Source organism: Eggerthella sp. BIOML-A4 (assembly GCF_009875575.1).
GTDB lineage: Bacteria > Actinomycetota > Coriobacteriia > Coriobacteriales > Eggerthellaceae > Eggerthella > Eggerthella lenta.
In genome coordinates this window covers 1-115343 of the sequence record NZ_WWRX01000003.1, presented here as the reverse complement: position 1 = coordinate 115343, position 115343 = coordinate 1, and the positions used below count along the sequence as shown (strand labels likewise).

Here is a 115343-nt window from a genome sequence, read left to right as displayed (position 1 = left end):
CATGCGCTCGCTGAGCGAGCCGACGGCGGCGCCGTCGAGAGCGTACGGCTCGTTCGGCGAACCGGCGCCCAGAGCCTGCACGGCCTCGGCGCCGCCCGCAGCGGCATCGGGCACCGGCAGCACAGCCGGCTCGGCCTTGGGGGGCTTGGGGAAGACGAGGTCGCCCTGCGGGATGGGCGCGCCCTGCGCCTTCGCGATGTCGGCCACGAGAGCGGGCAGCGTGGTGACCACCATCACGGGGACGCCCGCCGCGCGAACCTGCGCCGCGTACTCCCCCACCTGCTCGTTCAAACCCGCCACGATGACGGCCATGTCGTCGCCCGAGAACGGCGTGAACGGGCGGCCGTCGAGGTACATGAGCGACACGCGGGCGTGCGGCGACGCGCTGGCGAACGCTTGGCGCACGTGCGCCTGCACGTCGCCCGGCGCGCTGTCGTCGAGGTAGACGCTCACCGACAGCGTCGTGCGACGCGCCTCGTCGATATTGGTGGCTTCGTCGATAACCGCTTTGATGTCAACGGGTAGCTGCATAACCGCCCCTTTTCCTAGCGTTGCTTCTGGATGTTGTGAGTCCATACCGAGCCGATCATGCCGAGCATGATGAAGTTCATCACCATGCCCGTCGCTCCGTAGCTCACGAACGGCAGGGGGATGCCCGTGATGGGCATGAGCCCGCAATCCATGCCGATGTTTTCAAGAATCTGGAACAACCACATGCCGACGACGCACATGACGATGGTCATGCCGAACAGATCGCACGAAGCGACGGCAATGCGAAAGCTTATCAAAACCAGGCCGGCATACAAGGCCAGCAGCGCCATTACACCTAAAAACCCCAGTTCCTCGGCCAGCACGCAGAAGATGAAGTCAGTGGGAGCCTCGGGCAGGATGCCCAGCGTATGCTGCGTTCCCTGGAACAGGCCTTTGCCGAACAGGCCGCCCGACCCGATGGCGATCTGAGCCTGCTTGAGGTTGTAGCTCTCGCCCGTGGGGTCGATGTCGGGATCGAGGAACACGAGCAGGCGGTTGCGCTGATATTGCTTGAGCAGCTTGTACTCGCCGGTGGAGTTGTAGATGATCTGGTCCACGACGAACACGGCGATGACGGCCGCAACGAAGGCCGCGAGGGTGATCAGCAGGTACTTCGGACGCGCACCGCCTACCACGAGGGCGACCGCGCCGATGCATAGGTACACCAGGCCCGTGCCCAGGTCGGGCTGCGTCATGATGCAGGCGAACGGCACCAGCATGAGGCCGAGCGCCTTGACGTACTCGCGCGGGTCGTCCAGCCTGCCGCCGTAGCGCGCCATGATGCTGGCGTCCAGCAGGATGACCGTGATCTTGGCGAACTCGCCCGGCTGGACCTGTATGCCCAGCTTGAGCCACGACTGCGCGCCCATGCCCGCGTCGGTTCCCAGCCCCGGTATGTGGGGCGAGAGGATGAGCGCCACGTTGACGATGAGGAACAGCATGGTGAAGTCCGACAGGCGGCGGTAGTCGAACCTCCAGACCAGCACCATGAACACGATTCCCAACGCGACGCCCGCCAGCTGGTTCGTGAACGAGTAGTCGCGGTCGTTGGCCACGGCCGACATCACGACGACGAGCCCGTACGACACCAGCAGCGCCACCACGAGGATGAACGGGATGTTGAGCCACGGGAAGCGTCGCGCGCGCGTGGCCTGCGCCACGATCTTGTCGGGCGCTTTCACTGAATCGATCTGCGGTAGCTGCGGCATAACGCCTCCTTTCCTCGCCTCGTCTAGTCGGTACGGCCGCCGGACGTCGCGGCGCCCGCGCCTTCGAGGACCTTGCCGGTGGCTCCGGCGATCACGCCCATGCCGGCGCCCGGATCCTCCGCGGACTCGCTGGCAAGCGCAGCCGCCAGAACCTTCGCGCCCAGCGGGGCCGCCACGGCCGAACCGCCGCCGCCGTGCTCGACCACGCAGGCCACCACGTACTGCGGATCGTCCACCGGCGCGTAGCAGGCGAACCATGCGGTGTCGGCCATGTTGGTGTACTCGGCGGTACCCGTCTTGCACGCCACCGTAGCGGGATCGATGCCCTGCTCGTTGAGCAGCTTCGACACGTCGGCGTTGTCGGTCGCCACGCCGTTGAGGGCGTCGCGCATGAACGCGAGGTCGGCTTCGGGAACGTCCAGCTCCCCCGCGGTCTCCACCTTGACCGAGGCGGCCACGTCGCCGCTGGCGTTGCGAACCTCCTTGAGCAAGTGGGGCTTCAGCAGCTTGCCGGTGGCGACGGCGCCGTAGGCGACGGCCACCTGCAAGGGCGTGACGAGAACGTAACCCTGGCCGATGATCATGTTCGTCATGTCGCCGCCCTTCCACACCGCCTCTTCGGGCGTGTTGCGGAAATGCTCCAGTTTCCATTCCGGCGTGGGAATGACGCCCACCGATTCGCCACCGAGATCGATGCCGGTGTAGCGGTCGAAGTGGAACTTCGCGAGGTAGTCCTGAAGGGCGGTCTGGCTGACCTGACCGTCCCGAGCCGCCTCGAAGAAGTCATGGGCGATCTGGTAGAACACGACGTCGCACGACTGCACGATGCCGCCGCGGAGATCGAGCGTGCCGTGGCCCGAGTGCTTCCAGCACATCTGCTCCTGGCCCGTGCCCCAGCCGTCCCACGAGCCGTTGCACGTCCACGTGCGCTTCATGTCGGCGAAGCCGTTGGCCAGCGCCGCGAGGCCCGTGAACGTCTTGTACGTCGAGGCGGCGGGATACGTGCCCGAGATCGCACGGTTGAGCAGGGGCTTCTGAGCTTCCTTGGAATTGTACACGTCGTACACGTCGCTCGACACGGCGCCGATGAATTCGACCGGGTCGAACAGAGGGTAGTTCGCCATGGCCACGATGCCTCCGTCGCGAAGGTCCATGACCACCACCGAGCCCGCCACGCCGCTGCCCGTGCCGATAGTCCCGTTCTCAGGGGCGATGAGCGCGGCCAGCTCGCGGTCGGCCACGTACTGAACCGGCCCCTTGATGGCGAGGTGCACGTCCGAGCCCTTGGTTGGCTGCGTCTCGCTCACCACGCGCACCACGTTGCCGTCGGCATTGGCGACCACCTTGCGCTTGCCGTGTTCGCCCGCCAGCAGATGATCGTACTGCAGCTCGATGCCCGACGCGCCCATGTCGTCGCCCAGCTCCACCTCGCGGCCTTCGCCGACGGTTTTCAGACCCTCTTCGGTGACGGGGCCCGTGTACCCTACCACGTGGGCGGCGAGCGCGCCGTAGGGGTAGTCGCGCACGTATCGCTCCTCGATCTTGACCTTAGGGAACGCGTCGGAGTGCTCGGTGATGAAGGCGACGTCGCGAAGCCGCACGTCGCTTGCCACGACGCGCTGGCTCTGCGCGCCGGCCGTCGCATCCTGGATGCGCTGGCGCACCACGTTGTACGGCACGCCGAGCACCGCGGACAGGCGCTGCACCACGTCGCGGTCGTTGGCCACCTCCGCATCGGCCACCACGGTCAGCGACACGCGGTTCTTCACGAGCGGAACGCCGTTGACGTCGCAGATGTAGCCGCGCGGCGCGGGCGTGGAGACGGTGGCGTACTGGTTGTCGTCCGCTTTGCTGCGATACGCCTCGGACGACAGCACCTGCATAGTCCACAGCTTCGCCGTCAGCGTGCCGAAGATGCCCGCCGCCAGCACGCCCATGGCGACGAACCGCGACTTGAGGTTGTCGGCCGGGTTGGACGCCGGACGCTGCGCCGAGCCCGGGTGCGCCTGCATGGATCCGTTGACGCGACCGCCCGCGTTTCCGAGGCTCGATTTCACGCCCACCGAGCTGATTGAGCGAACGTCCTTCTTCACGCTCACGTTCGACGACTTCGCGTTGTTGCGCACGACGAACACGACGGATACCACGATGACGGCCACGACCAGCGTGGCGACGGCGGCGATGATGGCGGCGATCACGGCAAACGCCCCCTATCGCAGCCGGGGCGTGCGCGGTCCGCGGTCCTGAGCGCCGCTGGCAAGCAGACGAGCGATGATCGGATACAGCACGAAACCCACGACGCAGTCGTACAGCGTGCACGGCAGCGCACGGTACAGGAACGCGTCAACGGGGCTTGCCGACAGGCCCAGCCCGATGAGCAGCGCGCCGTACAGCATCTCGGCGGCGAACGTCGCGACGACGAAAATGGTCACCGGCATGAACAGCGTGTCGTTGTCGAGCACCGAGAACGCGCGCGATGCGATGAACGACACGATAACGAACAAGAACGCGTAGCCGCCGACGGGGCCCGAGCCCAAAAGGTCGCAGACGAGCCCCAGCGCAAACGGCAGCACGGAGCCGGCGTCGAGCGGGCGCGCGATAGCGACTACCAGCACGTAGGCCAGAAGGAAGTTCGGCTGCGCCGAGAACAGCGCGATGTTGGGGGCTACGACGATTTGCAGCAGCAAGGCGACGACCGCGCCTACGGCGATGACGACGCCTTCGCGTCCCAGGTTCACGATGCATCGCCTCCTTCGTTACCGTCGGCCTCGCCTACGGCGCCCACGCCGAACACCACAAGCACTTCTTCGAGGGCGCCCGTCGTGTCGTTCGGCGATACGATCACGCGCCTCGTGGACTCGCCCTGGCGGGTATCCACCTTCACGACGGTGCCGATGATGAGGCCGGGCGCGTAGCTGCCGCCCAGACCCGACGTGACCACCACGTCGCCAGGATTGACCACCGCGTCGGCATCGAGGTTCTCCAAATACAGCAGGCCTTCGAGAGACCCGCGCACGACGCCCTCCGCACGGCTCGACTCCACGCGCGCCGCGGCGCCGGAATCGGGGTCGGTGAGCAGGCGCACCTCGGCGGTATGCTCGCCCGCGCTGTACACCTGGCCGACAACGCCGGAAGTGCCCATGACCGTAAGGCCGGTCTCCACCCCGTCGGCCGTGCCCTTATCGATGGTGACCGCCTGGCTCCACGCCTGGTCGGGATTGCCGATGACGCGTGCTCCCACACCGTCGATCTTGTAGAGGTCCTTGAGATCGAGCAGTTTCTGGAGACGTTGAGCCTCCTGCTTGTACTCATCGGCCTGGCTCAGCAGCTCGCGCAGCTCGGCGTTGCTCTCGCGCAGACCCGAGAGCGTGCTCTCGTCGGCCGTGAGGTTGCCGAAACCCTCGGCGGCATCGTTCACGCCCGCGCTTGCAGCCGCGCCGACGAACTTCAAAGGCGCGACCGCGCCGGACACGCCGCTCTGGACCGCGTGCAGCGGGCCGTCCTGGCCTTCGCGCGAGTACAACGTGACCAGCGCAAGCGAGGCTACGAGAAATGCGACGAGCAGAACTCGGCGCAGAAACACCGAGCTTCTCTGTTGGAAATTAAGCGCCATCGATAAGCCGGCTCAACCCTATTTCGAGCGCATGAGCGTCTGCTTGAGCGCCGTAGGCGTCTCGAGCACCTTGAGGCAGCCCATAACCACGTTCGTGAGCGCCGTCTCGCTCGTCCACACGGGAATCTCCAGCTTGTCGGTGAGATAGCGGTCGAGACCGGACAAGAGGCCGCCGCCGCCCGTCAGCAGGATGCCGTTCTGAATGATGTCGGAGGCGAGATCGGGGTTCGTTTTCTTGAACGTCTCCTTGATATGCACGACCATCTCCTCACAAGGCTGCACGAGCGCGGAGCGCACGTCCTCGGATTGGATGGTGACCTCCTTCGGCTGCTCGGTGATCACATCCTGGCCCGAGATGATCATGTCGCGCTCGCGACCGTCCTCGAACGGCAGGATGGAGCCGATCTTGATCTTGATGATCTCGGCTGTTCGCTCACCGATCTTGATGCCCAGCAGGTCGCGCAGGTGCATGGCGATGGCCTCGTCCATGCGGTTGCCGGCCAGGCGCAGCGACGAGGAGGTGACGATGCCGCCGAGCGAGATGACGGCCACTTCCGTGGTGCCGCCGCCGATATCCACGACCATCGAGCCCGTCGGCTCGGTGACGGGCAGGTCGGCGCCCATGGCCGCGGCCATGGGCTCCTCGATGAGGTACGCCTGACGAGCGCCGGCCTGAACGGCAGCCTCGAACACCGCGCGCTTCTCCACCGAGGTTGCGCCGCACGGGATGCAGATGACGATGCGGGGCTTGGCCTGCCAGGGATACTTGCGCGGCGCCGCTTTGCTGATGAACGCCGAGATCATGGCCTCGGTCACGTCGTAGTCGGCCACTACGCCGTCGTGCAGGGGATGCTCGGCCGAGAACGCCTCGGGCGTATGGTTGATCATGTTCTTGGCTTCGTGGCCCACTGCGAGCACGCGATGGGTCGCCTTCTCGATGGCGACAACCGAGGGCTCGTTGACAACGATGCCCTCGCCCGGGATGGCGACCAGTGTATTTGCAGTTCCGAGGTCGATGGCCATATCCGTGGACATCTGGCCAGTCAGACCCGAGAACATGTCTAAAAAGGACATACAGGAAACCCCTTGAATCTCGATTCCAGGTGAAACCGAATTCTAGCACAGGCGTTGACGCGATGATGAAAATCCACGAGGGGCACACCCGCGCCTCCGCCTCTCCGCCCCTCTGTCTCGCCCTCGTCTCAGACCAAAAAAAGGCTGGAACCCGTAACGGATCCCAGCCTTTCCATCATAAGGGAACGAGACGTTAACACGTCCCTTTGTCTCAGTTTAGTGCACGCTGCAGCTGAGGCAGGGATCGTAGGCTCGCACGAGCTTCTCGATCTCGAGGCGCACGACGTCTTCCGCAGCCCCGTCGGCCACCAGCTTCTCGGCCAAAAGGCGCATGTCGGCTTCCAGGTTCGCCACGTTCTGCGCCGTAGGCGTGAGAATGGACGCATGCGTCACGCGTCCCTCGGCATCCAGCGTGAGGTCGTGGAACAGCGCGCCGCGCGGAGCCTCGGTGAAGCCCACGGCGCGCCCCGCCTTCACCTCGAAGGGCACGGGCAGGCTGGAGCTGGCGATGGCGCCCGGCTCGGCAAGCTTGCGGCACAGGTCGGCGCAGCGGTCGAGCGCATCCACGATCTCCACGGCCTGGGCCACGTTGTTCATGAACGGGTTCGCCTCAGGCGGGCGCAAGCCCGCCTTCGCGGCGGCCACCTTCGCGTTCTGCCCCAGGTTCTGCCACGATGCGTTGACGCGGGCCAGCGCGCCGGTGAAGTACGGGCTCTGCGTCTCGCGCACGCGCGCCAACAGAGCCGCCGAATGCGGCACCGCATGCTCCTCGATATGCTCCTGCACCTCGTTCGCATCGAAGACGATGCCCGCGTTCAGGAAAAACGCCTGGTCGGAGCATTCCACCGGGTAATAGTCGTCCTCCACCATGGCCAGCATGTCGCCGGCCGTAGCGATGTCGGGCACCTCGAAGCCGCGGAACAGATCCACCGCCTCAAGGGCGAAGTCCATCGCCGCATCCATCTTGTCTGCCAGCTCCAGATACTCGGCCGGCTCTATCTCGTGCGTGAAGCCCCCCACCACGGCGGTGATGGGATGAATGCTGCGACCTCCCACCTTCGTGCACAGCTCGTTGCCCAGCGCTTTGAGGCCCAGCGCCTGCTCGAACAGCTCGGGATCGGTCTGAGCCAGCGGGAACACGCTGGGCATGCCGAGGAAGTCAGGTGCGGCGAACACGAACAGATGCGACGCATGGTTCTGTAAATAGGAGCCGTACACCAGAAGCTCGCGCAGGGCGCGCGTGCGGTCGGTCACCTCCACGCCGAACACGCGCTCGATGGCCTTGAGGTCGGTCACCACGTGGCTCGACGAGCAGATGCCGCAGATGCGCGAAGAGATGTAGGGGATCTCCTCGAAGCGGCGGCCGCGCACCATGCTCTCGAACAGGCGGGCCGGCTCGACGACGTTCATCTCGACGGTTTTCACTTCCCCGTCCTCGATGACCACGTGCACGTTGCCGTGGCCCTCGACGCGGGCGATATGATCGACGTGAATCGCTGTTTTCGTCATAGAATGCGTCCTCACTCGCTGCCCGCAAGGGCGGGGTTCGTCTGGTTGAACATCTCGAGCGCCTGGTCGAAGTCGGCGACCGACACGCCGTAGCGCGCCACCGCCTCGCGCGCCGACGCCAGGTTCGCGTCGGGCGACAGCCCCCTGCACCCGTTGCACGGACGGCCCAGGTTAACGCACTTCGCGCCGCACCCGGCCGTGGTCACGAGCCCCAGGCACAGCTGCCCCTTTCCGAAGAAGCAGCTCGTCTCGTTGCGCTTGCAGTCGCCGCACATCGTGCGCGAGGGATACGTCTTGTTCGAGCCGTACAGCGCGCGCTGCAGCACGTCGATGAAGTCGTAGCTGTCGATGGGGCACGCACGCACCTCGAAGTCCACGTCGATGACGGCGCCCACCGCGCGCGGCGCCACCATGTCGCCGCAGGCCGACGGCACCCGATCGTACACCTGCCCAGGACGCTCGAGGAACCCCTCTGCGGCCATGCCGGGAATGCCGGCCGTCGTGGCGCACGCGCCCACGGCGATGATCGCGCCCGCCTTCTCGCGCAGGCTGCGCACCGTCGCTTCGGATTCCTCGGTGGTGACGGCGCCCTCGATGATGGCCACGTCGAAGTCCTCGGGCATGGGATCGCTCGAGGCCAGCTGCCAATAGCGCAGATCGATCTGACCGAGCACGTCCAGCAGGTGCGCCTCGGCGTTCGTGATCTGCAGTTGGCAGCCGAAGCAGCTGGCCAGGCCCACGACCACCACGCGCGGCGCGGACGGCTTCTCCTGGCAGGCTATGCAGTTTCCGTTCATGTCGCGCTTCTCCATCCTACATCGACCCCTGGATGTTCTTGGCTTCCCAATAGTTGAACACGGGCCCGTCGATGCACACGTACTGATGCCCGATCTGGCAGTGGCCGCACTTGCCCATGCCGCACTTCATATGGCGCTCGAAGCTCACGTAGATATGGTCGTAGCTGATGCCCTTCTTCCGCATCTCGTCGATGGCGAACCTATACATCACCGGCGGCCCGCACAGGGCGCCGAACGTGTTGGCGGCATCGATCTCCAAATGCTCGAAAGGCTTTGTGACCAGGCCGACCTCGCCGTCCCACGTGTCGTCGGGATGATCCACCGTCAGGTACAGGTCGAAGTCCTTGCGATGGCGCCACATCTCGAACTGCTGGCGGAACATCACCTCGGAGGGGTTCTTCGAACCGTAGATGATGGTGACCTTGCCGAACTCGGAACGCTCGTCGTGGATGTTGTTGATGAGCGAGCGCAGAGGAGCGATGCCGAGGCCGCCCGCCACCAGCAGGATGTCGTGCCCCTTCATGTCCTCGAACGGGAAGCCTCGGCCGAACGGGCCGCGCAGGCCCACGATGTCGCCGCACTGCATCTTGTGCAGCACCTCGGTGAAGTGGCCGGTGCGACGCACGCACAGCTCGATGAAGCCGCGCTTGGACGGCGAGCTGGATATGGAGATAGGCGCCTCGCCCACCCCGAAGATGGACACCTCGACGAACTGGCCCGGCTCGTGCGAGAACGCATCGCGGATGCGCTCGTCGATAAGGCGGAACTCGAACAGCTTCTCCGTCTCGGTGAGGTCGATGATGGACGTGATGCGCGCCGGCCAAGGCCGATACGGGTTCGCCGCCATCATCTGCTCGCCCGACAGGGGAGCCGCCTCGTCGAAGAACGGTTTGACCTGGACGGTGGACACCGCGCAGCTACTGGGCATCTTGCATCCCCTTCCTCTCGAAGAACTCGAGCACCTCGATGGGGTTGATGTTCGCCTTGCACGCCTTCACGCAGCGACCGCACCCCACGCACAGCATGCGGTCATGGTTCGCGAGGAACCCGTTGAGCTTGTGGTACATGCGGTGCCGCACGCGGTTGCGCCCGTCGCCGCGGAAGTTGTGGCCGCCGGCCACCTGCGCGAACTGCGGCGCAGTGCACGCGTCCCACACGCGCTCGCGCCGACCCGCCTCGCCGGAGGGATCGAACGTGTCCTGGATGTCGAAGCAGAAGCACGTGGGGCACACCGCCGAGCACGCCGTGCACGACAGGCAGCGCCCGCCCAGCTCCTCCCAGAACGGGTCTTTATGGAACGCGTCCATGAGCATAGCCACGTCCTGGATGTCGGGGATAGCGTCGTTGAACGCCTCCTGGCGCCGACGCGTGGCATGGCGGAACTCGATACGGTCCTCGTCGGTGGCCACGCGCGGGTTGCACGCCGCCTCGAGGATGTTCGCCGCCTCGACGCTGGATATGCTGACCAGGTACTTGCCGCCGATATCCTGCAAAAACAGGTCGTAGCCGAAACGCGCCTCGTCGGAGCCCCACAAATGGCAGAAGCACGTCTCGGAGGGCATGCAGCTGATCCCCACGATGAGCGTGGCGTTGCGCCGGGCGACGTAGTAGGGGTCGGGATAGCGGCCGTCCTTGAACACGAGGTCGAGCCGGTTCACCGCGTTGATGTCGCAGGCATGCGCGCCGAAGATGACGCGCGGCGTGATCTCGGCGGCGAAGTCGGTCACGCTGTTCGTGCGCGCGTCGAAGGACATGAGCGTCTCCTCGGGCGGCAGGAAGTACTTCTTCGGCGAAGCCATGGTGGTAGGATAGGCAAGCTCGATGTCGTCGGGCGATTCGATGGTCTCGAAGGCGTAGCCCTGGTCGCGCTTGACCGGAGCCACCACTTCGTAGGTTTCCATGAACGCCGACACGAGCGAGGGAAGTTCAGCAGCGTCGATGACTCGATAGAGCATGCTCACGTCCTTTTCTCGTCTGGTATCCCGCGCAGCCTTCGGTGCGCGAAGCTCCGAAAAACAAAAAACGCGCCGTCGCTCGAGCGAAAGGCTCGTACGCGGCGGCGCGCTCGGAACGTGCTTTACGCGAAGAAGATGCCGATCTCGCGCTCGGCGGATTCCGGGGAATCGGAGCCATGGATGACATTCTCGTCCATGATGAGGCCGAAATCGCCGCGAATCGTGCCGGGGGCAGCTTCTGCCGGATTAGTGGCGCCCATAAGGGAACGGCACTTGGCCACCGCGCCGTCGCCGGACACGACCATCTTCACGACCGGACCGCTGGTGATGTAGGAAATGAGGCCGTCGTAGAACGGCTTGCCCTCATGCTCGGCGTAGTTGGCCTTCGCCTGCTCGTCGGTCACCATGCCCAGCTCCATGCGCTCGATCTTGAGGCCCGCGCGCTCGAAGCGGTTGACGATCTCGCCGATGTGGCCGTTGCGCACGCCGTCGGGCTTGATCATCGTGTAGGTCTTCTGCTGTGCCATGTTGTAGTGCCCTTTCTCTCTCTTTATACGAGGGTGTCATCCTGAGCGGAGGCGGCGAAGCCGCCGCAGTCGAAGGATCCCCTATGGCGCCGACCGACGGCTTCCGGCTTGCGCCGCACGGGATCCTTCGACTTCGCTTCCTTCGGTCGCTCCGCTCAGGATGACAAAAACGGCGTATGCCGCTTTTGTCAGTTCTGGCTCGGGAAGTACAGCTCCACGTTCGACACCTTCCACCCGATCATGTTGCGCACGAGGGATACCTTGTACTGTATGTCGCCGCCTTCGGGCGTCTTAGCCGTCACGTACACGGTGGAATCGCTCATGGACTTGTCCATGCCGTCGATCGCAGGGCTGCCCACCGTCGAGAGGAGCTCGGTCATGGACGCGGCGTTCTCCTCGGTCACCTCGCTGGCGAAGGCCGCTTTCGGATCCGAGAACAGCTGCTCGACCACCTGGTCCTGCGACGGATAGCCCCAGCCCTGCGTGTACAGGAACACGGCGGCGCCGAAAGCGACCAGCACGATCAGGATGATGGTGACGAGGATCTTGAGACCCACGTTGCGGCGCTTGCGATCCTGCTTGGCGAGACCCTTCGACCACTGCTCCAGCTCTTCGTCGCTGGCGTTGAAGAAATGATCCTCCGCGCCCGGGGCGCCGTAGGGGTTCGTCTCGGCCTGGGCGTACGGATCGGCGTAGTAGTACGGTTCCTGGCCGCCCGCCGCGTACGGATCCTGATCCACGTACACGGCCGTGCCGTCGGCGGCCACGTCGAGCCCCGACATGTCGGCAACGGGCGCCACCGGAGCCATCACCTGGGTGATCTCGGACGTGCCCTGGGCGACCGCGGCGATTGCGCGCTGGTAGTCGACGCTGGCCGAATCGCTGAGGAAGTACGTCTTGTCGGCGATGGACTCGTCGAAGGCGTTCACGGCCTTCTGCATCTGGCCGCTGGCCACGTAGGCCTGGCCGAGGTTCGCGTACAGCTTGTTGCGCGTGTCGGGCTGCATGTCGAACTGCAGCGCGCTCTCGTAGGAGGCCACGGCGTCGGCCGGACGGTCGAGCGCCATGAAGCACACGCCGAGGTTGAGCAGCGCCTTCGTGGGATCGGGGTTGGCCTCGTCGAGCGCGGCCTCGCGAAACGCCACGCCGGCCTCGGCCGACTTGCCCAGCTTCAACAGCGCGTTGCCCATGCCCGAGTAGGCCTTGTAGGACGCATCGTACTTGGCGTCGGACACGGCGATCTCGAAGTGCTTGACGGCGTCCTCGTAATCATGCAGCGAGGCGTAGGCCATGCCGAGGTTGTAGTTCACCGCGCCGCACGCGTCGTAGGCCGCATCGGCGGTCGCCTGCGTGTAGGCGTGGATGGCCTCGTTCGGGTTCTTGAGCTTGACCAGGCAGTTGCCGATCTGGTGGTACAACAGCCCCACCTCGCCGGGTGCAAGCGAGCTGCCCGCATCCTGCAAGCACTGCGTGTAGGCAGCCAGGGCGCCTTGGAAGTCCTTGCGCGCGTACGCCGCCCGGGCTTGCTGGAATAAGTCGTTGTTCATCTGCTTCCTTCGTATCTTCGCGGAATCGCCTCGGCGTCTCGGATCGCTATTCGGCGGCGTTCTCGATCTCGACGCTCTCGATCACGTCGCCTACGCGCAGCTGGCCGATGACGTCCATGCCGTCGATCGTCTGGCCAAACACCGTGTAGCCCGAGTCCAGCATGGGCTGGGCGCCCAGGCACAGGTAGAACTGCGAGCCGGCGGAGTTGGGATCCTGGGAGCGCGCCATGGCCAGCGAGCCGTCGAGGTGCTTGTTGTTGGGGTTCGTGGAGAACTCCTCCTTGATGGAATAGCCCGGGCCGCCCGTGCCGAGGCCCGCGAACGGGTTGCCGGCCTTCTTGACGACCTCTTCGGGCGTGAGGTCGCGCGTGTTCGGGCAGCCGCCTTGGATCACGAAGCCGGGAACGTGGCGGTGGAACTTCAGGCCGTCGTAGAAGCCCTTGCGCGCCAGCTCGACGAAGTTGCCCACGTGGATGGGGGCGTCCTTGCCCGCCAGCTGCACGCGGACGGTGCCCTTCGACGTGGTGATGACGGCGACCTCGTCGCCGGTCGGCTGGTATTCCGGAGTGTACTGCGCCATGGGTCGGCTCCTTTTCGTTTGCTTGCTATCATGCGCCCACGCGAAACGGGGCGAAAGTATCGCATACAAGGGTGAAGTTTAGCAGGTCAAGTCCGCCAGACCGGAAAAATCGTAGAACATCCACGGCAATCTGAGACGCTGCAAGAAAAGGAGAAAACGGCGTGATCGGCAAGGCGAAGAGAAGGAAGTGGGCGATGCGACGAGAACGCGCAACGGCACATCGCCCTCTTTTTTGAACACGCATCCACGAGGATGCGAGCCCTCTTTCTACCCTTCTTCGAGGTCGCCCTTGTTCACGACGACGATGCGGCCGAAACCGCGTTCGGCGAGCTGCTCTTGCTGGTGGTTGAAGTTGCGCGCCTTCTTCTGAACGGATACCGTCTTCCCTTCGTCTCTCGCTTTCTGCCATTCCGCCTGCAGCCTCGAGACCTCGAGCGGGCTCAGCGACTTGTCGTACAGCACGGCGATCGCATCTTCGGACGGTTCGGCGCACGCCTTTTCCAGGAGTATCTTCACGATCCGCTCGAATCCTACGGAGAAGCCGCAAGCCGCGACGTCGCGGCCGGAAAACCTCCCCACCATCTTGTCGTAGCGCCCTCCGCCGGCGATGGACATGCCCTCGAATTCGGCGGACTCCACCTCGAATATCGTTCCGGTGTAGTACCCCATGCCCCTCACCAGCGACAGGTCCAGCCGGGGAACCGTCTCCCCTTCCGAGAACAGCTCCACGCCGGCGATGACGTCCTCCAAATCCGAAAGGACGTCCTCCGCGCCCGCTTCCGCCAGGAGAGCCCTGCAGCAGGCCAGCTTGTCGTCCGCTTTCGAGAAGCTCGACAGCGCCTCCCGGTAGGCCGCCACGCTCTTCTCGCCGTGCCCGCAGTGAACAAGCTCCTCGCACACTCCGTCCAGCCCGATCTTGTCGAGCTTGTCCATGGACACGAACACCTCGGCAAAGGACTGTTCTTCGAAGCCGCATGCCCTGGCCAGCGCGACGAGCAGCCTCCTGTCGTTTATCCTGATCATGCTCGAGCCCAGGCCGACCTTCCTCAAGAACGAGGAGGTGGCGCACAGAAGCTCGATCTCCGCGTTGACGGACGGATCCCCTATGACGTCGATGTCCGTCTGGTAGAACTGCCTGAAGCGCCCGTCCTGGGGCTTGTCCGCGCGCCACACCGGGCCGATCTGCATGGCCTTGAACGGCGAGGGGAGCAGCTGGGCGTTCTTCGCATGAAAGCGCGAGAGCGGGACGGTGAGATCGTAGCGCATCCCGAGGTCGACCAGATCGGAAGCGTCGCCGCCGCCCGACGCGCTTTTCAGCTTCTCGCCTCGCTTGAGGATCTTGAACACGAGCTTCTCGTTGTCCCCGCCCTGGTTGCATGACAGGTTGTCGATCCTTTCCATGCACGGGGTCTCGATCTGCTCGAAGCCGAAGGACCGGTACACCTCCCGCATCGTGTCCAGAACCTCGTTTCTCAATCTCATCTCGGCCGGGAGAATGTCCTTCATCCCCTTTGCCGGCTCTTTGGATACCATCGTTTACCCCGTTCTTGCTCGAATCCTTGCATATCGCCTAGATGGTCGCGTCTTCTTCCCGCAATCGAGCCGCGGCGAACTCGAAGATCGCGTGCGCCACCACTTTGCGATCGTCGTTCTTGATGTCACCGACGTACACCGGAGGGCATTGGACGCGGGCGGCCAGGTTGTTCAACGTCGCCAGGCTCGATATCGCCGCGTCGTGCTTTCCCGTCCTGTTGCGGTCGATGCTCTCGATCTCGGCTCGGCACGCGGACGCATCGTCCGGGCCGTGAAGCGCTCGGACGGCTTCGATTTTAGGCGCGAACGCCATGACGCACTTCGCGTACGCGAGAACGTGTTCCAGATGGCGAAGGGTCCGCTCGGCATGGTCGGGGTTGCGCAACAGCGCGGACAAGGCCGAAGAATCGATGTACGGCGTCATGGGATCCTCTCTTTCCATTCTCTCTTCGAAGGCCGCCAGCGCGGCTTCGATGCCAGACGGCGGCTGGCAGCACATATGCTCGTCCAAGCTTACCACGGTCTGGTACAGGCACGTGTGCCGTGCGTCCAGGTACGGAAGGTCGTTGTGGAAGTGCCCGAAGAACCAGTGCTTGAAATCGGCGGTCTCGAGCTCGTCGAGGAAATCGGTCAGCTCGTCGGTGAGGATGGACGAGCCGTCGTCGACGCATTGCAAGGCCAAGGGGAGCATGCTGGTCGCGCAGGTGTGCGACAAGATGAAGTCCACCTTCCAACCGTGCTTCTCGAGGTTTTTCCGGGCGTTTCGGTACTCGCGCTCGTCCGGCAGCTCCTCCGGAAACCACGTCCCCCTCTCCTGCTGGGCGCATTTGTCGACGGACGTCGCCCCTCCCATGGCGAAGAACGTGCGCCCGTCGATGTCGTACACCTCGCCGCGCATGAGATGGATGATCCTTCCGTATCCCGGATAGCGATGGACGAGGCCGCCGCGCCATTCCGTTTCCGGAAGCCGGTTCAGAAAATCGAAGCGCTCGTGGTTCCCGTCGACGAACAGCGTCGTCCACGGCTTCGACGCCAGCTTTCGCAGGTCGTCGTCGCTTTCCATCATATCGAAGGGCATGCCGAAGTCTCCCAGCACGATGACGTAGTCGTTGCGGGTGAGGTTCTCGCCTTCGGGGAAGTTCCAAACCTCGAAGCGGTCGGGATCGTCGATCAATCCATGGATGTCGCCGGTAAGAAAAACGGCCATATCCTACCTCCTTTTGCTTTCGTGCAGGGCATGCAGAGCGATGAGCAAACGCCCGCGCGCCTCGATGCGCATGTTGACGGCGTTGAGGAATTCAGCGATCTGATGACTACTATCCTCATCCCGAGGCAAGTAAGAATCGGGATCGTCCAGCTTGTGCCCCGTCCAAAACGACTCGACGGAGCAACCGCCCTCTTCCGCCTCTTCGCGAAGTTCTTTGTACTCCTCGATAACGCTCGCCGGACTCGTGCTTTCCCGAGCCTCGTCCAAAAACTTTTCGACAGCCTTGTTGCCCACGCAGTAAAATTCCAATCGCGCAAGTTCGACGTACTCCTCGAACTCGATGGGTATCTCCTCGACGGCATAAGATCCCCAGTGTTTCTTGAGCCATTCGAGCGATAGATCCCAATAATCATACACTTGGCCCGTTTGGCCCGATTGGCCTACATGAGGCAAACCGTAGTATCCCCGTCCACTATTGAAGGTTGTCCCCTTGCTGGGCTTTATGTACGGGATAAAGGTGAAGTTGCCGATCGTATGGGCGAGCTTCGCAAACCACTCCAACTGCTTCCATAAATCGTCCGTCCCTTTCGCTCGAGGGGGCCGCTGCGCATGTTCCTCGAAAAACGCCAGACCCTCCCTCCACGATGCGCAACGCTTGCAAGGGTCCTTCTCTTTCCTCTTAATCCGATAATCATTGAAATCATCAGGATAGAGAACGTGCAAAGAGCAGTTGAAGGTGGTCGCGAACGAGTTCATGGCATCATAGCCGATCAGCAGGCTCATGCTTCCCTTTTCCAGCTTGTCCTCCCCTCGCGCCTTCTCCCACGCATCGCCATCTGAATCGGGAAGGGAGAGGGCGTCGGAAAGCACATCCTTCGACGAACCGATGCACTCGGGTTCCGTGGAAAAGGCGTCTCCCGTAGACTTGTACGCCAAAAACCTCCCGATCGAATCGTTACCGTCTCCTTCCTTTTCAAATTTTTCGAAGGCCTCAAAGTAATGCTTTTTGTAATCGTAGTCCCATGCGTAGGGGTTTTCTGCCATGCCCGAACTCCCGTTCCTCGATCGCCTGTCGTTTCATCATACCTTACGACCTTGCGACTCGGCGCGTTCCCTTTCTTCACGGGCGGCTCTTCCGGCCTGCTCCACTTTATAGTAGGCCGTGAGCAAACGGCCCCGCACCTCGATGCGCATGTTGACGGCCTTGAGGAGGGAGATGAGCTGATCGATATCCCGGGGCTCGCAGGAGTCGGGGTCCTCCAACTTGCGCCCCTCCCAGAAGGGCACGACACCGAGCTTTCGCCCAAGGGGCTCGCAAACGTCTTCGAAGTGCGGGTAAACCTGCACGACGTGCGCCGGATTCGCGCCGTCCATTCGCATTCCCTCCAAACACCATTCGACAAGCTCGTCGTCTATGCAGTAGACCCCCAGCTTCGCCAACATGACGTAGTGCGGAAACTCCAGCATGCCGCCGGGATCGTCCTCCTTCGACGCCCACAGGCAGAAGTCCCGCGACTTCTCAAGCCAGACGAGAGCGAGATCCCCGTATGCGCGCCAGCCCCCTCGCCAATCCCCGCGGCAAGCCCGCCAACACTCCCCCGGACGCTGCGCATCGGGACACGGCGCCTCGTCGCGCCGATCACAGCGCAGAAGGGGCCAGCACGAGAAGTTGCCGACCGTATAGGCGAGCGCTGCGAACCTTTCGAGCTCCTCCCACGCTTCCGCCTCCCGGCCCTCGAACGCCGGCCACCGGCCTTCCGTTTCGAACAGCTCCAAAGCCCTTTGCGAGCAAGACTCCCCCTCTACGCAGGACAAGGAAGGGAACAGGAGGCGAGCGGCGCAAGAGAAAATCTCCGGAAAAGAATTCAGGGTGATGTTTTCCGCGTAAGCGCTCTCTTCGCAAAACTCAAGCAAACCGTCCCGATAGTCGACGGGCCAACCGGAAGAATAGGCGGCTCCGAGGGCTAGGATGTCGTACACCGGCGAGCACAACGCGTGCTCGATGCGGGACGACGATTCCTCCGAGCCGTCGTCCCACAAGCTCTCGTTCACCAGCAGCTTCGATATCGCATCGACGTAGATGTCCATGTCCTTGCCGGCCTTCGCGAACATAGCACGCAACTGCGCATCGGAGTAGCTCGGAAAGAATTGTCCTCCCCAGAAGAATTCGTCCTGCCACATATACCCGTAATCGTAGTCCCAATCGAGAAACCTCGATTCGGCGCTGATATTCAGTTCCACGAGCCTTCCTTCCCCTTCGCTCCGTACAGAGCGATAAGCAAACGTCCGCGCGCCTCGATGCGAACGGTAACGGCATCGAGGAAGGAGATGATCTGGTCGAGGCTCTGAGGTTTGGAAAAACCGGGGCGATCCAATGCGTGCCCCTCCCAGAACGGCGTGACCGAATGCCCGCCTTCTTCCGCGTGCGCACGCACCGCATCGTACGCATCGATGACGCCCTGCGGGCTTGCACCCTTCCGAGCTTCTTCCAAGAACGTTTCGGCGACCTCGTCCTTCACACAGTAGAGCTCCAATCGCGCGAGCTCGACGTACTCCTCGAACGAGATCGCGCATCCGTCGTCGACCCCGAACCAGTGCTTCTTGAGCCACTCGAGCGACAAGTCCCAGTAGTCGAGCATCGGGCCATATGCGAGCTTGTCGCCTTCGACTCTCGCCGGCAGATAACCGGTTCCCCGCCGCGTGTTGAAGTTCGTGCCGCAGCCCCCGTCGTCGAACCTCATATACGGAATGTAGGTGAAGTTGCCGATCGTGTGGGCAAGCCGGGCAAACCGCTCCAATCGATCCCACGCCTCTTGGGCGCGCCCCTCCTGATCGGGCCATCTCATCGTTTTCTCGTAGTATTCCAGGCCCTTTTTCGCCGATGGCGGGTATTGGATCCCGAAACCGAGGTACCGCTGGGAGAAGTTGAACGTGGTCGCAAACGAGTTCATGGCGTCGTAGCCGATCGAAAGCACCCTGCTCCCGTTCGCCAGCTTGTCCCCGTACTCGTTCTCTCCCAAGCGAGCCTCCCATCCTTCGGGGAGCCCGACCTTGAGGAGCACGTCCCTCGACGGGTAGGCGCACTCGTGCTCTCCCGTTCTGAGGAGCCCTTCCTTTCTCGACAGGGCCTTGTATGCGAGGAGCCTGGAGATCGCATCGCCGTAGTCGTCCTCGCTCTTGCCGACCGCTTCGAAAGCCGCACGCACCGGCGCTTCGTCGAGCTCCTCAAGACGGTCGTCCGCGAACCTGTAACGCTCCTTGTAGTCGTAATCCCACGTGAAGGGCTTTTTGTTCTCGATCATGCCCGTCCTCGCTCTCTCAATCTTTCGCAACTTCATTCCGCCTTGCCTGCTCGCATCCGCGATATCGACCCCGCCCCCATCCTCGCCGCTCGTCCGATCCCTCATTATGCGCCGGCGAATCCCAGAGACGGCTTCTCGGCTAGGCCTTCCCAAGCGAAATCCTCGGGCTCCAACGTGACGAGCTCCTGCTCGCTGGGCTTCCGCGTGCCGAGCAGGCGCACGAGCCTCGCCCCTTGGGCTATCATCGCATGCTCCAGCAGGTTGCGCATGAAGCGGGCGTTGCCGAAGCCCGGGCTCTTCGCGGCCGCTCGCGCGAAGCCCTCCGCCCGTAGCGCGGCGGCCGGAGCAAGGCGCAAACCTTCCTTGTCGGCCATCGTCTCCAGCACCCGGCGCAGCTCGGAGGGGGCGTAGTCGGGAAACTCCACCTGGAATCCCACGCGCGACGCGAGCCCCTGGTTCACCGTGAACAGCTGCTCCATCTCGCGCGTGTAGCCGGCGAAAATGACAACCACGTCGTCACGCAGCTTCTCCATCTGGTCGACGATGGTTGCGACGGCCTCCTCGCCGTAGCTCCCGTGCATCCCGTCGTCGAGCGAGTACGCCTCGTCGACGAACAGCACCGAGCCCTTCGCACGGCGGAACAGCTTCGCAACCTTGGGCGCCGTGTGCCCGACGGCCGTCCCCACCAGATCTTGGCGCCCGCATTCGTAGAAATCGCCCACCGACAACACGCCCTCCTCTTTCAAGATGCGCCCCACCAGGCGCGCCACCTCGGTCTTGCCCGTGCCGGGGTTGCCCATGAAGGCCATGTGCATCGACACGCCCGCAGAGGTCGCCCCGGCATCGCGCCGCATCTTCTGCACGCGGGCGAAGTCGAGGCGCTCCGACACCAGCCGCTTCACCGTTTCGAGCCCGACGAGACCCTCCAACTCCTCCCGTGCGCTTTTCGCTCGCACGCTCGACGCGCGGCAGCCCACGTCCTGCGGCAAAAGCGTCTGCAGCTCGGCTCGAGAGAATTCCGCCCCCTCGCCCCGCGAGCGCGCCAAACGCGCCTGCTGCGCCCCTACCGCGTCTTCGAACAGCTTGCGCGCATAGCGCGCGTTTCCCTGGTCGTCCCTCCTACCGCCTCGCGCGAGCACATCGCGCACAGCGATTCGGGTCTCCTCGGGCACTACGAGCTCGGCGCGCGAGCACATGAGGTCGAACACCTGGCACAGCTCGTCGGGCGTGTAGTCGGGGAATCTCACGATCGATCCGAGGCGGGAGCGGAACCCGGAGTTCGAGTCCAAGAGCGCATCCATCTCCTCTTCGTAGCCGGCCAAGACGACCACCGTATCGTCGCGGCAGTTCTCCATGAAGGCCATGAGCTCGGGGACGGGGCTGCCGATGGGGCGAAGCATCCCGTACGCCTCGTCGATGAACAGCACCGACCCACGCGCGGCGTCGAACGTCTCCTTCACGTTCCAGCCGGCGGCTCCCGACACCGTTATCACGCGGCCCTCGCTCAGCACCCCCTCCTCGGCAAGGATCCGACCGTACAAGCGCGCCACCTCGGTCTTGCCCGTGCCGGGAGAGCCCACGAAAGCCGTATGGAGCGAGAACGGCTGCACGGGAAGGCCCGCGAATTCCGCCTCGCGATTCATCCGGCGGCGAAGGAGAATGTCCTTCACCTGGCGCTTCACCTCGTCAAGGCCCACCAGCTCGTCGAGTCGCTGCAAGGCCGATGCCTCCCCGCTGGCCTCCAGCATGCGCTTGGATTCGGCGGCCACCCCGACGTACTGCGGGTACAGCGAGCGGATGAGGGCCTGCTGCTTCCATTCGGCGAACGCCTGATCCAAGTCGTCGAAGGAGCGGTTGCGCAATCGTTCTTCGAGAAACGCCTCCAACGTGGCGTCCGCCTCCACGCCCTCCTCGATGGCGAGCTTCTGCAGACGGAGCCTCCGCGCTTCGGCGTCGGAGTCCCTCATGCTCGGAACGGCGTCCTCCGCCACCTCCACCATCGGCGCTCCCAAGCGCTTTCGGATGCGCGCTTTCACATCGGGCTTGCCTGGCGGCACGAGGAACATCAGCTGCATGGTGTCGCACTGTCCCTTCACGACGTCGATGAGCTTGGCGAGCATCCGATAGGAGCGTTTGCCGAACGACGAGCCCTCGTCGTGCGACCCGTACTTGATCACCAGCACGTTGCCGTCAAGCGCTTCCGCAAGCGCCTCGTTCATCTGATCCTCCCAATCCCTGTCCGTGAACGATCCGTGATAGACGTTGTCGAACTTGTCCAGATCCAAGGTGAACACATGGCGCGAAGGCAAGCGCCCCGCCTGAAGGAGAGCCGCCAGGAGGATGTCCAAGGCCGGCTCGTAGCGAGACGGGCTCGCCCCTTCCAGCAGATAATGGATGGGCGCCAAAGCCGCCGTCCCGCCTTTGCGCGCAGGCTCCGCGTACACGCGCGACAGCTCCTCCTCAAGGGCTCGAACGTACCTCGTTCGCTGCAATCGCTCGAACGCCTCGCTTTTCGGAAGCGGGCTTCCCAGCAGCCTTTCCACCATCAGCAGCGGATAACGCATGAGCTCACGCAGCTCGGAGAGGTTGGCGATGCGGCACAGCCTGCCCTCGTTGAACCACGCGGCGCTGGCATAGCTGTAGGAGTCGTCGATGAGGCACGTGCTGAACGTGCACTCCTCGACTTCGACCATCGAAGGATGCGGTATGTCCCACAGGCGGCACGCCTCGAGCACGTACTCCTTCGCGTCGCCCTCGTCGACGCTCCACTCGGAGCAGAGCAGCGACACGCAGAACCGCAGCGCGTCGTCTTCGTCGCGCTGCCCGCGTCGGAACCGATAGGGGAACAGCAGCGCCTTCTTGTCGAACTCGTCGCGCAAATAGCCTTTTTCGTCGATCGTCCAGTTGTCAACGTCCGTCGTCTTGCATACCGCCCTGTAGCACTTCATCGCTTCGCACGCCTCTCCCTCGCCCTGTCTTGACGAAATCCATGATAATGGGCACTATGGAAAGAAAAACGGACATGATATACGACGAAGGAGCCCTATACTGTCGGCAACCGGGATGCAAGGAGAAGGTACGATGGGCGAACGGACGACGAAGAGAAGCACGAGGCCGCAACGGCGGCGGGACAACCGCTTGAAGCTTTTGCCGCTGTGCATCCTGCGCATACTGGAACGGGACACCGATGTCGACCATCCCCTGAGCATCGAGAACATCCGTAAAAAAGTTGAGGCCGACTACGGCATCGAGGTCGACCGCAAGACCGTCTCGAACAACCTGTCATGGCTCAGCGAGCTCGACGAGCGGGTGCGCTGCGACGTGAAAGCGCGCTCGGACGGCCATGGCGGCATACAGGAGGTGAGCAGCGGATGGCACTGCGAGCCAGCCCTCGAGGCGGAAGAGCTGCGCTATCTGGCAGACGCGCTGCTCAGCTGTCCGCGAATGCCCCCGCGCCAGAAGCGGGACCTGTGGCAGAAGGTGAGCGCGCTGGGCGGGAGCCATGCGAAGAGGTTCGCGGGTCTCGGCGATTTCCACGACGCGAACCCGCGGCCTGCGGTGAACAAGCAGCTGTTCCGCACCATCGACGTGCTGAACGAGGCCCTGGGCAGCGGCTGCCAAGCGAGCTTCCTGCTTGGCAGCTTGGATCTGAAGGGCAGGTTCTGCCGGCAGGCCGAAGAGCGGCGCCATGTCGTCGACCCGAGGTTCATGGCCATGAGCGACGGGAGGCATTACCTTTTCGCCAGCTATCCGAGCACCCGAACGCCCCCGGACGACCGCAAGATGTATTCGTTCCGCATCGACCTCATGCTCGACGCGGAGCTGTGCAGGGACGAAGACGGAAACCCCCGGAAGGCTACCGTGCCTCCCGACCGGAACCCCGACGTCAGAACCTACCTGGACAAGCACCTCTACACGTTCTCCGACCCCATCGTCCCCGTGCTGTTCCGGTTCGAGGACACCGATGCGAACCGGAACCTCGTGTTCGACCGCTTCGGGTCGGCGGTGCGCCTCGAACGCGCCGAAGACGACGCAGCAGACGGTCGCCCGTGCCTCGACGCCGTCGTGCAGGCGAACGAGGACGCCATGCGCTTCCTCGCGATGCAGTATTCGGGCGTGATCGAGGTGCTGGAGCCCCAAAGCCTGCGCGACGCGCTGCATGAGGAAGGGCTGCGAGTGGCGAAGCGCTACGCGCAGCCGCGATAAGACGAGCGGCTCCGAAAAAGGCAGGAGGCCGAGGCAGCGCGCCTGCGCTAGCGCGCCGCCTCCGGATCGAGGTACACGCGCGAGCCCGTGGCGCCGCGCTGGCCCTGGTACTTGCCGGCGTAGGGGTTCTTCGCCGCCTCGTCCAGCTGGGCGAACACCAGCTGCCCCACGCGCCTGCCCGAGCGCAGCTCCAGCGCGCAGCGGTTCGCGTTGAACAGCTCCAGCGTGATCTCGCCTTCGAAGCCCGGATCCACCCAACCGGCGTTCTGCACGAACAGCCCCATGCGCCCCAGCGAGCTGCGCCCTTCCACGAAGGCGGTGAGGTCGGCGCCCAGGCGCACGTACTCCATGGTTGTTGCCAGCACGAACTGGCCCGGCAGCAGGATGTAGCGGTCGGCGCGGATCGTCTTGTAGGCGATCTCGTCCTCCAGCCCCACGATGCCGCTCGGCGTGTCCTCGACGATGCCGAACGTGTCGCCCAGGCGGATGTCCACGCTGGCGGGCTGGATCTGCTCCGGCTCGAGGGGCTCGATGGCAAGGCTTCCTTCGGCGAGGAGCTTCTCTATGGTCTTGTCAGACAGGATCATGGGCTTTCCTTTCGCGAGCGGTTCGTGCGTACGAGAGAGGGACGCGGGACGGCGGCGGCGCTAGAGGCGCTCGAAGACGCTGGCCACCTCGACGTGATAGGTTTGCGGGAACATGTCGACGGGCTGGACGCTGGCCAGGCGATACCCCTGATCTTCGAAGCGCGCGACATCGCGCGCCCAGGTGGCAGGGTTGCAGCTGACGTAGGCCACGCGTTCCGGCGCAGCGGCGGCGATGCTCTCCACCACGCCATCGGCCAGGCCCGCGCGAGGCGGATCCACCACCAGCGCGTCGAGGCCGCCCAGCTCCGGCAGCTCGCGCGCCGCGTCGCCGCCGATCACCTCGACGTCCACGCGGTTCATGTCGGCGTTGCGCCTGAGGTCGCGCACCGATGAGCCCGCGGCCTCCACGGCCAGCACCTCGGCGCCCGCCTGCGCGAGCGGCACCGAGAACGTGCCGCCGCCGGCGTACAGGTCGGCGATCAGCAGGTCGTCGAGCCCTTCGGGCCCGTCCTCGCCTATGCGTCCGCCCAAGCCCTCGATCACGCAGGCGATGAGCTTCTCGGCCTGCGCGGTGTTCACCTGGAAGAACGACGGTGCGCTGGCCAGGTAGCGGGCGTCGCCCAGCTGTTCCTCCCAGCATCCCTTGCCGTCGAGCGTCTCGACGCCCTTGATCTTGCGAGCCTTGCCGGGGTCGGCCATGACGCGCACGATGCTGGTGGCCTTGACGGCGCTCTTGACGGTTTTGGCGATGTGTCCGCGCGGAAAGGAGCCGGGACTCGTCCACAGGGCTACTTCCAGATCGCCCGTGCGCAGGCTGTGGCGCACGCCCACGCGGAAGATGCCGAGGTCGGCCGACCCTTGCGCGAAGCGCAGCGCGCCGCGCAGCGCCTTGGGCGCCTTGGCGATGGCGTCGTGAGCGAGGGGGCAGGCGCCCGGCGAGGCGATGTCGTGCGTGCCCTCGCGGTGGAACCCCAGCTGGAACGTGCCATGCTCGTCGATGGTCGCGCCCAGCTCCAGCTTGTTGCGATAGCCCCACTGGCGTTTGCTCGGCAGGCAGGGGCGCACCAGCTCCTCGGCGCGCTCGCGGCCGAACTTCGCCGTGCGCTCGAGCGCCGCCGCCACGTTGGCGCGCTTCGCCTCCAGCTGCGCGTCATAGGACAGGTGCTGCCAGGGGCATCCTCCGCAGGCCGCGCCCGCCTCGCAGCGCGGGCGGACGCGCAGCTCGGAGGGCTCGACGAGCCGCGCGATGCGCGCGCGGGCGAACGTCGGCTTGTCCTCGACGATCTCCAACGCGGCCACGTCGCCGGGCGCGCCGCCCTCCACGAACACGGCCTTGCCGCTCTCCAGGCGGCCGACCGCCTCGCTGCCGTAGCCCATCCGCTCTATCGTTATGGTTTCTTCCATGAATACGCCCAAATCTCGTTTTTGTTTTTCCGTTTCGTCCATGATAGCGTATAATCTCCTCCACCGTGCCCTTGTAGCTCAGGGGATAGAGCGTCTGCCTCCGGAGCAGAAAGCCGCAGGTTCGAATCCTGTCAAGGGCACCAGGTAAAACGACACGAGGCCGGAATCCGTTCCCGGCCTCGTTTTTTATTGTCGGTGCATCGTCTGATTCGACGCTGAGACGGCGATGACGCCGAGATCGCCGCGCCATGGCGAAAACGGGGCGGTTTGGTAACCCCAAAACCTTTCCGCTTCCCAATTCGCCGGCGCGTCGAAGCGGAAGCCCGACATCAGCCCAGGTCGATTTTTTCGGCATCCCGTCGCGAGTTGCAACCGATTACCAAACCGCCTCGTTTTTACCCGGTCACGCCCTTTTCGCCGTCATCCCGCGCTAACACCAGCAGGGAGCACCCCGGCTAACGCCGCGCGGGTTCCTTCGGCTCCGCGCTGGCGCGCTGCGAGCAGGATGACAGGCGGAGGCTTCGCTCGTTCGGGGCAGCTTCGGCCGAGACGGCTATTCGATGTCCGAGAGGATCTCGCCGGGCGCATCGCCCGCGTCGAGGAAGATCTTGCGCGTCACGAAGTTCCACACCATGACGATGAACGTGGCGCCGATCTTCACGATGAGGTAGTGGATGCCCAGAAACTCCACGCCCGCCCACATGCAGCCGTTGTTGAGGCCCAGGCCGATAACCGACAGCACGACGAAGATGGCGAACTCGCGGCGGCGGCTCATGCCCTCCTTATGGGTGAACACGTAGCGCATCGACGCCGCGTAGTTGAACACGACCGAGGCCGTGAACGAAATGGTGGCGCTGACGAGGTAGTTCACGCCGAACGCCTCGGTGAGCAGAGCAAGTAAGCCGTAGTCGATGACGAAAGCGATGACGCCCACCACGCCGAACTTCATGATCTGAGCAACGAGCTTCTTCACCGCGCGCGTCCTTTCGCTCTACGCGCCCCCTCCCCGCGAGCGCCCTCTCAAAAACCTGTCCATTGTGGCATATACGAGATGGATATCAAGGGGTTTGCTCAGATGGCCATCCATTCCGCTCATGCGGCTGCGCTCCTCGTCCTCGACGAACGCGTTGGCCGTCATCGCGACGATGGGCACCGAACGCGCGTCGTCGCGGTCGAGCGAGCGAATGACGCGGGTCGCCTCGTAGCCGTCCATCTCGGGCATCTGGATGTCCATGAAGATCAGGTCGACGGAGCCCGGGTGCGAGCGCTCGAACGCGCGCACGGCCTCGGCGCCCGTGGACGCCGCCAGGACCTCGGCACCCGCCATGGCCAGCACCTCGGTGGCTATCTCGCGGTTGAGCTCGTTGTCTTCGGCGACGATGACGCGCCTGCCGGAGAAATCGTACGAAACTCCGTCGCCGTGCGTTCGGGACCGCGCGGCGAACGCATCGTCGCACGTGGCGGCCCCTTCGCCCGAGGCTCGTCCGAACGGCACGTCCACCGTGAAGGTCGACCCCTTCCCCACCTCGCTCGACAACGATATACGACCGCCCATCATCTCCGTGAACCGCTTCGTGATGGCAAGGCCCAGACCCGTGCCTCCGCGTCTGCATGAAGACTCGTCGCCCTGCTCGAAAGACGAGAATATCCGCTCGCGGTTCTCCGGCTTGATGCCGCAACCCGTATCGGTCACCGAGAAGCGCAGCCAGATCGCGTCGTCGTGCGCAGCATCCTCTTCCGGCGGCGCGGGAAGCTCCTCTATGCGCAGCGTGACGCTGCCGTCGCGAGGAGTGAACTTGAAAGCGTTGCCAACGAGATTGTAAACGATCTGGTTCAGCCGAAGCCCGTCGCCGACGAGCAGCGAGGGCAGCGCGCCCACTTCTTCCGTCTTGTAGCGAATCCCCTGTTCGAGAGCCTGCGTTCCGAACACGTCGTCGAGCGACCCTACGAACGTCCCGAAATCGAACGTCTCGCGCTTGATGTCGATCTTGCCGCTTTCGATCTTGCTCATGTCGAGGATGTCGTTGATGAGCGCCATGAGATGCTCGGACGTCACGTCGATCTTCTCGAGGCAGGCTCGCGCCTTCTCCTCGTCGTGCGCATTCTCGAGCGCGATGGCGGTCATGCCCATGATGCCGTTCATCGGCGTACGAATCTCGTGCGACATGCGCGAGAGGAACTCGCTTTTCGCCAAACTGGCGCGCCGCGCTTCCTCGGAAGCGCGCTCGGCGCGGTTCTTCTCGTCCGACAGCAGACGCGTGTTGCGCTTGACCAGCTGATAGTAGATCGAGAAGAAGATGGCTATGACCGCGATGATCATGGTCGCCATGAGAACGGCGTTCTGCATGAGCACCCAGCTGAGTCCCGCCACGTCCTCGTCCACCACGCCGTAGGGCATGGCGGTACACAGATACCAGTCTTGATTGCTCATCGGCCGAAAGTACAGGTACTCGTGATGGCCCCCGCACCAGAAGGGAAGCAGGAACGTCTCCCCGTTCTCCACGGCTTCTCGCACCTGGTCCATGCTGTACCCCTTGTCGAGGCGAGCGCTCGATTCCAACGCGTCGAACAGGTTCTCGCCGTTGCACAGCCCCTCGGCATCGCATCCTGCGATGCAAGTGCCGTCGAAGCCGATGACGCTCGACCGCGCGCTGCCATTGACCAGATCGAGGTTGAGCTTCCCGGAAACGGTGTCGACGCCGAACCCGGCGACGACGGCGGTGAACGTGACGCCTCCGCAGGTAACGGGCTCGAAGGAATCCACGAGCGCGATGGTTCCGTTGTATAGCATCACGTCGTGGCCGTGCGCGTCCCGATACGACAGCCCCAGCTCGCTGCGGGCGGCAAGCTCCTCATCCGAGGCGGCGTCCGAGCCCCACGACGTGTAGTAGAGCCCGTCGCTGCCACGCAGCGCAAGGTAGGCGTACTCGTCATCGTCCGCCTCCATGCAGGCGAGGAAATCCCTCACCTCGTCGAGATTCTCCGGGTCGTACAGCTCAAGCGAGCTGCCCACGGTTTCCAGCTGGCAGAACTTGCCGTCGATGCCGGTGTTGAAATGGGAGATGACCTGGTTGCTGAGCTCTTGCAAGTACACTTCGCTCATGGTTTCCACCGCGGCCGCCGTCGCCTGACGCGACGAGACGATCGTGTACGCGAGCGCGATCAGAAGCGCAAGGACGAGCGCGACCACGATGATGGCGATGCGCCGCCGCTCGCGCGAGCGGGTAATCAGTTCCATAGGGAGGACGCCCCTCTTCCAGTCGTAGCGGGCGTTCTTCATTGTAGCAGGAGGCGCCGGGCACAATATTACCGGTCGAAAACGGCTTCCTTACCGGGTTTCATCTGGAAAACAACGGAGCCGTCTGGCGCAAGCCCGACGTTTCGAGTAGGATGAACCTCACCTATACAGAACCGAGGAGTGATTCGTGGATCAGAAGATCGATACGCCGCGCGCCCAGAGCGGCACCGTCGCCGTGCTCATCCCCTGCTACAACGAGGCCGTAACCATCGGCAAGGTGGTCGACGACTTCAGGCGCGTGCTGCCCGAAGCGACCGTGTACGTCTACGACAACAACTCCTCCGACGGCACCGCTTCCATCGCGGCCGAGCACGGCGCCGTGGTGCGGGCCGAACGCCGCCAGGGCAAGGGCAACGTGGTGCGCCAGATGCTGCGCGACATCGACGCCGACTACTACGTCATGGTGGACGGCGACGACACGTACCCCGCCGAGGCCGCGCCGGAGCTCCTGGCGCCGCTCATGGCCGACGAGGCCGACATGAGCGTGGGCGACCGCCTGTCCAACGGCACCTACGGCGAGGAGAACGACCGCGCGTTCCACGGCTTCGGCAACGACCTCGTGCGCACGCTCATCAAATGGATCTACGGCTTCGAGTTCTCCGACGTCATGACCGGCTATCGAGCCTTCAACGCCGTGTTCGCCAAGACCATGCCGGTGCTCTCGCCCGGGTTCGAGATCGAGACGGAGCTTTCCATCCATGCCGTCGACAAGCGCTGGCGCATCGCCGAGGTGCCGATCGACTACCGCGACCGCCCCGAAGGATCGGAGAGCAAGCTCAACACGTTCTCGGACGGCATGAAGGTGCTGGCCATGATCATGTCGCTGTTCAAGGACTATCGCCCGCTCGCGCTGTTCAGCTGGCTCGCGCTTCTGTTCTGCTTGTTGGGCCTCATCGCCGGCATCCCCGTCATCTGGGAGTTCGCCGCGACGGGCCTCGTACCGCGCCTGCCCTCCGCATTGCTGGCCGTGGCCCTCGTGTTCGTCGGCATCCTCGCATTCGCCAGCGGCCTCATCCTGGACACGGTGGTCAAGGGCACTCGCAAGGAGTACGAGCTGCAGGTGACGCAGGCCTACGAGCGCTACGGCAGGCGCAGGGCGTAAGCCCCGGAAACGCCTCGAGGGGCGCGGGTGTTGACAATACTCGCTACGCACTCCATCACACCGCGCCCCTGCCCGTCAATCATCCTAGCAAATGCCTTGAACAATGTTCAGTCGTGATTTATGACCTTTTTGCTGAGAGAATAATAATTCTGGCCGAACTTTCCTTATTATACCTGATGGGGGGGGTGTTTTATTTCGCGTAGAATGTAATCGGACGATTACATTCTACGCGATGGACTCATGCTGTCAAGGCGCATCGGAAGCGGGTGGCCCGCAGCGAAAAACGCTAAGCCCTTCGGGCGCTTAGGATGCGGACGGCCAGCCCGTCGAGATCTTCGGCAGTGAAGCGGTAGGTCACGGTTTGCATGTCCCCCGCCGAATCCTCGCGCTCGACGCGCGCGAAGCGCAGCTCCACCTCGACGCAGCCCTGCCGCAGCAGTGCATAGGCGTAGCATTGCGCCTGCAGGAGGTGCTTGGAGCACAGCGCTTCCGGCGCCTCGCCGTCCGAACCGCCGGTCTTATAGTCCACCACGAGCGCACGAGCGCCCGCAAGCTGCGCGTCGTCGGTGCAGAGAAGATCGATCTCCCCTTCCACGAACGCATCGGATATCGGCACGAAGAACGGCACCTCGGCGCGCCGCAGCCCCCACTGCAGCGTTTCGGCGTACGTCGCGCTGGAGAACCAGCGCTCGCAGGCATCGGCCAGCCGCGCGCGCTGTCCCGTCGATAGAGCGTACGCCTCGGAGAGCACGCCGAGGCGCGCAGCGTCGGGAACCCTTCCCGTCTCGACGGCCAGCTGCGCAGCCCGATGGAAGGCGCTGCCCAGATCCGTCGCCTTGTCCGCGTCCGCGGCGAAAGGCGCGCCCTCGCCCGCCGGAGCCGGAACCGGGTTCGGGGCGATCGACGAGTACGAGAACGCATCGTCGCGCGCCGAACCTCCCGCGAAGAGCGTCGACCGCGAAGCGTCGTCCACGACGGGCACGAAGAACAGCCGCGGTTCGGGCGCAGGCTCGACACCCTCCTCGGCGCGCGGCTCCGGCGGCTGCACGAGGATGCGCTCGAAGCGGGCCGGCGCGGTGCCGCCGTAGGGAAGCTCGGCAACGCCCTCGGGAAAATCGCCGTCGCGCGCCAAGCCTCCCGCGAAGAGCGTCGACCGCGAAGCGTCGTCCACGACGGGCACGAAGAACAGCCGCGGTTCGGGCGCAGGCTCGGCGCCCTCCTCGGCGCGCGGCTCCGGCGGCTGTACGAGGATGCGCTCGAAGCGGGCCGGCGCGGTGCCGCCGTAGGGAAGCTCGGCAACGCCCTCGGGAAAATCGCCGTCGCCGCACAGCGCGCTGCGGATATCGTCGACGAGCGGGGCGTACGCCGGAGGCTTGCCCGCCGAGGGAGCTTTCGCGTCCATCGCCACCACAAGCGCCTCGCTGGCACGCGTGAGGCCCACGTAGAGCTTGCGACGCGCTTCGGCCAGCTCCTCGTCGGCCGCACGGCGCGCGAGCTGGGCGCGGTAGGCCGCCTGCGTGCACGACGAAGCGCCGAGAGCGCACGCGGGCCCATCCTCCCCTTCTACGAGACGGCGAGCGGCCAGCAGATCGGCATCATCCTCGCCGTCGCCGGCCGCAGCCGCGCCCGAGCGCTTCGCCAGCTGGGGAAACGCCTCCAACGACGCTGCGGGCGCCAACGAGGCGCGCGCGATGGCACCGCACGTCTCCACCAGAAGCTTGCCGCTTCCCGCGCGCGCGTCGGCGAAGTCGGCCAACGCCACGACGGGGAACTCCAGCCCCTTCGAAGCATGGATGGTCATGATCTTCACCACGTCGCCGCCGGCTCCCGACAACGCGCCGGGCGCCTCCTTCAATCCTACGGCCAGCTCGTCGGCCAGCGCGCGCGCCGTGGAGGCCAGCCCCAGGTGGCGCTCGGTTTCGAGGCGATCGACGAGCCGGACGGCCTTCAGCACGTTCGCGGCTCGCGCCGTGCCCGCCGCGCCTTCCTCCTCGAGCCGTGCCATCCACCCCGAACGCACCACGGCATCGCGCACCACGGTCGCCACCGGGCGCGTGCGCGACTCGTCACGCGCCCGCTCGAACAGGCGCACGGCGTGCGCCAGCCGCGGCGGCAGTCCGTCGGCGCGCGATGCGAGGCGCGCGAAGCCCCGGTCGAGATCGCGCCGCCGCACGCATCCCGTCTCAGGATCCTCCTCGGTGGTCAGCACGAGGAGGTCGTCTGCCGACAGACGCATCATGTCGCTGGTCAGCACTTCGAACAGCGCAGCCGTGTTCGCCGGGTTCGCCAGCGCCTCCACGAAGCGGGCGACCACGCGCACTTCGGGCGCGGACGCGAACAGCGACCCGCCCGTCACCACGCACTCGAAGCCCTCGGCGCGCAGCGCCTCGGCATACATGCCCGCACGGCTCATCTTGCCCAGCAGCACCACCATGTCGCCGGGAGCGTGGCCGTCCTCGCGCAGCGCGGCGAACCGGCGGGCGATGGCCTCGGCGCCGGCGCGCTTCGCATCGGCCGTGCGCACGCCGGTGCCGCGCCCCGCGGGCTGCACCGACAGCACGAGGTCGATGCGCGGCGCGCTGCCCCGATAGCAGGAGGGGCGCTGCTCGTTCGGCTCCAGCGACATGAACGCCTCGCCGAACACCGTCGACTGCTCGAACACGCGGTCGACGAACGACAGCACGTCGCCGTGGCTGCGGAAGTTCTTCGTGAGCTCGACGTAGAGCGCGCCCACTTCGTCGGCGCGCATCGCCTTCTTATGAGCCTCGTACACGTTCACGTCGGCGCCGCGGAAGCGGTAGATGGACTGCTGCGCATCGCCTACCGTGCACAGGTGCGCGCACCGCGGCCCGGCCAGGCGCGCGATCATGTCGATCTGCAGCTGGCTGGTGTCCTGGAACTCGTCCACCATCACCAGTTTGAAGCGGCGTTCGTAGCGCGCGGCGATGTCCGGGCAGCGTTCGAACGCGTCGAGCGTGCGCACGAGCAGGTCGTCGTTATCCAGCTTGCACGCGGCGCGCTTCGCACCCTCGAAGCGCGCGGTCACCTCGCGCGCGAGCGCCATGAGCTCGGAGGCCAGCGGGTGCGCCAGCGCGAGCGCGACGTTCTGAGCCACGCGCGCGTGCACAGCTTGATACGCTTTGACCTCGGCCTTCACGTCGGCGCCGCCGAACGTGCACGGCAGGTAGGCGCAGCCGTCGACCACAGCTGCCAGCGCACGCGCGTCGCTCGCCGCGGACGCGTCGGCCAAAAACGCCCCGAGCGCCTCCACCGCGTCGGCCGCGGCCGCGCGCGCCCGTTCGGCGGACGCGCTCTTCCCCGCCCGCTCGAGCGCGGGCAGCACGCCCTCGTAGGCCAGCAGCAGCTCGCGCGCGAGCGTCGAGGCCTGCGCGGGCGACGGCCCGAAATCGAGCGCGTCGAGGCCGCCGCGCAGCCCCGCCGCCTTGTCCATCAGAGCCTGCAGCATGGAGGCCACCGACGGAGCGAGCGGCATCGTCGAGCGTGCGGGGTACTCGTCGAACAGCGCCGCGTACGAGCCGCGCGCGATGATATCGTTGTCGTCGCCCAGCGCGCCGTCGATGGCGTCGGCCACGGCTTCGGCCCGCTCCGCATCGCCCATGATGCCGAACGCAGGATCCAGCCCCAGGTCGAGCGCGTGGGCGCGCAGGATGCGCGCGCACATGCCGTGGATGGTGGATATCCAGGCGCCGTCCACGCGCAGCGCTTCCTCGGCCAGCCCTTCGGCGCGCAGCGTGCGCTTGACGCGCGCCTTGATCTCGGCGGCCGCCTTCTCGGTGAACGTGATGGCCAGCACCTCGTCGACGCCGGACGCCGCAGGGCCGCTCTCGGGCAGAAGCGCATAGGCGATGCGCTGCGTGAGCGTGAACGTCTTGCCCGAGCCGGCGCCGGCCGACACGAGCAAGGGACCGCGCACGTGCTCGATGCTCTGGCGTTGACCAGGGGTGCAGGTTGAGAGGTTCATGCGCCCATCCTTTTCTCGCAGGCGAGCACGGGGCAATACCCGCACGGGTCTCCCCCGCGCGGATCGGGACCGATGCAGCCGTCGGCCAGCGTGCGCACGGCCCGGGCGATGCGATCCTCCACCGCGTCCACCAGCTCGCCGAACGACGAGACGCCCAGCGCCTCGCCTGCCGGCCCCGGCACGCCGCAGCGCTCGACGTCGATGCCGGGCACGTCTCGCTCGCCCACGACCGTGCGGTCGAAGGCGCCCGAGACGCGCCGATCGCGGCCGTACGACACGTACAGCGCACCCACCACGTCGAGACCCAGCACCTTGCGCGCCACCTGAGCGTACATGAGCGTCTGCACCTTATGGGGAAGCACCGCGCCGCCCGCCTGCGCGGCGGGCGATGCCGAATCCAGCGCGTAGTCGCCATTGAGCGACCCCTTGTAGTCGATAACCACCGCCTGGCCGGCCCCGTTCACGTCGATGCGGTCCACACTGCCGCGCAGCAGGCATCCTGCGTACGGGAACGGCTCGCTCGAGCCGAAATCGAACTCGAAGCGCACGGGCTCGAAGCCCGGCAGCAGCAGCGCCTCGCGGTCGAGGAACCGGACGAGCCTCTTCCTCAGATCGGCCGTCTCGGCGCGTTCGAAGGCGGTGCGCGGGATCAACGGGTTGACCGAGCGCTTGAGGTTGCGTTGCGATTCCAGATGGCGGTCGAACGTCTCGCCTAGAAGCGCGCGCGCTTCGGGAAGCGTCGCGGAGTCCACCTTCGCATGCCCCGCCTCGCGGAAATGCTCGTAGAAGCTACGCAGCACGTTGTGGGAGAAGCTGCCCATCTCGAGAGGCCCGAACCCGGCGTCCGGCTCCGACAGGCGAAGACGGCGCAGAGCGAACCACTTGTAGGGACATTCAAGGTAGCTTTCCAGCGCAGACGGCGACAGCGCCAACGCGGCGTCGGCGCCGCGCAGCCCCTCGCGCGGCGAGCGCGGCAGCACGATGCGCGGGCGCTGCTCGGGCGACACCGCGCCCGCGGCCGACAGCTCCCAGGACAGCGTCGCCCCTCCTTTGCCTACGCGCGGCTGCACACCCTCGCAGACGAGCGCGAGGTTGTCGTGGAGCGCGTCCTCCCCTGCCAGCATGGCGAAGGCGACGAGCGGCTTGGGAAGCCCCGTCGCCCGGTCGTCCTCGCCCGCATCCGCTTCCCGGTAGCAGTCGAGCAGCTCCTCGAACATAACCGACGGATACGCCTCGTTCGCATCCTCGGTGTTCAGCACGCGCTCGCACACCACCGTCTCGCAGGCGCTCGAAAGCGCGCGGAAGAATCGGCGGCGGGAGGCGGCGAGCGCGTCTGCGGGGCGGCCGAGGCCCAGCTTCTCCAGAAGCAGCGTGCCGCCGTCCTCGACGAGCCGCACCGGGTAGGAGCCCGCGTCGAGATCGCACAGCACGAGCGCGGCGCAAGAGCACGCGGGAAGCTCGGCCGCCTCGTCGAGCGACATGAACAGCGCGTCGGGGCGCGCGCCTTCGTCGCGCGCCGACCGAGCGCTTGAGGAAACCGGCATGCGCTCCAGCAACGGCAATGCGCCGTCGAACACCGCGTTCGCGCGACTGCATGCCGCCGCGAACCTGCGCGCGCACGACACGGCCGCCAGTTGCTCCGCGCGAAACGCCGGATCGAGGTCCGTACGTGCGCGCAGGCGCGCCTCGAACCCCGCGAGCGCGCCGTCCGCGTCGCCCGCCTCCAGCGCCGTCAGCGCGTCGGCCGCCGCCTCGCTTTCGCGGGCGAGATCGGCCGCGATGCGCGCGCGCTCGACCGTGCGGTCCCCGCGCCACGCGGCATCCAGCTCGCAGGCCGTTCGGATCCCGATGCCCGAGAACGGTCCGAGCGCGAAGTCGGACGCCTGCGCGATGCTCCATGCGCCGCAGGCGAACGCGTGCAGAGCGAGAAACGCGCGTCCGAACGCGGTGTCGGCGAACGCCCGGCTCGCACTCACGGCCGAGGCGGCGCCCGCTTCGAGCAGCGCGCCCGCAACGTCGTCGAACAACGCGCGAGGATCGCGGGCAGTCACCGCAACGGGCAGCGGATCGCGCCCCTCCTCGACCGCGCGGAGGCGCTCGTCGGCCACGGCCTGCGCCACCGTGCTCGCCACGAGGGTCGGCGCGGCGTAGCGTCCCGCCGGAAGCAAGAAGCGCACCCGCCCCGTCGGGCGCAGAGGCTCGGGCATCGCGGGCTTGAACAGACGCTCCAACAGCCCTTGCAGCTCGGAGGCGCGCCCGTCGGCACCCGACGGGGCGCGGCAGCCGTCATCGAGGCGAACGACGTCGGTCCGCTGCGCGAGCGCGGCCGTCATCCGCTCCTCAGCGCAGTCAAGGTCGTCGAACCCGGCCAGCACAAGGGGCGCGGGCGCCTCCATAGCCTCGGGAAGCAGAGCCGCCGCCTGCGACGATTCGCAGCACCCCGCCTCCTGCAGAAGCTCCGCGTAACGCTCGAGCACCATGAGCGCATCGCGCTCGGCCGCGCTCAGACCGGCGTTTGCGGCGACCGGCGCCGTCAGATGCGGCAACGCCTCGCGCGCCAAGCGCGCGAGCAGGCCGACGACGCCCGGCGTGGCTTCAAGCGCCGTCCGTTCGGTCTCCAAGCAGGCGCGGCGCACGAGCAATGCGCGATCGAACGACGACACGATGCGGCGCCCGTCGCCGAACAGATCCCACCTGTCGCGCACCCACATCATAGGCGTCTCCACGCGCGCTCCCAGCGCGCACGGCCCCTCCGCGAGCGCGCGGCGCACGCGGTCGGCAGCGGCGGGACTGGGAACCAGCAGCACGGGCGCGAGACCCGCCGCCAGCCACGATTCCAGATATGCGCGGGCGGCGTCCAGCACGTCGCCCGCATGGTCGAGTATGTGATGTTGAAAAGGCATGCCGCCTATTGTACTCGCCCGCCGCGCGGGCGTGCGCTACAATGGCCGCCATGCAGAAGAACACCTTGAAATACTCCGCCGTCGTGTTCCTCGGCGGCGCCAGCTACGGCGTGATGGCCGCCACGATCAAATGCGCGCTCGCCGAGGGGTTCTCGTGGACCCAAACCGCCGCCAGCCAGGCGTTCTTCGGCGCGCTGCTGTTCGCCGTCGCCTTGGCCGCGCTGACCGTCCTCGGCAAGCGCCCTGTACCGCTGTCGCCCAAGCGCGTGCTGTCCTTGCTGGGGCTGGGCCTCGCCACATGCACCACCTGCGTGCTGTACAACTTCGCGCTCACCATGCTGCCCGTGTCCGTGGCCATCACGCTGCTGTTCCAATTCACCTGGATCGGCATCGTATTCCAGGTGGTCGCCACCCGTCGCAAACCCCGCCTCGCTGAAATCGTCGCGGCGGCCGTCATCCTCGGAGGCACCCTCTTGGCGAGCGGCCTGTTCTCGAACACGGTGGGTCATCTCGACCCGCTCGGCATCCTCTGCGCGCTGCTGTCGGCCGTCAGCTGCGCGACGTTCATGTTCCTGTCGGCGCGCGTCGGCTGCGACCTGCCGCCAATCGAGCGCGGACTCGTCGTGTGCCTGGGCGCGTGCATCCTCGGCTTCGCCGTGTGCCCCGACTACTTCTCAAGCGGCGCGCTGCAGGCCGGCATTTGGAAGTACGGGCTGATCCTGGGCGTATTCGGGCTGTTCGTGCCCGTGGTGCTGTTCGGCATCGGAACGCCGCACCTCTCGGCGGGGCTGTCCACCATCATGGCATCGTCGGAGCTGCCATGCGGAATAGCGATATCGGTGCTCGTCCTGTCCGAACCCGTGGACGCGCTTCAGACGGCCGGAATAGCCGTCATCATGCTGGGCGTGGCGGTATCGCAGCTGCCCAACCTGCTGCCGCAAGGCGCGTCCGCTCGCTTTCGAAAAAAACGCTTGCAATGACGCGCTCGCTTTGTAATAATGTTCAGGCTGCTTTTCCAGCTAGGAATCGCGCAAGCCGTCCCCATAGTCTAGAGGTCAGGACGCGGCCCTTTCAAGGCTGAGACACGGGTTCGATTCCCGTTGGGGGCACCACGAAATGCCAGGCCGGAAGCTCATCGCTTCCGGCCTTTTTCTTTGCCTGCGTCTTTCGTGTGCCAACATGTGCCGCAATCGACATGTTCGCGCTTCATCGGACCCGCCGCCGCGTGGGCGAGCCGGCGAACGTCGGACGCCGGAGAGCCTGCCGGATCAACCCGCTCCCGCGCATCGCCGTCGAGCCGCTCCCAGATGCGGCGATGCGATGGGCGCCCCGCACGCTCGCACCGAACGCCGCCCGTTTGCGGTATGATTATGACATGGACACCGACGAGAACACTGCGCGCCCGCTCGCGCCGGAAAACGAACCCGCCTCTATCGAGCTGGCGGACGCCGACGACGGCGCGCTCGCGCCTCCCGAAGACGAGCTGAAGAAGCCCCTGGTCATCGTGATGCACGCATCGGTGGGCTCCGGCCACCGCAGCGCTGCCTACGCCGTCGCGCAGGCGTTCGAGCTCATGCGCGACGCGGACGGCGAGCGGACGGACGGCCAGCCTCCCATCCCCGACGACCTCGACATCGAGGTGATCGACGTGCTGGATTACGGCCGCATCGTGTTCGACGGAAACAACGCTGCGTCGCTGTTCACGGGCGCCACGCGTCCCATCTACGACCTCACCTGGCGCTTCACGCTCACCGGACGGCTTCTGTGGGGCGGCGGCTCCATCTGGTCGCACCTCATGTACTCGAAGTTCACCGACTACGTGCGCGACAGGCAGCCGCTGGCCATCGTGTGCACGCACATCACCGCCGCCAACGTGGCCGTGGCGGCGCGCATGCTGACCGGCCAGCACTACCCCATCGTGTGCGTTCCCACCGACTACGAGACCGAGGGCCTCTGGCCGCACAAGGCCGCCGATCTGTTCTGCGTCGCGAACGAGTCGATGGCCGAGACGCTGCGCCCGCGCAAGGTGCCCGAGGAGAGCATCCTCATCACCGGCATCCCCACGCGCGACGATTTCCGCCGCGCCTACGACCGCCCCTCCGTGCGCGAGCAGTTGGAGCTGCCCCAGGATAGGCGCATCGTGCTGGCCTTGGCGGGCGCGTACCTGCCCCGCCCCTACGTGCACTTCCGCACCGCGCTGGACAAGCTGCTGCCCTACCTGCACGGCTTCGACGACACGCTGCACTTCGTGTTCGTGGCCGGAAGCGACGCCGACTACGCGCGCCACCTGCGCCAGGAATGCGACGATCTGGGGCTCTCCAACGCCACCGTACTCGACTACGTGGACGACATGGCTGCGCTCATGGCGGCCAGCGACCTGGTCATCTGCAAGTCGGGAGGCCTCACGGTTACCGAGTGCCTGTGCGCGCAGGTCCCGATGATCCTTCTGGGCAAAGCGTACGGCCAGGAGAAGGTGAACGTGCAGATGCTCACCTCGCTGGGCGCCGCCATGCACGTGACCACGGCGCGCGAGCTGCTGGACACGCTGCGCCACGTGGCGCGCAACCCCGAAAGCGCCCACGCCATGCTGATCAACGGCAGCTTCCTGCGCCACCCGAACGCCGCCGAGGACATCGCGAACGCCACGCTGCGCCTGATAGCCGCGCCGAAGAACCCCGACGACCCGCGCTACCGCAAGCACCTGCTGCACTTCTACTGGGGAAAGAAGCCCGCCCACATCCGCTAAGGGCGCAGACGGGGTTTCGCGTCGGCTTGGTACCAGGTTTGTGCATTATGCGCTCATCGGACCGGAGGTCGACCGATGAGCGTATACTGGTTGTTCGGCGCCCGACGTTCGCTCGGTTGCGCCTCGATCTTCCGAAATGCATGACGCGGCGGATCGACCCCGCACCTGCAATCAGCGGCACCCGTGCCGCACCGACACAGAAAACAGAGACAAATGAAGCAATTCAACGAACTCGGCCTGTCCGACCAGGCTCTTGAAGCCGTCGCGCGCCTGGGCTACGAAGCGCCCACGCCCGTCCAGGAGCAGGCCATCCCTCTCGCGCTCGAAGGGCGCGACCTCATCGCCGCCGCCAAGACCGGCACCGGCAAGACCGCGGCCTTCTCGCTGCCCTCGCTCGACCGCCTGGGCCATGCCAAGGGCGGGCAGGGCCCGCTCATGCTCGTGGTCACCCCCACGCGCGAGCTGGCCCAGCAGATCGGCGAGGTGTGCACCGCCATCGCCGCCTCCACGCATCACCGCATCCTCACCGTGGTGGGCGGCCTGTCCTACACCCCGCAGATCAACAAGCTCAAGCACGGCGTGGACATCCTCATCGCCACGCCGGGCCGCCTGGTCGACCTCATGGAACAGGGCGCCGTGCGCCTCGGCGACGTGGAGGTGCTCGTGCTGGACGAGGCCGACCGCATGCTGGACATGGGCTTCTGGCCGGCCATGAAGAAGATCATCGGCGCCACGCCCGCCTCGCGCCAGACGCTGCTGTTCTCGGCCACCATCGACGCGTCCATCAAGAACAGCGTGGGCAAGCTGCTGCACGACCCGGCGTTCGTCGAGATCGCCCACAAGGGCGAGACGGCCGACACCGTAGAGCAGTACATCGTCCACGTGGCGCAGACCCTCAAGCCGGCGCTGCTCAAGGCCGTGCTGGCCGAGAAGGGCTCCGACCGCGTCATCGTGTTCGCCCGCACGCGCAGCCGCGCCGATTCCACGTGCCGCCGCCTCAAGCGCGCGGGCTACACCGCCGAGGCTATCCACTCCGACCGCAGCCAGGCGCAGCGCCGCCGCGCGCTCGACAACTTCGCCGCCGGCAAGACGGGCGTGCTCGTGGCAACCGACGTGCTGGCGCGCGGCATCGACGTGGAGGAAGTGGACTACGTCGTGAACTATGACCTGCCCACCCAGCCCGAGGATTACGTCCACCGCATCGGCCGCACGGGTCGAGCGGGCGCCGCGGGCTTCGCCGTGTCGTTCGTAAGCCCCGAGACGGCCGACGCGCTTCGCGACATCGAGAAGCTCATCAAGCGCCCCATTCCCGAGATGGAGGTGCCTTCGTTCGATGCCGAGCAGGCCGCCGAAGAGGCCGCGGGCAAGGCCGCCCGCGCCGACGCGCGCCGCGACCCCGAGATCAAGCAGGCCGCCAAGGAGATGGCCGCGCGCGAGCGCAAGAAGGCCAAGGCCCGCGAGCAGGCGCAGGCCGAAGACGCGCCGAAAAACGCCCCGAAGCGCAAGGCGCCGAAGAAGCCCGTCGCGTCGAAGGGCGCCCAGCCGAACCGCCAGCAGCCGGGCCGGGCGAACGCGAAGCAAGGGCAGCCCGGCCAGCGCAGCGGCAAGCCCGCGTCCGGAGGCGCGCGCCCCGCGCAGTCTTCGGCGAAGAAGGGCGGTCCCGATCTCCGTCCGGGCCGCGCTCATCGCGCCAGCCTCGCCCAGCAGCGCAGCAGAGGCGGCAAGCGCAAATAGACGTCATGGACGGCGGGAAGCGAAGCATCCCCGGTTCCCGCCGCCCGCCGCATTACTCCTTCTGCGTTGTAAGGCATGCGAGAAGACCCGGCAGCGCGAACTTCGGGTCCAACGTGCGGCAAAACCGGGGGTTTGGCAGTCTCGAGGTGCCCATGACGACCATGTTCCCGTTTCGGCAAACCGTGAACTGGGGGTTTGCTTGGAAGCTGTTCGGCGAAGGGCGCGAAAACTGCCAAAACCCCGATTTTGCCGCATATGGGTTCGTGAAACCGTGCTCGCCGCTGAGTCCGCGCCGCCGAACGCCGGCTGCAACCTCAGCGCCGCCTCGGCGAGGCCGACACCCGCGCGCGGCAACCTCTTAGCCCAAGGGGTTCTTGTTCTGGTTGGCGGCCACGTGGACGAGGCGGTTGCCCAGCCACAGCAGGAACGCCAGCACGACGACGGCGCTGCCGGCCAGCATCCATTGGCCGCGCGTCAACTCCGCGATCAGCAGGAACACCACCACGGCCGCGGCGAACAGCAGCACGAGCGTGCCGAAGGCGACCAGAGCCGTAGCGGCCGTGCGGGCGCCGTTTCCCTCCTCGCGCTCCGGATGGGATCCTTGCTCGATCCGCTCGGATTCATCGTTCATATCGGAAGCCCTTCCCATCGACAACGGCCCGACGGGGGTCGCGTTCGCTCAGCATACGCTTTTCGTGGCGACGACGGCCACGCCGGTGCCGCATACGTCCTCGATCAGCACGTCTCCGGCCGCGACCGGCGCGTCGAGCCGCAGCGCGGCGACGGCGGCCAGCACGTCCTTCATAGCGGCTTTCGGCACGGGACGCTGCGTCTTCACGCTGACCGGCTCCAGGCAGCCGGACACGCACAGCACGGCGGTCACCATGCGCTCGGGGGCGACGGCCTCCTGCGCCGCGTAGTCGGCCCCGCGCTTGCAGGTATAGCCGGAAACCTCGCTCACCTGCCCGTTCTCGTCGAGCGCGACCTCTATACGGCAGCCCAGCGGGCAGCAGATGCACGTGTAGGCGGCGATGTCGGTAGCGAACTGCATCAGTCGGCGCCTCCTCCGGCCATGCCGGTCTCGTCGGCCACGCGCGCGGCCTCGTCGCGGCCCTCGACGCGCACGCGCACGGCCGAGCACCCCGCCGCGGCGCCCGCGGGCAGGACGACGAGCACCATCTCGGCGGGCACGGCGATCATCGTCTTCGCGCGCTTCAGCTCGCGCACCCGGCCGGCTTCGTCGATCCCCTCCACCACGAAGCGCGGCTCGTTCACCGTGCGCGCGACGCGCAGCGACAGCATGAGCTTCTCGTCGGGCGGCGTGGCGGCGTCGATGCTCTGCGGCACCACGTAGCGCACGTCCTCGCCCGCCATCACGGGAACGGCGACATGCGCATCGCGCGCGGCCGAGGCGCCCGAGGCCGCCTGCCGCGCATAAGCGGCCGCGGCGGCGCCCGCGCGCTCGCCCTCTTGCGACGCATGGTCCACCAGATCGTGCACGTGCAGCGCGTTGCCGCAGGCGAACACGCCGGGAACGTCGGTAGCCAAACGGTTGTCCACCCGCGCTCCGCCGGTGACGGGATCGAGCCCCACCCCGGCCGACTTCGCCACCTCGTTCTCGGGCACGAGGCCCACCGACAGCAGCAGCGTGTCGCACGCGATGCGCTGCTCGGTGCCGGGGATCACCTGGATCGTCTCGGGATCCACCTGCGACACGTACACCGCGCTCAGGCGACCCTCCCCTTCCAGCCGCGTCACCGTGGAGCTGAGGTGCAGCGGGATGCCGAAGTCGTCCAGGCACTGCACCACGTTGCGACGCAGACCGGACGGATGCGGCATCAGCTCGTGCACGCCCACCACCTCGGCCCCCTGCGACGCCAAACGGCGCGCCATGATCAGCCCGATGTCTCCCGACCCGAGGATCACCGCGCGACGTCCGGGCAGGCACCCTTGGAGGTTCATGAAGTTCTGCGCGCTGCCCGCCGAGAACACGCCCGACGGACGCGAGCCCGCCAGGTTGAGCGCGCCCAGCCCGCGCTCGCGCGAGCCGGTGGCCAGCACCACGGCGCGCGCCGCGATGGCATGCGCGCCGCGCGCGTCCACCGCGTGCACCGTGAGCGGCGCTCCGTCGTCCGGGCGCCCCGGATCGACGGACGTCACGCTGGCACCCGCCAGCACGTCCACCGAGCCCGCGTCCGCAAGCGCGTCGATCTCGCGCTGCGCGTACTCGGGACCCGTCAGCTCCACGCCGAAGCGGTGCAGCCCGAACCCGTTGTGCACGCACTGCTTGAGGATGCCGCCCAGCTTCTCCTCGCGGTCGAGCAAAAGCACGCGCGCGCCCTGCTGCGCGGCCGCCTGGGCTGCGGCGATGCCGGCTGCCCCGCCGCCCGCCACCGCCACGTCGTAGACATGCGCGCGCTCGCGCTCCGCGTCCTGCGCCTCCGACCGCTCGCCCTTGCGCGCCAGCTCCGCGTAATCGGGGCGCGAAGCGGCCACCACGGGCGATCCCGGCAGGCGCTTGTCCAGCACGTCGGGCGCCACGCCCGTCTCGCGCGCCACGATGCGCGCGATCTCCGGCGAGCAGAACCCGCCGTGGCAGCGCCCCATCATCGCGCGCGTGCGCCACTTCAGCGCGTCGAGCGACAGCACGGGCAGCGGAGCGTGCAGCGCGGCCACGATCTCGGCCTCGGTCACCTCGCAGCAGCGGCACACGATGTGCCCCCACCGCGGGTCGGCCTCGATGGCGCGCGCACGCTCGGCCTCGTCGCGCTCGGCGAACGGCTTGCAGCGCTCGCGACTCGCCTGGAATTCCCCGTTCGCCTCCGCGCCCAGCTGTTCCGCCACCGCCTGCGCCACGTGCTCGGCTACGGCCGGAGCCGAGGTGAGCCCCGGCGAGTCGAAGCAGGCGATGTTGAAGAACCCGGGCGCGTCGTCCGGTTCGCCGATGACGAAGTCGTCGCCGTCGGCGTTCGAGGCGCGCAGCCCTGCGAAGTTCGCGATCATGCCGCGCGCGCCGGCGTCGGGCCACGTCTTCTTCGCGGCGTCCAGCACGAAGCGCAGCCCCTCCGCGCTCGTGGACAGGTCGGTCTTGCTCGCCTGCTCCACGGCGTTCGGCCCCACCAGCAGGTTGCCGTGCACGGTGGGCGTCACGAGCACGCCCTTGCCCGCTGACGACGGCGCCTGAAACACGGTATGCGAGAACAGCGGGCCGTACTCGGAATCGTACAGGCAGTACTCGCCGCGCCGCGCCGCGATGCGCAGGCGATGCGCGCTCACGGCATTGTTCAGCTCGTCGGCGAACACGCCGGCGGCGTTCACCACCGCGCGCGCCGCGTACCGCGCGCCTGTCGAGGTGGACAGCAGATAGCGCGCGGACGAGGGCGAGCCCGCGGCCAGGCGCTCGACGGACACGACGCGCTCGTTGAAGCGGAACGCCGTGCCGTGCAGCGCCGCCTGCTCTGCCGAGAACAGGGCAACCTCGTACGGGTCGCAAATGGCGCCCGTCTCGGCCAGCAGGCCGCCGCGCACGTGCGGGCTCGCATGCGGTTCGAGCGCGCGCACTTCGGCGGCGTCCAGCTCGCGCACGCCTTCCACGCCGTTCTCCGCCGCGCGCGCCACGAGGCGCCGTATGCTGGCCAGCTCCTCATCGGAGAACGCGAGCACGAGCGAGCCGTTGCGGACGTAGGAGAATCCCAGCTCGTCGGCCCATTGCGGAAACAGCTTGGACCCGGCCGCGTTGAAGCGAGCCTTGAGCGTTCCAGGCAAAGGGTCGTAGCCGGCATGCACGATGCCAGAGTTCGCTCGCGTCGCGCCGCAGGCCACATCGTTGCCTGCCTCAAGCACCACGACGTTCAGACGCCAGCGCGCCAATGCACGCGCCGTCGTCGCGCCGGCAACGCCGGCTCCCACGATCGCAACGTCGATGCTCTGCAGAGGTTCGGTATCCATGTCGTTCAGCTTACTATTTATCCCCGTTGAGCGAAAGAGCGGATACACAATCGGCCAAGCGCGGTATCGTTATTTCCACGAAGCGACGAAAGGAATCACATGAGAATAGCGGTGGCGAGCGAAGGACTGGCCGTATCTCCCTATTTCGGACATTGCGCAAGCTTCACCTGCTATAGGATCGAACGGGGCATCATCGTCGAGTGCCAGAACATGCCGAACCCTCATCAGACCCCTGCCCGCATCGCCGCGGTGCTGCGCGAGCTCGATGTGACGGCGGTCATCACCGGCATCATCGAGCGCGACGCCGTGGAAGCGCTGCAAGCAGCCGATATCGAAGTAGTGTCCAACCAAGCAGGAAGCGCCCGAGATGCAGCCGAGGCGTATCTCGCCCACACTCTCATCGGCACGGACGAATGGCATAACGACGAAGAAGTCCTCGGAGCCATCGAGTCGTAGCAGGAAAGCCGGCAGGAAAATCCTCCCCTAACGAAAGCGCCCCGCCGGCTTATCCGACGGGGCGCTGTTTTTGCATAGACGCGAAGCCTACAGAGCCTTCTTGGCGACCTCGGTGATGGCGGTGAACGCCGCGGGATCGTTGATGGCCATGTCGGACAGCACCTTGCGGTCCAGCTGCACGCCTGCCTTCTTGAGGCCGTTCATGAGCACCGAGTAGCTCATACCGTTGATGCGGGCGGCCGCGTTGATGCGGGTGATCCACAGACGGCGGATCTCGCGCTTCTTGTTGCGGCGGTCGCGGTACATGTACTGGAGCGAATGCTGCACCTGCTCCTTCGCGGCACGGTAAGAACGGGACTTCGCACCGTAGTAGCCCTTGGCGCGATTGAGGACGGTACGACGCTTCTTATGGGCGCTGACTGCGCGCTTGACACGAGGCATGTTCTATCACTGTTCCTTTTCGATTAGCGGAGGCCGAGGTTACGGGCGATGACCTTCTGGTCAGCCGTGGCCACTTCGGTTTCATGGCGGAAGTTGCGCTTGCGCTTCTGGCTCTTCTTCGTCATGATGTGGCTCTTGAACGCCTTCGAGCGCATGATCTTGCCGGAACCGGTAACGCGGAATCGCTTCGCGGTGCCGCGATGAGTCTTCATCTTAGGCATGGTCGTTCCCTTCTTCTTTCTTCTCGTTCTCTTTCTTTTTCTTCGCCGCGACTGCCGCAGGCAGCGGGGCGATGAGCATGTGCATGTTGCGGCCTTCCATCTTGGGCTGGTTCTCGATGACCGCTTCGTCCTTCAGGTCGTCGGCCAGACGCTCCAGGATGGTGAGACCCAGCTCCGGGTGCGCCATTTCGCGACCGCGGAACATGATGGTGATCTTCACCTTGTTGCCGGCTTCGAGGAAGCGCATGACGTGCTTCTTCTTCGTCGTGTAGTCGCCCACGTCGATCTTCGGCCGGAACTTCATTTCCTTCGTTTCGACCTTGCTCTGGTTCTTGCGAGCCTGCTTGGCCTTGATGGCCTGGTCGTACTTGAACTTGCCGTAATCCATGATGCGGCACACGGGCGGTTCCGCGTTCGGCGCGATTTCCACGAGGTCGAGCCCCTGGTTGTCGGCCACCCGCTGGGCTTCCGCCGTCACGTAAATACCCATCTGTTCGCCATCGAAGCCGATCAAACGGCATTCGCGAACCGTGATCTCTTCGTTGAGCCGAGGCTCCTGAGCAGCTATCGCGCTCACCTCCCAATCCATCGCGCTTCCGCGCCATAATAAAAACCCGTAGCTTTGGGAGCATACGGGTTTCGCATTCGTATTCAGGCTTTGTAGCCGGTATTCGAGCGACCCATCAGCAGCCAAAGCGCCGAACCAGGTGGAGGGTCTCCCCTCGCTTGAACAAACAACTTGCTTATTGTAGCACGGGATTTTTAAGATGCAAGAAAATCATGAGGGTTTTTCGTCCGGGTTTTGGATCCGCATCTTCAGCAAGGTGGGCAAAACCCGTTAATTTCCCATGTTCCGACGATCGCACGATCGCGATGCGAGCCTCTTCGGTATACTGGCTGCAGCCTGTACCGCCTTACGCGACGGAAAGGACGTCATGAATCGCATCGTTCGTTACCTCATGCTCGCCGGCGCTTGGACGGCCTGCATCATCGGCTGCATCGGCGTGTTCGTGCCCGTGCTGCCCACCACCCCGCTGCTGCTGCTCGCGACGTTCCTGTTCGCGAAATCCTCGCCGCGCTGCCACGCCTGGATCATCTCGACCCGGGTGTACCGCACCTACGTCGCCGCGTTCAAAGAAGCCGGAGGCATCCCGCTCGGCACGAAGGTGCGCATCCTGGCCGTGTCGTTCACGCTCATGGGCCTGTCCGCCTGGTTCGTGCAGAAGCCCCTCGTCTGGGCTATCCTCGGATGCGTCAGCGCGTTTTTGCTGTATCTCATGTTCGTGCGCATCCCCACCATCACCCCCGAGCGCGTCCAGCTGATCCGCCAGGTCGAAAAGGCCGAGTAAGAATCAGCCAGGAAGCGGGAACGTCGTCGAACGGCAATAATCGACCGGTTTGGTAATCTTGGAGAGGATCCGGCCGCGGCGTTTCGGGTCTGCCGAGCGTGATCGAAGGCGTTTTTCCAGGTCGCATGTTCAAAGCGTAAAACAAAGCGAATCTGCGGGATTACCAAACCGATCGATTCCTGCCGCGGATCGGGGGTTTCGCCGTCAAGCCGATCCGGAAAAGCGGCGGCCCCGTCTTCGGGGCCGCGCTCAACCGCCAATCGCTAGTTCTTGTCCTCGTAGAGCTCGATCACGGCGCCGTCCTTCTCGACGAAGGCCAGACGCACACCGGGACCCGCGTCCATGGGGTCGCAGATGACGCGGTCGGCATCGTCGACGTACCGGTCCAGATCGTCCACCGCGTAGGCCACGTGCCAGCGACGATGCAGCTCTTCGGGGAAGGGCGTGCCCTCCTCGAACTTGAGGTACTCCACCTTGTAGTCGTAGTCGTCGACGTTCGACACCCAGAACTTCATGGCCTCGTTGTAGATCATGTTCGGCTTCTTCTCCGTGATGGGGATGCCGATGTGCATATAGGTTGCGGTCATACCGATCTCCTCTCGTCTCCAGGTTGGCGTAGTAAGTCAGCGAGGCTGGCTGCGGTGCCCGAGATTCGTGGGATCGCAGAGGCGAAGCGTACTTTGGTACGCGAGTATCCGGGATCGCGCGAAGATCGGGTGCCACAGCCAGCCGCAGCGTCGGCTGGTTCCGACGGCCGTCAGGCCGACGGAACCATACTGAACATGTCCATGGCGGCTTCCGCGTCGGCCTGCATGGCGGCGGTCGCCGCGTTGGCCAGGGCGTGGAAGTACTTCGGGTGCTCTTCGGCGATGAGCGCCTCGACGGCGCGCACGCCCGCGTTGCTCATGTAGCTGAAGTAGTTGATCTTGCGGATGCCGGCACGGATGGCCGCCCGCGTGTCCTCGCACGACAGGCCGCTGCCCCCGTGCATGACGAGCGGCACGCCGCAGCGGATGCGCAGCTCCTCGATCAGCTTGAAATCGAGGTTCGGCTCGGCCCGGTAGAAGCCGTGCACCGTGCCCACGCTGGCCGCGAGGGCGTCGATGCCCGTGTCGGCCACGAAGCGCGCGGCCTCGTCGGGGTCGGTGTACACGTTCTCCCGGTCGTCGTCGGCGTTCTCGAGCCCTTCGTGGCCCGTGGTGAAGCCGATCTCGGCCTCCACGTCGGCTCCGTACTCGCGCGCCAGCTCCACGGCGCCCAGCGTCAGCGCCACGTTCTCCTCGTAGGGCAGCTGCGAGCCGTCGATCATGACGGCCGAGAACCCCAGGTCGAGCGCGCGGCGCACGTAGTCCATATCCTCGCCGTGATCGAGCATCACGCACACGGGCACGCGCGAAGCCTCGGCGCGCGCCACCATGATGGGGCCGATCACGTCGATGGACGTCTCCTCTTCGTGCAGCTGGGCGTGCTGGATGATGACGGGCTCGCCGCGATGCTCGGCCGCGCCGATGGCTGCGAGCAGAAGCTCCAGGTTCGGCGTGTCGAAGGCCGCGGCAGCGCAGCCGTTCTCTTCCGCCCAGGCGAGGACGGAGCTCAGGGAAGCGAGCATGACCCTCCTCCTACTTCTTCAGGTACGGCGTGTTGCAGGGCGCGTTCCACAGACGCAGCAGCTCGTCGTCCATGCGCGCCATGAACATCTGGAAACCGGCCTGCTCCTGCACGGTCAGCATCTCGCCGACGAAGTTCGCGACCACTTCGATGTCCTGCTTCGCCAGCTCCTTGACCGCGGCTCGGTACACGATGAGCTGCTCCATGAGCGTGGTGGCGCCCGAGCCGTTCACGATGAGCATGACCTTCTCGCCCGGCTGGATGCCGATGTCCTTCGCCAGCGCGTTCACCATGATGGCGGCCGTCTCGTCGGCGGACTTCATGGGCTGGCGTCCGCCGCCCTCCTCGCCGTGCTGGCCCATGCCGATTTCCATCTCGTCATCGCCGAGCTCGGCCAGAAGCGTGCCCGTCTGCGGATGCGTGGCGCCGCGCACGGCCACGGCCAAGGTGGCCATGTTGTCGGCGAAGCGCTGCGCGACGGCGGCAACCTCCTCGAGGCTTCTGCCCTCGGCGGCCGCTGCGCCGGCGATCTTGTACGTGGGGATGCAGCCCACCAGGCCGCGGCGGTCGTCGGCGTTCTCGCGCGGGGCGTTCGACACGTCCTCCTGCGTGACCACCTTGACTACGTTGAGGCCCTGCTTCTTGCACTGCTTCATGGTCATGTTGCCCGTCAGCATGTCGCCGGCGTGGTTGAGCACGATGTAGAGCACGCCCTTGCCCTTGTCGGCCAGCTTGATGGCGTCGACGCAGGCCTGCGGACCGGGCGCGGCGAAGATGTCGCCCACCACGTCGATGTCCACCATGCCCTCGCCCACGAAGCCCTCGATGGCCGGCTCGTGGCCGCTGCCGCCCTGCGTGACGATGGTGACGCGATCGGCCTCGGCCAGCTTCTTGTTGATCACCATGTTGTCCTCGCCCAGCTCGAGGATGTCGGGATTGGCCAGGGCCAGGCCCTCCAACAGCTCGGCGGTGAGGTTCTCGGGATCGTTGATGAACTTCTTCATCTGCATGGTGCTCCTCCTCAGTCGTTTGACAGCCGGAAAAGAAAGGCCTGCCGCACGACGCGGCAGGCCCGATTGCCTAATGATGCGCGGCTCCCGTTGCAAGCCCGCGCAAGAACAGCGAGGTCGACACGGCTCCCGCGTCGGGCGTGCCGATGGTGGCGTCGCCGTAACTGCGCGCGCGGCCGAACTTCGAGGCGAAGCCCTCTGACGCCCGCGCGCCGGCCTCGGCAGCCTCTGCCGCGGCCGCGAACACAGCTGCCGCGTCGTCGCCTTCGGCCTCGCACGCCTGCGCGGCCTCCACGGCGGGGATGAGCGCGTCCATCATGGTCTTGTCGCCCACCTGCGCGTTCGTGATGTCCTGCATCTCGGCTAGGCAGCCGGCGAACATGCGGCGCGCGGCGTCGGCAGACAGCTCGTTCTCGTCGTCGCCCAATTGCGCGCCCAAGCCGGAGATGAGCGTGCCGTACAACGGGCCGGCCGAGCCGCCCCGCACGGCCATGGCGGCCATACCCAGGTCGTCGAGAAAGTCCTTGATCGATTCCTCGTCCCATGCCTCGGCGCGCTCGTCCATGAGCTTGGCGATCTTCGTGATGGTGATGCCGTGGTCGCCGTCGCCGAACTTCGAGTCGATGTCGCTCAAGCGGTCGGCCTGCTCCAGCATGAGCCGCGCGCTCTCGCGCAGCATGGCCTTGCACGTGCCCCGATCGATCATGGATGCCCCTCTTTCGTCGGTTATCGCCCTGCAGCAAACTCTACCCGCAACGTATCGAGCGGTCAATGGGCGAAAAGCGTGCAGGTTGGCGCAGTAAGTCAGCGAGGCTGGTCGTGGCGTCAACCCGTTCCGCCGGCCGCCAGGCTGACGGAACCCTGCTACGCGTTGACGTACACGTATACGATGCGGATGGTGTCGGCGAGGTTGCCCGACGTGTTCGCCGTAGAGTAGTTGTACAGCAGCAGCGCCGACCATTCGTGCGCGGCTCCGTTCAGATCGACCGTGCCGGAGAACGAGTACGATTCCTTGACGAGCGTAGTGCCGTCGCTCGCGTATTCGGAGTATTCGGTTTTGTCGGCGGGAAGCTGCGCCGAGCCCGCAGGCACATTGACGCCCGCCTCCTGCAGCGTCTTCTCGATGATGCCCTCGTTCTTCACCGCGTCGACGAAACTGAGCGAGCCGTAGCCCAGCGACGCGGTGGCCGCGGAGTAGCCCGCCTGCACGACCGCACCGTCCTCGTTGAGACCGAGGTACACCGTCGGCGTGCCGGAGCGCGTGTCGGCCGGCTCGTCGGTAAGGGCCACCGTCACGTTCGTCTTGACGGGATTGCCCTCTTCGTTCACTTCCTTCGAGGTCGTCTCGGTGGCGCCGTGCTTGAGCGCGGCGATGGCCTCGTCCTTCGTCATGCCCAGCACGGCAGCCAGGTTAGGAACGTTCGTCTTCTTAGCGGTGGCGGTGGTGGCGTCCTTCGTTTCGTCGGTCTGCATGGAACCCACTTCCTGCGAGCTCTGCTGCTCTTGGGTCTGCTGCGTCGCGATCAGCTGGCTTTCCTCGAACCACTGCCATGCGAAGTATCCCAGCGCGCCGATCAACAGGATCAGCAGCACCACGATGGCGATGAGCACGCGGCGCATGCGCCGCGATTTGCGCTGATAGGCGGGGATCTGCTGCTTCTGCTTCTTTTCCTTCTTCTGCTTTCCGTGACGCCCCTGGGGCTCCTCGGGCTCCGCGGCTACGGTATCGTCGCCGAACAGGAGCGGAGGAGCGTCAACCGGCTCAAGAGCCTCGATGGCATCAGGGTACTCGTCGTCGTTGTCGCCCCGATAGCTGAAACCGCCGGCATGCGCGCCGTCGCCCACCGGGGAGAACGCCTCGGTCAAGCCGATGCGCTCGTCCGATCCGTCGACGGGCGCCTGCGCGTCGCCCACGGGCGAGAAGGCCTCGGTGAGGCCGATGCGCTCGTCGGAGCGGTCGGAGGGGGTGCCTTTGGGTACGTTGGGAGCATGTTTGGGCATCGTTGAACCTTCCTGACAGGTGGAACGGGGGCGCTAGCGCAAGAACAGGTACCACGCGACGATCGCGACCACGCCCACCGCGGCGAGCGCAAGCACGACCTTCTGCGCAAGCGGCATCGGGGCAGCTTTGAGATCGTCCATCGTGGTTTCCCGATAGCCCTCGTTCCCGGCCTTCTCGCGCTTCGGCCGCGCGTCCTCGTCGGTCGAGGAGCCGTTCGCCGCAGCGGGCTCGGGCTCGGGCGCCGGCTCCTCTTCGCACGGCGATGCGGGGGCGGGATCAGCGGGCCGCGTCGGGCGCGCTCCCGCCTGGATGACGACGTCGTCCTCGTCGTCGGGCGTCACGGTAATATGGGAAAACTTGGGTTCGCCTGCAACCACGGATCGTCCTTTCACGTCAATGCGATTATAGATGATTATCCTAGCGTATGCCCTCGTCCAAATAATATCCATCGGGCGCGAAGCGCTTGCGGTACGTCATGAAGCAGGCCGTCACGATGGCGACGGTGTTGGCGGCCGACAGCATGAGCATGACGACGATCTGGTACTTCGCCGCCGACAGAGGATCGGCTCCCGCCAGCAGCTGGCCGGTCATCATGCCGGGGAACGTCACGATGCCCGCCGCCGACATGTTCGCCAGCACAGGCGTCATGCCCGCCCCGATGGCGGCCTTGAGCGAAGGCGCGGCGGCCTCGCGCGGCGTGGCGCCCAGGGCCGTGAGAGAGAACATCTCGCTTGCGCGCGCATCGAGGTCCGAGAACAGCCTGTCGATGGCCACCGCCACCGCGGCCATGGCGTTTCCCATGATCATGCCCACGATGGGAACCACCTGCCGCGCGTGGAACCACGGGTCGGCGCGCACGACGCCCTCCACCACGATGAACCCGACGACCAACGACGACACGAACAGCGACACGAACACGGAGGGGACGAGCCCGGGTATGCGGCTCTTCACCCGCGACACGGCTATCTGGGTGGCGGCTATCACCATGGCGGCCAGCACGAGCGCGACGAGCCACCAGGTTTGGAACTCGAACAGGTACGTCAGCAGGAACCCCGCGGCCAAAAGCTGCATGAAGCAGCGCACCGACGACACGACGATGCGCCTCGTCTGGCCGAGCTCCAACTTCCACGATACGAGCCCGGCCACCAGCATGAGGGCGCTCGCGGAGAACAGCTCGACGTAGCCGATGTCGACGACGCCCCCGCTCACGAGCGCGTCCCTTCCCCGTCGGCGTCGGCGCGCGACGCGTACGACAGCGCCCCGTCGCGCAGCGAGAAGGTGCCGCAGGCCACGCCGTCGGCAGCGCGGTGTCGGATGCGCAGACAAGCCATGCGATCGTCGACGAGCGATTTGGTCAGGCGCCCCACCGCGCGAGCCGACTCGTCGTCGAGCGCGGCGTCCACCTCGTCGAGCAGCAGCACCCGGGGCCGCGTGGCGAACGCGCGCAGCAGCGCGACGCGCGCGGCTTGGCCGCCCGACAGCTGCGCCGCGTTGCGGCCGAGCTCCACGTCGTGCAAGTCCGCCGCCTCCAGCAGGCGCTCGAGATCGCCGTCGGCCGGCGGCGCCGAGCCCGCGTTCACGGAAAGCGTCCAGGGAAGCAGCAGGTTGTCGCGCACGGTGCCGCCGACGAGCGCCGGCTGCTGCGGCACAAGGCACACGCGGCGGCGCCATTGCACCGGCTCGAACGAGGAGGACGGCGCGCCGTCCAAGAACAGCTCCCCGCCGTCGCGCGCCAGCATGCGGGCGCACACGCGCAAAAGCGTGGACTTCCCCGACCCGGACGGCCCCACGAGGTCGTACACGCCGCCGGCTTCGAGCGAAAAGCTCGCGCCCGACAACAACGTCGTGCGCACGCCGGCGCGCAGGTAGGAGGCGGTTATGTCCTCGGCTTGGAAAAGGCTCATGGAACCATAGTAGCACCCGGGCCCCGCAACGCATAGGCTGCGGGGCCCGAAGCCCGCAGGGCGCGCGCCTACTGCACGCCCTCGATGTGCGGGATGCTGGCGAAGCCGACCTCCAGCTCCTCGTCGGTGGGAACATGGTCGCTCATCTCGCCGCGGTTGTAGGCGTCGTAGGCTTTCATATCGAAATACCCCGTGCCCGTGAGGCCGAACAGAATCGTCTTCTCCTCGCCCGTCTCGGCGCAGCGGCGAGCCTCCTCCATGGCCTGGAAGATGGCGTGCGCGCTCTCGGGGGCCGGCAGGATGGTTTCGAGGCGCGCGAACTCGACGGCGGCGGCGAACACGTCGGTCTGCTTCACGGCGACGGCATCCATGTAGCCGTCGTGCTTCAGCTTCGACACGATGGGGCTCATGCCGTGGTAGCGCAAGCCGCCGGCGTGGTCGGGGCTGGGCAGGAAGCCGTTGCCCAGCGTGTACATCTTGGCCATCGGGCAGGTGCGGCCCGTGTCGGCGAAATCGTAGGCGTAGCGCCCGCGCGTGAGCGAGGGGCAGCTGGCGGGCTCGACGGCCACGAAGCGCGTGTCGGGACGCACGCCCTTGATCTTGTCGCGCATGAAGGGAGCCACGAGGCCGGCCAGGTTCGAGCCGCCGCCCGCGCAGCCGATGACCACGTCGGGGTACTCGCCCAGCTCCTCGAAGGCGGCGTAGCTCTCCAAGCCGATGACCGACTGGTGCAGCACCACCTGGTTAAGCACCGACCCCAGCGTGTAGCGGCCCTTGTTGCCGGGAATGTTGAGCGCGCGTTCCACGGCCTCGGAGATGGCCGTGCCCAGCGAGCCCGAGGAGTCGGGATGTTCGGCGAGCATCTTGCGGCCGATCTCGGTGGTATCGGACGGCGAGGGCGTCACGTGCGCATCGAACGTCTCCATGATGTTGCGGCGGAACGGCTTCTGCTCGTAGGAGCACTTCACCATGAACACGTCCAGATTGAGCCCGAAATGCGCCGACGCCTCGGCGAGCGCCGTGCCCCACTGGCCCGCACCCGTCTCGGTGGTGATGCCGTCGAGATCCTGGGCCTTCGCGTAATAAGCCTGGGCGATGGCCGAGTTCAGCTTGTGCGAGCCGGACGTGTTGTTGCCCTCGAACTTGTAGTAGATCTTGGCGGGCGTGCCGAGGGCCTTCTCCAGGTTGTACGCGCGGCACAAGGGCGACGGGCGGTAGATGCGGTACATCTCCAGCACCGGTTCGGGGATGTCGACGTAGGCCGTGTCGTCGTCCAGCTCCTGGCGCACCAGCTCGTCGCAGAACACGGAAGCCAGATCCTCGGGGCGCGCGACCTGGCCGTTCGGCAGCCGGATGGGCTCCGGCTTCTCCGGCATGTCGGCCCGCAGGTTGTACCACTGCGTCGGGATCTGGTCTTCGCGCAGGTACAGACGATGCGGTGCTTGTTCGGTCATGGTCGTTTCCTTTCCAATCGGTCGGTCCCGCGGCTTGCCCGCCGCGGATGTTCGCAGTCGGCTTCGGTTCGTGCAGCTCGCACGAAAAGAGCCCCCGGATCTCCGAGGGCTCTTCTGATAAGTATGTGTGCGTGAACAGAAGCCAGGGGACCCGGGATTAATGCGTTCTGCTCCACCACCATGCGCCGATACCCGGCGTCGCGAGGACGCTGGCAGCGCAAACGATGTTGGCGACAGGTTGCAAAGGGGAGCCTTTCATGCTCGGTTTCCGGGTACGCCCGCCAGTATAGCGCGCCGCGCAGCGAAATGCAAAGCGCGATTTTGGCCCGAATGCGCCGATAATCGTGCCGCTTGCGCCCGCCTGTTGCGCTGCCGCAGGCGCCTTTGGGCGGTTTTTCGCGCCGCAGACGGCCGATATTTGTTTCCATGGGGTAAATTACCTGGTACACAGTGCTTTATTGCACTAGAGTATGTTGATACGCTTTTTTGCTAGCATGCGCGAAAGCGTCAGCAAAGTCGCACGACTCGCTGGAGGGCCCCGTTCGACGCGGGGTGCGAGGGAAGGAGAACGACAAATGGAAGAAAGCAAGAACACGTTCAGCAGACGCCAGTTCGTCGAGCTGCTCGGCGTGTCTGCCGCAGGTTTCGGCCTGGTGAGCATGGCGGGCTGCAGCGGCGGCGACACGAGCGCGCCGGCTGCGAGCGGCGGCGACACGACGGGCGGCGGCGCGGCCGACGCCATCACGTACAGCCTCACGGCCGATCCGCGCGCGCTCGACCCGGCGTACTTCGACGACGGCGAGTCCGCAGTGGTCAGCTGCAACATCCACGAAGGCCTGTACCAGTACGGCGCCAAGGATGCGAAGGTCGCCCCGTGCCTGGCAGTCGATCTGCCCGAGATCTCGGACGACGGCAAGGTGTACACCATCAAGCTGCGCGAAGGCGTCAAGTTCCACGACGGCGCCGAGTTCAACGCGGAAGCCGTGAAGAAGTCCATCGAGCGTCAGCTCGAGCCCAACCGCAACTCCGACATGCCCTATGCGTCGTTCGTGTTCGGCGAGAAGGAGGCGGGCAACGGCGTCGAAACCGTCGAGGCCGTCGATCCCACCACCGTGAAGATCACCCTGCGCGCCGCGTCCACCCCGTTCCTGAAGAACCTGGCCATGGCGCTGGCCTCCCCCATCGTGTCCCCTGCGGCAATCGATGCCGCCACCCCCGGCCAGCCCATCGCCGAGCCCAAGGGCACGGGTCCCTACAAGTTCGTCGACTGGACGAAGGGCGCTTCGGTCACCCTCGTGGCTAACGACGAGTACTGGGGAGAAGCCCCGAAGGTCAAGAACCTCGTGTTCAAGATCATCGCCGAGGGCAACACGCGCCTGACCTCGCTCATGAACGGCGAGTGCGACATCATCTCGAGCGTCGACCCCTCGTCGGCCGACCAGGTGACCAGCAACGGCTTCGAGCTGTTCTCCGAGGACGGCATGACCATCAACTACATGGCGTTCAACACCGAGACCGGCCAGTGCACCGACCAGGAAGTGCGCAAGGCCGTCGCCCAGGCCATCAACGTCGAAGAGATGGTGCAGGCCATCTACGGCGACTACGCCACCGTGGCCAACTCGGTCATGCCCACCTGGATGGCCCCGTACGCCAAGGACGTCAAGCAGACGGCGTACGACCCCGAGGCCGCCAAGAAGACCCTGGCCGACAAGGGCATCACCTCGCTGCAGTGCATCACGTACACCACCGCGCGCCCCTACAACCAGAAGGGCGGCAGCCAGCTGGCCAACATGATCCAAGGCTACCTGTCCGAGGTAGGCGTCGACGTGAGCATCACCGAGTACGACTGGACCACCTACAAGACCAAGGTGCAGACCGATCCCTACGACATCTGCTTCTACGGCTGGACGGGCGACAACGGCGATCCGGACAACTTCATGAACCTCTTGGCCGACACGAACTGGTCCATGAACGTGGCGCACTTCCAGGACGACGAGTACAAGGCCCTCATCGCTCAGGGCGTCGACACGCCCGACGGCGATGAACGCGACGCCATCTACCTCAAGTGCGAGGAGATGGTTGCCGAGAAGCAGCCGTGGGTGCTGATCTCCCACTCCAAGAACCTGCTGGGCATCAACCCGAAGGTCAAGGACTTCTACTACCATCCGACGGGCGTTGCCTTCTTCAAGGGCGTATCCAAGGAAGCGTAAGCCTCTCGCTTCGCGCGGACGGGGCCGCTCGGCGTCGAGCGGCCCCTTTTTTGGGTTCTATTACCGCTCGGCATGGCGTTCTTGCCGTCAAACGAGAGCAAGTGCGCTACACTGTCATGCGATCTTTTTCGATCCACGACTGCACGTTCGGGCGAAACCGGACGCGCGCTCGAAGCCGAAGGCACTGCCTCCGGCTTCATTCCTGTTCGCTCGGCGCCGACACGCCGCCCGGACGGATCCCGGTAAAGAAAGGAGCAGCAGTTGCTCAAATACATCCTCAAACGAATCCTCATGGTGATTCCCGTTTTGCTGGGTGTGACAGTCATCATCTTTCTCATCACACGCGTGTTGGCCCCGGACCCGGCTCCGGTGGTTCTGGGCGAGCACGCAACGACCGAGGCGATGGCGGCATGGCGCGCCGACAACGGGCTGGACGATCCCATCTGGCTGCAGTACATCAACTTCATCGTCGGCGCGCTCCAAGGCAATCTGGGCACGTCGTACTACACCCACCAGCCGGTCACGGCCGAGATCGCGGCGCGTTTCCCCGCCACCGCCGAGCTGGCTATCTGCGCCATCATCGTGGCGTCGATCGTCGGCGTGGCCTTGGGCGTGCTGGCGGCAGTGAAGAAGAACAAGGCGGCCGACAACGTGAGCATGCTCATCGCGCTCGTCGGCGTATCGATGCCCATCTTCTGGTCGGGCATCCTGCTTATCCTGCTGTTCTCGGGCATCCTGCACTGGCTGCCGTCGAGCGGCCGCGTGTCGCCCCTCCTGCAACCGTCGGGAGGAACCGGATTCTTCATTCTCGACACCATCATGCAGGGCAACTGGGCCGGCCTCGCCGACGTGCTGGTGCACCTCATCCTGCCCACGTTGGCGCTGTCGCTGTACTCCATGGCCATCATCACGCGCATGACGCGCTCCAGCATGCTGGAGACGCTGAACGCCGACTACATCCGCACCGCGCGCGCCAAAGGCCTGTCGAAGGGCTCCGTCAACATCAAGCACGCGCTGCGCAACGCCATGCTGCCCGTGTCCACGGTCATCGGCCTGCAGTTCGGAAGCCTCTTGGGCGGCGCGCTGCTCACCGAGACGGTGTTCGCATGGCCCGGCATCGGCAAGTTCGCCGTCGACTGCGTGCTGAAGAGCGACTTCCCCGTCGTCCAGGGCATCGTGCTTCTGGTGGCGGTCATCTTCGTCATCATGAACCTCGTCGTCGACATCGTGTACGCCTACCTCGATCCCCGCATCAAGTACGGCGCGAAGGAAGAGGGGTGATCCGCATGGCGAAGAACAAGCTGCTCGCCACGGAGCCGGCCGGCGATGCCGCGCTGCTGAACGGCCAACCGGTCAAGGAGAAGCACGAGAGCATCTGGAAAGACGTGTTCGCGGGCATCGTGTCCAACAAGGCGTCGCTCGTCAGCGGCATCTTCATCCTGATCCTGGCCGCCATCGCCATCGTCACGAAGCTGGCGCCCGGCATCCTGCCCTACGACCCGTACGCGCAGAACCTCGGCGAATCGCTGCTGGGGCCCTCGGCGCAGCACTGGTTCGGCACCGACATCCAGGGCCGCGACATCTTCTGCCGCGTGCTCGTGGGCACGCAGATCACGCTGACCGTGGGCCTGGCCGCCGTGGCCATCTCGCTCACCGTGGGCGTCATCCTGGGCTCCATCGCCGGCTACAAGGGCGGCAAGTGGGACACCGTCATCATGCGCATCATGGACATGATGCTGGCCATCCCCTCCATCCTTCTGGCCATCGCCATCATGGCGGCGCTCGGGCCCGGCATCGAAAAGGCGGTCGTGGCCATCGGATTGGTGGCCATCCCCGAATACGCGCGCATCGTGCGCTCCGAGATCCTCTCCATCAAGGAGAACGATTACGTGGCCGCCGCGCGCGTCATCGGCGATTCCAACTTCAAGATCGTGTTCAAGCACGTGCTTCCCAACGTGCTGCCGTCCATCATCGTCCGCGCCACGCTGGGCATCTCCACGGCCATCCTCGACGCAGCCGCCCTCGGCTTCCTCGGCTTGGGCGTGCAGCCGCCTGCCGCCGAATGGGGCGACATGCTGGGCCGCGGGCGCAACGAGCTGTTCCGCGCGCCTTGGCTCATGATATTCCCCGGCCTGGCCATCACGCTGACCGTGCTCGCGTTCAACCTCCTGGGCGACGGCGTGCGCGACGGTCTCGACCCCAAAGCAAGGAAGAGGTGATCCCGTGCTTCTTTCGGTGAAGAACCTCTCAACGGAGTTCCCCGTCAAGAAGGGCATCGTCCGCGCCGTCGAAGACGTGAGCTTCGACGTGGATCAAGGCGAGATCCTGGCGATCGTGGGCGAGTCGGGTTCCGGCAAGTCCGTGACCAGCCTGTCCATCATGGGTCTTTTGGCCGAGCCGGGACACGTGGCCGGCGGCTCCCTGGAGTTCGAAGGCAAGGACCTCGCAACCCTGTCCGAGAAGCAGTACCGCGAACTGCGCGGCAACGACATGGCGATGATCTTCCAGGAGCCCATGACCTCGCTCAACCCGGTGTACCGCGTGGGCAACCAGATCGTGGAGGCCATCCGCACCCACGAGAAAGTGTCGAAGGCCGAGGCGAAGGACCGTGCCGTCGACCTGTTGCGCAAAGTGGGCATCCCCAGCCCCGAGGCACGCATCAACGACTACCCGCACCAGATGTCGGGCGGCATGCGCCAGCGCGTGATGATCGCCATGGCGCTGGCCTGCAACCCGAAGCTGCTCATCGCCGACGAGCCGACGACGGCCCTCGACGTGACCATCCAGGCGCAAATCCTCGATCTGCTGCGCCGCCTGCGCGACGACACGGGCATGGCCGTGCTGCTGATCACGCACGATCTGGGCGTGGTGTCGGAGACGGCCGACCGCGTGGTGGTCATGTACTGCGGCCAGGTGGTGGAGGAAGCCGAGGTGCGCACGCTGTTCGACCACCCGATGCACCCCTACACGCTGGGCCTGCTGAAGTCCATCCCCCGCCTGGAGGACGACGATTCGAAGCGCCTGTACATGATCAAGGGCATGGTGCCGAACCCGTTGGAGATGCCGCCGGGCTGCCATTTCTCAGACCGCTGCGACTCCTGCATGGACATCTGCCGCACGAAGGTTCCCGAGCTTGTGGACGTCGACGGCCATAAGGTGCGCTGCTTCCTGTACGAGAGCGCCGACGGAGAAGTGAAGAGCGAGGAAGCCATCGCCCGAGCCGAGGCCGAGGCGCTGGCCGACGTCGAAGCGGCGCGCGAGGTGGAGACCGCCGAGGCGCTGTTGGCTGCCGAAGATCTGCGCGAGGCGGAGATCGAGGAGATCGAGAAGGAAGAGGAGGCGAGCCGATGAGCGAGAACACCGCGAGCAACGCGACCGCGTCCGCGCAAGCGGGCGCGGTCGAGCAGGACATCCTGCTCGACGTCCAGCACCTCACGAAGCGTTTCGCCGCAGACACGAACTTCTTCGGCAAGGCGACCTCCTACGTGCAGGCCGTGGACGACGTGAGCTTCCAAATCCGCAAGGGAGAGGCGTTCGGCCTGGTGGGCGAATCGGGCTGCGGCAAAACCACCGTAGGCAAGATGCTGGTGAACCTGCTGAAGCCCACGTCGGGCAAAATCGTCTTCGACGGCAAAGAGCTGACGGCGATGAAGCCGGCCGAGCGCAAGCAGTACTGCAAAGACATCCAGCTGATCTTCCAGGATCCCTACGCGTCGCTCAACCCGCGCATGCGCATCGGCGACATCATCGCCGAGCCCATCATCACGAACAACATCCTGCCGAAAGACCAGGTGGAGGATCGCGTGAACGAGCTGTTAGAGCGCGTGGGCCTGGCGAACTACATGCGCAACCGCTATCCCCACGAGTTCTCGGGCGGCCAGCGCCAGCGCGTGGGCATCGCGCGCGCCCTGGCCGTGAACCCGAAGCTCATCGTGTGCGACGAGCCCGTGTCGGCGCTGGACGTGTCCATCCAGGCGCAGGTGCTGAACCTGCTGGACGAGCTGAAAGAGCAGTTCGGCCTGACGTACCTGTTCATCGCGCACGGCCTGAACGTGGTGAAGCACGTGTCCGACCGCGTGGGCGTCATGTACCTGGGCAAGATGATGGAGATCGCCCCCAAGAACGCGCTGTACGCCGACCCGCTGTCGCCGTACACGCAGGCGCTGCTGTCGGCCATCCCGTCGGTCGACCCCGCCGCCAAGAAGGAGCGCATCATCCTGGAAGGCGACGTGCCCTCGCCCATCGACCCGCCGCCGGGCTGCCGCTTCGCCAGCCGCTGCTTCGCGAAGGTGAACGGCTGCGACGAGATCATGCCTCCTTTGGTCGAGGTGAAGCCCGATCATTGCGTGGCCTGCCACCGCTACGACAAAGGCGGCCCCGGGACGGCCGTGATCTGACAACGAGAACCTCGCCGCCCCCGCGCGATCGAACCGCCTCCCATTTCTCGGACATGAGAAATGGGAGGCTTTTTCATGTCCGGGCGCTTTTTTGCGAAAGCACGTCAAGAGCGCGTCAACAGCTGGCGAAGGCCGGGGGTCACGGGGAACTCAAAGGCGCGCTTCGTGCGGACGCACTTCAAAAACCCAAGGTCGACGAGACCGTACAGGTCGGCACGCGCCGTGGCGTAAGCGACCTTGTGGGTTTTCTGATGCGACTCGATGCGAAACACCGCCTCAGGATTGCTGAGGGCCATCTGCAGCACGGAGCGCTGCCGATGATTGACGTCTACGTCGTTTCGCAGCGCGCGCACGAACGCCTCATCACGTTTGAGCATGCGTTTGAGCTCCGCTTCGACCTCGTCCAGCTTCTTGCGCACCAAACCCGTCGCCACGTCGATGTGGATGGTGTAGTCGACCTCGCCGTCAACGAGGACGGCGGCGTCTTTCACCAGCGACATGACGGCGGGCGGGCGAAGGATGCCGCTTTCCCAGGCGCCCATAGGCTTCACGATGGGCACGTACGCCAACACGGGCCGTTCCGTCTTCCTGAACAACAGCTTCATCATGAGCGAGCACACGGCGCCGTTCCAATCCGGCAGCGGGTGCACGCTCATGAACAGGTGGCGGACGCCCAAGGCCAGCAACAGCGGATGCTCGGCATACGTTTCGCTGTTCTCCTCGATGATCTTCGACACGAGCGCGAGCGCCGCAGAGCGATCGAGCGGCTTGCGCTTCCACAAGCGGGAACCCTGTCGCGACGAACGGGTGACCTGGCGCTCCACGCCGCGCGAAACCCGTTCGTACACCTCGAGGACGATCTCGGGCGTGCAAGGCCTTCCGGCAAGCTCCTCAAGATGCCAGGCGGTTCGATGCCAGTTCAAAAGGAGGCGCTCTTCCGAGGTTTCCGGGTCGCGCTCGGAAAGCAGCACCTCGCGCGCCTTCTCGTAACCGATGGACAAACCGTCCTCTTTCAGCGTCGCAACGGCCTCGTCCACGTGCGCCTCTACCAGAAAGTACGTGGCGTTGCGCGAACGCACGGCCAAATCGAGCCACGACCCTGCATGGCAGCGCTTGTCGATATCGTCGAGGTTCGCCACGATCGAGCGCGTGGGATAGTACCAACCGCGCCGCCCTTCCCCATCGCGAAACGGCAGTTCGACGGCCGTCTGGCGCCGCAGCGCGTTGAGGATGTCCCACGTCTGCTCGCGCGAGACGCCCTCCGGCATAGCAAGCATTTCGAACTCTTCGCGCGTCAGCGGACGCTCGTCCGCCAACACGCGCAGGCCGCAGAACACCGGATCCTTCAAAAGCGAGATCATCTGCCGCACCGTCGCATCGGACATGGCGGCCGTCTTCGTCTCCACCAGATCGCCCCTCCTCGATTTGATAGATTTTGATAGTTCATGATACGTGCTTCTCGTTCGAATGCCAACAAGGGAACGGACAACGGTGGCAAGAGGTTTGAACTGGTATTTCTTCGGGGATTCCCCGCTTTTCGCACTTCGGGAAAGCCTCAGATAACTATCAATTTTCCAGATATTGACAGTTAAATCGATGGCCGCGTACCCTTTTCGCCAGGCGCAAGCCGAAAGGGAGGAACAATCGACAACATCATGAAAGGGAGTGGGATCATGAGCGATGGAAAGCGCATGACGCGAAGGGGATTCGTAGGAGCGGCGCTCGCCGGCACTATGGGCGTTGCGGCGTCCTCGTTCTTGGCCGGATGCAGCGCACCGACGTCCTCGAGCGATTCGCAGGAGTGGGATCAGGAAGCCGATGTCGTGGTGGTGGGAGCAGGCGGGGCCGGACTCGCGGCCGCCATCGAAGCCGCGAACGCGGGTGCGAGCGTGCTGCTGCTCGAGAAGGCCAGCGCCGTCGGAGGCGACTCCGCGCTGAGCGACGGCATCTTGGGCGGCTGGGGCACCAAACTGGCGAAAGAGCAGGGCATCGACGCCGACGCCGACGACGTGTACCGCTGGTTCACGCGTCATCCCGAATGGTACGGACCGAAGGATCCCGCCATCGCGCGCGTGCTGGCCGACAAGAGCGGAGAGACGATCGATTGGCTGCAGGAGATGGGCGTGCCTTTCCTGAAGGAAGTAGGGCCGCTGTTCGGGTACACCGAACTGCCGGTCATCCACCATGTCGATGGCAAGGGCGCCGAGATGGTGCGCGTGCTCGCCGAGACGGCCGAAAAAGCCGGCGTGGGCACGCTCACCGACACCTCGGCAACGAAGCTGGTCGCCGACGCCGACGGACGCGTCATCGGCGTGGAGGCGGTTCAGAAGAAGAACCCCGTGCGCATCAAGGCGAACAAAGGCGTGGTCATGGCAACGGGCAGCTTCGCCGGAAGCACGGCCATGATCGGCCAGATGAACGCCGAATGCGCCAACCTGCTGCCGGGCTCGAACCCCGGAGCCACGGGCGACGGCCTGGTCATGGCCATGGAGCTGGGCGCCTACACCACACGCGTCTCGGACATGCCGCTGATGAGCTCGTTGGCAGGCCTTGAATCGGGCAGCATCGTCAACATCAACTACGGGATGCGCCTGCCGGGGCTCTGGCTCGATGCCGAAGGCCAGCGCTTCTTCGACGAATCGACCCCCTACGAAAACCCCAACGGGCACCGCGCCATCGTGCGCAAGCAGAACGAGCAGGGATCGCCGGTCATCGCGTTGCTGGGAACCACGCCCGAGCTGGACGCCATGCAGGCCACGTACCCGCTGAAATGGGCCACCGCCGACACCGTAGAGGAAGTCGCCGGCATGGTAGGCCTCGACGGCGCGAAGGCGAAGGCCACCGTCGAGCGCTATAACGGCTTCTGCGAAGCGGGCAAGGACGAGGACTGCGGAACTCCCGCCGACAAGATGGTGCCCATGACCGGCCCCTTCTACGCAGCTCCTATCGCCGTGAGCACCTCGGTCACCGTCGGCGGCTTCAAGACGAACGAGCAGGCTCAGGCCCTCAGGCTCGCCTTGGCTTCCAGCGGCTCGCTGACCGAACCGATCCCCGGCCTGTACGCCGCCGGCGTGGTATGCGAGTGGAACTGCGCCGCCGGAGCCACGGTGCTCAGCGCGATGACGCTCGGCCGCATCGCGGGTCGAAGCGCCGCTGCGGAGGCCTCCGCAGCCTAGCGGCATCGGACAATCGCCCCCTCCCCTTCGAGAGGCCTGCCTGCTTGGGCGGGCCTCTCGCCCCGCATGAGCGCCTTGGGCTTAACCGGTGTGCAACGATTCTCCGGATCGTCGGCGAACCCTGACGACGATGCGACCTGTTCGCGCTATCATAGACGTCGACACACGAACTCGCGCTCGACGGCCGATTATCGGTATCGAGCTCATCCGGAAAGGCGGCATTGCATGGACCTTGCTCCCGAGCAGAAGCTGCACGGATTCACCGTGCGCACGCGCGAAGAACTTCCCGAGATCGACGGCACGGCGTACGTGCTCGACCACGACAAGAGCGGCGCGCAGCTGCTGTACCTGCGAAACGACGACAACAACAAGGCGTTCTCCATCGCGTTCAAGACGCCGCCCGCCGACGACACGGGCGTGTTCCACATCCTGGAGCACTCGGTGCTGTGCGGCTCGGACAAGTTTCCCGTCAAGGAGCCGTTCGTCGACCTGCTGAAAAGCTCGATGCAGACGTTTCTGAACGCCATGACCTTCCCCGACAAGACGATGTATCCGGTGGCCAGCACGAACGACCAGGACTTGCTGAACCTCGCCGACGTGTACCTCGACGCGGTGCTGCACCCGGCCATCTACCGTAAACGCGCCATCTTCGAACAGGAGGGCTGGCACTACGAGCTGGGCGGCGACACGGAAGCCGAAGCGGGCGACTCCGTTGCAGGCGACGCCGTGGCCGCCACGGAAGCCGCCGACGGGTCTGCGCGCCTCGTGCTGAACGGCGTGGTGTACAACGAGATGAAGGGCGCGCTGTCCGATCCGAATTCGGTGCTGTACGACGAGCTGCAGGCGGCGCTGTTCCCCGACACGGCCTACCGCTTCGAGTCGGGCGGCACGCCGCGCGCCATCCCCGACCTCACCTACGAGCAGTTCCTGGAGGAGCACCGCCGCCACTACCGCCTGGACAACAGCTACCTCACGTTGTACGGCGATCTCGACCTGGACGGCATGCTGGCCTTCCTCAACGAACGCTACCTGTCCCCCGTCGCCGACGAGCAGGCGGCCGCGACGGGCATCGGCTCCGAGGGCGCGCCTCTCGGCCCCCACGAGCTGCGCGAGCAGGCGCCCGTACGCGCGCTGGGCGTGAAGAGGAACATGGCTACCGCGCCCGAGAACGCGTGCGCCGGGCTGGGCTACGTCATCGGCAACGCGTGCGAGCGCACGCGCATGACGGCCGTGGACATCCTCATCGACGCCATCGCAGGCTCGAACGAGGCGCCGCTCAAGCGCGCCCTGCTGGACGCGGGGCTGGCGGCCGACGCTACGGCGTTCTTCGCCGACTCGCTGCTGCAGCCGTTCGCGGTCATCCAGCTGCGCGGACTGGAGGAAGGCGGTGCCGAGCGTTTCCGCCCGGTCGTGGAGGAAACGCTGCGCAAGCTGGCCGACGGAGGGCTCGACCGCACGCTCGTGGAGGCGTCGCTGTCGCGCGCCGAGTTCGTCATGCGCGAGCGCGAGTACGGCATGCCCGACGGCGTAGCGCTGGCGATGAGCTCGCTGGCGGGCTGGCTGTACGACGACGATGCGGCCACGTCCTACCTCAAGTACGAGGACGACTTCGCGTTTCTGCGCAAAGCGCTGGACGAGGGGTATTTCGAGCGGCTGATCCGCGAGGTGTTCCTGGACAGCGACCATATGGCCGAGGTGGAGATCGTGCCGGTCGACGGCGACGAGGACGCCTACGAGGAGGAGCGCCTGGCCGCCGTCGAAGCCGCCATGACTCCCGAGGACTACGTTCGCGTGGCCGACGAGGAGGCCGCGCTGCGCCGCTTGCAGGAGGAGCCCGACTCGCCCGAAGCTTTGGCCGTGCTGCCGCGCCTGTCGGTAGCCGACATAAAGGACGCTCCCGAGGAGCCCGCGTACGGCCCGGTAGAAGACGCGTCTGTTCCTACGCTGCGCCACGACGTTCCCACGCGCGGCATCGCCTACGCCTACCGCTACTTCGACCTCGACCGCGTCGCGTTCGACGAACTTCCTTACGTGGCCGTTCTGGGCCTCGTGCTGGGCAAGCTGGGAACCGCACGACATACCGCCTCCGAGCTGGACACGCTCGTCAACGGCAAGCTGGGCAACCTCACGTTCTTCGCCGAGATTTACGAGAGCGAGACCGACCCCGCTGCCCTGGCTCCGAAGTTCGTCGTCAGCTCCAGCGCTCTGACCGAGAACGTGCGCGAGCTGGCCGAGCTGCCCCGCGAGATCATGCTGGAGACCGACTTCTCCGACACGGGCAAGATCAAGGACGTGCTGCAGCAGCGCCGCATCGGCATGGAGCAGGGCTTCGCGAACGCGGGGCACGCCAGCGCCATGGCGCACCTGGCCTCGTACTACCTGCCGGCCGGCGTGGTGCGCGAGCAGCTGGGCGGCGTCGGGTTCTACCGCTTCCTCAAGCAGCTGCTGGCCTCGTTCGACGAGCGCGCCGAAGAGGTGTCCGCGCGCCTGGCCGACCTCGCCGCGCGCCTGTTCGCCGACGACGCTCTGACGCTGAGCTTCACCGGCACGGACGGCGACTACGAGCGCTTCCTGGCCGCAGGCGCCGCGCTCGGCCGCACGCGCCCCGCTGACGGCGTGCGCTTGATCGCGCCCGACCCCGTGGCGCTCAATGAGGCGTTCATCGTGCCCACCGACGTGTGCTATGCGGCCCAGGGCTTCGACCGCCGCGCCTTCGACGCGGGCTACACGGGCGCCTGGCAGGTGGCCGCGCGGGCGCTTTCCTACGACTACCTGTGGAACGAGGTGCGCGTGAAGGGCGGCGCGTACGGGGCGGGCTTCCAGACGGCGCGCACCGGCAATCTGCGCTTCTACTCGTATCGCGACCCGCACCTCGACGACACGCTGGCCCACTTCGCCAGGGCTTCCGAGTGGTTGGCCAAGTTCGACCCCGCCGCCGAGGCGATGGAAGGCTACGTGGTGAGCACCGTGGCCGGGTTCGACACCCCGCTCAAGGCGCGCGCCCTCGTGCGGCGCCAGGACGGCGACTTCTTCGGCGGACGCACGCCCGAGAGCCGTGCCGCCACGCGCGCCCAGATGATCGACGCGGACGCCGCTGCGCTGCGCGCGCTGGCCGGGCCCATCGCCGAAGCCGTCGCGATGAACGCCGTGTGCGTGTTCGGCAGCAAGGACATCATCGAGGCGTCCGATGCCGGCCTTGCGGTTATCGACCTGCTGAACGAGTAGGCCCGCGACGTAAACAGAGCGCTTCGACCGCGGCCCCGACGCAGACGCCGGGGCCGCCTCGCGCCCAGCCCCTTTCGCACGCAACCGCGACAGCGCGTCACGGCGATCACGGACCGAGGCCGGAATGGCAACAATGCATCGAATTCGGAATACGCGCGGGGGTCGAAAGCGCGAATAGCGGCCCTGCTATGGTGTCGCGCATTTTGCGACCAGGCATTCCGTCGAAAGGAACCCCTCGGGCTCTCCGCAACGCAGCCCTGAGAGTTCCGAATTCGATGCATTATCGCCACCCGAACCCCTGCCGGATGCTCGCACGCCGGCCTTTGCCTGGCAAGCCCTGAAAATCGTACTTCCGAAGCACACGTCCTCGCGCTTGAGCTAGAATAAGCGGTTGGAACCGAGTGCGTGCGAAGCGATTGGATCCGGGGGTCGTCCCGGCCGTTGACGGCCGAGGCGGACGCGCCTGTCGCCGAGCATGCGGCCGCGCTTGACCGAGCGCCGCAATAATGATAGTAATACAGTATCAAATAGACGAGAAGAATACGGAGAGCTGCTGTTATGCTGGAACTCAAGAACCTCACCTTCGAGGTGCCGCTTGCGGACGGATCGAAGGAAACGAAGCGCATCATCGACGATCTGTCGCTCACCATCCCCGACGGCCGCTTCACGGTTATCACCGGCCCGAACGGCGGGGGCAAGTCGACGCTGGCCAAGCTCATCATGGGCGTCGAGCGCGCGACGAGCGGCCAGATCCTGCTGGACGGCGAGGACATCACCGACCTGTCCATCTCCGAGCGCGCCAAGAAGGGCATCGGCTACGGTTTCCAACAGCCCGCACGCTTCAAGGGCATGAAGGTGAAGAAGCTGCTGGACATCGCGGCCGGCAAGAAGCTGCCGATGCTCGCGTGCAACGAGTACCTGGCGAAGGTGGGCCTGTGCTCGGCCAGCTACCTCACGCGCGAGGTGGACAAGAACCTGTCCGGCGGCGAGGTGAAGCGCATCGAGATCGCCACCATCCTCGCGCGCGACCCGAAGCTGGCCATCTACGACGAGCCCGAGGCGGGCATCGACCTGTGGAGCTTCGACCGCCTGACCGAGACGTTCCGCGACATCCACGAGGCGCGCGACGGCCGCTCCATCGTGATCATCTCGCACCAGGAGCGCATCATCCAGCTGGCCGACGAGATCGTGCTTCTGCGCGACGGCAAGGTTGCCGAGACGGGCACGCCCGAGGAGCTCATGCCGAAGCTGGGCTTCGTGGCGAAGGGCATCCCCGGCTGCCAGCTGAGCACCCCCACCGAGCTGCACCTCACGGAGATCGCCACCACCTGCTAACCCGCCCACGCCGCGCTGCGAATGTTTCACGTGAAACATTCGTTCGCGTTCACGCACGCGGCAGCTGCACGAAGCCGCCGCTTTGAACCAGAAGGAGGCCATCATGGCTGTTGATCTTTCCCCCATCGACGAGAGCCTGCTCGCCGAGATCGCCAACATACACGGCATGCCGAAAGGCGCGTTCAACATCCGCAAGGACGGCGAGCTCGTCGAGCGCCACTCCTCGGCGAACATCGAGATCGCCACGAAGACGGACAACCCCGGCATCGACATCCGCATCAAGGCCGGCACGAAGGGCGAGACGGTGTACATCCCGGTCATCGTCACGCAGGCGGGCCTGAAGGACGTCGTGTACAACACGTTCTACATCGAGGACGACTGCGACGTGACCATCATCGCCGGCTGCGGCATCCACAACGAGAGCCACCAGGCCTCCGAGCATGACGGCATCCATACCTTCTACTGCGGCAAGAACAGCCGCGTGAAGTACGTGGAGAAGCACTACGGTGAAGGCACCGGCACCGGCGAGCGCATCCTCAACCCCGTGACCAACGTGATCATGGACGAGAATTCCAGCTGCGAGATGGAGCTCACACAGCTGCGCGGCGTGTCGTCCACCGTGCGCGACACGAACGCCGAGCTGGGCGCGGGCGCGAAGCTGGTGCTGACCGAGAAGCTGCTGACCCACGACGACCAGGTGGCCACCTCGAACATGAAGGTGGAGCTCAAGGGCGACGATTCCAGCGTGCAGGTAATCTCGCGCTCGGTGGCGCAGGACAACTCCAAGCAGATCTTCAACCCGCTGGTCATCGGCGAGGCGCAGTGCCGCGGCCACGTGCAGTGCGACGCCATCCTCATGGGCACGGCGAAGGTGACCGCCATCCCCGGCATCGAGGCCGCCCACGAGGACGCCCTGCTGGTGCACGAGGCCGCCATCGGCAAGATCGCCGGCGACCAGATCACGAAGCTCATGACCCTGGGGCTGACCGAAGAGGAAGCCGAGCAGGAGATCCTCGAGGACTTCCTGAACTAGCCGGTTCCGTCGGCCTCGCGGCCGACGGAACGACCCGGCACTGCGAAGGCCCCCGGCATCCGGCCTTGCCCCTTGTGCGCCGCTCGGCGCGTACCGAAGTACGCTTGGCAGCGCAGCGGGACAACTCCGAACGCCGGGGGCCTTCTCGCTGCCTTGCTGCGCCAACCCGCGAGGCGTTGTTCTCCCTCCAAATGCCGCGCGGATGTTTCACGTGAAACATTTGTTTGCTCGAACGAGTGTTTCACGTGAAACACTCTGACGAAGCGCTACGACGCGGAGCGGCGGAGCGGGTTGCTACGCGTCGTAGCGCTGCACGAAGTGGAGGATGACGGCGGCGCTCGTGGGGGTACAGCGCTCGCCTTCCAGCTTGCGATCGCACGTGGGGATGCCGCGGGCGATGATGGCGGCGGTGGCCGGCGCGGGGATGGGCAGCTCGCCGTGGGCGCATCGCACGGTGCCGCTGCCGGTCTGCACGCGGGTGGCCGCGATCTCGTCCGGGTCGAGCGCCTCCACGGCCAGGCAGATAGCGAGCACGTTGCGCAGCGCCTCGCCGTTGCCCACTTCGTGGAAGTGCGTCTCCTCCACCGCACAGCCGTGCGCCGTCGCCTCGGCCTCGGCGAGGATGCGGTAGACGGCGCGCATGTCGTCCTTCGCCCGCTCGCTCGCATCGAGCGCATCGATGGTGGCGTTCACCTCGCCCAGGTCGTGATGATGCCCGTCGGGCACGCCGGCCGCTTCGGCGGCCTCCAGCACCTGCGCGCGCCGCTCTTCGGGCAGTTGCAGCAACGCCTCGGCCAGCAGGTGCCGCCGCGTGGCGTTCTCTTCCAAGTTCCAAACCAACGTCGTCATGCCGTCCTCGCTTTCACATGGTTGATCATATGGGCCTGGTAGCCCGCGCCGAAGCCGTTGTCGATGTTGACGACGGACACGCCCGAGGCGCACGAGTTCAGCATGGCCAGCAGGGCCGCGACGCCGCCGAAGCTGGCGCCGTAGCCCACGCTCGTGGGCACGGCGATCACCGGGCACGACGCGAGACCGCCCACCACGCTGGCCAGCGCGCCCTCCATGCCCGCCACCGCCACCACGACGCTGGCCCGCGCGATGTCGTCGGCATGCGCCAGCAAGCGATGGATGCCGGCCACGCCCACGTCGTACAGGCGCACCGCTTCGTTGCCCAGCATCTCGGCCGTCACGGCGGCTTCCTCCGCCACCGGAAGGTCGCTCGTGCCGGCGGCGGCTATCACGATAGGCCCGTTGCCGTCGGGCTCGGGCGCCTCGCCCAGGATGCCGAGACGCGGTCCTTGGCGGTAAGCGAACGCGAGAGGGCACGCGCCTTCCAGGGCACGTTCGACCGCGGCGGCCTTCTCGGCGTCGAGCCGGGTGACCAGCACGCGCTCCTGCCCGTTCTCCACGAGCGCGCGGCACACGCCCGCTATCTGCTCGGCCGTCTTGCCCGCACCGTACACCACCTCCGACACGCCCTGGCGCATGCCGCGATGGTTGTCCACCGTCGCGTAGCCCAGCTCCGTGAACGGGGCGATGCGCAGCGCCTGCTCGGCCTCGTCGACGGCGGTCTCGCCCGCCGCGACGCGCTCGAGCAGCTCGCGCAGTTGTCGTTGCTCCATGTTCAACCTCCGTCATGATACCGATCGTCGACCATTGAACCACTTGGAGCGCACTCCAAGTCAAGCGCTTCTCCTTCCCCGTCATAAAGAAAGCCCCGGACGCACGATGTCGGCGTTCCAGGGCTTTCGAACGTTCGGGAGGATCTCGGCTCTAAGCAGCGACGTCTCCAGGCTGCACGGCGTTCTCGCCCGCGTTCACCTCGTCGCCGGCACCCGTGCCTTCGTCGGCAGGAGCAGCGTCCCCGTCAGCGTTCTCGCCTTCGCTCTCGTCTTTCGGCTCCTTCGAAGCAACGGTCGCGCCCGCGTCCGTGGACTTGGTGGCGCCGGCAGTCAGCGGCGTGGACGAAAGGTCGAGCGCGGTACCCAGCCACTTCGTCTCGATGACGCCGATGGTGCCGTTGCCGGTCAGCGTGGCGAGGGCTTCGGAGACCGCTTGCTTGAGATCGGTGTTCGCATCCGACACGCCCACGCCGTAGCCGCCCGCCTGCTGCATGAGCGCCACGATATGCACGTCGTCGCCCGCGCTGTGCGCCGCGTACGTCCCGATGATGGCATCGGCCGCCACGTACTGCACCTGGCCCGAGGCCAGCTCGGCGAACGCGCTCTTGAGGTCGTCGGTCGTGGAGAAGGTTGCCTTGTCGAATTCGTTCGTCACCGCCCAAGCGCTCTTCGACGACACCTGCGCGGCGATCTTCGTCTCGACGACGTTCGTGGGAACCTGCGTGTTGGACGGCGCGGAGAACAACGCCACGGCCGTAGGCAGGTACGCGTCAGACTTCCAGAACGAGGTGCTGCTGTCGGACTTGTCGATGCCCATGACGATGTCGACCGTTCCCTCTTTGAGGGCCGATTCGGCATCCGATCCCACGTTGACGACCTCAAGCTTCAGCCCGAAGCTGTCAGCCAGCGCCGCCGCCACGTCCACGTCGATGCCGACGATTTTGGACGAGGAGGAAGGCTGTCCCGCCAGGGGCTGGTTGTCGGTGTTCACACCGACGCGCAGCGTACCGTCCTTGCCGATGGTCGGCGAGGACAGCGTGGGCGTCTTCTCGGGGGGAGTGTAGCTCTGCTGCGATGAGCAGCCCGTCAGAACGACGAGCAGGGCCGCCATGCACGCGACCGCCATGCAGCAGGACGCGAGCGTTTTATAACGCTTCATAACCGGTGAGCCTCCATCTAGCTTGATGTTCATGCTGCCTCTTTCGACTGACCTAGTCTTTGCCCCCACACTCGCGCACTGGAACTCAGCTTGCGCCTTGCCCTCTCGCCCGTCGCAACCGGATGTCGCGATACTCAGGCGGTGCGGCTTACCTCTAGGATACGCCATGATCGTCGCGCGGAGACCGCGCGGCTTACGTGGGTCCTTTCGACCGCATCTGCCGTGGACTGAGGTTGAAAAACCCGCAACTACAGACTCGAAAGAAGCGTCACTCAGTGTACCAGATCATGAAAACACCTGAAAGCCGAGCCGCACAATCCGCGAGAAACGCGCGGACGCCGCCGAAAAGGCTCCAGGCGGGCACGCCGTCCGAACGCCGGACACGATGAGGGGACGCCGCTCCTTCGAGGCTCCGCGCGTCGAAAGGCCTGCAAGGCCCTGTGAAGCGCGCATGCTTTCGCGACGCCGGCCAGGCCTGCGGCGCACATGCGAGAAGCGCGCGAGAAACGAGGGGAAAGCGCGTGGAAACGACGCTGGATCGGCGTGGAATCCGCGCGAGAACGGCGGGTGCCGGACATGAGAGCGCCGTGTGCGGCGCGTGGAAGGCTCCGTGCTATCCTCGTAGGATGACGATCGCCCGCACAACCCTCGCCCTCGCCCCCGCACGCCCGACCGCACGGGAAGCAGGCGCATGCCCGCGCGTTCCCCGCCGCGAGCGTCTGCTGAGGACGGTGGGCCTCTACGGGCGCGGAGCCGCCGAGGCCATCGCCGAGACGCTGTGGCCCACGCGCTGCGCCGTATGCGACACCCCGGGCGAGGTGCTGTGCGCGCCTTGCAGCCTCAACCTGAGCCATATCGACTGGTGGCGCGCCTGCCCGCGCTGCGGCGCGCCGTTCGGCCGCGTGCAGTGCAGCGAGTGCAACGACGTGCTGATGAGCGTTGCCGGACGCGACGAGCCGCCCTTCGACGCCTGCGCGAGCGCCGTCGCCTTCGACGATGCCGCCGCCCGCATCGTGCGCACTTGGAAGGATGCCGGCGAGCGGCGATTGGCAGGCGCCATGGCGACGCTCATGGCGCCGATGGCGCCGCCCTCCTGGCTCGCCGACCATCCCTGCATCGTGCCGGTGCCCGCCACCGCCGCCGCCCGCAGACGGCGCGGCTTCGACCACGGCGAGGAGCTGGCTCAGGCGCTGGCCGACCGCCTGGGCCTCGCCGTCGCGCCCGTGCTCGCCCGCCCCCGCAGCCGCGACCAGCGCGCCCTCGCGCGCCGCGACAGATTGGCGAATATGGAAGGCCGCTTCATCCCGCTGCCCGGCGCAAGCGCCTTCCCCTCGGTCATCCTGGTCGACGACGTGTACACCACCGGCGCCACGCTGTTCGCCGCGACCGACGCCGTCCGCGTCGCCGGAGCCGCCACCGTCCGCTGCCTCACCTTCGCCCGCGTGTGGTAACCCCCCCCGACTCGCAAGCACATCGGCGCCGTCGGAAGCCATCCTCGCCCGAAAAACACGCCTCATGCATCGAGGCGTGTTTTTCGGGCGAGGATGCAGACGTGCGCCAACCGGGCGCAAAAAAGCGACGGGCCCGGAGGCCCGCCGCTTTCGCATATCGACTTGACACCGCGTGCTACATGGTGCGCTCACGCTGCTTTTGGGGCGCGGCGCTTGCCGCGTCGGAAAGCTCGGCCACGTCCACCGAGATGCTGTGCTTGATGGGCTTCCAGTTGCACTTCTTCACGAGCGCGACCAGCGCGATGGGGATATAGGTCATCATGAACACGGGGAACGTGAACATGTACAGAACCTTCTTGCCCGTGGTGGAGCGGATGGAGTCCCATTCCACGAACGTGGTCAGCACGCCGAACATGAACATGAAGATGAAGTAGTTCAGCAGGCAGAACAGGATGGACGACAGCGAGGAGGCAACCATGATGCCCGTGGACATGGCTCCGGTGAGGCTGAGGAACACGATGATGGCGTTGAACAGCACCGACACGATGGTAAGCAGCATGCCCGGCGCGATGGTCATGAGCATGTCGTAGCAAGCGAAGCGCGCGCCCTTGGGGTTCACGGCGATGCCTTTCGCCAGGCGGGCACCGTAGTGCCAGAACACCTGGTAGAAGCCCTTCGCCCAGCGGAAGCGCTGGTTCCACGAGTCGCGGAACGTGATGGGCTGCTCATCGTAGAGGATGGCCGTGGGCGTGTAGCTGATGCGCGTGCCCTCGAGAATGCTGTTCGCAGAGAACTCGATGTCCTCGGTGAGCAGGTGCCACTTCCAACCGCCGTTCTTCTCGATGATGTCGGCGGCTATGAAGAAGCCCGTGCCCGACACGGCGCAACTGGTGTTCAGCGTGAGACGCGCCTGGTTCAGGAACTTCGCCTCGCGCAGGAACCACACGGCGTAGCCCGCGGATATCCAGTTGGAGTCGTAGTTCTTGGAGTTTCGATAGCTGGTCGAGGCCTTCGCTCCGTTGTCGAAGGTCTTGTTCATCTCGCGGAAGTAGTTCACATCCAGCACGTTGTCGGCGTCGAACACGAAGTACGCCTCGTAGCCCTTGTCGGCGTAGCGCTCGCGAATGCACTGGAAGCCGTAGTCGAGCGCGTAGCCCTTGCCAACTTCCTTGTCGTTGCTGCGGGGAAAGACGATGGCGCCTGCCTCGCGGGCCACGCGCGCGGTGTCGTCCGTGCAGTTGTCGGCGATAACGAACACGTCGATGAGCTCGGACGGATAGTTCTGCACCTTGATGGAGTGGATGAGGTCGCCGATGACGGCGCTCTCGTTGCGAGCCGAGATGACCGCGGCGAACTTGTGGTTCTTCTTCGCCGTGAGCTCCTTGGGCTTGCGCGTCAGCACCACGAACACGTAGTAGAGCTGATACGTGTAGCAGATCGTGAACGTGAGAAACACGCAGAAGTTGAATATGTCAACGAACGAGATCTGCGAAAAAAACTGGTCCAGCACCTTTGCTCCTTTGTCGGGCCGCGAACGCTCCTTGCGGCCGTGCCATCGCGCACCCGTCCTGCGGGTCGCGCTCCGCCCCCCTGGTGTTGTTCGGTTTCGTCTGAGGGTTGTGCGGAACGCCGCCTGTTCGCCGCTGCGGCGCTCTGGCTGTAACGCGTTCCAAGCTGGACAGATTATAGCGGGTGAGCAGCCGTTCGGGGCAACAACGAGTCCGTTCGTTACCGTTTCTTCCGAATTCGAGGTCATAAATCACCGGTATTCACAAAGGTTCTGCATACGAACTTCATAACTAGGTCGGTTCGGCTATGATAATCTGAGAGATCGAGAATCGCACGTTCCCTTATATGTCAATGGAGGCATACCCTTGAACCACGATATCAAAGACATCGCCCTGGCCGACGAGGGCCTCGCCCGCATCCTGTGGGCGGACCGCGACATGCCCGTGCTGGCGTCCATCCGCGAGCGCTTCGAGCGCGAGAAGCCCTTGGACGGCGTGCGCATCGGCGCCTGCATGCACGTGACCACCGAGACGGCGAACCTCATGCGCGCGCTCTCGGCCTCCGGCGCGAAGGTGACGCTGTGCGCCTCCAACCCGCTGTCCACCCAGGACGACACGGCCGCCTCTCTCGTGCGCGACTTCGGCATCGACGTGTTCGCCATCGCCGGCGAGGACGCCGACACCTACAACCGCCACATCGAGGCCGTCATCGCCTGCGACCCGCAGATCGTCATGGACGACGGCGCCGACCTCGACACCGCGCTGCACACCAAGTTCACCGACAAGCTGGCGCACGTGGTGGGCGGCACCGAGGAGACCACGACGGGCGTCGTGCGCCTCATGTCCATGGCCGCCGAGGGGACGCTCGCCTACCCCGTGTTCAACATCAACGACGCGAACACGAAGCACTGCTTCGACAACCACTACGGCACGGGCCAGTCCACGCTCGACGGCATCGTGCGCGCCACGAACCGCCTCCTGTGCGGCCGCACCATCGTGATCTCGGGCTACGGCTACTGCGGCAGCGGCCTGGCCCTGCGCGCGAAGGGCATGGGCATGCGCGTCATCGTGTGCGAGGTCGACCCGCTCAAGGCGCTCGAGGCGCACATGGAGGGCTACGAGGTGATGCCCGCGGCCGAGGCGGCGCGCTTCGCCGACGTGTGGGTGACCGTGACCGGCAACTGCAAGGTGGTGGACGGCCCGGCGTTCGAGAACATGAAGGACGGCGCCATCGTGTGCAACTCCGGCCACTTCGACTCCGAGATCAACCTTGAGTGGCTGGAAGACCACGCCACGAAGAAAGAGGAGATCAAGCCGCTGGTGGAAGAGTACACGCTGCCGGACGGCCGCACGGTGATCGTGCTGGCGCAGGGCCGCCTCGTGAACCTGTCGTGCGCCGAGGGTCACCCCGCGTCCGTGATGGACATGAGCTTCGCGAACCAGGCGCTGGCCGCCGAGTACCTGTACCTCCACGCCGGCGAGCTGGAGAACAAGGTGTACGACGTGCCCGCCGCCATCGATACGCACGTGGCGCGCGTGAAGCTGGAAACGCTGGGCATCGAGATCGACACGCTCACCGAGGAGCAGATCAAGTACATGAGCTCCTGGAACTTCGAGACGCTGTAGGATCAGACGAGGGATCGCCCTTTCCTGCAGGTAAAGAACCCGGTGCATGACGCATCGGGTTCTTTTTTTACCTGATCGCCAACGTCGGCTCGGCGCCTCATGACGAAGCTACGACGCCAACCCGCGCCTCGCCAAGAGAGCCCGCTCGTTTTGCAGCAGGCCCTCCACAAGATAGGCTGCCGCGCACGAACGCCCTCGCACGGATGTGTCTCGGAGCAGCGTCGTCGCGCGCCGATCCCACCCCGAACGCTATCGCGAAATCCTGGTAAGTTCCCGTCGATATTGCTATCCTCATTTGCGGATAAACAGGAGGGACAATCGTTCGACCTGGGGTTTCTTGATCGAGACGAGCAGCTCGGCCGACTCGAGACGCGGAAAAGCTCGCATATCGACGCGAACTTGCCCTTTTTCCCGCGCGCCCCCTGGAGCCGGCCTCCTTCGCGCCCCGCATGGGGACTTCCCCACGTGGGACGCGAGTCGCCCCTAAAGGCACATGCGGTAGATGCGCTCCACGTCTTCCGCGCCCAGGCTGCGCAGGCCCGGGATCCGACCGCCGCCGCAAGCGTGGCGCGCCATATCCTGGAAATGCGCCTCGTCGATGCCGAGCTCGGTCAGGGTTCCCTCAAGCCCCAGCGTCTCGGAGGCGAAGGAGCTCACGCGCTCGATCGCCCTGCGAGCGCCTTCTTCAGGCGAAAGACCCTCTTCCACCCCGAACACCGCAATGCCCAGACGATAGATGGCGGACGCGGTCCCGTCGTCCAAGATGTACTCGAGCCAGCGCGGGGCAAGGATGGCCAGGCCATGACCGTGCGTGATGTCGTAGTAGGCGGACAGCTCGTGCTCCATCATATGGCACGCACACCCGTGCACCGTCCCCGCATCGAGCACCGTGTTGAGCGCCATGGACGATGCCCACATCAGGTTCGCACGCGCCTCGTAGTTCTGAGGCTCCTCCAACGCCACCGGGGTCCACTTCACCACCGTGCGCATGACGGCCTCCTGCATCTCCAGGACCAGGTCGAAGGTGGCATCGCCGGCAAGGTAGTAATTGTCCAGCACGTGGTTGAAGATGTCGAACGCGCCGCACGCGGTTTGGTACGCCGGCAGGGTGTAGCTGTGCTCGGGGTTCTCGAAGGCCACGCGGGGGATCAGCGCGCTTCCGCCCAGGCCGATCTTCTGGTTGACGTCCATGTTCGAGATGACGCTCCAAGCATCCATCTCGGAACCGGTTGCAGCGTTGGTGAGCACGACCGCCACGGGCAGGGCATCGGTCACCCATGCGCCGCCCGCGACCAGGGGCCATACGTCGCCGTCCGCGGTCTTGGCCGCCGCGGCGACGCCCTTCGCGCAGTCGATGGCGGACCCGCCGCCCACGGCCAGGACCACGTCGATGCCGTTCTGCCTGCAGATGGCGGCGCCCCTGTTCGCGGTGGTATGGCGCGGGTTGGGCTCGACGCCTGCCAGCTCGAACAGTTCCATGCCGGCGCCTTCCAGAAGGCCGCGCACCTCGTCGTACAGGCCGCTCTTCTTGATGGAGCCGCCACCGTAGACCATCAGCACCTTCGTGCCGAAGGCCGCGAGCTCTTCAGGAAGGTGCTCCAGCTGGTTCTTTCCGAAGTACACCTTGGCAGGGTTGTGGAAGATGAAGTCGTTCATAGTGTTGCCTCTTTCCTATCCTCTTGCTTTCCTTCTTGCCTTCTTGCACGGGCTGCCCGGCAGACGGCCCGAACCGGCCACCGTTCAGCCGAAGCTCCCTTACGCAAGCCCCAAGCCCTCGATCCAGGGCGCCACCTGATCGAGCGCATCGGGAAGGGCGCTCCTTTCGACGGTCAGGCCGTCCAGCAGGTTCGCACCGGGACACAGATCGCGGATATCGGCCAAGGCGCCGTCGATGCCGCTGCCGCCGCTCGTGCAGAACGGCGCGACCGCCTTGCCCGCCAGGTCGTGCTGCAGCAGAAACGAGCGCATCACATGCGGCAACCGCCCCCACCAGATGGGATTGCCCAGGTAGACCGCATCGTAGGCATCCCAATCCGGCACCGCGGCCGCGATCGGCGGCAGGTAGCCCTCGTCTTGTTCGCGCCGCACCTGGGAAGTCATGGCATCGTAATCGTCGGGATAGGCGTCGGTCGTCTCGATGCGGAACAGGTCGGCACCCGTCGCCTCCGCGATGCGCTCGGCGACGGAAAACGTGTTGCCCGAGTACGAGAACACCGCCACGAGCGCCCGCCCGCCGTGGGCCGCGGGCTCGGGCTCGGACGCAACGGACTCGGCCGGTCCGCCCTCCTCGTCCGGCGCGGGCGCTTCGTTTTCCTCAACCTGCTCCTCTGCCGCAACGCATCCGGCGAGCATGCCGCCGCCGAGCACCGCCATGCCGAAGCCGAACGACCCCATGACGAAGGTGCGCCGGTCCAATTCGCTTTGTCTCATGCTGACTCTCCTCTCGCTTCCGTCCTTCGAGTCTACGTCCTGGAGCTGATTCCAAGTCAAATGGAAATCATGTGCAGAGCGATCAACGCAGAATGCGGACGAGCTCGATGCCCTCCGACTCGCCGCGGTCGCGGCTGTACAGGCGCTCCACGGAATTGTTCCAGTGCTCGTGCACGCCGAGGCTCTCCACCGGGTTCCCTGCGCCGTCGCGGTACGCGGCTCCCGACGGCGGTGCAGATGCCAACGCGGCTTCGTGCAGGTAGTTCTCCACGCCCAGGTTGCCCTCGAGCGCGGCGTTGCGGCTGACGACCGCCGGCTGGTTGATGAGGAAGTCGGCGCCCACCGAGTCGATGGCCACCGGATCCTGCGACAGGAAGATGCTGGCCGCGAACCCGCCGTCGAAGGGCGCGCCCTCCCACTGCGCCGCCTCGCGCGTGACCGACGCGCCTTCCGAGGTTGCCGGCACCAAGCCGTCCAGCATCCACAGCATCGTCTTGCCGCCCAGCAGACGGTTGGCGAACAGGTCGACGAGCACGGTGTACATGCCCATGGCCTGGCCGGACACGTAGCGGTGGATGCCGGCGGCCTCGGGCGGTCGCAGGCGGCTGGAGTTGACCAGCGAGCCGAAGTGGTTCTTCCCGCACAGCGTGAGGCCGTAGCTGTGCCCCTTGAGGCTTGCGAGGTTGATCAGGTAGTCGGCCTCCGACACGCAGGCGGGCACCACGTTCGCCGCGCCCGCCACGTCGGCCGACCAGACGACGGGCGCGCTCTCGTCGCCTGCGGCGTCGTTCGGGCCGCCCTCGTCGTAGTAGCGGAAGCGCACGCCGGCAAGCGCGCCCTCCGAGCAGAGCTCCATCATATGCGCCGGGAAGATGCGGCACGCGTCGTACACCGCGATGTCGCCCGCCGCTACGCCCGCGTCCTCCACGAGCGACAGCAGCAGCGCACGCAAAAGAACCGGCGTCGTATAGCTCATGGCGCTGTCCTCGTCCGCGCCGAACGTGCCCGCGCCGTTCATGTTCGCCTTGACGGCGATCCGCTGGCCCGCCCGATAGCCGCCCGCGCGCCCGGCGCGCGCGTTGTGCGCCTCGAACAGCACGCGCCATCCGGCCGCCGCATCGTCCGCGCCCGCCGCCGCAGCCACGCCGTCGTCCACCATGCGCCGGACCGCGTCCTCGTCGAAATGCTCGCGCTGCCACCAGTAGCCCGACCCGTCCCAGGTCACGGCCGCCGCGTCGCGCACCCAGGCCACGCGCCCCGGCCTTGCGCCCACGCCGCGGCCACAAGGCTCGTGCGGCGGGAATACGGAGTCGTACGGCTGCGGCTCGGAGGAGGAGGCGGGGGCAGGTTCGAGCATCGGCGAGGGCTCGACGGGCGCTGACCCTACCGCCGGCTCCGCGCCTTCCCCGCCCGCGCATCCGCCCAGCATCCCGCCCGTCAACGCCGCCGCGCCTATCGCGGCCGCACCCATGACGAACGTGCGCCTATCCATACGCGCCTCCTCCATCGCAGCTCCCTTCGTCAACGTTTCTCTGATGTCGTGCCGATCCTGCCGATCGAAAACGCTTCGTAAAGCGGCCTGAAAGGGAACCATCCCCTTTCAGGCCGTCGCCTCCCTACAAAACGCTCGCGGCATAGAACGCGTAGCGGGCTACAGCAACGCCGGCGAAGGCGCAGACGAAGGCGAGCACGGGGGCAACCGCGCCGGGCAGCCTGCCCTTCCAAGCCAGCAGGCCGAAGGCCGCGCCCGCCGCCGCCAGCACGACGGCGGCCGCGAACGGCAGCGCGTCGTGGCCGAGCCCCGCGAAGTGCGCGGCTGTCAGCGCGATCGACGCCACGACCAGCGCGCCGAGCGCGGCGAAGGCCGCGGCGAACGCGTCCGAGCGGTACGCGCCCTCGCGCATCAGAGCCCACAGCGCGGAGCCCATGGCAAGATCGCCCAGCACGAACAGCGGCAGCGTCTGCCACGCAGCCCAGGCGGGGTTGCCGTAGCTCGTGAAGTACACCCATCCCATGATACACATGAGGGCGCCCGCTGCCACGGCGGCCACGACGCGCACAGCGCGCGGGCTGGCGCCTCGGCGCAGCAGCAAAACGAAATCGACCAGCATCAGCGCCCCGAATGCGATGGACCAGTACGCCTCCTCGGCGATCATCGACGAAGGGTTGCTCATCGCCAGCAGGAAGCGCTCGGGGCGCCCGAGGTGCCCGAGCACGCCCAGCAGCCCGACGCCCAAGAGCGCGAGGCATACGAGCGGGAACAGCCACGGCCGCTTCGGCTTGCGATCAACATCCGGAAATATCGCCGCCGCCACGTACGCACCGGCCGCCAGCCCGCCCAGCGTCGTGAACAAGAACAAGGGAAACTCAGAGATCATCGTCATCATCCGTCCTCACTTGGATCCAGGCGCGGCGAACGACCCGCCGCGCCGACTCTTCCTGCCAGGGCTTCAGCCCTCGCATGCCGCCAGCTCGTAGTCCTCGATGCCGAAGGGACGCGTCTGCTCGAGCGCCGCCAGAGCCTCCTCGACGGCGGCGAACGCCTGCGCCTCGGGCGATCCGGCGACCGCTCCCAGCGCTTCGAACTTTTCGCCCGACGCCGAAACCTCCTCGGTCCACAGCGCCGACTCGGCCAAGAACGTCGCATCAAGGGCGACGAACGCGGCCAGCGCCTCGGCCGCTTGCGGGTAGAGCACCGCCGTCGCAGAGCGGCGCAGGCCCTTCGCGTACTCTCCCAGCCACGCTGTCATATGCTCGACGACGAAGGACTGCTGCGCGCGCAGCCCGGCCGCCAGCTCGCGCACGTCGCCCGCGATCAGCTGCGCGAGCGAGAACCGCGCCTCGCGCGCCATGAACGCGCATTCGAGCGCCACGTGGTCGTCGGGCACGCGCTGCAACTTCCGAGGCTGCACGCCGCGCGCCCGATACGCGGCGCGCACGGCCAGGGTGCCCTCCTGGAACACGGTCGGCTCGCCCGAGCGGTGCGGCGCCTCCCACGGTAGCGCCGGCAGCGCACCGGGGCCTACCAGCACGCGCACGTGCTCGTCGCGCGCCGCCTCCAGCAGGGTGGCGCGCCCCTCCGCAGCGGCCAAATCGGACAGGAAGCGCCCGAAGCCGCGCATGGTCTCGTCGTCCTCCGCGTACTCGTCCACCGCGTCGGCCGTCGCCCCGCCCAGCAGGGCCTCGAGCACCGCCGCGTCCGGAGCCGCGCCGAACAGCTTGTGGAACAGCGCGTACAAGCGCGCGCGGGCGAGCAGCAGGGCCTCGAGCGCGACGGACTCGCCCGTCGGGTCGGTCGGCGCGCTCACAGCACGACCTCGTTGAAGTCGCTGCGCTGCGCCTCGGGCGACGCGTGCAGCAGCAGGTTCGGCCGCGTGGTCGCCGCCGACGGCAGCACCGGCAGCTCGCTCACGGCGTCGCCGTGCTTCGCTCGCAGCTCGTCCACGTCGCCGAACTCGATGGCGCGCATGGGGCACGCGTCTGCACACACCGGGTTGCGGCCGTCCTCGCGCAGCGCCTTGCAGGCGTCGCATTTCACGATCATGTTCTCGTCCTCGTCGAACTGCGGCGCGCCGTAGGGGCACGTGATCATGCAGTTGCGGCATACGACGCAGCGGTCGTCGATATGCTGAACCGTGCCGTCGTCGGACTTGAACATGGCGCCGGTGGGACACCCCGCAACGCAGGCCGGATCGTCGCAGTGGTTGCACGACACCGTCAGATGGAACATGCCCACCTCCGGGTACGTCCCGCATTCGAAGCTTCCCACGCGCCGGGTGCGAGGGCCCGCCGCTTGCAGGTTGTGGCGGTCCTTGCACGCCACCTGGCAGGTTCGGCAGCCGATGCAGCGCTGCACGTCAACGTAGAATCCCAAGCTCATGGTTTAAGCCTCCTTGCCTTCGTACATGCCTTCGGCGACGTAGGCGGGCGTTCCTTCGGCGTCGATGCCGGCAGCCAGGAACGGGCCGCGGTCGCAGTCTTCCACCAGCGCCTCGCCGTCGTACTTCTCGATCTCGATGAGCAGGCTGTTGTACCCGTCCACCTGGGGGAAGTAGTTCGACTGCTGCCCGTCGGACAGCATCTGCTCCGACCCGCCGCGGTCGACGATGCTGTCGGGGTCGCTCTCGTCGAACAGCGAGCGCACGCCGTGCGGGATGCCGACGGTGCCCGGCATCATCCCCTGCAGCGGCTGGGCGATGCGCAGCATGCGGCCGAAGTCGTTGTAGCACACCACTGTGTCGCCCGCCTTTATGCCGCGCTCCTCGGCGTCCTGCGCGTTCATGAACACCGGGTTCCTGAACGCCTCCTGCGTCCACGTCATGTTGTCGTAGCAGGTGTGCGCGCGGCGCATGTAGTGCGGCGTGTACGCTTGCAGCGGGTAGGCGCCCTTCACCTTGGCGTCCCAGTCGGCGAACGTGTCCTGGTAGCCGCGGTTGGGCACGAAGTAGTTCGCGTAAGGCTTGATGGGCTCGGAGTTGAGCCCCGTGCGGTTCACGTTGTCGGCTTTGAACTGGCAGTATATCTCCAGCTTGCCCGAACGCGACGGGCGCGGCCACGCGGTGTCTGCCACGACCACCTCGCCGTTCTCGCCGATGCCCAGCTTGTCGTCGCGGTAGCCGACGTAGTTGCGCCTGTCGTCGGGAGAGCGGCGCGCCACGTACGAGCCGTCAGCCATGAACTGGTCGAACGATATCTTGCCGTGCTGCTCCGGATAGTTCGCGTGGTGCTTCCGGTTGTCATCGGCCGTCCAGGTGATCACCGGCTCCCAGCGGGAGAGGTCTTCGGAAAGCTCGCGCATCCCCAGGAAGTAGCCCAGCCACTGGTCGTAGTTGCTCTTGGGGTAGGCGTCGTCCGCGTCGAAGCCCATGCGCTCGATGATGTCGCGGCAAATGCGTTTCTCCTCGCGCGCCTCGTACATCGGCTTCACCAGCGGGCGCCAGGCAACAAGCGCGTCCTTGCGCTGCTTCTGCCCGTTGCCGTCGCCGAAGGGGCTCGGCCAGCAGAGCTCGCCCCACTCCTCGTCGTCGTTGCCTTCCCAGTGGGTGGCCACCGGCAGGATGATGTCGGCGAAGGAGGCGGTCAGCGAGTACTTGATCTCCAGCGAGATGCAGGTGTCGGCGGCGCGCATCACCTTGATGGCGGTGGGCAGGTTGCCGCGCGTCTGCATAAAGTTCGAGTTGGTAGCGAACATGAGGCGCGGGTTGACCGGCATCTCGCGCGCCGCGTGATAGGTGGGCGTGTTCGCGCGCAGCTTGGCGGGGTCGTCGCCCGATCCTAGGTCGTAAGGGCCCTCGGACGAGGACAGGTACTTCCCCTCTGCCAACGAGCTCCACCACGAGTTGCCTTCGATACAGCGGTTGGGGCCGGTCGCTCCCGGCGAGCCCACCAGGTTGTCGATGTAGGCGTACTCGCCGCCCGCATGCTGGATGAGGCGGTAGCCCGAATCGCCGGCGTCCCACGTGTAGATGGCGGCCGAGCCGTGACCCGACTTGCCGTAATGGCCGCCCAGCGCCGACACGGTCATGAACGCCTGCGGCAGATTCTCGGCGCCCAGGTAGCGGGAGGCCGCGTAGCTATGGAAGAAGATCACCTTGTTGTCCTTGGCGGCCAGTTCGGCGTACCACGTGATGTCCTCCACCGGCGTGCCGCAGATCTCGCTCGCCCATTCCGGGGTTTTCGGCGTGCCGTCGTAGGCGCCCAGGATGTAGTCGCGGTAGTTCTCGTCAGTCGCCGCGTCCTCCGGCATGGTCTCGGGCGTGAAGCCCACCGTGCGCTCGTTCACGAAGTCCCAGTCGATGACGTCGCCGCGCTCCTCGTCCAGGCGGATCATCTCGTAGATCACGGCCAGCAAAAACGCCGTATCGGTGCCCGGCCGCACGCGGATCCAGCGCGCGCCCAGCTGCGCGGCGGTCACGTTGTAGCTGGGGCCCACGTACACGAACCCGGTGCCGGATTCCTTGGCGTTGTTCAGCCAGTACATGCTGGAGTGCTGCGCCCAGGCGGGGTTGCAGCCGTACAGCACGATGGTGTCGGCGTTCGGCAGGTCGTACTTGTCGGGGCCCATCATGATATCGGGGTGATCGCCCCAGGAGTACAGGCCCAGCGCCTCGGTCTGGAAGGCCCAGCAGCCGAACGACTCGGTCTCGGTGTTGTACACCGCGCCGCCGATGACGGGGAACATGGCCGAGCCGGGCGCCCAGCGCCAGCCGTTGCAGATGACGGCGTCCTGGCCGTACTCGGCGTAGACGCGCTTGAGTTCGCCTACCACCAAATCGAGCGCCTCGTCCCAGCCGATGCGCTCCCACTCGTCCTTGCCGCGCAGCTCGCCGTGGGCGTTTTCGCCGCCGCCCGGCTGCCAGCTCTTGCGCTTCATGGGGTACTTGATGCGGTCGGCGTTGTACACCTGCTGGCGCAGGGACCGCCCGCGCAGGCAGCCGCGCTGCTGCGGGCAGTCGAAGCTGTCCTCGCGGGCGTCGTCGGTCTTCTGGCGGACGACCACGCCGTCCACCACGTAGCCCATGTTCAGGCACATCTGGTTGCAGTTCTGGTGGCAGTGAATGGGCATCCACTCGCCCGCATCAGCTAGGATACTGGTATCGGACGCCACGACGTGCGCGACGTCCGATCCGGCATCCTGCGCGGTGCCCGTCGAGCAGCCGGACAGCCCGAACGCCGCCGTCGCCGCTGCGGCCGCCGCCGTCCCCTTCAGGAAATCACGTCGCTTCAGGCTTTTGTCGAGCAGGGACATATGCTCCCCTTTCTCCTTGAGTTGCACGGTTTCTCTCTGCTGCCGATACTAAAACCGGCGAGGCGCTATGAAAAATGCCTACAATGAATTGTTCTTCATACCGGTTTTGTATAGCTTTGTTGAACGAGCGACAGGAGGGCGTCGTGGAACTGAGGACCTTGGAGTACTTCCTGGCCGTCGCGCGCGAGGGCAACATCTCGAACGCGGCGAAAGCCCTGCACATCACCCAGCCGACGCTCTCGCGCCAGCTGTCGTCGCTCGAGAAGGAGTTCGGGCGCGAGCTGTACACGCGCGGCCCCAAGGGCATCGAGCTGACCGATCAAGGATCCATCCTGTGCCGCTACGCGGAGTCCATCGTGGAGCTGGCGCGCAAGGCCGAGGAGGACATGCTGCCCTCCGAGCGATCGATCGGCGGCACCGTCCACATCGGAGCGGGCGAATCCCAGGCGATGACGCTCATCGCGCAGGCCATGGACGAGGTGCGGCGCACCTACCCCGCCGTCGATTTCGCCATCCACAGCGGCACCACCGCGGAGCTGAAAGACGGGCTGGTGCGCGGGTTCTACGACGTGATGTTGGAATGCGAGATGCGCGAGCACGCCAAGATGAACGCCATGCACCTGCCGGTGACCGACGTATGGGGCGCGCTTGCGCTGCGCGACAGCGCCGTGGGGCGGCTCGAGGGCATCTCGCCTGCCGACCTGGCGGGACAAGGCATCATCGCCTCGCGCCAGGCGCTTGCGGGAACGCTGCGCGACTGGGCGGGCGACGCGCTGGATCGGATGGACGTGGTCGCCACGTTCAACCTGCCTCTGAACGGCCGCTACCTCGTGCGCCAGGGCATGGGCTGCATGCTCACCTACGAGGGCCTGTTCGACGCGAGCGAGAGCAGCGACCTTCGCTTCGTTCCCTTCGCCCCGCGCTTCGAGGCTCACCAGGGCCTCGTCTGGCGGTCCTCCATGCCCAACAAGCAGACGCGGGCCTTCCTCGACGCCATGGAACGCGTATGCGCGAGGCATGCGGAAGACGACGCAGGCATCTCGTAGACCGTACGCAACCGTATCGGCGTTTCCCGCCTTCTTCGCTCCCCCCCCCTCCTCGCGTCGCCATGAAACCTCCATTTGACTTGGAGCCTGCTCCAAGGGGCACACTGGAACGCGACAAGACGATCGACGCATCGCATACGACGAGAGGAAACCCCATGGGAAAGAGCGTCCTGGTGGTATCGGCCAGCCTGCGCCCGACCAGCAACTCGCACGCCCTCGCGCTCGCGTTCGCCGAAGGGGCGCGCGAGGCGGGCCACGACGTGGAAACGGTCAGCCTACGCGGCAAGCGCATCGAGTTTTGCCGCGGGTGTTTGGCTTGCCAAGCCGGCGCCGCATGCCCGCTGAAAGACGATGCGGCCGCCATCGTGGAGCGCATCGTCGCGGCCGACGCCATCGCGTTCGCCACGCCCATCTACTTCTTCGAGATGGCCGGTCAGATGAAGACCCTGCTCGACCGCAGCAACCCGGCCTATGCCGCCGATCCTGCGTTTCGCGACGTGTACCTGTTGGCCACGGCGGCCGACGAGGACGCCCATGCGTTCGACGGGGCGACGAAGGGACTGCAAGGCTGGGTCGACTGCTTCGAGCAGGCACGCCTCGTGGGCGTGGTGACCGCCACGGGAGTCGATGCGCCGGGCGCCATCGAGAAGCGCCTGCACGAAGTCAACCGCGCACGCCTCATGGGATGCGGGGTTTAGACGGCGCACGGCCGCCGGCCAACTCAAGGGCTGCTTGAGGTTCTTCATGCCTCCCAAGCATGGTGAACCTTTCAATATAAGCATTGCTATCGGTTGAGCAGCGCGGTATGTTGACAGCAGGATGAACGGACTTCCCCACGACCTGCTAGGAGGCGTGCTATGCAAATCGCCGAAGTCGCGAAACGCTACGGAATCTCGGTCGACACCATTCGCTACTACGAGCGCATCGGGCTCGTCCCCCACGTCACCCGGCTGCCCAACGGCATCCGCGACTTCACCGAATACGACTGCGGCTGGGTGGAGTTCATCCGCTGCATGCGCGAATCGGGCGTACAGATCGAGGCGCTCGTGGAGTACGTGGCGCTGTTCCAGGAAGGCGAGCACACCGCCGCCGCCCGCCTTGAGATTCTGGAAGAGCAGCGCGCGAAACTGGTCGCGAAGCTCGAGGAGATGCAGGCCACCGCGAAGCGTCTCGACGCCAAGATCGCCAGCTACCGGCCGGGCGGCGAATGCTCGGACGGCGGCGACGAATGGCTGCGCAAGGAATAGCCCGCTCTTTTCCTCGCACCCTCTTCCCAACGCGAAAGGAGCGCCCCTTCCCGGCGCTCCTTTCAACGCGTCAGGGAAGGCAGTGGATACGACGCATGCGGCCCCTCCCCACATGCTATATCCCGTCCCCTTGACGCCTCTCGCACACCTCGCACACCCCCGGACCGTCATGGCATTTATATATGATTAAAATCATCATGGACAAAAAGGGCTAGTATTCGGTAGTTTTTTACAGAGTTTTGCGGGCTTCAAAAGGTCTTGGTTACAAAAACGCCTGGTAGAGAGTGCATCCGGATTTACACGACTCATTAAAAGTGCAGATTCGCGCATGTTTTTGTCCATGACTTTATTACTTATATAACGATATGGGAGGACAAGCAGCAAGAAAAGCGGCCCGCGATCGACTAACGCTTGACGAACCTTTTTCAAGTCGGGCTCTCTTGCGTCAAGGCCAGAAAGCACCCGCATGCCAAAGGTTCCGCAGCGGCCTCAGCTTCCCCATGCTTTTCAGGCATGAAGATGCTTTCATTATAAGCATTGGCTATTCGCCTATCTCGGCGGTACGGTAGAGGAGGAAAACAAGCACTGTTCGCACTACCTTTGCTGGAGGCTGCCATGGACACCGAAAACCGCACAAGCCGCAAGCGCAACGCGTTCGCAACCGCGTTGCTGACGACCCTCGCGTTCGCGCTCGGGTTCGCCGAGTTCGTGCTGATAGGCATCACGCCCGACGTGGCCGAAGGGCTGGGCGAGCCGCTCACGCTCATCGGCGATCTCGTGGGCTACTACGCGCTGGCCTGCGCCGTCGCCACGCCCATCGTAGCGCTCGCCACGGCGCGCGCCGACCGCTTCAAGGTGATGGCGGCGCTGCTGGTGGTGTTCAACGCCGGAAACCTGCTCACCCTGTTCGCCGACGGCTATGCGCTGCTGCTCGTCTCGCGCGTGCTGCCCGCCGTCACGTCCGGCACGCTTCTGGCCCTCGCGCTCACCTACGTGCCAGACATCGTCGAGCCGAAGCGCGTGGCCGCCGTGCTGGGGCTCGTGCTGGCGGGCTTCTCGGTGTCGAGCGTCGTCGGCGTGCCCATCGGAGCGGCGCTGGCCGACCTGTTCGACTGGAAGGCCGCCTACGCGTGCGTGTTCGCGCTGGGCTTGGCGGTGAGCGCCGTCCTGCTGCCGACGCTCCCCCGCACCCCCGCGCACGCGGAAGGCGCAGCTCCCACCCTCCGCTCGCAGCTGCGCCTGCTCGCCGACGGCCGCGTGCTGACCAACATCGCCATGATCCTCGCCGGCGCGGCGTCCACCTACGTGTTCTACACCTACCTCGCCCCCATCCTCGCCGACGTCGTCGGACTCGACGCCGCGGGCACGAGCCTCGTGCTGCTGCTGTTCGGCGCCGCATGCGTGGGCTCGAACCTGCTATCGGGCTGGGTGGCCGGCCGCTTCGGGCTGCGCGCGCTGCCCGTCGCCTTCGCCGCGCACGCGGCGCTTTTGGCCCTGCTGGCCGTAAGCCTGCCCGCGGGCGTCGTCAGCATCGCGAACATCCTCGCGGTGGGGCTGCTCATGTACGTGATGAACTCCACCGTGCAGATGCTGTTCCAGGACATCGCGCGCGCCGACTACCCCAGCGCGCTCACGTTCTCGGCGTCGCTGCATCCCATGTCGTTCAACGCGGGCATCGCGCTGGGTTCGTTCGCGGGCGGGCTCGTGGTGAACGCGGGCGGGCTTCTGGCCACCGGCCCTGCGGGCGCGCTGTTCGCCCTGGCCGCCGCCGCGTTGGCGCTGGCGCTCGTGCGCATGACCGCGCGTCGCAGCGTCGAAAGCGCCGCCGAGGCCGCTCGCACTGCGGCAACCGCCCGCGAGCCGAGGTAGCCAGGGCCCTTTCCCGCCGGCAAACGCTGCGAAAAGGTTCCCTGTTGCACGATGCTCCATCCCGCTCGATGCCTGCGGACAACACGGCGAAGGCCTGTTCATGCACGCTTTTGTCAACCATTTCTTGGCATTTGAGGCTATTTTGGTTGACAAAAGCGTGCATGAGCGAGAAAAACCCGCATCCCCTCGAAAACTAGCAAGCCCAGGCGCACTCCCCCCCCTGCCCGTCGCGTCGGCAATGCCTCGGGTTACGGGGTATTCGCGCGGAACCTCCCGCAAACGCGCATGATAGGCTATCATAGACGCAGGTGATCGGTGCGCACCCACATCCGCGCCGCACGCGATGCGAGCCGCCGGCGCGGCGCGTCGCGCGAATCCCGCAATGATGCTTGGAGATACGCTTTGAGTTCGACGTTTCAAGACCTCGGCCTGTCCGAGACGACCCTTTCCGCCGTCGAGCGGATGGGCTTCACCGCCCCCCCCCCCGTGCAGGAGCAAGCGATCCCGTTGGTCCTCGAAGGTCGCGATGTCGTGGCCGCCGCGACCACCGGCACCGGCAAGACGGCCGCGTTCGCGCTGCCCCTGTTCGAGCGCATCGGCCGCGCCAAGCGCCCGGGATCGCCGCGGGCGCTCGTCGTGAGCCCCACGCGCGAGCTGGCCCAGCAAATCGACGCCGCTTGCACGCAGCTGGCGAAAGCGTCGAACCGCCGCATGCTCACCGTGATGGGCGGCACGAAGTACAAGGGGCAGATCGCGAAGCTCGACCGCGGCATCGACGTCCTCGTGGCCACGCCCGGCAGGCTGTACGACCTCATGGAACGCGGCGTCGTCAAGCTGCGCGACGTGGAGGTGCTCGTGCTGGACGAGGCCGACCGCATGCTGGACATGGGTTTCTGGCCTACCATGAAGAAGGTCGTGGCCGCCACGCCCTCTTCGCGCCAGACGCTGCTGTTCTCGGCAACGCTCGACCGCAAGGTCATGCAGAGCGTGTCCTCCATCTTGAAGGATCCCGCGTTCGTCGAGGTGTCCCACAAAGGCGAGACCGCCGACACCATCGACCAGTTCATGATCCCCGTCGGCCCGATGAAGAAGCCCGAGCTGCTGCGCCTCGTGCTCCAGCAGCGCGGCAGCAAGCGCGTCATCGTGTTCACCGACACGAAGACGCGCGCCGAGATATGCACCGGCCAGCTGAAGCGTGCAGGCTTCCGCGCGGACTCCATCCATTCCGATAAGACGCAGGTGCAGCGCAAGCGGGCGCTCGAGGGCTTCAGCAAAGGTGCCATCGACGTCCTCGTTGCCACCGACGTGCTGGCCCGCGGAATCGACGTGTCGAACATCGAGTACGTGGTGAATTACGATCTGCCCGAGAGCCCCGAGGACTACGTGCACCGCATCGGCCGCACAGGCCGCGCCGGCGAGACCGGCTACGCCATCTCGTTCGTCAGCCCCGAGGCGAAGGCGCAACTGCTCGATATCGAGAAGCTGCTGGGCGAGCGCATCCCCACGCTGGACATCGACGGCTACGACGCGACGGAGGCGGAGAAGGCGCTCGCAAGCCAGTTCGTACCCAAGGCGACGGTGGGCAGCGCGGCGTTCTCGCGCTCCCTGCGCCGCAACGGCGCAAGCGGCTTCGGCCGCAGGCGCTAGCAAACGTTGCTAGCGGGGGTATTCCCTTTGCGGGCGGCGAGGGGATTGCGGCGCTTCGGGGTCGTGGGTTTCGGGCAGGTACGCCTCGTGCGTGATCACCGGGAATAGGTCGGCGGGGTCGGTCGCGACCTCGCGCCCTAAAACCCTCCCGAGCTCCTCGGCGAACGCATCGGTTCCGAGATCGCGCGGACTCGCCACCACCACCTCGTCCACCAATGCCGGAAGCGGCACTTCGCACGCCAGAGACGCTGCCGCCGTCGCCGCGATGACCTTGCTGACGTTGCCGTTCATAGATCCTCCGATCCACGGGGAGGCGAGCCGGCTTGCCGGCCGCCGCAAGGCGATCATAGCAAACGACCGCATCCGCCACAAGCGCGGCGCCGTCCGAGAGAGCACGCGCCGCCCGCCCGCAGCCCGCGAAGCGCCGGCCCCGCAGGACGATCGGAAAGCCAGCAGCCGCTTTTCTACACCATGTTCGCGAGACGCTTGGCATGCCAGGCGTCGAAGATGCCGAACAGCACGTGGAACAGGCCCGTCACGCCAATGGCGAGGACGGTGAACAGCACGGTCATGCCGAAGGTGAACGGCTCGATGCCGAACAGGCCGTGCAGCACCGTGGCTCCGAGCACCGTGCCGCCCACCACCACGACCAGCAGCGCCGCGCGGATGGGCGTGAACGGGATGGACAGACGCACGATCAGAAGCGCGCCGATCCAGGCCGTCAGCAGCACGCACAGCGTGGACACGTGCTCGTAATCGAGGTGCAGCACGTTGTAGCCCACCGTGTTCACAATGAGGATGGTGAGCACCGCGCAGATGGCGCCGGGGATGGACTTCACGATGACGTTCTCCAAAAAGCGCCCCTTGATGCGGTCCTTGTTGGGCTCGAGCGCCAGCACGAACGACGGCAGCCCGATGGTGAACGCGCTGATCAGCGTCATCTGGATAGGTTGGAACGGATACTGCCACGGCAGCAGGATGAACAGCACGGCCAGCGTCATGGACAGCAGCGTCTTCACGAGGAACAGCGACGCCGAGCGCTGCAGGTTGTTGATGGAGCGCCGCCCCTCGGCCACCACCTTCGGCATGGCCGCGAAGTCGTTGTCCACGAGCACGAGCTGCGCCACGTTGCGCGCCGCGTCCGAACCGGCCGCCATGGCCACGCTGCAATCGGCCTGCTTGAGCGCCAGCGTGTCGTTCACGCCGTCGCCCGTCATGGCCACGATGTGGCCCTTCTCCTGGAGGGCCACGACGAACGCCTTCTTCTGCTCGGGCTTCACGCGGCCGAACACGCTGTAGCGCTCGATGGCCTCGGCGATGGCCGCGTCGTCGGCCAGCGTGGTCGCGTCCACGTACGCCTCGGCCCTTGGCACGCCCACCTGAGACGCGATGCCCGACACCGTGCGCGGATCGTCTCCCGAGATCACCTTGAGGTCGACGCCCTGCTCCTTGAAGTAGCCGATGGTCTGCGCGGCCGTCGCGCGGATCTGGTCGTGGATGGCCACGAATCCCAGCGGTTCGGGCCTCCCCGCCAGATCGCCGTCCTCGGTGAAGCCCTCCACGCGCGCCAGCAACAGCACGCGCGCGTCGGCGGCCAGCCGTTCCTGCTGCTCGGCCACTTCGACGAACGCATCGCCCAGAATGAACTGGCCGGCGCCCATGACGTAGCTCTCCCCGTTCGCAAACGTCGCGCCCGACCACTTCTTGTCGGACGAGAACGGGACGGTTCGGACGGGCCGCAGCGAGCCGACGCCGCTTCGCGCATAGTGCTCGACGATGGCAAGCGCCGTGTCGTTCGGATCATCGTCCGCACGGGCGATGGAGGCGAACGCCGCGTCCACCGCGTCCTGCCCGACGCCCTTCACCGGACACACTGCCTCCACCTCCATCTTGCCTGTGGTGATGGTGCCCGTCTTGTCGAGGCACAGCGTGTCCACACGTGCCAGCGTCTCGATGCAGTACAGCTGCTGCACGAGCACCTTCGACTTCGCCAAACGCACCACGGCCACGGCCAGCACCGTGGACGTGAGCAGGATGAGCCCCTCGGGGATCATGCCCACGAGCGCCGACACCGTGGATAGGATGGCGCCGTTGGTCTCGACGCCGCCGAGGAAGTGCTGGCGCGCGAACAGCAACGCGCCCAGCGGGAAGATGACGAAGCTGACGAACCGGATGATGCGGTTCAGGCTGTTCATGATCTCGGAGTTCACGGCCTTGTGCTGCTTGGCCTCGGCGCTGATCTTCGCCGCGTAGTTCTCGGCGCCCACGTGCACCACGCGCGCCAGGACGATGCCCGCGTTCACGAACGAGCCGCTCATCAGCTCGTCGCCCGGGCGCTTCTTCACCAGCTTGCTCTCGCCGGTGAGCAGGCTCTCGTTCACGTCGCACGTGCCCGATACCACCTCGGCGTCGGCGGGGATCTGGTCGCCACGCCCCAGTTCGATGACGTCGTCGCGCACCAACTGGTCGAGCGGCAGCTCCGTCCGCGCGCCGTCGCGCAGCACGGTGGCTTTCGAGCTGGCCACGATGGACAGACGGTCAGTGGTGCGCTTCGAGCGAATCTCCTGCACGATGCCGATAGCCGTGTTGCACACGATGACCACCATGAACAGCATGTTCTTGTACGAACCGGTGACCAGCACGAACACGGCCAGGATCACATTGATGGCGTTGAACAGCGTGAGCGTGTTCTCGCGCACGATCTGGCGAACGGAGCGCGTGTGCACGCCGGCATCCACGTTCACCTCGCCGCGGGCAACCCGCTCCTCTACCTCTGCCGCGCTCAGCCCGCGCGGTTGCACCTGTTCGTCCATGCTTCGAAACTCCTCACGTTGCGCGGGCGCCCGGCGCCGCGCGATTCGCTAGTCTTTGACGTTTACGCCCAGTCGGCGCGCGATGCCGGCAGCCTGGAACAGGTCCATCGAGCAGCCGCGCAGCTCCTCCATCGTATCCGACAGCACGATATCGGCCAATCGACACGAGGATAAATCCACACCGTTCAAGCTCGCACGGAAGAAGCTAGTGCCCGCGAAGCGCACGTCGTCGAATTCGACGCGGCGCTGTCGCAGCTCGGCCAAGTCAGCGCCGGAAAAGTCGGTGGATCTCACGCTCACGTCTTCCAGCTTCCCCTTCGCGACGGACGCGTAGGCGAACGAGGAATCGCGCACCTCCACGCGCGACAGCACCGCCTCCAGCAGGTCGGCGCCCGTGAACTTGCACGACGAGAACGTGCAGCGCGTGAAATTCGCCTGGGAGAACGTGGAATTTGAGAAATCGCAGTTCGAGAACGCCACGTCGGACGCCATGGCCCGGTCGAAATCGCAGCCGACGAACGAGCACCCTTCCACGCGGGACTCGGTCAGCTCGACGAGGGAGAAGTCGGCCCCCTCGGCCGCGTCCCCGCGCACGAGAACATGGGACACGCGCAGGTCGCCGCCGTTGTCGCGCTCGATCCAGCCGGCGAGGTCGTCCACCTCCGTCAGCTCGCCCGGAATGTCGGGACGGGCCGGACGAGGCGGCCGGGTATCGGCAGATCGGCGTGCGGACTCGGTCATGCGGGGTTCCTTTCTTCGCACGACCAGTATACCGAAGCGCCCGTGAGCTCGCCTCCGCGTCTGCGAGCCTCCACCGTTTATCGAATCAACGCCGCCACGACGGCCATCGCCGCGGCGAACAGACCCACCGCGGCCAGCGGAACGGCCCCCGCCACGTAGGCACGCCGCGGTTCCAAGCGGTAGTACAGCAGGTAGCACGCGAGGCTGGTCAGCAGCACGGCCACCGCAAGCGCTCCCAGCGCGATGGCGGATGCCGTCGCGATCGCGCGCCTCCTCTTCGCCGGCTCAGACCAGGCGCATGTGCAGCAACGGGAACGGACGGCCGGCGTCGTCGACGGGCGAGCGGCCCGCCACGACGAACCCTTCGTGCTCGTAGAACCCGACGGCCTGGGGGTTCTGCTCGTTCACGTCGAGCGTGCGCACGCGCGCATGCTCCACGGCATGCGCCAACAGCGCGCGCCCGACACCGCGCCCACGCGCCTCCGGCGCGACGAACAGCATCTCCAGCTTGCCGTCCTGCGACCCCGCGAACCCGCACGGCGCACCGCCGTCGTACGCCACCGTCAACCGCTCGACGCCCGCGATGCCCGACTCCGCCTCGGGGCGCAGCCCCACGATATCGTCCTCGGCGAGGAAGTCGTGCGTGGCGCGCACCGAGCGCTCCCACACGTCCACCAGTGCGGCCACCAGCTCGGACGAGCGCTCGCCCGGCGTTTCGATATGCATGCTCGCTCCTTTCCCAGCCCTCTGACGATTCCATTCTACGCGACCAGGGCGCAGCGGCGCCACCCGCCTCCAAGTTCGATGCGGCGAAAATCGCGATCGAGAGGTAAAAACGAGGCGGTCTGGTAATCCCACCATTTCGATTTCATTTTCTGATGAAACGTCCGACCTGGGCAAACGCGCGAAGGCGGAACTCGTCGACCGTTGAAGCGACGGTTCGGGCCCCGCCAGGATTACCAAACCGATCGATTTTTACCGCAGGAGACCGGATTTCGCCTCACCCGCCGCCGAAGTGGCCCGCTGAACCGGCGAACCCTCAGTCCGCACCCCAGGCGCACGCCCCGCCGTCGAGAAGCGGGTCGAGCGGCTCGTACACGATCTCCTCCACGAACCAGCGGGGCTCCTCGTGGAACAGGAACGTATGCGCATGGCCCACCAGCACGTCGTAGCGCACGCCCTCGCCGCCCACCTTGAGCGACGTGCACCGCCGCACGCCCAGCACGGCGCGCACGGGGAAGCGCCGTCCGTCATGCCAAATTACGGCGCGCGGCACGATGCGCCCATCTTCGAGGAACGTCGCTTCCACCTCCACATACCGCTTCCGCCGCGCCGCTATGCCCTGCACCATGCCCCCGCTCCCCTCTCCATCCTGCCGATCCGCGCTCTTCGCCCGACGCTTCGTCGGCGGCCGGCCCGATTGGGCGCAAATTGAGAGCCCTGACAATCTCACGACCGAAAACCGTCGCACGGCCTCCCCGCCGCCCGAGAAACGCCTGACGGGCGAAAACGAGTCGCCCGCTCGATGTCGACGAGCCCTTGAAAAACTGCCAGGGCTCCCCTTTTGCTCCCGCTTCGGCCCGTCGCGCGTCGAAGGGGCCGCAGGTCGTCATCCTGAGCGGAAGCCGCAGACCTCTTCGCTTGCCCAGGATGACGGGCAGGGCACGGCCTCCGCGCAGGAGGACGACCCGCCCCTCGCCCCCCTTCAGTCGTAGAAGTAGCCCACGGGATGCACGACGTTCTCCTTCTTGATGTCCAGCCCCAGCAGGCTCTCGTCCAGCAGCTCCGCGCCGCGCTGGATGCAGGTGTTGCCGAAGCGGCGGCGCAGGTCGTCGATCGTCTCGTCCAAGTCCTCCAACATGCGCCGGCGCGCGTCGAAGGCCAGCTCCAGCTGCTGCGGCGCATCGCACGGCTCGAGGTTCGAGGCGCGCACGTGCAACCCGCGCAAAGGGTGCTCGCCGTCCAGCGGCTCGTTGGCCGCGAGCAGCCCCCAGGCCGTGCGCGCCACGATGCCGGTCACGTTCGTGGCGCGGCGCAGCGTGGTCTGGCGCGAGTAGCTGGCCAGGTCGCGCGCGCTGCGCACGCCGATGGACACCGTGGACGCGCGGAAGCGCGCCTCACGCAACCGCTGTGCCACGGACTCGGACAAGAGGTAGACGAGCGCCTTCGCGTCGGACGCGCTCACGATGTCGTGCGGCGCGGTCAGGCCGTTGCCGAAGCTCTTCACCGTGCGGTCCACCTCGTTTCTGGCCTGGTCGTAGGGCTTCACAGGCGTCGCATCCTCGCCCCGCGCGAACGCGCGCAGCACGAGCCCGATCTTGCCCAGGCGGCGGCGCAGCAGCTCGGGCGAGGCGCACGCCAGCTCGCCGATGCGGTCGATCCCCGACGAGTGCAGCTTGGCGCGCGTGGCGGCGCCGACGTACAGAAGCTCGCTCACCGGAGCTTCCCACACCCGGCATCGGTAGTTCTGCGGCGTGATGAACGTGATGGCGTCGGGTTTGCGGAAGTCGCTGCCGAACTTCGCGAATATCTTGTTCCACGACACGCCGACGGACACCGTGCAGCCCAGCTCGGCCTTGATGCGGCCGCTGATCTCGGCGGCCGTGCGCGCCGGGTCACCGCCCAGAAGCGGCAGCGAGCCGGTGAGGTCGAGCCACGCCTCATCGAGGCCGAACGGCTCCACGAGGTCGGTGTACTGGTAGTAGATGCGCCGCGCCATGGCCGAGTACGCCTGGTACACCTCGTAGCGCGGCGGCACCACCACGAGCCCCGGGCACTTCGCGCGCGCCTCCCACAGCGCCTCGCCCGTCTTGACGCCCGCCGCTTTCGCCTGCGCGCTCTTCGCCAGCACGATGCCGTGGCGCAGCTCCTCGTGCCCGCCCACCACGAGCGGCACGCCCCGCAGCTCCGGCCGCTCGGCCTGCTCGACGCTCGCGTAGAACGCGTTCATGTCGGAATGGAAGATCACCCGGCGGGCACCGGCGCCTTCGGGCGAGCCGATCACGCGGCCGCCGAACGTCTCGGGAACCCGCACCTCTCCTGTCGCCGCCATAGCTCCTCGCCGCCTTCCGCACCGTGTCTCGATCTCTTTGGAGAACGAATGTTCGCACACTGAAGCGCGGCGCACAAGCGAACAGACCATGGAGTTTCAGCGACGAGATATGCCTATTGATCAGGTGATATATAAGCGTGCAGCCCTACGGTCGCACCGGAAAGGCGGCAGAACCGCAGGGTTGCACGGAAGCGGTGAGCGCGCTTACGACAGGGCGATCGCCGGGCTGCCCTTTGTCACGATATGGGATTCCATCTCGCCGCCGAGGGCCGCTTTGGTACGAGCGGCAAGATCGTCGAGGGCCGCTGCGAGGTCGTCGTGGCGCGCCGGGTCGACGGATTCCAGGATGAGGAACGCGTTCGTCGTGCTCTCGGTGAGCATGGTGCGCACGCCGTCGCGCCAGTTCCAGCAACGGCACACCGCGCCGGCGTCGTCGAGGTAGCACACCTCGCCCGGCAGCGTCTCGGAATCGGCCTCGTCGCCCAGCGCGCGGAACGCGTCGCCGCCCTGTGTCACCGTGAGGCGCAGGTCGCCGGCGAACGTGTCGATGTCCTCGCCGCCGCACGGCAGCGCGTACGTCAGCGACACGGTATTGTAGATGTCCACGAGCGGATTGATGGAGCCCACTTCTCGGCCGCCGCTCGCGCGCTTCAGAAGCGCCTCGATGGACGAGCGCGCGCCCTTCTTCGTCTTGAACTGCTGGAACGCCTCGCGCCACACCGCCACTGCGGGGTTCTTGCTGATGGTGGGATCGGGCACGTGGGCGAGCGCCGCTTTGTTCGCCTCGACCAGCGCCGCCTTCACGTCCTCGCTCGACTCGTGCGCGTTGTCGATGCCCCGAGCCACCACGATGCCGATCTCCGCCTGGGGGAACAGCTCCCAAAACGCCGGTTCGATTGCAAACGATGCCATGATTCGCTCTCCTTCGTCTTCCCTGCTCCTTCTAGTCCGCGTTTCATTGTACCCGACGACGTGCGAGGCATCGAGCATTTGAAAGGTCTCGCCGTACGTTAGAATGGCCTCATGGAAAAGAACACCTTGAGATACTCCGGTATCGTATTCTTGGCCGGAGCCAGCTACGGCGCCCAAGCGACCACGGTGAAGATAACGTACGCCGCAGGCTTCACCTGGACCCAGGTGGTAGCGAGCCAGGCATTGTTCGCAGCGCTTTTGTTCGCAGTCGCGCTGCTCGTGCAGCGAGCGCGCGGCAAGCGTCTGGTCCCGCTTTCCCTCAAACAGACGATAGCTCTTTTGGCTCTGGGACTGAACACGTGCATCGGCACCGTGCTGTACAACTACGCGCTCACCCTGCTGCCTGTTTCGGTAGCCATCACGCTGCTTTTCCAGTTCACCTGGATGGGCATCGTCGTCCAGCTGGTGGTCATGCGCAGACGCCCGCGTGCGGCCGAGGCGGCAGCGGCGGCTGTTATCCTGGGCGGAACGCTCATGGCCAGCGGCATGTTCTCCGAATCGGTGGGCGCTCTTGACCCCGTCGGCATCGCATGCGGGCTGCTCTCGGCCGTCAGCTGCACCTTCTTCATGTTCTTCTCGAGCCGCGTCGGGCGCGGCATGCCGTCCGTTCAGCGCGGGCTCGTCGTGTGCCTAGGCGCGTGCGCGCTGGGCTTCGCGCTGTGCCCCGACTACTTCGCAAGCGGCGTTCTGCAGGACGGCATCTGGAAGTTCGGCCTCGTTCTGGGACTATGCGCGCTGTTCGTGCCGGTAGCGCTGTTCGGCATCGCCACGCCGCACCTGACACCGGGGCTGGCTGCCATCATGGCATCCTCCGAGCTTCCCTGCGGCATCGCCCTGTCGACGCTCGTGCTGGGCGAGCCGGTTGAAGCGCTCCAGGTCGCCGGCGTCGTTGCCATCCTGGCCGGCATCGTTATCTCGCAGCTGCCCCACTTAGGGCGCAGGTCGGACATCGGCGAAGGGCGAGGCGCCGGGTGCCGCGCCCGGCGCCTCGCGGCGGCCGCGCGGCGCGTTGGGCGAGAAGCGCCCCGCCGCTGATCGCGCTCGACGACCTCGGCGCGCGCGAACGGCTCGGAGGGTCGTCGTCGGCCGAACTCGAGCTCGCAGCGCGCCGCCGCTCGCCTGCGCTTAGGGGTCGTATACGGAATCCCATCCAGGACGGGGACGCGCTCAGCGCACGCATTCCGAACCGAAACGCACGACGAGGGCAACCGCCGCGGCAAAGAGCGCCATACCCATCGCCGCGACGGCCGCCGACGCGAACAGCGAAAGCGCGAATCCCACGCCCACCAGCGCAAGCGCGCCGTACTCGTAGCACAAACGCGGGCCGCCCGGGAACAGACGCACGGCATCGAGGCCGCAGCAGAGCAGCGATGCGGCGCCGACCAGCACCGCAAGCGCAAGCGCGAGAGGAAGCGACGTGCCGCCGGGAAGCGTCGCGGCCACGGCGCCGCACGCGAGCAAGGTCGTGGCGGCGAACGCGGGCAGCGTGTCGAATGCCAGCAGTTCGAGCACGCCGAACGGCAGACGGTCGCGCACGAGGCGATTGCGCGCGTCGTCCCGAAACGCCCGCGTGGCCTCGCGCACGCCCTGCGGCATGAGAACGGCCACCGGAAGCCAGAACACGAACAGCACGGGGCCGCCCGCGCCGAGGAGCGCGAGCACCCCGAGCGGCACGACGAACGCCCCTTGCATCACGAGGCTCGCAAGGCCGTCGTACTGGCGCGCATGCGACAGCGCGGCGCGCTGCACGAGGGCGAGGCGGCCCTCCCCGCGCGGCAGGGAGAACCGCACGGGACGGTCGGCCAGCTTGCGGCGACGCTGGTATTCGGCGATGTCGTTGCGGTCGAGGGGCGACAGCATGCCGAACCGGCAGAGATCGGCATGCAGGGAGTTCTCGTCGATAACGCGCGTCATATCCACGCGCGGCGCAAGCAGGGCGAGGGCGATCGCCGCGACGGCGAGGACGAGGAATCCGCCCACGGAAAGAACCGCGAACGTCGCAGGAGCCAACAGCGCATCGGCGCCCGCAGCCAGCGCGACGCCGCACCAGGAAACGGCAAACGCCACGAGAACGAATGCGGCCGCAGCCGTGTGCCATCCGCTCCAGCCATCGCTTGCCAGCCGGACGAAACCTACGACCCAGCCGAGCGCAACCGCAGCCGCAGCCAGCGCCGCACCTGCGAGCGCCACCGCGGCCGGCGCGCCCGCGAGTACGGACGCGCTCTCCAACCCCACGCCCAGCAGAAACCCTAGCGCCGCCCCGGCAGCCGCGCCTGCGAAAGCTTGCACTCCGGCCGACACGCCCGCGAGCGCCCGCGCGCTCACCGCGCTGGCCGCCAGATAGGCTATGTCGGGATGCGACAGCTTCAACGGCGTCGTGCGCGCGCCCGCGATGCCGACGCGCAGCAGGACGAGCGCCACCGCGAGCAGCGCCCCCTGAACCGCGAGCGAGCATACGGCGGCGGCGAGGCCGACGAAGACCCCCTGGATCGCATCGACGAGCGCTGCGGCCATGAGCGCGGCCCACACGAGCATGATGCCCACCGCGTACAGCTGGTAAGCGCGCTCTCCCCAGCCGCCGTCGTCGACGCCGGCGCCCACGAGGTGCAAGGTTCGGTTCAGAGCCGAGCGCGCATGGCGCGCTCTCAGCCACAGCAGCAGGCGAACGTCATGCATCGTCGCCTCCGAAGCTCGCGCCGAACGCGTTCCGCACCATGCGTCCTTCGCCTCCGTCACGCGCATCGAGCACGGCGAGGCGGCCGTCTTCCAGACGCAGCAGCGCGTCCGGCCGCAGGTTGGGCACGTCATGATGGCAACTGGCCAGCACGGCCGCGCCGGCGCTGCGCGCTTCCTCGATAAGCCCGCTCAACACCCCGGAGGCGTCCGGGTCGAGCGGCCCGTACGGTTCGTCGAGCAGCAGCAAGCGCGGCGCGCGGGCGAAGGCCAGCACGAGCGCCAGTTTCTGACGCATGCCGCGCGAGTATGCCGAGGGCAGCTGGTCGCGATGGCCGTCGAGGCCGAAGAGAGCCATGAGCCGCTCCGACGGGTCGTCGTCGGCGCTCATACGGTTCGCCTGCCGCACGAAGCGGATATGCTCGCCCGCTGTAAGGTCGTCGTAGAACGAGGGGACGTCGGGCACGAAGGCCAGCAGGCTTCGCTGCGCGCGATCCGCGCCGTCGAAGCGCCTTCCGCACAGCTCCACCCGCCCCTCGGCAGGCGCGTCCCAGCCGGCCAGGCAGCGCAGAAGCGTCGACTTACCCGCCCCGTTCGGCCCGGTGAGAAACGCGACCTCGCCCGCCCGCAACGAAAGCGACGCGCCGGCGAACACTTCCGTCTTGCCATAGCGATAGGCCAAGTCCTCCACATACAGCACGTCCGCTTCGCTCATAGGGCCTCCAGTCGGTCGAACAGCGGCTTGAAACGCGAATCGCCGGCACGTTCGGCCCAGACGGGCTGCGCTGCCACCATCTGCGCGCACTGCCGCCTGAAGTCGATCGCGCCGAACCGGGTTTCCGCGATATGCTCCTGGCCGGGATCGACGCTCCAAAGCTCGGGCGCCCGATCGTACAGCGCGCTCTGGTTCCGGCCGTACACCAGCGTGCGCGCGTCAAGCTCCTCCAGCAAAGACGTAAAGCGCTCGAGATAGCTCGCGGCTCGATCCTCGTCGCCCGCCTGCAAACACGCGGAAGATGCGTTCGTGCAGAACGTGAGCACCGTCATCGGGCTCTGGTTCTGCAAATCGAACCCGGAAAGCACGCCTTCGCCGGCCCGCAGGAGCGCCTCCAGGTGCTCGGCGTCGTCGGCGTACAGCGGGATCTGCGCCGAGACGCAGCTTATGGCGTTCATCACGCACCAGCCCATCGATTCCTGGAACAGCTTCAAGCCGGCGTCAAGGTCGCCTCTCTGCTGGTACATGCTGGCCAGCATGAGATCGATGTTCGCCGCCGTCCTGTCGGGCTTGAGGCTTTCGAACAGGGCGATGCATCCGTCCAAGTCACCCTGCACGCTCATGACGGAAGCGCGCATCATCCGCGCGGCGCGCACAAGCTCCACATCGTCGGCATGCCGCTCGACGCGCTCGAACAGCTCTGCGGCGCGTGCGGCCAAAGCTTCGGCGCGGTCGGGGTCGAGGGTTGCGCGCTGCACGTAGAGCATGCCCATCTGCTGCAGCGCGGGCCAGCAGGAGTAGTGCGAACGGACGAGGTCCTCGGCGTTCGCGAAAGCGGCTTCGGGATCTTCGTCGAACTGCGCGAGCAGCCTCAGGTAGGCGTCTTGCAGATCGTCGCCCACCAGCTGCGGCCGATAGTCGAACAGCTCGTCCAGCGTGAGGTCGAAGTAGGCGGCGATGCGCGGCAGCAGAGCCACGTCGGGCATGCTTTGCTCCAGCTCCCACTTCGACACGGCCGCCTTCGTCACGCCCAGGTGCGCGGCCAGCTCGCCTTGCGTCACCTGCGCCGCACGGCGCTCGCGCGCGATGGCGGCTCCCAAGTTAATGTCGTGCATGCAAGGCTCCTTCTCCCGCTCGGCGCGCCCTGCCCTACAGTATGGGGAACGCGAGCGGTTGACGCAAGCGAGCATCGGTTGACTTTCCCGGGCGCGCGTCAACCGAGCGAGTGCGAAAGACCCTCCTCCGAGCCTTGTCCCCGCCCTCGGCCCTCGGCGCCCGATCGGAAGAATCCGTTCTCCCGGCTCGTGCACGGTTTCGAACGAAATGTTGCGTTTTCGCGAGAGCTGAAGATGCGCGGAGCGACACGGCAAACGCGACCTGGGGAAACGTTCGCAACCGGAAGAATGCGGAAGGCACGCGAAAGGAAGCTTACGGCGTTTCGTAGAAAACCGTGCACGGAAGGTCGAGCCCGCCGACTAGCCGAGCGCCAGCGCGCCCGAGCATCCAGCAGCGCACGCGATGGCGAAAAAGCATCGAATTCGGAACCCTGCGAGCCAACCTGCGGGGCGCCGAAAAACCCTCTTCTCCATAACGCCTGCTCATAGAAGGAGGCTTTTCCGACAGAGCGAGGCCGCCCCTCACGAAATGCGCGACCTCTTCCGAATTCGATAGTTTTTCGCCATTTCCAGTCCGACGCGCTGCCCGCAAGGAAGCCCGAGGAGGCCGTCGAGTCGTGGTACCGCTTCAACAAGGACGGGCTCTACTCCGCGTAGCCCGTCGGCCCGACCGGCTCCTGCGGCGCCGCATGGCCCAGCGGCAACCGCAGCGCCACCCGCGCGCCGCCGCCCTCGGCGGCGCTGCGGTTGGCCAATTCCACCGAGCCGCCATGGCGCGCGGCTGCCTCGGCGGCAACGTGGAGCCCGAGGCCGCTGTGGCCGCGCGTCGCGCGTGCGGCATCGCCCTGGTAGAAGCGCTCGCAGCCGCGGCTCAGAGCCTCCGGCGAGAAACCCGGGCCCTCGTCGGCCACGCTCAGCGCCAAGCAGCCGGCGGCGACGTCTGCCCGCACGTCCACCGCAACCGACGACCCGGCCGGAGCGTGCTCGACGGCGTTCGCCGCCACGTTCGCCACCGCCCGCTCCACCAGCGCCTCGTCCAGCAGCATCGTCTCGGGCAGGTCCGCGCCCTCGCTCCAAACGACGCGCACGCCGCTCGCCGCCGCCAGCGCCTCGACCTGCGCTCGCAAGCGCTCGAGCAGCGGCCGCAGCCGCGCCTCCCTGGGCGCGAACGATGCGCCCGCGCCCAGCGACGCGTCGATGAGCGCGGACACGTACGTTCCCATCTGGCGCGCGCCCTCGGCGACGTCGGCCGCGCACGCGCGCTGCTCGCCCGAGAGCTCGCCTTCCAACAGCAGGTCGACGTTGCCGCGCACCACGGTGAGCGGCGTCTTCAAATCGTGCGCGAGCGCGGCGATCTGCTCGCGCTGCGCCTGCTCGCCCCGCCACTGCGCCTCCAGCGAGTCCTTGAGCGAGGCGCGCATGTCGTCCATCGCGGCCAGCACGTCGTCGATCTCGCGCACGCGCGACGAGGCAACCTCGAAGTCGAGGTCGCGCTCCTCGATGCGCCGCACGGCGTCCGCGAGCGGCTCCATCTTGCGCGAGATCACCCGTGCGGCGCGCGCGGCGATGCCCACCAGCGTCAGCACCGACAGCACGGCGAGCGCGCCCAGCAGCAGGTTCTGCGGGTTCGGCAGCGCGTCGCGCAGATCCTTCGAGGCGAACTGCGGCAGATACTGGTACACGAGCACGCATACCGAGCCGTCGGCCAAGGTCACCGGCTCGTACCGCGTCATGCCGAACGTCTCGTAATCGATGGCCAGGCCGTCGAACGCGGCCGCGCGGGCATCGTCGACCGCACCCGCGGCAACGTCGCCGGCCGCATACGCGCCGTCCGGCGAGAACAGCGCCCACCTGTACGCCGAGGGCACGGCGGCGTCGATCGCGTCGGCATCGGCGGAGGGCAGCGCGGCGAGCTGCGCCGACGTCTCGTCCAGGGCCGTATCGCCGTAGTTCGCCAGAAGCACCGTCCCGCTTCCGACGAGCACGCCGAACGCTGCGTACGCAACCAGCGCAAGCGCCAGCAGCGCGGCCAGCACGTAGGCGAAGTAGCGCAGGATGAGCGCGCCCAAGGGAAACCTGCGCCCGCGGCCGCGGCTCGCGCCGCGCGCTCCATGCGCCCGCACGTCCCGCTTCACGCCGTCCATTTGTACCCCACTCCCCACACCGTGTCGATGGGCTCGGCGCCCGCCACCTTCAGTTTCGCGCGCGCGTTCGCCACATGCACCGATATCGTCGACGCGGCGCTTTCCGCGTCCCATCCCAACACGTTCTCCACGATCTGGTCGCGCGAGAACACCTGACCGGGATGGCGCGCCAGGAACTCGCACACGTCGAACTCGGTCTTCGTCAGCGGCACGGCGGCCTCGCCCACGTACGCCTCGCGCGACGCGAGGTCGAGCCGCAGCGCGCCGAACGACAGCGCGTGCTTGCGCTCGCGCCGCTCCCGCCGCAGGTGCGCCGCCACCTTCGCGCGCAGCTCGGCCGCGCCGAAGGGCTTGCGCAGGTAGTCGTCCGCCCCCAGGCCCAGGCCGTACACGGCATCGTCCTCGGAGCTTCTCGCCGTGAGGAACACGATGGGCGCGTCCACCGAGCCGCGGATGGCGCGGCACAGCTCGAACCCGTCCGTCCCCGGCATCATCACGTCCAGCAGCACCAGATCGTAGCGGTCGAGCTTCAGCGCCAGCGCCTCCTCGGCGCATGCGGCGCAGCGCACGTCGTGCCCGTCCTTGCCCAGCACGCGTCCCAGCAGGTTGCGGATCGCCTCGTCGTCGTCGACCGCGAGTATGCAGGCCATCGTTCCTCCTTCCGTCTCGCACGAGTGTAGCACGAGGCATCGGCCCCGTTCCTTCAGGTCATCCGTTCCTATTCGCCGCTGCGACGCGGGTTCTCGAAGCGGTTCGCGGCCGCCAGCGCCACCGCCAGCACGACCGCCGTGATAGCCGTGCATGCGCACGTCACGGTCGCGTACGCCGCGGCCAGGGCCTCGACCTGCGCCTGCGCCCCCATGCCCGCGGCGATGGACAGCTCCAAGGGAAGCGAAGCCAGACGCGAGGGCCACGCGAACGGCACGAACGCGGCCGCCCCAATGCTGAACGCTCCGCTGAACGTGCCGGTGACCAAGCCGTTCGCCAGCCCTCCCATCAGCGTCAGCGCCGCGATGAAACCGAGCGTCCCCATCCCGATGGAGGCGTTGCGACCGAAGCGCAGCGCGACGCACCACAGGATGGCGTACGAGCACAAACTGCCCAACGCGATGCCCGCCGTCGCAAGCGCCACCGCAGCCGTATCGGGAAGCGAACGGCCCGCCAGCGCCAGCGCGCCGCAGAACAATGCGGCTGCGATAGCGGCAGCCATCAGGCACAGCGCCAACAGCGCCGCCAATTTCGCCGCCAGCGCGCCGCGCCTCGACGACACGCCCAGCACGTTCGCGCCCTCGCCCGCCCGCTGCTCGGCATCCGCCGCCAAGCCGCAGGATATGCCCGCCAGAAGCGGCGCGCCCGCGCCGAGCAGCTGGAAGAACGCGTCGGTTCCCAGCAGGGAATCCCATGCCGAGAACGCGAAGTACGCACCCGCCAGCGCGCCGAGCGCGACAGCCAGCGCCACATGCAGCACCACAAGCGGCGAGTGGCGCATCCTAACCGCCTCCGAGCGCAGCGCGCGCCGAAACGTCACGCGCGCCCGACCGGGCTCCGCCTCGCAAGTTCGCGTCCCGGCCTCGCGCGCCTTCGCGCGCGCCTCCGCCCCGGCCATCAAGCAGCCTCACGCTTCGAGAACCACGTCGCCCCAGCCCATGCCAGCACGGCGAACAGCACCGCGGCCACGACGATGCCGACCACGGCCTCCCAACCGAACGCGCCCAGCGCCTCGCCCGCCTCCAAGGGCACGCCGGACGGCGCCACGCCCAGAAGCGGCGACACGGCGCAGAGCGTCGTCGCCGGCGGGAACGCGAACCACGCCGCCGACGAGTACAGCGCGATACCCGCGCCCAGCTGCAACAGCACCGGAATTGCGATGCCCGCAAGCGTCCCGAACCGCACGGTCAGCGCCAGCGCCGCAGGAACCATCCACGAACTCGCAACCGTCAAGATGGTCGCCGCGGCCAGCCCCTCGGCAAAACCGGGGGCATCAACGCCCATCGCTCCAAGCGCCGTCGAACAGACCAGCACCGCGAGGTTCGCAGCGAACGCCAGCGCCAGCGCGTAGCACACCTTCGCCCACCACGTGCGCGCCGGGGGAAACGGCAGCGCCAGCACCGAACGCAGCTTCTGCCGAGCGTCGATGTTCGCCACCGAGACGCAGATGAGCGCGATGGCGACGGGCATCATGAGCACGTACCAGAAGTTCCACAAATACGTTGCGACACCCCCGGTCGCGCCCGTGCCAGGAATGACGCCCGAGGACAGCACGCCCAGCGCGCAGAACGGCAACGGCGCGATCAGCGCCACCTTGCGCGGCGCCCCGCGGCGGCCCTTCAGCACCTCCGCTCTGAACACCGAGAAGAACGGCCTCGTCCGCGCCTCCATCATGCCACCGCCTTCCCCAGGCACACGTCCATGAACAAACGCTCCAAATCGACGCCCTCGCCGAGTGGAGCCTCGTAGGCCAGACGGCCCTCCACGATGATCCCCACAAGATCGGCCATATGCTCCACCTCGTTCAGGATATGGCTCGACAGCACCACCGTGATGCCGTGCTCCGGAAACGAGCGGACGAGGGCACGCAGCTCTTGAATGCCCACCGGATCAAGGCCGTTGGTCGGCTCGTCCAGGATCAGCAGCCTCGGATGACCCACCAACGCGAGCGCGATCCCCAGACGCTGCTTCATGCCCATCGAGAACTGGCCCGCGCGCTTCCTGCCCGTTTCGGGAAGTCCCACCGTGGCCAGCGCCTCGTCGATACGGCTTTCGGGAACGCCCAGAAGCGACGTGCGCACGCGCAGGTTCTCCCGCGCCGTCAAGTTGTCGTACAGCGGGGGCGACTCGATGAGCGCCCCGATATCGTTCAAGTCGTCGCGCGTCCACGGACGACCCGCGAAAGCGATCTCGCCCGAGGTGGGCCGCAGCATGCCGCACAGCATCTTGAGCAGCGTCGACTTCCCCGCGCCGTTCGGCCCCAAAAGGCCGTACACCGATCCTTCCGGCACATGCAGCGACACCCGGTCGACCGCTTTCTGCCCTTTGAACGTCCTCGTGAGATCGTTCGTTTCCACCATGAATCCCATAGAGCCTGCCCTTTCTCTTGCCTGAGAACAGGATGCGCCCGGTTTATAAAGATTCGTTAAAGACCGAAACGTTTTCCGCGATTCCGCAGCCACCGACGGCGTATCCCCGTTGACCCCGACGCTGCGTCATGGTCTACCATGCGAAGAGCAGCATCGTCACGCACACGTCAGGAGGCCCCATGCCGTTCGCGCCCGTTGGAACCCCCGCGCCGCCCTCCCGCGCCCTGCCGCGCATGGCGATCGCCCTGCTCGCCTGCCTTGCTCTATACGGCATCGACCTCGCCTGCATGGCAACCGTCCCCGCAACCGGATTCGACTTCGCGTCGGGATTTGCGATGCCGTTCGACCTCATGGTGTTCGTCCCGGCGGTCTTCTACCTCCTCGTGGTGCGACGCTACAGGCTGTCGCCCTTGCTGGTGCTGCCGGTCATCTGGCTGGGCGGCCTCGTGTCGCTGCAGTTCGCCGCGCCCGACAAGCCGTCGCTGCTGGCGCCGCTCGGCCTGTGCGCCGTCGGAGTGGAGCTGGGCATCGCCGCGCGCGAGGTCCTCCGCCTCGTCCGCCGCTTCCGCACGGCGAAAGCATCCTCGGACAACCCGCTCGACTGGTTCTCGGACGCGTTTTCCGCTCTCGTTCGCAATGAACGGGTCGCGCGCATGGCGGCGCTCGAGTGCGTCATGTGGTACTACGCGTCGGCTTCGTGGCGCCGCGCGCCGCACATGCCGCACGGCTACCGGGCGTTCTCGTCCCACCGGCAAAGCGGCTACGTCGCCGCGGTCGGCGTCATGCTGGTTCTCATCGCCGTCGAGACGGTCGCCGCGCACCTGTTGGCAGCACGGTTCAGCGTCGCGGCCGCATGCGTGTTGACCGCACTCTCCCTCTACACGATCCTCTGGATGATCGCCGAAGCCCGCGCCGTCGTGCTGAACCCGCTTCTGGTGGACGATGTCGAGCTGGTGGCGCGCTGGGGCATGCTCGTCTGCGAGCGCATCCCCCTCGACCGCATCGCGCGCGTCGGTTCCCAGGATCCCGCTGTCCCGAAGAGGGAGCTTCTGAACCTGGCGGCCATGGGCGGGCAGGCGTTGTGGATCGAGCTGGCGGAACCCCTCGAAGTGCGCGGCCTCACCGGAAAGCCCCGCCTCGTGCGCGCGATCAAGACCACGCCCGACGATGCCGCCGCGTTCAAGGACGCGCTTCGCCCGCGAAGCTGACGCGATCCTTACCCTTGCGCTTCGCCTCGTACAGCGCACGGTCGGCCGCGTCGAACAGCGATTCGTACGTTCCTCCGTCGATACCGGCCAACGCTCCGCCCACGCTGAGCGTGACGAGCGCGCGGCCTTCGCATCTTTGCCCGTTCACCCGCAGAGCAGCCCGCTGCGCCTGAACGAGATCGGCGTGCGGCAGATACGCGACGAACTCGTCGCCGCCGATACGCGCAACGATGGCGTCGTCCGACGCCAACGCCTCTTCAAGCGACCGCGCCACGTTCGACAGCAGCTCGTCGCCGGCCAGATGGCCGAACGTATCGTTCACGCCTTTGAAGTCGTCGATGTCGATGACGAGCAGAGCTCCCACGCCGCGTTTCGCACCGGTGCGCAACAGCGGGTCGATGAGCTCGGAGGTGGCGCTCTGATTGAACAGCCCGGTCAGAGGATCGCGTCGCGCCTGGTCGGCGAGGTCTTCAAGCTGACGACGCTCCGCGGTGATGTCTCGCCAGCTGCCGATGGTGCGCACGGGCGCTCCGTTGCGGTCGTACAGCATCATGGCGTGCATGCGCGTCCAACGCCAGTCGCCTTCCGGCGAGCCCCCGAAAAGACGACGCACGTCGAGCGTCACCGACTCGCCGCCCTGCAGCGCCTCGGCCAGGCGCTCGCAGTCGTCGGGATGGATGCGCCCGCCTTCTGCGATCATCTCGGTGTAGCGCTCGATCCGACGCTCCTCGGGAAGCGCGCTGCCGTCCGCGCCGGGCGCGCGCTCGTACTCGACCAGCACGTCGCGCTCGATATCGTATTCGAACAGCACGTCGGTAACGCTGCGCAGCGCGATGCGGTAGCGCTCCCGCTCCACCGCGAGCGCGATCTCCGCCTCCTTGCGCGACGTGATGTCCATGAGCACGCTGCCGATCTTCACCGCACCGTCCTCGGTTTGCACTTTGCGACCCGAATCGAGCACCCACGCCAGCGTACCGTCCTTGCGGCGCGCGCGGTACTCCGTCTCGTACGTAGGCCCCTCGGCGAAGCAGCGCGCGACATCGGCGAGCGCCTGCGCGCGATCGGGAGCATGCACCATGCCCACCGCCGTGCCGCCGCTCACCTCCATCAGCTCTTCGATGGTGTAGCCGAGCATGCGCGCCAGACCCTCGTTGACGTAGGACAGCGTGTACACGTCGTCGTCCTCGCTCATCTTGAGGCCGCCCGTGATGTTGTCGGTGAGCAGATCGATGGTGGCCGTTTTCTCGCGCACGAGCTGCTGCAAGTACTCGTAGGTCTGCCTGCCGGCCTCGAAGGGGAAGTACCGCTCGTCCCTCATCGCCCGATAGGGATTCGACGCATGGACATGGCGGATCTTGAGCTCTCCGCCCGCATCCACCAGCTCGTAGCTGCACCGCTGGCGCTCTTCGATCACCAGCTGCGAGTCCTCGCGCGTGCGCACATTGTAGCGACCCATCACGGTGCAACTGCACTCCGTGACGTTCACCAGGTAAAACTCCTCGTCGAAAACCTCGCACGGAGGCGCAAGCGGCGCGCGCTTCGTCAAATACGACACGATCTCTTCGGCGCTGGTCGAGAATTCCACCTCGCCCGCTCCTATCCACGAGAGATCGTCGGAAAAGCGCTCAACCACCTGCTCGATGCCCGTTCCGGCGTAAAACCGGCGCACCGTGTCGCTCACGAACGACAGCGCTTCGTCGAACAGCGGGTTCATCGCACTCCTCTCGCCTGCCTCCCGAGCGAAAGCCTCGGAGGCCGAGACGGCTTGCTCACCGTCCCCCTACGCATTTCGTTCGAAAGAGTATAGCGCGCCGGCGAGCAGAAGGCTCTGTGAAACCCGCGAACAGTTCGCGTACCCTACGCGTTGGCCGCCGGAACCAGCATGAGAAAGCCCGCCGCAAGCAGCGTCGCCCCAAACGAACGACGGAATCGCGTCGATTACCGCCGAAAACCGCCGACCTTCTCGCGCGGCGGGGTGCCGACGATCGCGAATTCGCTCCAGCCGCGCGCCTTGCAAAATCGAGGGATAGGCTCGCAGCGAGTTCTTGGAGTAGGCAGCTTATTCCTGTAGGTATGTCAGGGGCGTTCTACCCCTAACTACGAAAAGGGCCACCGGCGAAAGAGCCGGTGGCCTGGTGTTCCGTGGAGCCAGTGACAGGAATCGAACCTGCAACCCACAGTTTACAAAACTGTTGCGCTACCGTTGCGCCACACTGGCGTGCGCGTGAATCGCGTGCGTGCGTATTGTACGACATCATGCGCTTCCGGAAAAGCGTTTCCCGCAACGCCCACAAGCATGATGGGCATCATCGCTCGAAAAACACGGAATCGCTTCCGAAAACGTGTTTTTCGAGCGATGATGCGCGCCCGCTGGCCAAGCCCTCCCCCGCTGCGTCCGCAGGACGTCGGCGCCCCTAACCAGCCGAGGTTCCACCCGGCTCGTCGATCCTCAGCGCGCGGTACAGGCGGTCGGGCACGAGGCTCACGAGATCGTCGGTCCAACGCACGAGGTCGGTGGGCGCATCCGAGCGGAACCAGTCGTTCAGCACCTCGCACTCCAGCTTCGAGAATATCTCCACGATGAACCGCATGTTGTCGTTCACGGTCACATGGCGGTACTTCTCGAGCGTCTCCAACAGCACCGTCTTGCGGTTCTCGGGCATAACGGTCTGGCCGAAGGGCGTGTTGATGCTGTACTGGATGGACTTGCGGTAGAAATCGCGCTCCTGCGCGATAAGCCGGAGATGATGATAGTACCCTGTCTTCCAATCGATGGTGCGCCCTATCTCGTTGAGGTAGAACTGCCGGCAGAAGATGGAATGCCACCAAGGGATGTCGTATTTGCTTTGAAAATGGCGGTAGAACGTCTGCCGGGATATTCCCGCGTTCTCGCATATCTCGGCGATCGTGATGCGATCGAGCGATTTGTCGACGGCATGCAGTATCTTCATCTTCGTGCGCAGCTCGGGCGATCCGAAGATGTCCTGTCCATGAGCAAGATCCGGCAGCATACAAAGCCTCCTCTTAGAGCACCCCGACTTGAACCTGCAAGAAACCTGTCAACCGAATTAAATATACAGCACCGAAACGCCTGACAGCACGTTACATTCTTGCACAATTGTCCGGCATAGTTGACAATCATATTCTTTAATTCCGCAACTCGGACATACGGATGACCTTGTGCAACGGCACCGCGACACCGAACGGACTGCGCCCTTTGAATAGCGTTTCCCAGCCCATCACAATATCTTCACAGAGAGGTGGACACGCCACCCGAAGACCTTGAAGGCGGCGCCGGAAGCGCTGCCGGAGAAAGGAGACTGTCATGGCGAAGATAGTCAATTCTTGGAACGACTGGGATCC

96 protein-coding genes and 3 tRNA genes (1 of these 99 running past the window's edge) are annotated in these 115343 nt (G+C 66.2%); 27 read left to right on the top strand and 72 right to left on the bottom strand.

Going from position 1 to position 115343, the window contains the following annotated elements:
* The 19 genes from GT613_RS03500 to GT613_RS03410 form a co-directional block, all read right to left on the bottom strand.
* On the bottom strand, positions 1 to 531 hold the beginning of the coding sequence (locus GT613_RS03500; RefSeq protein ID WP_114556748.1) for a YcjF family protein. Its footprint begins 606 nt before the window's first position; 531 of the gene's 1137 nt are visible here — the first part of the coding sequence; it begins with the start codon at positions 529 to 531; its stop codon lies beyond the left edge, outside the window.
* 14 nt (positions 532 to 545) lie between these two features.
* Positions 546 to 1739, bottom strand: a complete 1194-nt coding sequence (locus GT613_RS03495; RefSeq protein ID WP_009608344.1) for an FtsW/RodA/SpoVE family cell cycle protein — start codon at positions 1737 to 1739, stop codon at positions 546 to 548.
* A 23-nt stretch (positions 1740 to 1762) separates the two neighbouring features.
* Positions 1763 to 3937, bottom strand: coding sequence for a penicillin-binding protein 2 (gene mrdA, locus GT613_RS03490; RefSeq protein WP_021410123.1), 2175 nt, complete (start codon positions 3935 to 3937; stop codon positions 1763 to 1765).
* Positions 3938 to 3949: 12 nt separating this feature from the next.
* Positions 3950 to 4477 carry a rod shape-determining protein MreD gene (mreD, locus tag GT613_RS03485; RefSeq protein WP_021410129.1) on the bottom strand — a complete coding sequence of 176 codons (528 nt, stop codon included), beginning with the start codon at positions 4475 to 4477 and terminating at the stop codon, positions 3950 to 3952.
* On the bottom strand, positions 4474 to 5352 hold the full coding sequence (mreC, locus tag GT613_RS03480; RefSeq protein ID WP_114532322.1) for a rod shape-determining protein MreC: 879 nt from the start codon (positions 5350 to 5352) through the stop codon (positions 4474 to 4476). The genes mreD and mreC overlap by 4 nt, the downstream gene beginning before the upstream one ends.
* 18 nt (positions 5353 to 5370) lie before the next feature.
* On the bottom strand, positions 5371 to 6426 hold the full coding sequence (locus GT613_RS03475) for a rod shape-determining protein (RefSeq protein ID WP_009304616.1): 1056 nt from the start codon (positions 6424 to 6426) through the stop codon (positions 5371 to 5373).
* Positions 6427 to 6642: 216 nt separating this feature from the next.
* A complete protein-coding gene (locus tag GT613_RS03470; protein ID WP_015760489.1) occupies positions 6643 to 7935 on the bottom strand; it encodes a Ni/Fe hydrogenase subunit alpha in 1293 nt (430 codons plus the stop codon).
* 11 nt (positions 7936 to 7946) lie between these two features.
* Positions 7947 to 8732 (bottom strand): NADH ubiquinone oxidoreductase, encoded by a 786-nt coding sequence (locus GT613_RS03465; RefSeq protein ID WP_015760488.1) that lies wholly within the window; start codon positions 8730 to 8732, stop codon positions 7947 to 7949.
* A 16-nt stretch (positions 8733 to 8748) separates the two neighbouring features.
* A complete protein-coding gene (locus GT613_RS03460) occupies positions 8749 to 9660 on the bottom strand; it encodes an FAD/NAD(P)-binding protein (RefSeq protein WP_009304619.1) in 912 nt (303 codons plus the stop codon).
* Positions 9650 to 10687, bottom strand: a complete 1038-nt coding sequence (locus GT613_RS03455) for a 4Fe-4S dicluster domain-containing protein (RefSeq protein ID WP_009304620.1) — start codon at positions 10685 to 10687, stop codon at positions 9650 to 9652. The genes GT613_RS03460 and GT613_RS03455 overlap by 11 nt, the downstream gene beginning before the upstream one ends.
* A gap of 122 nt (positions 10688 to 10809) precedes the next feature.
* Complete coding sequence (gene ndk / locus GT613_RS03450; RefSeq protein WP_009304621.1) at positions 10810 to 11214, bottom strand: nucleoside-diphosphate kinase; 405 nt, start codon at positions 11212 to 11214, stop codon at positions 10810 to 10812.
* Between the two features lie 188 nt (positions 11215 to 11402).
* On the bottom strand, positions 11403 to 12761 hold the full coding sequence (locus GT613_RS03445) for a tetratricopeptide repeat protein (protein ID WP_114551916.1): 1359 nt from the start codon (positions 12759 to 12761) through the stop codon (positions 11403 to 11405).
* 46 nt (positions 12762 to 12807) lie between these two features.
* Positions 12808 to 13341 (bottom strand): peptidylprolyl isomerase, encoded by a 534-nt coding sequence (locus GT613_RS03440; protein WP_009304623.1) that lies wholly within the window; start codon positions 13339 to 13341, stop codon positions 12808 to 12810.
* Between the two features lie 267 nt (positions 13342 to 13608).
* On the bottom strand, positions 13609 to 14847 hold the full coding sequence (locus GT613_RS03435) for a HisS family protein (protein WP_233839737.1): 1239 nt from the start codon (positions 14845 to 14847) through the stop codon (positions 13609 to 13611).
* Between the two features lie 64 nt (positions 14848 to 14911).
* Entirely contained in the window at positions 14912 to 16081 is a 1170-nt protein-coding gene (locus GT613_RS03430; protein WP_114551656.1) for a metallophosphoesterase, read from the bottom strand.
* Between the two features lie 3 nt (positions 16082 to 16084).
* Complete coding sequence (locus GT613_RS03425) at positions 16085 to 17125, bottom strand: hypothetical protein (RefSeq protein ID WP_114551655.1); 1041 nt, start codon at positions 17123 to 17125, stop codon at positions 16085 to 16087.
* Positions 17126 to 17161: 36 nt separating this feature from the next.
* Entirely contained in the window at positions 17162 to 18322 is a 1161-nt protein-coding gene (locus GT613_RS03420; RefSeq protein ID WP_114551654.1) for a hypothetical protein, read from the bottom strand.
* Positions 18313 to 19383: a hypothetical protein gene (locus tag GT613_RS03415; RefSeq protein ID WP_114551653.1), complete on the bottom strand. Its 1071-nt coding sequence runs from the start codon at positions 19381 to 19383 to the stop codon at positions 18313 to 18315. Before GT613_RS03415 ends, GT613_RS03420 begins: the two co-directional genes overlap by 10 nt.
* 104 nt (positions 19384 to 19487) lie before the next feature.
* Positions 19488 to 22331, bottom strand: a complete 2844-nt coding sequence (locus tag GT613_RS03410) for an AAA family ATPase (RefSeq protein ID WP_114551652.1) — start codon at positions 22329 to 22331, stop codon at positions 19488 to 19490.
* Between the two features lie 133 nt (positions 22332 to 22464).
* Here GT613_RS03410 and GT613_RS03405 point away from each other — a divergent pair, with 133 nt between their 5' ends.
* Entirely contained in the window at positions 22465 to 23589 is a 1125-nt protein-coding gene (locus GT613_RS03405) for a YafY family protein (protein WP_161172503.1), read from the top strand.
* A 47-nt stretch (positions 23590 to 23636) separates the two neighbouring features.
* On the opposite strand, the gene dcd is transcribed toward GT613_RS03405, so the two are convergent.
* Entirely contained in the window at positions 23637 to 24176 is a 540-nt protein-coding gene (gene dcd / locus GT613_RS03400) for a dCTP deaminase (protein ID WP_114551650.1), read from the bottom strand.
* A 60-nt stretch (positions 24177 to 24236) separates the two neighbouring features.
* Entirely contained in the window at positions 24237 to 25622 is a 1386-nt protein-coding gene (gene rlmD, locus GT613_RS03395) for a 23S rRNA (uracil(1939)-C(5))-methyltransferase RlmD (protein ID WP_114551649.1), read from the bottom strand.
* 25 nt (positions 25623 to 25647) lie between these two features.
* Here rlmD and GT613_RS03390 point away from each other — a divergent pair.
* A tRNA-Arg gene (locus tag GT613_RS03390) sits at positions 25648 to 25723 on the top strand.
* A 410-nt stretch (positions 25724 to 26133) separates the two neighbouring features.
* Here the strand turns inward: GT613_RS03390 and GT613_RS03385 are convergent.
* Both GT613_RS03385 and GT613_RS03380 read right to left on the bottom strand, forming a co-directional pair.
* Complete coding sequence (locus tag GT613_RS03385; protein WP_009304626.1) at positions 26134 to 26553, bottom strand: GtrA family protein; 420 nt, start codon at positions 26551 to 26553, stop codon at positions 26134 to 26136.
* Positions 26554 to 26571: 18 nt separating this feature from the next.
* Positions 26572 to 28818, bottom strand: a complete 2247-nt coding sequence (locus GT613_RS03380) for an ATP-binding protein (RefSeq protein ID WP_226844470.1) — start codon at positions 28816 to 28818, stop codon at positions 26572 to 26574.
* 187 nt (positions 28819 to 29005) lie between these two features.
* Between GT613_RS03380 and GT613_RS03375 the strand changes: the two genes are divergently transcribed.
* Entirely contained in the window at positions 29006 to 29980 is a 975-nt protein-coding gene (locus GT613_RS03375; protein WP_009304630.1) for a glycosyltransferase family 2 protein, read from the top strand.
* A gap of 286 nt (positions 29981 to 30266) precedes the next feature.
* On the opposite strand, the gene GT613_RS03370 is transcribed toward GT613_RS03375, so the two are convergent.
* Complete coding sequence (locus GT613_RS03370) at positions 30267 to 33962, bottom strand: UvrD-helicase domain-containing protein (RefSeq protein ID WP_086414659.1); 3696 nt, start codon at positions 33960 to 33962, stop codon at positions 30267 to 30269.
* Entirely contained in the window at positions 33959 to 36865 is a 2907-nt protein-coding gene (locus tag GT613_RS03365) for a PD-(D/E)XK nuclease family protein (protein WP_009608306.1), read from the bottom strand. Before GT613_RS03365 ends, GT613_RS03370 begins: the two co-directional genes overlap by 4 nt.
* Positions 36866 to 36915: 50 nt before the next feature.
* Here GT613_RS03365 and GT613_RS03360 point away from each other — a divergent pair, with 50 nt between their 5' ends.
* From GT613_RS03360 to GT613_RS03345, 4 genes are all read left to right on the top strand, one after another.
* Positions 36916 to 37845, top strand: a complete 930-nt coding sequence (locus tag GT613_RS03360) for a DMT family transporter (RefSeq protein WP_226844467.1) — start codon at positions 36916 to 36918, stop codon at positions 37843 to 37845.
* A gap of 57 nt (positions 37846 to 37902) precedes the next feature.
* A tRNA-Glu gene (locus GT613_RS03355) sits at positions 37903 to 37977 on the top strand.
* A 263-nt stretch (positions 37978 to 38240) separates the two neighbouring features.
* Positions 38241 to 39611 carry a glycosyltransferase gene (locus GT613_RS03350; RefSeq protein ID WP_009608374.1) on the top strand — a complete coding sequence of 457 codons (1371 nt, stop codon included), beginning with the start codon at positions 38241 to 38243 and terminating at the stop codon, positions 39609 to 39611.
* Between the two features lie 213 nt (positions 39612 to 39824).
* Positions 39825 to 41345, top strand: a complete 1521-nt coding sequence (locus GT613_RS03345) for a DEAD/DEAH box helicase (protein WP_009608372.1) — start codon at positions 39825 to 39827, stop codon at positions 41343 to 41345.
* A 358-nt stretch (positions 41346 to 41703) separates the two neighbouring features.
* Here the strand turns inward: GT613_RS03345 and GT613_RS03340 are convergent, their stop codons facing one another.
* From GT613_RS03340 to GT613_RS03330, 3 genes are read right to left on the bottom strand one after another with little or no spacing between them, the layout of a single operon-like run.
* Entirely contained in the window at positions 41704 to 41976 is a 273-nt protein-coding gene (locus GT613_RS03340) for a hypothetical protein (protein ID WP_009304638.1), read from the bottom strand.
* A gap of 48 nt (positions 41977 to 42024) precedes the next feature.
* Positions 42025 to 42396 (bottom strand): DUF1667 domain-containing protein, encoded by a 372-nt coding sequence (locus GT613_RS03335; protein ID WP_009304639.1) that lies wholly within the window; start codon positions 42394 to 42396, stop codon positions 42025 to 42027.
* Positions 42396 to 45293 (bottom strand): FAD-dependent oxidoreductase, encoded by a 2898-nt coding sequence (locus GT613_RS03330; protein WP_009608397.1) that lies wholly within the window; start codon positions 45291 to 45293, stop codon positions 42396 to 42398. Before GT613_RS03330 ends, GT613_RS03335 begins: the two co-directional genes overlap by 1 nt.
* Positions 45294 to 45392: 99 nt before the next feature.
* Between GT613_RS03330 and GT613_RS03325 the strand changes: the two genes are divergently transcribed.
* Positions 45393 to 45749, top strand: a complete 357-nt coding sequence (locus tag GT613_RS03325; protein WP_009304641.1) for a NifB/NifX family molybdenum-iron cluster-binding protein — start codon at positions 45393 to 45395, stop codon at positions 45747 to 45749.
* An 87-nt stretch (positions 45750 to 45836) separates the two neighbouring features.
* Here GT613_RS03325 and rplT read toward each other — a convergent pair whose 3' ends face one another.
* Genes rplT through infC form a run of 3 tightly spaced genes read right to left on the bottom strand, consistent with a single transcriptional unit; the run spans position 45837 to position 47000 of the window.
* Positions 45837 to 46190, bottom strand: coding sequence for a 50S ribosomal protein L20 (gene rplT / locus GT613_RS03320; RefSeq protein WP_009304642.1), 354 nt, complete (start codon positions 46188 to 46190; stop codon positions 45837 to 45839).
* A gap of 23 nt (positions 46191 to 46213) precedes the next feature.
* Positions 46214 to 46411, bottom strand: a complete 198-nt coding sequence (rpmI, locus tag GT613_RS03315; RefSeq protein WP_009304643.1) for a 50S ribosomal protein L35 — start codon at positions 46409 to 46411, stop codon at positions 46214 to 46216.
* A complete protein-coding gene (gene infC / locus GT613_RS03310) occupies positions 46404 to 47000 on the bottom strand; it encodes a translation initiation factor IF-3 (protein WP_009304644.1) in 597 nt (198 codons plus the stop codon). The genes rpmI and infC overlap by 8 nt, the downstream gene beginning before the upstream one ends.
* Before the next feature lie 346 nt (positions 47001 to 47346).
* Between infC and GT613_RS03305 the strand changes: the two genes are divergently transcribed.
* Positions 47347 to 47760 carry a YbaN family protein gene (locus tag GT613_RS03305; RefSeq protein WP_009304645.1) on the top strand — a complete coding sequence of 138 codons (414 nt, stop codon included), beginning with the start codon at positions 47347 to 47349 and terminating at the stop codon, positions 47758 to 47760.
* 263 nt (positions 47761 to 48023) lie between these two features.
* On the opposite strand, the gene GT613_RS03300 is transcribed toward GT613_RS03305, so the two are convergent.
* The 9 genes from GT613_RS03300 to GT613_RS03260 form a co-directional block, all read right to left on the bottom strand.
* Positions 48024 to 48347 (bottom strand): VOC family protein, encoded by a 324-nt coding sequence (locus GT613_RS03300; RefSeq protein ID WP_009304646.1) that lies wholly within the window; start codon positions 48345 to 48347, stop codon positions 48024 to 48026.
* A 170-nt stretch (positions 48348 to 48517) separates the two neighbouring features.
* Positions 48518 to 49369, bottom strand: a complete 852-nt coding sequence (locus GT613_RS03295; RefSeq protein WP_009304647.1) for a class II fructose-bisphosphate aldolase — start codon at positions 49367 to 49369, stop codon at positions 48518 to 48520.
* 10 nt (positions 49370 to 49379) lie between these two features.
* Positions 49380 to 50378, bottom strand: a complete 999-nt coding sequence (locus GT613_RS03290) for a dihydroxyacetone kinase subunit DhaK (RefSeq protein ID WP_009304648.1) — start codon at positions 50376 to 50378, stop codon at positions 49380 to 49382.
* A 70-nt stretch (positions 50379 to 50448) separates the two neighbouring features.
* Positions 50449 to 51084: a DAK2 domain-containing protein gene (locus GT613_RS03285; RefSeq protein ID WP_009304649.1), complete on the bottom strand. Its 636-nt coding sequence runs from the start codon at positions 51082 to 51084 to the stop codon at positions 50449 to 50451.
* Between the two features lie 158 nt (positions 51085 to 51242).
* Positions 51243 to 52379, bottom strand: a complete 1137-nt coding sequence (locus tag GT613_RS03280) for a hypothetical protein (RefSeq protein ID WP_009304650.1) — start codon at positions 52377 to 52379, stop codon at positions 51243 to 51245.
* A gap of 33 nt (positions 52380 to 52412) precedes the next feature.
* The gene (locus GT613_RS03275) at positions 52413 to 52757 is read right to left on the bottom strand and encodes a hypothetical protein (RefSeq protein WP_009304651.1); all 345 of its coding nucleotides are present in this window, start codon (positions 52755 to 52757) and stop codon (positions 52413 to 52415) included.
* A gap of 40 nt (positions 52758 to 52797) precedes the next feature.
* Positions 52798 to 53589 (bottom strand): iron export ABC transporter permease subunit FetB, encoded by a 792-nt coding sequence (gene fetB / locus GT613_RS03270; protein ID WP_009304652.1) that lies wholly within the window; start codon positions 53587 to 53589, stop codon positions 52798 to 52800.
* Positions 53586 to 54284: an ATP-binding cassette domain-containing protein gene (locus GT613_RS03265; protein WP_009608316.1), complete on the bottom strand. Its 699-nt coding sequence runs from the start codon at positions 54282 to 54284 to the stop codon at positions 53586 to 53588. The genes fetB and GT613_RS03265 overlap by 4 nt, the downstream gene beginning before the upstream one ends.
* A 68-nt stretch (positions 54285 to 54352) precedes the next feature.
* Positions 54353 to 55738: a TrpB-like pyridoxal phosphate-dependent enzyme gene (locus GT613_RS03260; protein ID WP_009304655.1), complete on the bottom strand. Its 1386-nt coding sequence runs from the start codon at positions 55736 to 55738 to the stop codon at positions 54353 to 54355.
* Between the two features lie 575 nt (positions 55739 to 56313).
* Between GT613_RS03260 and GT613_RS03255 the strand changes: the two genes are divergently transcribed.
* The 5 genes from GT613_RS03255 (at position 56314) to GT613_RS03235 (ending at position 62345) form a co-directional block, all read left to right on the top strand.
* Positions 56314 to 57948 carry an ABC transporter substrate-binding protein gene (locus GT613_RS03255; protein ID WP_009304656.1) on the top strand — a complete coding sequence of 545 codons (1635 nt, stop codon included), beginning with the start codon at positions 56314 to 56316 and terminating at the stop codon, positions 57946 to 57948.
* A gap of 261 nt (positions 57949 to 58209) precedes the next feature.
* Positions 58210 to 59229 (top strand): ABC transporter permease, encoded by a 1020-nt coding sequence (locus GT613_RS03250; RefSeq protein ID WP_009304657.1) that lies wholly within the window; start codon positions 58210 to 58212, stop codon positions 59227 to 59229.
* Positions 59230 to 59234: 5 nt separating this feature from the next.
* Positions 59235 to 60167 carry a nickel transporter permease gene (gene nikC, locus GT613_RS03245; RefSeq protein WP_015760477.1) on the top strand — a complete coding sequence of 311 codons (933 nt, stop codon included), beginning with the start codon at positions 59235 to 59237 and terminating at the stop codon, positions 60165 to 60167.
* A 4-nt stretch (positions 60168 to 60171) separates the two neighbouring features.
* Positions 60172 to 61299, top strand: coding sequence for an ABC transporter ATP-binding protein (locus GT613_RS15740; RefSeq protein ID WP_009304659.1), 1128 nt, complete (start codon positions 60172 to 60174; stop codon positions 61297 to 61299).
* Positions 61296 to 62345 carry an ABC transporter ATP-binding protein gene (locus GT613_RS03235; protein ID WP_009304660.1) on the top strand — a complete coding sequence of 350 codons (1050 nt, stop codon included), beginning with the start codon at positions 61296 to 61298 and terminating at the stop codon, positions 62343 to 62345. Before GT613_RS15740 ends, GT613_RS03235 begins: the two co-directional genes overlap by 4 nt.
* A gap of 104 nt (positions 62346 to 62449) precedes the next feature.
* On the opposite strand, the gene GT613_RS03230 is transcribed toward GT613_RS03235, so the two are convergent.
* On the bottom strand, positions 62450 to 63751 hold the full coding sequence (locus tag GT613_RS03230) for a Fic family protein (RefSeq protein WP_021410291.1): 1302 nt from the start codon (positions 63749 to 63751) through the stop codon (positions 62450 to 62452).
* A 267-nt stretch (positions 63752 to 64018) separates the two neighbouring features.
* Here GT613_RS03230 and GT613_RS03225 point away from each other — a divergent pair, with 267 nt between their 5' ends.
* The 4 genes from GT613_RS03225 (at position 64019) to GT613_RS03210 (ending at position 71114) form a co-directional block, all read left to right on the top strand.
* Positions 64019 to 65521, top strand: a complete 1503-nt coding sequence (locus tag GT613_RS03225) for an FAD-dependent oxidoreductase (protein WP_009304662.1) — start codon at positions 64019 to 64021, stop codon at positions 65519 to 65521.
* A gap of 225 nt (positions 65522 to 65746) precedes the next feature.
* Positions 65747 to 68746: an insulinase family protein gene (locus GT613_RS03220; protein WP_009304663.1), complete on the top strand. Its 3000-nt coding sequence runs from the start codon at positions 65747 to 65749 to the stop codon at positions 68744 to 68746.
* 558 nt (positions 68747 to 69304) lie between these two features.
* Complete coding sequence (locus GT613_RS03215; protein ID WP_009304664.1) at positions 69305 to 70081, top strand: ABC transporter ATP-binding protein; 777 nt, start codon at positions 69305 to 69307, stop codon at positions 70079 to 70081.
* A gap of 103 nt (positions 70082 to 70184) precedes the next feature.
* Positions 70185 to 71114, top strand: a complete 930-nt coding sequence (locus tag GT613_RS03210) for a SufD family Fe-S cluster assembly protein (protein WP_009304665.1) — start codon at positions 70185 to 70187, stop codon at positions 71112 to 71114.
* A 294-nt stretch (positions 71115 to 71408) separates the two neighbouring features.
* On the opposite strand, the gene larC is transcribed toward GT613_RS03210, so the two are convergent.
* The 3 genes from larC to GT613_RS03195 all read right to left on the bottom strand — a co-directional run bounded on the left by larC (position 71409) and on the right by GT613_RS03195 (position 73898).
* Complete coding sequence (gene larC / locus GT613_RS03205; RefSeq protein WP_009304666.1) at positions 71409 to 71963, bottom strand: nickel insertion protein; 555 nt, start codon at positions 71961 to 71963, stop codon at positions 71409 to 71411.
* Complete coding sequence (gene larB, locus GT613_RS03200; RefSeq protein WP_009304667.1) at positions 71960 to 72739, bottom strand: nickel pincer cofactor biosynthesis protein LarB; 780 nt, start codon at positions 72737 to 72739, stop codon at positions 71960 to 71962. The genes larC and larB overlap by 4 nt, the downstream gene beginning before the upstream one ends.
* Before the next feature lie 151 nt (positions 72740 to 72890).
* A complete protein-coding gene (locus GT613_RS03195; protein ID WP_015760471.1) occupies positions 72891 to 73898 on the bottom strand; it encodes an ABC transporter substrate-binding protein in 1008 nt (335 codons plus the stop codon).
* 521 nt (positions 73899 to 74419) lie between these two features.
* Here GT613_RS03195 and GT613_RS03190 point away from each other — a divergent pair.
* Positions 74420 to 75349, top strand: coding sequence for a phosphoribosyltransferase family protein (locus GT613_RS03190; RefSeq protein WP_227101219.1), 930 nt, complete (start codon positions 74420 to 74422; stop codon positions 75347 to 75349).
* A 175-nt stretch (positions 75350 to 75524) separates the two neighbouring features.
* On the opposite strand, the gene GT613_RS03185 is transcribed toward GT613_RS03190, so the two are convergent.
* Positions 75525 to 76859 carry a glycosyltransferase family 2 protein gene (locus GT613_RS03185; RefSeq protein WP_009304670.1) on the bottom strand — a complete coding sequence of 445 codons (1335 nt, stop codon included), beginning with the start codon at positions 76857 to 76859 and terminating at the stop codon, positions 75525 to 75527.
* Positions 76860 to 77223: 364 nt separating this feature from the next.
* On the opposite strand from GT613_RS03185, the gene ahcY reads away from it, so the two are divergent.
* Positions 77224 to 78483, top strand: coding sequence for an adenosylhomocysteinase (gene ahcY, locus GT613_RS03180; RefSeq protein WP_009304671.1), 1260 nt, complete (start codon positions 77224 to 77226; stop codon positions 78481 to 78483).
* Between the two features lie 483 nt (positions 78484 to 78966).
* On the opposite strand, the gene GT613_RS03175 is transcribed toward ahcY, so the two are convergent.
* The 7 genes from GT613_RS03175 to GT613_RS03145 all read right to left on the bottom strand — a co-directional run bounded on the left by GT613_RS03175 (position 78967) and on the right by GT613_RS03145 (position 87661).
* A complete protein-coding gene (locus GT613_RS03175) occupies positions 78967 to 80139 on the bottom strand; it encodes an iron-containing alcohol dehydrogenase (RefSeq protein WP_009304672.1) in 1173 nt (390 codons plus the stop codon).
* Positions 80140 to 80238: 99 nt separating this feature from the next.
* The gene (locus tag GT613_RS03170; protein ID WP_009304673.1) at positions 80239 to 80913 is read right to left on the bottom strand and encodes a flavodoxin; all 675 of its coding nucleotides are present in this window, start codon (positions 80911 to 80913) and stop codon (positions 80239 to 80241) included.
* Positions 80914 to 80995: 82 nt separating this feature from the next.
* The gene (locus tag GT613_RS03165) at positions 80996 to 82405 is read right to left on the bottom strand and encodes a DUF362 domain-containing protein (RefSeq protein ID WP_227101221.1); all 1410 of its coding nucleotides are present in this window, start codon (positions 82403 to 82405) and stop codon (positions 80996 to 80998) included.
* Positions 82406 to 82529: 124 nt separating this feature from the next.
* Entirely contained in the window at positions 82530 to 83291 is a 762-nt protein-coding gene (locus tag GT613_RS03160; protein WP_227101223.1) for a DmsC/YnfH family molybdoenzyme membrane anchor subunit, read from the bottom strand.
* Between the two features lie 72 nt (positions 83292 to 83363).
* Entirely contained in the window at positions 83364 to 84221 is an 858-nt protein-coding gene (locus GT613_RS03155; RefSeq protein WP_009608360.1) for a molecular chaperone, read from the bottom strand.
* On the bottom strand, positions 84218 to 84793 hold the full coding sequence (locus GT613_RS03150; RefSeq protein WP_009304676.1) for a 4Fe-4S dicluster domain-containing protein: 576 nt from the start codon (positions 84791 to 84793) through the stop codon (positions 84218 to 84220). Before GT613_RS03150 ends, GT613_RS03155 begins: the two co-directional genes overlap by 4 nt.
* A 3-nt stretch (positions 84794 to 84796) precedes the next feature.
* Positions 84797 to 87661, bottom strand: coding sequence for a molybdopterin-dependent oxidoreductase (locus tag GT613_RS03145; RefSeq protein ID WP_009608341.1), 2865 nt, complete (start codon positions 87659 to 87661; stop codon positions 84797 to 84799).
* 143 nt (positions 87662 to 87804) lie between these two features.
* Here GT613_RS03145 and GT613_RS03140 point away from each other — a divergent pair, with 143 nt between their 5' ends.
* From GT613_RS03140 to GT613_RS03120, 5 genes are all read left to right on the top strand, one after another.
* Positions 87805 to 88707, top strand: coding sequence for a LysR family transcriptional regulator (locus GT613_RS03140; RefSeq protein ID WP_035576897.1), 903 nt, complete (start codon positions 87805 to 87807; stop codon positions 88705 to 88707).
* Between the two features lie 155 nt (positions 88708 to 88862).
* Positions 88863 to 89405 (top strand): flavodoxin family protein, encoded by a 543-nt coding sequence (locus GT613_RS03135; RefSeq protein WP_009304679.1) that lies wholly within the window; start codon positions 88863 to 88865, stop codon positions 89403 to 89405.
* 159 nt (positions 89406 to 89564) lie between these two features.
* Complete coding sequence (locus tag GT613_RS03130) at positions 89565 to 89954, top strand: MerR family transcriptional regulator (RefSeq protein ID WP_009304680.1); 390 nt, start codon at positions 89565 to 89567, stop codon at positions 89952 to 89954.
* A 615-nt stretch (positions 89955 to 90569) separates the two neighbouring features.
* Positions 90570 to 91823, top strand: coding sequence for an MFS transporter (locus GT613_RS03125; protein WP_009304681.1), 1254 nt, complete (start codon positions 90570 to 90572; stop codon positions 91821 to 91823).
* Between the two features lie 462 nt (positions 91824 to 92285).
* Entirely contained in the window at positions 92286 to 93470 is a 1185-nt protein-coding gene (locus GT613_RS03120; RefSeq protein ID WP_240132855.1) for a DEAD/DEAH box helicase, read from the top strand.
* A gap of 9 nt (positions 93471 to 93479) precedes the next feature.
* Here the strand turns inward: GT613_RS03120 and GT613_RS03115 are convergent, their stop codons facing one another.
* The 8 genes from GT613_RS03115 to GT613_RS03085 form a co-directional block, all read right to left on the bottom strand.
* On the bottom strand, positions 93480 to 93761 hold the full coding sequence (locus tag GT613_RS03115) for a hypothetical protein (RefSeq protein WP_009304683.1): 282 nt from the start codon (positions 93759 to 93761) through the stop codon (positions 93480 to 93482).
* A gap of 173 nt (positions 93762 to 93934) precedes the next feature.
* Positions 93935 to 96283: a cation-translocating P-type ATPase gene (locus GT613_RS03110; protein WP_009304684.1), complete on the bottom strand. Its 2349-nt coding sequence runs from the start codon at positions 96281 to 96283 to the stop codon at positions 93935 to 93937.
* 48 nt (positions 96284 to 96331) lie between these two features.
* On the bottom strand, positions 96332 to 97024 hold the full coding sequence (locus tag GT613_RS03105; protein WP_009608364.1) for a pentapeptide repeat-containing protein: 693 nt from the start codon (positions 97022 to 97024) through the stop codon (positions 96332 to 96334).
* Between the two features lie 77 nt (positions 97025 to 97101).
* Entirely contained in the window at positions 97102 to 97242 is a 141-nt protein-coding gene (locus tag GT613_RS15285) for a hypothetical protein (RefSeq protein ID WP_156788358.1), read from the bottom strand.
* A gap of 67 nt (positions 97243 to 97309) precedes the next feature.
* Positions 97310 to 97750, bottom strand: a complete 441-nt coding sequence (locus GT613_RS03100) for a GNAT family N-acetyltransferase (RefSeq protein ID WP_009304686.1) — start codon at positions 97748 to 97750, stop codon at positions 97310 to 97312.
* Positions 97751 to 98063: 313 nt separating this feature from the next.
* The gene (locus tag GT613_RS03095) at positions 98064 to 98375 is read right to left on the bottom strand and encodes a hypothetical protein (RefSeq protein ID WP_009304687.1); all 312 of its coding nucleotides are present in this window, start codon (positions 98373 to 98375) and stop codon (positions 98064 to 98066) included.
* A 354-nt stretch (positions 98376 to 98729) separates the two neighbouring features.
* Positions 98730 to 100076: a DNA polymerase IV gene (locus GT613_RS03090; RefSeq protein WP_009304688.1), complete on the bottom strand. Its 1347-nt coding sequence runs from the start codon at positions 100074 to 100076 to the stop codon at positions 98730 to 98732.
* 204 nt (positions 100077 to 100280) lie between these two features.
* On the bottom strand, positions 100281 to 100988 hold the full coding sequence (locus GT613_RS03085) for a B3/4 domain-containing protein (protein WP_009304689.1): 708 nt from the start codon (positions 100986 to 100988) through the stop codon (positions 100281 to 100283).
* Positions 100989 to 101099: 111 nt separating this feature from the next.
* Between GT613_RS03085 and GT613_RS03080 the strand changes: the two genes are divergently transcribed.
* Positions 101100 to 102083 (top strand): EamA family transporter, encoded by a 984-nt coding sequence (locus GT613_RS03080; RefSeq protein ID WP_009608347.1) that lies wholly within the window; start codon positions 101100 to 101102, stop codon positions 102081 to 102083.
* Between the two features lie 132 nt (positions 102084 to 102215).
* On the opposite strand, the gene GT613_RS03075 is transcribed toward GT613_RS03080, so the two are convergent.
* From GT613_RS03075 to GT613_RS03040, 8 genes are all read right to left on the bottom strand, one after another.
* On the bottom strand, positions 102216 to 103724 hold the full coding sequence (locus GT613_RS03075; RefSeq protein WP_114516564.1) for a hypothetical protein: 1509 nt from the start codon (positions 103722 to 103724) through the stop codon (positions 102216 to 102218).
* On the bottom strand, positions 103717 to 104436 hold the full coding sequence (locus GT613_RS03070) for an ABC transporter ATP-binding protein (protein ID WP_009304692.1): 720 nt from the start codon (positions 104434 to 104436) through the stop codon (positions 103717 to 103719). The genes GT613_RS03075 and GT613_RS03070 overlap by 8 nt, the downstream gene beginning before the upstream one ends.
* Positions 104433 to 105551: a helix-turn-helix transcriptional regulator gene (locus GT613_RS03065; protein ID WP_114516565.1), complete on the bottom strand. Its 1119-nt coding sequence runs from the start codon at positions 105549 to 105551 to the stop codon at positions 104433 to 104435. Before GT613_RS03065 ends, GT613_RS03070 begins: the two co-directional genes overlap by 4 nt.
* A gap of 644 nt (positions 105552 to 106195) precedes the next feature.
* The gene (locus GT613_RS03060) at positions 106196 to 107695 is read right to left on the bottom strand and encodes a HAMP domain-containing sensor histidine kinase (protein WP_114552199.1); all 1500 of its coding nucleotides are present in this window, start codon (positions 107693 to 107695) and stop codon (positions 106196 to 106198) included.
* The gene (locus GT613_RS03055) at positions 107683 to 108345 is read right to left on the bottom strand and encodes a response regulator transcription factor (protein ID WP_114516567.1); all 663 of its coding nucleotides are present in this window, start codon (positions 108343 to 108345) and stop codon (positions 107683 to 107685) included. Before GT613_RS03055 ends, GT613_RS03060 begins: the two co-directional genes overlap by 13 nt.
* 68 nt (positions 108346 to 108413) lie before the next feature.
* Positions 108414 to 109301, bottom strand: a complete 888-nt coding sequence (locus GT613_RS03050; protein WP_161172500.1) for a lantibiotic ABC transporter permease — start codon at positions 109299 to 109301, stop codon at positions 108414 to 108416.
* Positions 109301 to 110077: a hypothetical protein gene (locus GT613_RS03045; RefSeq protein ID WP_015760429.1), complete on the bottom strand. Its 777-nt coding sequence runs from the start codon at positions 110075 to 110077 to the stop codon at positions 109301 to 109303. Before GT613_RS03045 ends, GT613_RS03050 begins: the two co-directional genes overlap by 1 nt.
* Positions 110074 to 110772: a lantibiotic protection ABC transporter ATP-binding protein gene (locus GT613_RS03040; RefSeq protein ID WP_015760428.1), complete on the bottom strand. Its 699-nt coding sequence runs from the start codon at positions 110770 to 110772 to the stop codon at positions 110074 to 110076. Before GT613_RS03040 ends, GT613_RS03045 begins: the two co-directional genes overlap by 4 nt.
* 179 nt (positions 110773 to 110951) lie before the next feature.
* Between GT613_RS03040 and GT613_RS03035 the strand changes: the two genes are divergently transcribed.
* Entirely contained in the window at positions 110952 to 111980 is a 1029-nt protein-coding gene (locus tag GT613_RS03035; protein ID WP_227791310.1) for a hypothetical protein, read from the top strand.
* Here GT613_RS03035 and GT613_RS03030 read toward each other — a convergent pair.
* From GT613_RS03030 to GT613_RS15345, 4 genes are all read right to left on the bottom strand, one after another.
* Positions 111952 to 113694, bottom strand: coding sequence for a diguanylate cyclase (locus tag GT613_RS03030; protein ID WP_114554596.1), 1743 nt, complete (start codon positions 113692 to 113694; stop codon positions 111952 to 111954). The two genes, GT613_RS03035 and GT613_RS03030, sit on opposite strands and share 29 nt — an antisense overlap.
* 429 nt (positions 113695 to 114123) lie before the next feature.
* Positions 114124 to 114198, bottom strand: a tRNA-Thr gene (locus GT613_RS03025).
* Positions 114199 to 114394: 196 nt separating this feature from the next.
* Complete coding sequence (locus GT613_RS03020) at positions 114395 to 114991, bottom strand: TetR family transcriptional regulator (protein WP_009304701.1); 597 nt, start codon at positions 114989 to 114991, stop codon at positions 114395 to 114397.
* Positions 114992 to 115127: 136 nt separating this feature from the next.
* The coding region (locus GT613_RS15345; protein WP_204986934.1) for a hypothetical protein at positions 115128 to 115343 on the bottom strand (216 nt) is incomplete at its 5' end.

Excerpts from the sequence above, each read along its gene's own strand:
- GT613_RS03165 (WP_227101221.1), bottom strand. The coding sequence starts at position 82,405 with ATGGATAGGCGCACGTTCGTCATGGGTGCGGCCGCGATAGGCGCGGCG.
- GT613_RS03170 (WP_009304673.1), bottom strand. The coding sequence starts at position 80,913 with ATGAGACAAAGCGAATTGGACCGGCGCACCTTCGTCATGGGGTCGTTC.
- GT613_RS03045 (WP_015760429.1), bottom strand. The coding sequence starts at position 110,077 with ATGATGGAGGCGCGGACGAGGCCGTTCTTCTCGGTGTTCAGAGCGGAG.
- GT613_RS03280 (WP_009304650.1), bottom strand. The coding sequence starts at position 52,379 with ATGCCCAAACATGCTCCCAACGTACCCAAAGGCACCCCCTCCGACCGC.
- GT613_RS03290 (WP_009304648.1), bottom strand. The coding sequence starts at position 50,378 with ATGCAGATGAAGAAGTTCATCAACGATCCCGAGAACCTCACCGCCGAG.
- GT613_RS03110 (WP_009304684.1), bottom strand. The coding sequence starts at position 96,283 with ATGGACGAACAGGTGCAACCGCGCGGGCTGAGCGCGGCAGAGGTAGAG.
- GT613_RS03415 (WP_114551653.1), bottom strand. The coding sequence starts at position 19,383 with ATGATCGAGAACAAAAAGCCCTTCACGTGGGATTACGACTACAAGGAG.
- GT613_RS03125 (WP_009304681.1), top strand. The coding sequence starts at position 90,570 with ATGGACACCGAAAACCGCACAAGCCGCAAGCGCAACGCGTTCGCAACC.
- GT613_RS03060 (WP_114552199.1), bottom strand. The coding sequence starts at position 107,695 with ATGGACGGCGTGAAGCGGGACGTGCGGGCGCATGGAGCGCGCGGCGCG.
- GT613_RS03405 (WP_161172503.1), top strand. The coding sequence starts at position 22,465 with ATGGGCGAACGGACGACGAAGAGAAGCACGAGGCCGCAACGGCGGCGG.
- GT613_RS03150 (WP_009304676.1), bottom strand. The coding sequence starts at position 84,793 with ATGAGCTTGGGATTCTACGTTGACGTGCAGCGCTGCATCGGCTGCCGA.
- infC (WP_009304644.1), bottom strand. The coding sequence starts at position 47,000 with ATGGATTGGGAGGTGAGCGCGATAGCTGCTCAGGAGCCTCGGCTCAAC.
- GT613_RS03105 (WP_009608364.1), bottom strand. The coding sequence starts at position 97,024 with ATGACCGAGTCCGCACGCCGATCTGCCGATACCCGGCCGCCTCGTCCG.
- dcd (WP_114551650.1), bottom strand. The coding sequence starts at position 24,176 with ATGATCCTGTCTGACAAGACCATAGAGAAGCTCCTCGCCGAAGGAAGC.
- larC (WP_009304666.1), bottom strand. The coding sequence starts at position 71,963 with ATGACGACGTTGGTTTGGAACTTGGAAGAGAACGCCACGCGGCGGCAC.
- GT613_RS03220 (WP_009304663.1), top strand. The coding sequence starts at position 65,747 with ATGGACCTTGCTCCCGAGCAGAAGCTGCACGGATTCACCGTGCGCACG.
- GT613_RS03225 (WP_009304662.1), top strand. The coding sequence starts at position 64,019 with ATGAGCGATGGAAAGCGCATGACGCGAAGGGGATTCGTAGGAGCGGCG.
- GT613_RS03070 (WP_009304692.1), bottom strand. The coding sequence starts at position 104,436 with ATGAGCGAAGCGGACGTGCTGTATGTGGAGGACTTGGCCTATCGCTAT.
- GT613_RS03050 (WP_161172500.1), bottom strand. The coding sequence starts at position 109,301 with ATGGCCGGGGCGGAGGCGCGCGCGAAGGCGCGCGAGGCCGGGACGCGA.
- GT613_RS03255 (WP_009304656.1), top strand. The coding sequence starts at position 56,314 with ATGGAAGAAAGCAAGAACACGTTCAGCAGACGCCAGTTCGTCGAGCTG.
- GT613_RS03080 (WP_009608347.1), top strand. The coding sequence starts at position 101,100 with ATGGAAAAGAACACCTTGAGATACTCCGGTATCGTATTCTTGGCCGGA.
- GT613_RS03030 (WP_114554596.1), bottom strand. The coding sequence starts at position 113,694 with ATGAACCCGCTGTTCGACGAAGCGCTGTCGTTCGTGAGCGACACGGTG.
- GT613_RS03085 (WP_009304689.1), bottom strand. The coding sequence starts at position 100,988 with ATGGCATCGTTTGCAATCGAACCGGCGTTTTGGGAGCTGTTCCCCCAG.
- GT613_RS03300 (WP_009304646.1), bottom strand. The coding sequence starts at position 48,347 with ATGACCGCAACCTATATGCACATCGGCATCCCCATCACGGAGAAGAAG.
- GT613_RS03440 (WP_009304623.1), bottom strand. The coding sequence starts at position 13,341 with ATGGCGCAGTACACTCCGGAATACCAGCCGACCGGCGACGAGGTCGCC.
- GT613_RS03215 (WP_009304664.1), top strand. The coding sequence starts at position 69,305 with ATGCTGGAACTCAAGAACCTCACCTTCGAGGTGCCGCTTGCGGACGGA.
- GT613_RS03365 (WP_009608306.1), bottom strand. The coding sequence starts at position 36,865 with ATGCCTTTTCAACATCACATACTCGACCATGCGGGCGACGTGCTGGAC.
- GT613_RS03075 (WP_114516564.1), bottom strand. The coding sequence starts at position 103,724 with ATGCATGACGTTCGCCTGCTGCTGTGGCTGAGAGCGCGCCATGCGCGC.
- GT613_RS03065 (WP_114516565.1), bottom strand. The coding sequence starts at position 105,551 with ATGCACGACATTAACTTGGGAGCCGCCATCGCGCGCGAGCGCCGTGCG.
- ndk (WP_009304621.1), bottom strand. The coding sequence starts at position 11,214 with ATGGCACAGCAGAAGACCTACACGATGATCAAGCCCGACGGCGTGCGC.
- GT613_RS03495 (WP_009608344.1), bottom strand. The coding sequence starts at position 1,739 with ATGCCGCAGCTACCGCAGATCGATTCAGTGAAAGCGCCCGACAAGATC.
- GT613_RS03265 (WP_009608316.1), bottom strand. The coding sequence starts at position 54,284 with ATGAGCCTTTTCCAAGCCGAGGACATAACCGCCTCCTACCTGCGCGCC.
- GT613_RS03325 (WP_009304641.1), top strand. The coding sequence starts at position 45,393 with ATGAGAATAGCGGTGGCGAGCGAAGGACTGGCCGTATCTCCCTATTTC.
- GT613_RS03470 (WP_015760489.1), bottom strand. The coding sequence starts at position 7,935 with ATGACGAAAACAGCGATTCACGTCGATCATATCGCCCGCGTCGAGGGC.
- GT613_RS03040 (WP_015760428.1), bottom strand. The coding sequence starts at position 110,772 with ATGGGATTCATGGTGGAAACGAACGATCTCACGAGGACGTTCAAAGGG.
- GT613_RS03295 (WP_009304647.1), bottom strand. The coding sequence starts at position 49,369 with ATGCTCGCTTCCCTGAGCTCCGTCCTCGCCTGGGCGGAAGAGAACGGC.
- GT613_RS03145 (WP_009608341.1), bottom strand. The coding sequence starts at position 87,661 with ATGTCCCTGCTCGACAAAAGCCTGAAGCGACGTGATTTCCTGAAGGGG.
- GT613_RS03465 (WP_015760488.1), bottom strand. The coding sequence starts at position 8,732 with ATGAACGGAAACTGCATAGCCTGCCAGGAGAAGCCGTCCGCGCCGCGC.
- GT613_RS03435 (WP_233839737.1), bottom strand. The coding sequence starts at position 14,847 with ATGAAGGACATTCTCCCGGCCGAGATGAGATTGAGAAACGAGGTTCTG.
- GT613_RS03175 (WP_009304672.1), bottom strand. The coding sequence starts at position 80,139 with ATGAACGACTTCATCTTCCACAACCCTGCCAAGGTGTACTTCGGAAAG.
- rpmI (WP_009304643.1), bottom strand. The coding sequence starts at position 46,411 with ATGCCTAAGATGAAGACTCATCGCGGCACCGCGAAGCGATTCCGCGTT.
- GT613_RS03285 (WP_009304649.1), bottom strand. The coding sequence starts at position 51,084 with ATGATCGATCGGGGCACGTGCAAGGCCATGCTGCGCGAGAGCGCGCGG.
- GT613_RS03260 (WP_009304655.1), bottom strand. The coding sequence starts at position 55,738 with ATGACCGAACAAGCACCGCATCGTCTGTACCTGCGCGAAGACCAGATC.
- larB (WP_009304667.1), bottom strand. The coding sequence starts at position 72,739 with ATGGAGCAACGACAACTGCGCGAGCTGCTCGAGCGCGTCGCGGCGGGC.
- GT613_RS03035 (WP_227791310.1), top strand. The coding sequence starts at position 110,952 with ATGCCGTTCGCGCCCGTTGGAACCCCCGCGCCGCCCTCCCGCGCCCTG.
- GT613_RS03100 (WP_009304686.1), bottom strand. The coding sequence starts at position 97,750 with ATGCATATCGAAACGCCGGGCGAGCGCTCGTCCGAGCTGGTGGCCGCA.
- GT613_RS03090 (WP_009304688.1), bottom strand. The coding sequence starts at position 100,076 with ATGGCGGCGACAGGAGAGGTGCGGGTTCCCGAGACGTTCGGCGGCCGC.
- GT613_RS03460 (WP_009304619.1), bottom strand. The coding sequence starts at position 9,660 with ATGCCCAGTAGCTGCGCGGTGTCCACCGTCCAGGTCAAACCGTTCTTC.
- GT613_RS03425 (WP_114551655.1), bottom strand. The coding sequence starts at position 17,125 with ATGGCAGAAAACCCCTACGCATGGGACTACGATTACAAAAAGCATTAC.
- GT613_RS03380 (WP_226844470.1), bottom strand. The coding sequence starts at position 28,818 with ATGGAACTGATTACCCGCTCGCGCGAGCGGCGGCGCATCGCCATCATC.
- GT613_RS03445 (WP_114551916.1), bottom strand. The coding sequence starts at position 12,761 with ATGAACAACGACTTATTCCAGCAAGCCCGGGCGGCGTACGCGCGCAAG.
- GT613_RS03160 (WP_227101223.1), bottom strand. The coding sequence starts at position 83,291 with ATGATCTCTGAGTTTCCCTTGTTCTTGTTCACGACGCTGGGCGGGCTG.
- GT613_RS03475 (WP_009304616.1), bottom strand. The coding sequence starts at position 6,426 with ATGTCCTTTTTAGACATGTTCTCGGGTCTGACTGGCCAGATGTCCACG.
- GT613_RS03430 (WP_114551656.1), bottom strand. The coding sequence starts at position 16,081 with ATGGCCGTTTTTCTTACCGGCGACATCCATGGATTGATCGACGATCCC.
- GT613_RS03195 (WP_015760471.1), bottom strand. The coding sequence starts at position 73,898 with ATGAAGCGTTATAAAACGCTCGCGTCCTGCTGCATGGCGGTCGCGTGC.
- GT613_RS03210 (WP_009304665.1), top strand. The coding sequence starts at position 70,185 with ATGGCTGTTGATCTTTCCCCCATCGACGAGAGCCTGCTCGCCGAGATC.
- rlmD (WP_114551649.1), bottom strand. The coding sequence starts at position 25,622 with ATGGACGAAACGGAAAAACAAAAACGAGATTTGGGCGTATTCATGGAA.
- GT613_RS03235 (WP_009304660.1), top strand. The coding sequence starts at position 61,296 with ATGAGCGAGAACACCGCGAGCAACGCGACCGCGTCCGCGCAAGCGGGC.
- GT613_RS03130 (WP_009304680.1), top strand. The coding sequence starts at position 89,565 with ATGCAAATCGCCGAAGTCGCGAAACGCTACGGAATCTCGGTCGACACC.
- GT613_RS03335 (WP_009304639.1), bottom strand. The coding sequence starts at position 42,396 with ATGCAGTTCGCTACCGACATCGCCGCCTACACGTGCATCTGCTGCCCG.
- GT613_RS03370 (WP_086414659.1), bottom strand. The coding sequence starts at position 33,962 with ATGAACCTCTCAACCTGCACCCCTGGTCAACGCCAGAGCATCGAGCAC.
- GT613_RS03330 (WP_009608397.1), bottom strand. The coding sequence starts at position 45,293 with ATGGATACCGAACCTCTGCAGAGCATCGACGTTGCGATCGTGGGAGCC.
- mreC (WP_114532322.1), bottom strand. The coding sequence starts at position 5,352 with ATGGCGCTTAATTTCCAACAGAGAAGCTCGGTGTTTCTGCGCCGAGTT.
- GT613_RS03455 (WP_009304620.1), bottom strand. The coding sequence starts at position 10,687 with ATGCTCTATCGAGTCATCGACGCTGCTGAACTTCCCTCGCTCGTGTCG.
- GT613_RS03305 (WP_009304645.1), top strand. The coding sequence starts at position 47,347 with ATGAATCGCATCGTTCGTTACCTCATGCTCGCCGGCGCTTGGACGGCC.
- GT613_RS03340 (WP_009304638.1), bottom strand. The coding sequence starts at position 41,976 with ATGAACGATGAATCCGAGCGGATCGAGCAAGGATCCCATCCGGAGCGC.
- GT613_RS03135 (WP_009304679.1), top strand. The coding sequence starts at position 88,863 with ATGGGAAAGAGCGTCCTGGTGGTATCGGCCAGCCTGCGCCCGACCAGC.
- nikC (WP_015760477.1), top strand. The coding sequence starts at position 59,235 with ATGGCGAAGAACAAGCTGCTCGCCACGGAGCCGGCCGGCGATGCCGCG.
- rplT (WP_009304642.1), bottom strand. The coding sequence starts at position 46,190 with ATGCCTCGTGTCAAGCGCGCAGTCAGCGCCCATAAGAAGCGTCGTACC.
- GT613_RS03345 (WP_009608372.1), top strand. The coding sequence starts at position 39,825 with ATGAAGCAATTCAACGAACTCGGCCTGTCCGACCAGGCTCTTGAAGCC.
- GT613_RS03055 (WP_114516567.1), bottom strand. The coding sequence starts at position 108,345 with ATGGCCTGCATACTCGCGGTCGACGACGACGAGGCGATCCGCAACCTG.
- GT613_RS03360 (WP_226844467.1), top strand. The coding sequence starts at position 36,916 with ATGCAGAAGAACACCTTGAAATACTCCGCCGTCGTGTTCCTCGGCGGC.
- GT613_RS03410 (WP_114551652.1), bottom strand. The coding sequence starts at position 22,331 with ATGAAGTGCTACAGGGCGGTATGCAAGACGACGGACGTTGACAACTGG.
- GT613_RS03020 (WP_009304701.1), bottom strand. The coding sequence starts at position 114,991 with ATGCTGCCGGATCTTGCTCATGGACAGGACATCTTCGGATCGCCCGAG.
- GT613_RS03095 (WP_009304687.1), bottom strand. The coding sequence starts at position 98,375 with ATGGTGCAGGGCATAGCGGCGCGGCGGAAGCGGTATGTGGAGGTGGAA.
- GT613_RS03350 (WP_009608374.1), top strand. The coding sequence starts at position 38,241 with ATGGACACCGACGAGAACACTGCGCGCCCGCTCGCGCCGGAAAACGAA.
- GT613_RS03115 (WP_009304683.1), bottom strand. The coding sequence starts at position 93,761 with ATGAACGGCAACGTCAGCAAGGTCATCGCGGCGACGGCGGCAGCGTCT.
- GT613_RS03120 (WP_240132855.1), top strand. The coding sequence starts at position 92,286 with ATGGGCTTCACCGCCCCCCCCCCCGTGCAGGAGCAAGCGATCCCGTTG.